Annotated in this window: 103 protein-coding genes, 3 tRNA genes, 1 other RNA gene and 2 pseudogenes; 63 read left to right on the forward strand and 46 right to left on the reverse strand. The window is 52.1% G+C overall.

Annotation, left to right across the window (positions count from 1 at the left end; genetic code table 11):
• The 8 genes from BL249_RS09680 to BL249_RS09715 form a co-directional block, all read left to right on the forward strand.
• On the forward strand, nt 1-164 hold a 164-nt coding region (locus BL249_RS09680), incomplete at its 5' end, for an IS1 family transposase (protein ID WP_241898819.1).
• A gap of 145 nt (nt 165-309) precedes the next feature.
• Nucleotides 310-1,038 carry a two-component system response regulator RstA gene (gene rstA / locus BL249_RS09685; RefSeq protein ID WP_099707538.1) on the forward strand — a complete coding sequence of 243 codons (729 nt, stop codon included), beginning with the start codon at nt 310-312 and terminating at the stop codon, nt 1,036-1,038.
• The gene (gene rstB / locus BL249_RS09690) at nt 1,035-2,330 is read left to right on the forward strand and encodes a two-component system sensor histidine kinase RstB (protein ID WP_099707537.1); all 1,296 of its coding nucleotides are present in this window, start codon (nt 1,035-1,037) and stop codon (nt 2,328-2,330) included. The genes rstA and rstB overlap by 4 nt, the downstream gene beginning before the upstream one ends.
• A 17-nt stretch (nt 2,331-2,347) precedes the next feature.
• Nucleotides 2,348-3,835 (forward strand): carboxypeptidase M32, encoded by a 1,488-nt coding sequence (locus BL249_RS09695; protein ID WP_099707536.1) that lies wholly within the window; start codon nt 2,348-2,350, stop codon nt 3,833-3,835.
• A 133-nt stretch (nt 3,836-3,968) separates the two neighbouring features.
• Nucleotides 3,969-5,024 carry an ABC transporter substrate-binding protein gene (locus BL249_RS09700; protein WP_099707535.1) on the forward strand — a complete coding sequence of 352 codons (1,056 nt, stop codon included), beginning with the start codon at nt 3,969-3,971 and terminating at the stop codon, nt 5,022-5,024.
• Entirely contained in the window at nt 5,021-5,731 is a 711-nt protein-coding gene (locus BL249_RS09705) for a substrate-binding domain-containing protein (RefSeq protein WP_099707534.1), read from the forward strand. The genes BL249_RS09700 and BL249_RS09705 overlap by 4 nt, the downstream gene beginning before the upstream one ends.
• Before the next feature lie 177 nt (nt 5,732-5,908).
• On the forward strand, nt 5,909-6,442 hold the full coding sequence (asr, locus tag BL249_RS09710; RefSeq protein ID WP_099716812.1) for an acid resistance repetitive basic protein Asr: 534 nt from the start codon (nt 5,909-5,911) through the stop codon (nt 6,440-6,442).
• A gap of 284 nt (nt 6,443-6,726) precedes the next feature.
• Entirely contained in the window at nt 6,727-7,539 is an 813-nt protein-coding gene (locus BL249_RS09715) for a trypsin-like serine peptidase (protein ID WP_099707532.1), read from the forward strand.
• 51 nt (nt 7,540-7,590) lie between these two features.
• Here BL249_RS09715 and BL249_RS18745 read toward each other — a convergent pair whose 3' ends face one another.
• Both BL249_RS18745 and hrpA read right to left on the reverse strand, forming a co-directional pair.
• Nucleotides 7,591-7,842 (reverse strand): hypothetical protein, encoded by a 252-nt coding sequence (locus BL249_RS18745; protein ID WP_143354882.1) that lies wholly within the window; start codon nt 7,840-7,842, stop codon nt 7,591-7,593.
• Nucleotides 7,843-7,873: 31 nt separating this feature from the next.
• Nucleotides 7,874-11,773, reverse strand: a complete 3,900-nt coding sequence (gene hrpA, locus BL249_RS09720; RefSeq protein ID WP_099707531.1) for an ATP-dependent RNA helicase HrpA — start codon at nt 11,771-11,773, stop codon at nt 7,874-7,876.
• Nucleotides 11,774-12,025: 252 nt separating this feature from the next.
• Here hrpA and BL249_RS09725 point away from each other — a divergent pair, with 252 nt between their 5' ends.
• The gene (locus BL249_RS09725) at nt 12,026-12,631 is read left to right on the forward strand and encodes an FMN-dependent NADH-azoreductase (protein WP_099707530.1); all 606 of its coding nucleotides are present in this window, start codon (nt 12,026-12,028) and stop codon (nt 12,629-12,631) included.
• Nucleotides 12,632-12,708: 77 nt separating this feature from the next.
• Here BL249_RS09725 and BL249_RS09730 read toward each other — a convergent pair whose 3' ends face one another.
• From BL249_RS09730 to BL249_RS09740, 3 genes are read right to left on the reverse strand one after another with little or no spacing between them, the layout of a single operon-like run.
• Complete coding sequence (locus BL249_RS09730; protein ID WP_099707529.1) at nt 12,709-13,017, reverse strand: YdbL family protein; 309 nt, start codon at nt 13,015-13,017, stop codon at nt 12,709-12,711.
• 13 nt (nt 13,018-13,030) lie between these two features.
• Nucleotides 13,031-13,222 carry a YnbE family lipoprotein gene (locus BL249_RS09735; RefSeq protein WP_099707528.1) on the reverse strand — a complete coding sequence of 64 codons (192 nt, stop codon included), beginning with the start codon at nt 13,220-13,222 and terminating at the stop codon, nt 13,031-13,033.
• Nucleotides 13,212-15,836 carry a YdbH family protein gene (locus BL249_RS09740; RefSeq protein ID WP_099707527.1) on the reverse strand — a complete coding sequence of 875 codons (2,625 nt, stop codon included), beginning with the start codon at nt 15,834-15,836 and terminating at the stop codon, nt 13,212-13,214. Before BL249_RS09740 ends, BL249_RS09735 begins: the two co-directional genes overlap by 11 nt.
• Before the next feature lie 99 nt (nt 15,837-15,935).
• On the opposite strand from BL249_RS09740, the gene BL249_RS09745 reads away from it, so the two are divergent.
• Nucleotides 15,936-16,937 carry a 2-hydroxyacid dehydrogenase gene (locus BL249_RS09745; protein WP_099707526.1) on the forward strand — a complete coding sequence of 334 codons (1,002 nt, stop codon included), beginning with the start codon at nt 15,936-15,938 and terminating at the stop codon, nt 16,935-16,937.
• 4 nt (nt 16,938-16,941) lie between these two features.
• Here BL249_RS09745 and BL249_RS09750 read toward each other — a convergent pair whose 3' ends face one another.
• Complete coding sequence (locus tag BL249_RS09750; RefSeq protein ID WP_099707525.1) at nt 16,942-17,214, reverse strand: putative hemolysin; 273 nt, start codon at nt 17,212-17,214, stop codon at nt 16,942-16,944.
• Between the two features lie 183 nt (nt 17,215-17,397).
• On the opposite strand from BL249_RS09750, the gene BL249_RS09755 reads away from it, so the two are divergent.
• The 7 genes from BL249_RS09755 (at nt 17,398) to ttcA (ending at nt 25,757) form a co-directional block, all read left to right on the forward strand.
• Nucleotides 17,398-18,054 carry an MgtC/SapB family protein gene (locus BL249_RS09755; RefSeq protein WP_099707524.1) on the forward strand — a complete coding sequence of 219 codons (657 nt, stop codon included), beginning with the start codon at nt 17,398-17,400 and terminating at the stop codon, nt 18,052-18,054.
• Nucleotides 18,055-18,168: 114 nt separating this feature from the next.
• A complete protein-coding gene (gene nifJ, locus BL249_RS09760; protein ID WP_099707523.1) occupies nt 18,169-21,690 on the forward strand; it encodes a pyruvate:ferredoxin (flavodoxin) oxidoreductase in 3,522 nt (1,173 codons plus the stop codon).
• A gap of 84 nt (nt 21,691-21,774) precedes the next feature.
• A complete protein-coding gene (locus BL249_RS09765) occupies nt 21,775-22,062 on the forward strand; it encodes a putative quinol monooxygenase (protein ID WP_099707522.1) in 288 nt (95 codons plus the stop codon).
• A gap of 382 nt (nt 22,063-22,444) precedes the next feature.
• A complete protein-coding gene (locus BL249_RS09770) occupies nt 22,445-23,269 on the forward strand; it encodes a glycosyltransferase family A protein (protein ID WP_099707521.1) in 825 nt (274 codons plus the stop codon).
• A 93-nt stretch (nt 23,270-23,362) separates the two neighbouring features.
• Nucleotides 23,363-23,512, forward strand: coding sequence for a hypothetical protein (locus BL249_RS18975; RefSeq protein ID WP_158233114.1), 150 nt, complete (start codon nt 23,363-23,365; stop codon nt 23,510-23,512).
• Between the two features lie 305 nt (nt 23,513-23,817).
• The gene (locus tag BL249_RS18980) at nt 23,818-24,378 is read left to right on the forward strand and encodes a hypothetical protein (RefSeq protein ID WP_158233080.1); all 561 of its coding nucleotides are present in this window, start codon (nt 23,818-23,820) and stop codon (nt 24,376-24,378) included.
• Between the two features lie 440 nt (nt 24,379-24,818).
• Entirely contained in the window at nt 24,819-25,757 is a 939-nt protein-coding gene (ttcA, locus tag BL249_RS09785) for a tRNA 2-thiocytidine(32) synthetase TtcA (protein ID WP_099704835.1), read from the forward strand.
• 80 nt (nt 25,758-25,837) lie between these two features.
• On the opposite strand, the gene BL249_RS09790 is transcribed toward ttcA, so the two are convergent.
• From BL249_RS09790 to BL249_RS09805, 3 genes are all read right to left on the reverse strand, one after another.
• Entirely contained in the window at nt 25,838-27,868 is a 2,031-nt protein-coding gene (locus tag BL249_RS09790; RefSeq protein ID WP_241898873.1) for a prolyl oligopeptidase family serine peptidase, read from the reverse strand.
• 457 nt (nt 27,869-28,325) lie between these two features.
• Nucleotides 28,326-29,309, reverse strand: coding sequence for a zinc transporter ZntB (gene zntB, locus BL249_RS09800; RefSeq protein WP_099704832.1), 984 nt, complete (start codon nt 29,307-29,309; stop codon nt 28,326-28,328).
• A 162-nt stretch (nt 29,310-29,471) separates the two neighbouring features.
• On the reverse strand, nt 29,472-31,091 hold the full coding sequence (locus BL249_RS09805; RefSeq protein ID WP_099704831.1) for a peptide ABC transporter substrate-binding protein: 1,620 nt from the start codon (nt 31,089-31,091) through the stop codon (nt 29,472-29,474).
• A 171-nt stretch (nt 31,092-31,262) separates the two neighbouring features.
• On the opposite strand from BL249_RS09805, the gene mpaA reads away from it, so the two are divergent.
• Complete coding sequence (gene mpaA, locus BL249_RS09810; RefSeq protein ID WP_099704830.1) at nt 31,263-31,973, forward strand: murein tripeptide amidase MpaA; 711 nt, start codon at nt 31,263-31,265, stop codon at nt 31,971-31,973.
• On the opposite strand, the gene ycjG is transcribed toward mpaA, so the two are convergent.
• Nucleotides 31,953-32,933, reverse strand: a complete 981-nt coding sequence (gene ycjG, locus BL249_RS09815; protein ID WP_099704829.1) for an L-Ala-D/L-Glu epimerase — start codon at nt 32,931-32,933, stop codon at nt 31,953-31,955. The two genes, mpaA and ycjG, sit on opposite strands and share 21 nt — an antisense overlap.
• Nucleotides 32,934-33,624: 691 nt before the next feature.
• Between ycjG and BL249_RS09820 the strand changes: the two genes are divergently transcribed.
• Entirely contained in the window at nt 33,625-34,506 is an 882-nt protein-coding gene (locus tag BL249_RS09820) for a hypothetical protein (RefSeq protein ID WP_099704828.1), read from the forward strand.
• A 456-nt stretch (nt 34,507-34,962) separates the two neighbouring features.
• Nucleotides 34,963-35,466 carry a thiol peroxidase gene (gene tpx / locus BL249_RS09825; protein ID WP_099704827.1) on the forward strand — a complete coding sequence of 168 codons (504 nt, stop codon included), beginning with the start codon at nt 34,963-34,965 and terminating at the stop codon, nt 35,464-35,466.
• 61 nt (nt 35,467-35,527) lie between these two features.
• On the opposite strand, the gene tyrR is transcribed toward tpx, so the two are convergent.
• The 7 genes from tyrR to pspA all read right to left on the reverse strand — a co-directional run bounded on the left by tyrR (nt 35,528) and on the right by pspA (nt 41,338).
• Entirely contained in the window at nt 35,528-37,111 is a 1,584-nt protein-coding gene (tyrR, locus tag BL249_RS09830) for a transcriptional regulator TyrR (RefSeq protein WP_099704826.1), read from the reverse strand.
• Nucleotides 37,112-37,312: 201 nt separating this feature from the next.
• Nucleotides 37,313-38,392 carry a TIGR01620 family protein gene (locus BL249_RS09835; RefSeq protein ID WP_099704825.1) on the reverse strand — a complete coding sequence of 360 codons (1,080 nt, stop codon included), beginning with the start codon at nt 38,390-38,392 and terminating at the stop codon, nt 37,313-37,315.
• Nucleotides 38,389-39,786 carry a YcjX family protein gene (locus BL249_RS09840; RefSeq protein ID WP_099704824.1) on the reverse strand — a complete coding sequence of 466 codons (1,398 nt, stop codon included), beginning with the start codon at nt 39,784-39,786 and terminating at the stop codon, nt 38,389-38,391. The genes BL249_RS09835 and BL249_RS09840 overlap by 4 nt, the downstream gene beginning before the upstream one ends.
• Entirely contained in the window at nt 39,749-40,018 is a 270-nt protein-coding gene (pspD, locus tag BL249_RS09845; RefSeq protein WP_099704823.1) for a phage shock protein PspD, read from the reverse strand. The genes BL249_RS09840 and pspD overlap by 38 nt, the downstream gene beginning before the upstream one ends.
• A 41-nt stretch (nt 40,019-40,059) precedes the next feature.
• Nucleotides 40,060-40,410, reverse strand: a complete 351-nt coding sequence (pspC, locus tag BL249_RS09850; RefSeq protein WP_099704822.1) for an envelope stress response membrane protein PspC — start codon at nt 40,408-40,410, stop codon at nt 40,060-40,062.
• Nucleotides 40,410-40,634, reverse strand: coding sequence for an envelope stress response membrane protein PspB (pspB, locus tag BL249_RS09855; RefSeq protein WP_099704821.1), 225 nt, complete (start codon nt 40,632-40,634; stop codon nt 40,410-40,412). Before pspB ends, pspC begins: the two co-directional genes overlap by 1 nt.
• 32 nt (nt 40,635-40,666) lie before the next feature.
• Entirely contained in the window at nt 40,667-41,338 is a 672-nt protein-coding gene (gene pspA / locus BL249_RS09860) for a phage shock protein PspA (RefSeq protein WP_099704820.1), read from the reverse strand.
• 156 nt (nt 41,339-41,494) lie between these two features.
• Here pspA and pspF point away from each other — a divergent pair, with 156 nt between their 5' ends.
• The 9 genes from pspF (at nt 41,495) to BL249_RS09905 (ending at nt 50,847) form a co-directional block, all read left to right on the forward strand.
• Nucleotides 41,495-42,502 carry a phage shock protein operon transcriptional activator gene (gene pspF / locus BL249_RS09865; RefSeq protein ID WP_099704819.1) on the forward strand — a complete coding sequence of 336 codons (1,008 nt, stop codon included), beginning with the start codon at nt 41,495-41,497 and terminating at the stop codon, nt 42,500-42,502.
• A 237-nt stretch (nt 42,503-42,739) separates the two neighbouring features.
• Nucleotides 42,740-42,985 carry a putative hemolysin gene (locus BL249_RS09870; RefSeq protein ID WP_099704818.1) on the forward strand — a complete coding sequence of 82 codons (246 nt, stop codon included), beginning with the start codon at nt 42,740-42,742 and terminating at the stop codon, nt 42,983-42,985.
• A gap of 348 nt (nt 42,986-43,333) precedes the next feature.
• Nucleotides 43,334-44,959, forward strand: a complete 1,626-nt coding sequence (gene sapA / locus BL249_RS09875; protein ID WP_099704817.1) for an ABC transporter substrate-binding protein SapA — start codon at nt 43,334-43,336, stop codon at nt 44,957-44,959.
• A complete protein-coding gene (sapB, locus tag BL249_RS09880) occupies nt 44,956-45,921 on the forward strand; it encodes a putrescine export ABC transporter permease SapB (RefSeq protein WP_099704816.1) in 966 nt (321 codons plus the stop codon). The genes sapA and sapB overlap by 4 nt, the downstream gene beginning before the upstream one ends.
• On the forward strand, nt 45,908-46,798 hold the full coding sequence (gene sapC / locus BL249_RS09885) for a putrescine export ABC transporter permease SapC (RefSeq protein ID WP_099704815.1): 891 nt from the start codon (nt 45,908-45,910) through the stop codon (nt 46,796-46,798). The genes sapB and sapC overlap by 14 nt, the downstream gene beginning before the upstream one ends.
• Nucleotides 46,799-47,791, forward strand: coding sequence for a putrescine export ABC transporter ATP-binding protein SapD (gene sapD, locus BL249_RS09890; protein WP_099704814.1), 993 nt, complete (start codon nt 46,799-46,801; stop codon nt 47,789-47,791).
• Entirely contained in the window at nt 47,792-48,598 is an 807-nt protein-coding gene (gene sapF, locus BL249_RS09895; protein ID WP_099704813.1) for a putrescine export ABC transporter ATP-binding protein SapF, read from the forward strand.
• Nucleotides 48,599-48,749: 151 nt separating this feature from the next.
• Entirely contained in the window at nt 48,750-49,538 is a 789-nt protein-coding gene (gene fabI, locus BL249_RS09900; protein ID WP_099704812.1) for an enoyl-ACP reductase FabI, read from the forward strand.
• A 175-nt stretch (nt 49,539-49,713) separates the two neighbouring features.
• Nucleotides 49,714-50,847 (forward strand): CMD domain-containing protein, encoded by a 1,134-nt coding sequence (locus tag BL249_RS09905; RefSeq protein WP_099704811.1) that lies wholly within the window; start codon nt 49,714-49,716, stop codon nt 50,845-50,847.
• Here the strand turns inward: BL249_RS09905 and BL249_RS09910 are convergent.
• On the reverse strand, nt 50,795-51,730 hold the full coding sequence (locus BL249_RS09910; protein ID WP_099704842.1) for a LysR family transcriptional regulator: 936 nt from the start codon (nt 51,728-51,730) through the stop codon (nt 50,795-50,797). The genes BL249_RS09905 and BL249_RS09910 overlap by 53 nt on opposite strands.
• 245 nt (nt 51,731-51,975) lie before the next feature.
• Here BL249_RS09910 and BL249_RS09915 point away from each other — a divergent pair, with 245 nt between their 5' ends.
• The 6 genes from BL249_RS09915 (at nt 51,976) to pdeR (ending at nt 61,682) form a co-directional block, all read left to right on the forward strand.
• A complete protein-coding gene (locus tag BL249_RS09915; protein WP_099704810.1) occupies nt 51,976-52,230 on the forward strand; it encodes a hypothetical protein in 255 nt (84 codons plus the stop codon).
• A gap of 275 nt (nt 52,231-52,505) precedes the next feature.
• Nucleotides 52,506-54,812, forward strand: a complete 2,307-nt coding sequence (locus BL249_RS09920; RefSeq protein ID WP_099704809.1) for an FdhF/YdeP family oxidoreductase — start codon at nt 52,506-52,508, stop codon at nt 54,810-54,812.
• A gap of 151 nt (nt 54,813-54,963) precedes the next feature.
• Entirely contained in the window at nt 54,964-56,898 is a 1,935-nt protein-coding gene (locus tag BL249_RS09925; protein ID WP_099704808.1) for an exoribonuclease II, read from the forward strand.
• A gap of 285 nt (nt 56,899-57,183) precedes the next feature.
• Nucleotides 57,184-59,250, forward strand: coding sequence for a carbon starvation CstA family protein (locus BL249_RS09930; protein ID WP_099704807.1), 2,067 nt, complete (start codon nt 57,184-57,186; stop codon nt 59,248-59,250).
• A complete protein-coding gene (locus BL249_RS09935; protein ID WP_158233079.1) occupies nt 59,243-59,536 on the forward strand; it encodes a YbdD/YjiX family protein in 294 nt (97 codons plus the stop codon). The genes BL249_RS09930 and BL249_RS09935 overlap by 8 nt, the downstream gene beginning before the upstream one ends.
• Nucleotides 59,537-59,699: 163 nt before the next feature.
• A complete protein-coding gene (gene pdeR / locus BL249_RS09940) occupies nt 59,700-61,682 on the forward strand; it encodes a cyclic di-GMP phosphodiesterase (RefSeq protein ID WP_099704805.1) in 1,983 nt (660 codons plus the stop codon).
• A 13-nt stretch (nt 61,683-61,695) separates the two neighbouring features.
• On the opposite strand, the gene BL249_RS09945 is transcribed toward pdeR, so the two are convergent.
• Nucleotides 61,696-62,565: a crotonase/enoyl-CoA hydratase family protein gene (locus BL249_RS09945; RefSeq protein WP_099704804.1), complete on the reverse strand. Its 870-nt coding sequence runs from the start codon at nt 62,563-62,565 to the stop codon at nt 61,696-61,698.
• A gap of 495 nt (nt 62,566-63,060) precedes the next feature.
• Here BL249_RS09945 and osmB point away from each other — a divergent pair, with 495 nt between their 5' ends.
• Nucleotides 63,061-63,279: an osmotically-inducible lipoprotein OsmB gene (gene osmB / locus BL249_RS09950; protein WP_099704803.1), complete on the forward strand. Its 219-nt coding sequence runs from the start codon at nt 63,061-63,063 to the stop codon at nt 63,277-63,279.
• A gap of 91 nt (nt 63,280-63,370) precedes the next feature.
• Here the strand turns inward: osmB and yciH are convergent, their stop codons facing one another.
• The 5 genes from yciH to pgpB form a co-directional block, all read right to left on the reverse strand.
• Entirely contained in the window at nt 63,371-63,697 is a 327-nt protein-coding gene (gene yciH / locus BL249_RS09955; RefSeq protein WP_099704802.1) for a stress response translation initiation inhibitor YciH, read from the reverse strand.
• Entirely contained in the window at nt 63,698-64,411 is a 714-nt protein-coding gene (gene pyrF / locus BL249_RS09960; protein ID WP_099704801.1) for an orotidine-5'-phosphate decarboxylase, read from the reverse strand.
• A gap of 225 nt (nt 64,412-64,636) precedes the next feature.
• Nucleotides 64,637-65,806: a lipopolysaccharide assembly protein LapB gene (gene lapB / locus BL249_RS09965; RefSeq protein WP_099704800.1), complete on the reverse strand. Its 1,170-nt coding sequence runs from the start codon at nt 65,804-65,806 to the stop codon at nt 64,637-64,639.
• Between the two features lie 6 nt (nt 65,807-65,812).
• Nucleotides 65,813-66,118, reverse strand: coding sequence for a LapA family protein (locus tag BL249_RS09970; protein ID WP_099704799.1), 306 nt, complete (start codon nt 66,116-66,118; stop codon nt 65,813-65,815).
• A 122-nt stretch (nt 66,119-66,240) separates the two neighbouring features.
• On the reverse strand, nt 66,241-67,005 hold the full coding sequence (gene pgpB / locus BL249_RS09975) for a phosphatidylglycerophosphatase B (RefSeq protein ID WP_099704798.1): 765 nt from the start codon (nt 67,003-67,005) through the stop codon (nt 66,241-66,243).
• 90 nt (nt 67,006-67,095) lie between these two features.
• Here pgpB and BL249_RS19385 point away from each other — a divergent pair, with 90 nt between their 5' ends.
• Nucleotides 67,096-67,218: a hypothetical protein gene (locus tag BL249_RS19385; protein WP_256385408.1), complete on the forward strand. Its 123-nt coding sequence runs from the start codon at nt 67,096-67,098 to the stop codon at nt 67,216-67,218.
• A gap of 22 nt (nt 67,219-67,240) precedes the next feature.
• On the forward strand, nt 67,241-67,828 hold the full coding sequence (ribA, locus tag BL249_RS09980) for a GTP cyclohydrolase II (protein WP_099704841.1): 588 nt from the start codon (nt 67,241-67,243) through the stop codon (nt 67,826-67,828).
• 53 nt (nt 67,829-67,881) lie between these two features.
• Here ribA and acnA read toward each other — a convergent pair whose 3' ends face one another.
• From acnA to topA, 5 genes are all read right to left on the reverse strand, one after another.
• Nucleotides 67,882-70,560: an aconitate hydratase AcnA gene (gene acnA, locus BL249_RS09985; protein ID WP_099704797.1), complete on the reverse strand. Its 2,679-nt coding sequence runs from the start codon at nt 70,558-70,560 to the stop codon at nt 67,882-67,884.
• A gap of 385 nt (nt 70,561-70,945) precedes the next feature.
• The gene (locus BL249_RS18985; protein ID WP_158233078.1) at nt 70,946-71,113 is read right to left on the reverse strand and encodes a hypothetical protein; all 168 of its coding nucleotides are present in this window, start codon (nt 71,111-71,113) and stop codon (nt 70,946-70,948) included.
• A 4-nt stretch (nt 71,114-71,117) separates the two neighbouring features.
• Nucleotides 71,118-71,276 carry a YmiA family putative membrane protein gene (locus BL249_RS09990; RefSeq protein WP_099704796.1) on the reverse strand — a complete coding sequence of 53 codons (159 nt, stop codon included), beginning with the start codon at nt 71,274-71,276 and terminating at the stop codon, nt 71,118-71,120.
• A gap of 504 nt (nt 71,277-71,780) precedes the next feature.
• Nucleotides 71,781-72,755 (reverse strand): HTH-type transcriptional regulator CysB, encoded by a 975-nt coding sequence (gene cysB / locus BL249_RS09995; protein ID WP_099704795.1) that lies wholly within the window; start codon nt 72,753-72,755, stop codon nt 71,781-71,783.
• Between the two features lie 175 nt (nt 72,756-72,930).
• Nucleotides 72,931-75,519: a type I DNA topoisomerase gene (gene topA / locus BL249_RS10000; RefSeq protein ID WP_099704794.1), complete on the reverse strand. Its 2,589-nt coding sequence runs from the start codon at nt 75,517-75,519 to the stop codon at nt 72,931-72,933.
• Between the two features lie 400 nt (nt 75,520-75,919).
• Here topA and BL249_RS10005 point away from each other — a divergent pair, with 400 nt between their 5' ends.
• Nucleotides 75,920-76,168 carry a DUF2498 family protein gene (locus BL249_RS10005; RefSeq protein ID WP_099704793.1) on the forward strand — a complete coding sequence of 83 codons (249 nt, stop codon included), beginning with the start codon at nt 75,920-75,922 and terminating at the stop codon, nt 76,166-76,168.
• A gap of 40 nt (nt 76,169-76,208) precedes the next feature.
• On the opposite strand, the gene sohB is transcribed toward BL249_RS10005, so the two are convergent.
• The gene (gene sohB / locus BL249_RS10010; protein ID WP_099704792.1) at nt 76,209-77,255 is read right to left on the reverse strand and encodes a protease SohB; all 1,047 of its coding nucleotides are present in this window, start codon (nt 77,253-77,255) and stop codon (nt 76,209-76,211) included.
• Between the two features lie 222 nt (nt 77,256-77,477).
• On the opposite strand from sohB, the gene BL249_RS10015 reads away from it, so the two are divergent.
• Complete coding sequence (locus tag BL249_RS10015) at nt 77,478-78,239, forward strand: YciK family oxidoreductase (protein WP_099704791.1); 762 nt, start codon at nt 77,478-77,480, stop codon at nt 78,237-78,239.
• A 45-nt stretch (nt 78,240-78,284) separates the two neighbouring features.
• On the opposite strand, the gene rluB is transcribed toward BL249_RS10015, so the two are convergent.
• From rluB to rnm, 3 genes are all read right to left on the reverse strand, one after another.
• Nucleotides 78,285-79,187, reverse strand: a complete 903-nt coding sequence (gene rluB, locus BL249_RS10020) for a 23S rRNA pseudouridine(2605) synthase RluB (RefSeq protein ID WP_099704790.1) — start codon at nt 79,185-79,187, stop codon at nt 78,285-78,287.
• 162 nt (nt 79,188-79,349) lie between these two features.
• Nucleotides 79,350-79,970: an L-threonylcarbamoyladenylate synthase gene (locus BL249_RS10025; RefSeq protein ID WP_099704789.1), complete on the reverse strand. Its 621-nt coding sequence runs from the start codon at nt 79,968-79,970 to the stop codon at nt 79,350-79,352.
• Complete coding sequence (rnm, locus tag BL249_RS10030) at nt 79,967-80,860, reverse strand: RNase RNM (RefSeq protein ID WP_099704840.1); 894 nt, start codon at nt 80,858-80,860, stop codon at nt 79,967-79,969. The genes BL249_RS10025 and rnm overlap by 4 nt, the downstream gene beginning before the upstream one ends.
• A gap of 280 nt (nt 80,861-81,140) precedes the next feature.
• Here rnm and BL249_RS10035 point away from each other — a divergent pair, with 280 nt between their 5' ends.
• From BL249_RS10035 to BL249_RS10065, 6 genes and pseudogenes are all read left to right on the forward strand, one after another.
• On the forward strand, nt 81,141-82,703 hold the full coding sequence (locus BL249_RS10035) for an anthranilate synthase component 1 (protein ID WP_099704788.1): 1,563 nt from the start codon (nt 81,141-81,143) through the stop codon (nt 82,701-82,703).
• Nucleotides 82,703-84,308: pseudogene (gene trpD / locus BL249_RS19245) on the forward strand (bifunctional anthranilate synthase glutamate amidotransferase component TrpG/anthranilate phosphoribosyltransferase TrpD). Before BL249_RS10035 ends, trpD begins: the two are co-directional and overlap by 1 nt.
• A 2-nt stretch (nt 84,309-84,310) precedes the next feature.
• Nucleotides 84,311-85,672: a bifunctional indole-3-glycerol-phosphate synthase TrpC/phosphoribosylanthranilate isomerase TrpF gene (gene trpCF, locus BL249_RS10050; protein ID WP_099704785.1), complete on the forward strand. Its 1,362-nt coding sequence runs from the start codon at nt 84,311-84,313 to the stop codon at nt 85,670-85,672.
• A 57-nt stretch (nt 85,673-85,729) separates the two neighbouring features.
• On the forward strand, nt 85,730-86,920 hold the full coding sequence (gene trpB, locus BL249_RS10055) for a tryptophan synthase subunit beta (protein WP_099704784.1): 1,191 nt from the start codon (nt 85,730-85,732) through the stop codon (nt 86,918-86,920).
• Nucleotides 86,920-87,723 carry a tryptophan synthase subunit alpha gene (trpA, locus tag BL249_RS10060; protein WP_099704783.1) on the forward strand — a complete coding sequence of 268 codons (804 nt, stop codon included), beginning with the start codon at nt 86,920-86,922 and terminating at the stop codon, nt 87,721-87,723. The genes trpB and trpA overlap by 1 nt, the downstream gene beginning before the upstream one ends.
• Nucleotides 87,724-87,853: 130 nt before the next feature.
• Nucleotides 87,854-88,171, forward strand: a complete 318-nt coding sequence (locus tag BL249_RS10065; protein ID WP_099704782.1) for a BON domain-containing protein — start codon at nt 87,854-87,856, stop codon at nt 88,169-88,171.
• 54 nt (nt 88,172-88,225) lie between these two features.
• Here BL249_RS10065 and ompW read toward each other — a convergent pair whose 3' ends face one another.
• Nucleotides 88,226-88,858 (reverse strand): outer membrane protein OmpW, encoded by a 633-nt coding sequence (gene ompW / locus BL249_RS10070; RefSeq protein WP_099704781.1) that lies wholly within the window; start codon nt 88,856-88,858, stop codon nt 88,226-88,228.
• Between the two features lie 269 nt (nt 88,859-89,127).
• Here ompW and BL249_RS10075 point away from each other — a divergent pair.
• From BL249_RS10075 to yciA, 4 genes and pseudogenes are all read left to right on the forward strand, one after another.
• Nucleotides 89,128-89,545: pseudogene (locus BL249_RS10075) on the forward strand (YkgJ family cysteine cluster protein).
• A 27-nt stretch (nt 89,546-89,572) separates the two neighbouring features.
• The gene (locus BL249_RS10080; protein ID WP_099704780.1) at nt 89,573-90,319 is read left to right on the forward strand and encodes a YciC family protein; all 747 of its coding nucleotides are present in this window, start codon (nt 89,573-89,575) and stop codon (nt 90,317-90,319) included.
• Between the two features lie 69 nt (nt 90,320-90,388).
• Entirely contained in the window at nt 90,389-90,922 is a 534-nt protein-coding gene (locus tag BL249_RS10085; RefSeq protein ID WP_099704779.1) for a septation protein A, read from the forward strand.
• A gap of 52 nt (nt 90,923-90,974) precedes the next feature.
• Nucleotides 90,975-91,406 carry an acyl-CoA thioester hydrolase YciA gene (gene yciA / locus BL249_RS10090; RefSeq protein WP_099704778.1) on the forward strand — a complete coding sequence of 144 codons (432 nt, stop codon included), beginning with the start codon at nt 90,975-90,977 and terminating at the stop codon, nt 91,404-91,406.
• A gap of 48 nt (nt 91,407-91,454) precedes the next feature.
• On the opposite strand, the gene BL249_RS10095 is transcribed toward yciA, so the two are convergent.
• A complete protein-coding gene (locus BL249_RS10095; RefSeq protein ID WP_099704777.1) occupies nt 91,455-92,186 on the reverse strand; it encodes an energy transducer TonB in 732 nt (243 codons plus the stop codon).
• Between the two features lie 189 nt (nt 92,187-92,375).
• Here BL249_RS10095 and BL249_RS10100 point away from each other — a divergent pair, with 189 nt between their 5' ends.
• Nucleotides 92,376-92,672 (forward strand): YciI family protein, encoded by a 297-nt coding sequence (locus BL249_RS10100; RefSeq protein ID WP_099704776.1) that lies wholly within the window; start codon nt 92,376-92,378, stop codon nt 92,670-92,672.
• A 100-nt stretch (nt 92,673-92,772) separates the two neighbouring features.
• On the opposite strand, the gene cydH is transcribed toward BL249_RS10100, so the two are convergent.
• Nucleotides 92,773-92,862, reverse strand: a complete 90-nt coding sequence (gene cydH, locus BL249_RS19490; protein ID WP_099704775.1) for a cytochrome bd-I oxidase subunit CydH — start codon at nt 92,860-92,862, stop codon at nt 92,773-92,775.
• 281 nt (nt 92,863-93,143) lie between these two features.
• Between cydH and purR the strand changes: the two genes are divergently transcribed.
• On the forward strand, nt 93,144-94,175 hold the full coding sequence (gene purR / locus BL249_RS10110) for an HTH-type transcriptional repressor PurR (protein WP_099704774.1): 1,032 nt from the start codon (nt 93,144-93,146) through the stop codon (nt 94,173-94,175).
• A gap of 7 nt (nt 94,176-94,182) precedes the next feature.
• Here purR and punR read toward each other — a convergent pair whose 3' ends face one another.
• A complete protein-coding gene (gene punR, locus BL249_RS10115) occupies nt 94,183-95,088 on the reverse strand; it encodes a DNA-binding transcriptional activator PunR (RefSeq protein ID WP_099704773.1) in 906 nt (301 codons plus the stop codon).
• A gap of 107 nt (nt 95,089-95,195) precedes the next feature.
• On the opposite strand from punR, the gene punC reads away from it, so the two are divergent.
• The gene (gene punC / locus BL249_RS10120) at nt 95,196-96,377 is read left to right on the forward strand and encodes a purine nucleoside transporter PunC (protein ID WP_099704772.1); all 1,182 of its coding nucleotides are present in this window, start codon (nt 95,196-95,198) and stop codon (nt 96,375-96,377) included.
• Nucleotides 96,378-96,666: 289 nt separating this feature from the next.
• Complete coding sequence (cfa, locus tag BL249_RS10125; protein ID WP_099704771.1) at nt 96,667-97,815, forward strand: cyclopropane fatty acyl phospholipid synthase; 1,149 nt, start codon at nt 96,667-96,669, stop codon at nt 97,813-97,815.
• Between the two features lie 61 nt (nt 97,816-97,876).
• Here cfa and BL249_RS10130 read toward each other — a convergent pair whose 3' ends face one another.
• On the reverse strand, nt 97,877-98,512 hold the full coding sequence (locus BL249_RS10130) for a riboflavin synthase subunit alpha (RefSeq protein WP_099704770.1): 636 nt from the start codon (nt 98,510-98,512) through the stop codon (nt 97,877-97,879).
• A 229-nt stretch (nt 98,513-98,741) separates the two neighbouring features.
• On the opposite strand from BL249_RS10130, the gene BL249_RS10135 reads away from it, so the two are divergent.
• The 6 genes from BL249_RS10135 (at nt 98,742) to BL249_RS10160 (ending at nt 102,878) form a co-directional block, all read left to right on the forward strand.
• On the forward strand, nt 98,742-100,115 hold the full coding sequence (locus tag BL249_RS10135; RefSeq protein WP_099704769.1) for an MATE family efflux transporter: 1,374 nt from the start codon (nt 98,742-98,744) through the stop codon (nt 100,113-100,115).
• 154 nt (nt 100,116-100,269) lie between these two features.
• Nucleotides 100,270-100,346, forward strand: a tRNA-Val gene (locus tag BL249_RS10140).
• A gap of 2 nt (nt 100,347-100,348) precedes the next feature.
• Nucleotides 100,349-100,425 (forward strand) — tRNA-Val (locus BL249_RS10145).
• Nucleotides 100,426-100,487: 62 nt separating this feature from the next.
• Nucleotides 100,488-100,564: transfer RNA gene (locus BL249_RS10150), tRNA-Val, on the forward strand.
• Between the two features lie 356 nt (nt 100,565-100,920).
• Nucleotides 100,921-102,333: a pyruvate kinase PykF gene (gene pykF / locus BL249_RS10155; protein ID WP_099704768.1), complete on the forward strand. Its 1,413-nt coding sequence runs from the start codon at nt 100,921-100,923 to the stop codon at nt 102,331-102,333.
• Nucleotides 102,334-102,641: 308 nt separating this feature from the next.
• Nucleotides 102,642-102,878, forward strand: coding sequence for a major outer membrane lipoprotein (locus BL249_RS10160; RefSeq protein WP_013201929.1), 237 nt, complete (start codon nt 102,642-102,644; stop codon nt 102,876-102,878).
• A gap of 92 nt (nt 102,879-102,970) precedes the next feature.
• On the opposite strand, the gene BL249_RS10170 is transcribed toward BL249_RS10160, so the two are convergent.
• From BL249_RS10170 to sufA, 7 genes are all read right to left on the reverse strand, one after another.
• The gene (locus BL249_RS10170) at nt 102,971-103,900 is read right to left on the reverse strand and encodes a L,D-transpeptidase family protein (protein WP_241898875.1); all 930 of its coding nucleotides are present in this window, start codon (nt 103,898-103,900) and stop codon (nt 102,971-102,973) included.
• Nucleotides 103,901-104,000: 100 nt separating this feature from the next.
• Nucleotides 104,001-104,417: a cysteine desulfuration protein SufE gene (gene sufE / locus BL249_RS10175; RefSeq protein ID WP_099704765.1), complete on the reverse strand. Its 417-nt coding sequence runs from the start codon at nt 104,415-104,417 to the stop codon at nt 104,001-104,003.
• A gap of 26 nt (nt 104,418-104,443) precedes the next feature.
• Nucleotides 104,444-105,664: a cysteine desulfurase SufS gene (gene sufS / locus BL249_RS10180; RefSeq protein WP_099704764.1), complete on the reverse strand. Its 1,221-nt coding sequence runs from the start codon at nt 105,662-105,664 to the stop codon at nt 104,444-104,446.
• The gene (gene sufD, locus BL249_RS10185) at nt 105,661-106,944 is read right to left on the reverse strand and encodes a Fe-S cluster assembly protein SufD (RefSeq protein WP_099704763.1); all 1,284 of its coding nucleotides are present in this window, start codon (nt 106,942-106,944) and stop codon (nt 105,661-105,663) included. The genes sufS and sufD overlap by 4 nt, the downstream gene beginning before the upstream one ends.
• A complete protein-coding gene (gene sufC / locus BL249_RS10190) occupies nt 106,919-107,665 on the reverse strand; it encodes a Fe-S cluster assembly ATPase SufC (protein ID WP_099704762.1) in 747 nt (248 codons plus the stop codon). Before sufC ends, sufD begins: the two co-directional genes overlap by 26 nt.
• A 50-nt stretch (nt 107,666-107,715) precedes the next feature.
• A complete protein-coding gene (gene sufB, locus BL249_RS10195; protein ID WP_099704761.1) occupies nt 107,716-109,218 on the reverse strand; it encodes a Fe-S cluster assembly protein SufB in 1,503 nt (500 codons plus the stop codon).
• 5 nt (nt 109,219-109,223) lie between these two features.
• The gene (sufA, locus tag BL249_RS10200; RefSeq protein WP_099704760.1) at nt 109,224-109,598 is read right to left on the reverse strand and encodes a Fe-S cluster assembly scaffold SufA; all 375 of its coding nucleotides are present in this window, start codon (nt 109,596-109,598) and stop codon (nt 109,224-109,226) included.
• Between the two features lie 389 nt (nt 109,599-109,987).
• On the opposite strand from sufA, the gene BL249_RS10205 reads away from it, so the two are divergent.
• A complete protein-coding gene (locus tag BL249_RS10205) occupies nt 109,988-110,383 on the forward strand; it encodes a hypothetical protein (RefSeq protein WP_099704759.1) in 396 nt (131 codons plus the stop codon).
• Nucleotides 110,384-110,394: 11 nt separating this feature from the next.
• Here the strand turns inward: BL249_RS10205 and ydiJ are convergent, their stop codons facing one another.
• Complete coding sequence (gene ydiJ / locus BL249_RS10210; RefSeq protein ID WP_099704758.1) at nt 110,395-113,490, reverse strand: D-2-hydroxyglutarate dehydrogenase YdiJ; 3,096 nt, start codon at nt 113,488-113,490, stop codon at nt 110,395-110,397.
• 242 nt (nt 113,491-113,732) lie between these two features.
• On the opposite strand from ydiJ, the gene ydiK reads away from it, so the two are divergent.
• Nucleotides 113,733-114,839 carry an AI-2E family transporter YdiK gene (ydiK, locus tag BL249_RS10215; protein ID WP_099704757.1) on the forward strand — a complete coding sequence of 369 codons (1,107 nt, stop codon included), beginning with the start codon at nt 113,733-113,735 and terminating at the stop codon, nt 114,837-114,839.
• 306 nt (nt 114,840-115,145) lie between these two features.
• Nucleotides 115,146-115,251: antisense sRNA RprA (rprA, locus tag BL249_RS10220), an RNA gene on the forward strand.
• Nucleotides 115,252-115,343 lie beyond the last annotated feature (92 nt).

The following is a 115,343-nucleotide window of genomic DNA, read 5'->3' on the forward strand; positions in this document are numbered from 1 at the left end:
AGCATCTGACGGGCAAAATTTTCACCCAACGCATTGAACGTAATAACCTGACGCTCCGCACCCGCATTAAACGGTTGGCTCGTAAAACAATCTGCTTTTCGCGCTCAGTTGAGATCCACGAAAAAGTCATTGGAGCGTTTATCGAGAAACACATGTTCTACTAATTGGAGGCATCACCATAATTCGCACTGATAGTGCGTTTTTTGCTGGCTGTTTTTTGCTCATACTCACGTCTTTTTTTGACGCTAAGATAGCCGCCGGCGCCCGAACCGGCTAAGCTGAGCTACTTGTTACGATTTACCCGATAATATGAATAAAATCGTCTTTGTTGAAGATGACCCGGATGTGGGTCAGTTAATTGCTGCTTACCTTGGCAAGCACGATATTGATGTTATTGTCGAAAGCCGCGGCGACCGTGCTGAAGAAACCATTGCCAGTACCGATCCGGACCTGGTGATGCTTGATATTATGCTGCCCGGTAAAGATGGCATGACGCTGTGTCGCGATTTACGTGCTTCGGCACGCTGGTCTGGACCGATTGTTCTGCTTACCTCGCTGGACAGTGATATGAATCATATTCTGTCACTGGAAATGGGGGCCAATGATTATATTCTGAAAACCACGCCACCGGCAGTTTTGCTGGCACGACTGCGGCTACATTTGCGCAATGCCAGTATGCTGCAGCAAGCAGATGATAGTGTGATATTGCCGGCAACGCAGAAAGCGTTGCGCTTTGGTAGCCTGTTTATCGATCCGATTAACCGTCAGGTTTCACTGAATAATGAAATTATTCAGCTGTCCACCGCCGATTTCGATCTGCTCTGGGAACTGGCTACCCATGCCGGCAGCATACTCAATCGCGATGCATTATTAAAAACCCTGCGCGGCGTTGAGTATGACGGTCTGGACCGCAGTATTGACGTGGCAATATCGCGCCTGCGCAAAAAACTACTGGATAACGCCACCGAACCCTATCGTATTAAGACCATCCGTAATAAAGGTTATTTATTTGCGCCTCATGCCTGGGATACGCCATGAGAAAGTTGTTTATTCAGTTCTATCTGCTGCTGTTTGTCTGCTTCCTGGTGATGACCATGCTGGTAGGACTGGTGTACAAATTTACCGCTGAACGCGCCGGGCGGGAATCGATGGACGACCTGATGAAAAGTTCGCTCTATCTGATGCGCAGCGAACTGCGCGAGATCCCACCACGTGACTGGAACAAGACCATTGAAAATCTTGATCTCAATTTGTCGTTCAAACTGCATATTGAACCCCTGAATAAGTATCAGCTGGACGCCGGAAGCCTCAGGCGGTTGCGTAATGGTGAAATTGTCGCGCTGGATGATGAATATACCTTTATACAGCGTATCCCGCGTAGCCATTATGTCCTGGCCGTTGGACCCATTCCCTACCTGTTTTATCTTCACGAGATGCGCATATTTGACATCTCACTGATGTTTTTTATTGGTATCTCACTGGCACTACCGGTATTTATCTGGATGCGACCGCACTGGAAAGATCTGCTGCGGCTGGAAAAAGCCGCACAACGCTTTGGCCACGGTCATCTTGACGAACGTATTCATTTTGAAGCCACTTCCAGCCTGGCCCGTCTTGGAGTGGCTTTTAACCAGATGGCCGATAACGTCAACACCTTGGTGAGCAGTAAAAAACAGCTGATTGACGGTATTGCTCATGAACTTCGCACGCCGCTGGTGCGCCTGCGCTACCGGCTGGAAATGAGCGATAATCTGAGCGAGGCCGAGCGCCAGGTACTTAACCGCGATATTGGTCAGCTTGAAGCGCTGATTGAAGAACTGCTGACCTACGCCAGACTCGATCGGCCACGCGTCGACCTTAATATTCAGCCGCTCGAGCTGGCCTGCTGGCTCAGCGAAAAGCTGGCAGATTTTCGCCTGATTAATCCCGACTATGACATCAGCCTGGTGACCACCCAGGGGCACACCACAGGCATGACAGATCCGCGCCTGATGGAACGGGTTCTGGATAATCTGGTGAATAACGCATTGCGTTATGCCCGCCATCAACTACGGGTAAGCCTGTGGTTTGACAATCATACGGCTTTTTTACAGGTAGAAGATGATGGCCCAGGTATCCCGCCGGAAGAGCGCCAGCGGGTATTTGAGCCATTTGTACGTCTCGATCCCAGTCGCGACCGGGCAACCGGAGGATGCGGACTCGGCCTGGCTATTGTGCATTCTATTGCCCAGGCATTTGGCGGTCAGGTAATGATTGACGGAAGTCCACTCGGCGGTGCCAGCGTCCGTTTTTGCTGGCCGGTTAATCTGCCCCCTTTACAGAAAAATTAATCAAACGGAGTCCGCTTATGTCCAGTGCCTATACCCGTCTGACCGACCGTTTTCAGCGACTGTCCCGTTTTAGTCACCTTTCAGCGATTGCCGGTTGGGACATGATGACCATGATGTCGCCGGCAGGTAGCCAGGCACGTGGAGAAGCCCTCGCTGAACTCGGTGTCCTGCAACACCAGATCCTGACCAGTCCAGCCACCGCTGATGATCTGGCACAGGCCAAACAGGAATCCTTGAACGAAATTGAACAGGCAAACCTGGCTGAAATGACGCGCGCCTGGCAACAGGCTGTTATTCTGCCGGCTGAACTGGTGCAAGCAAAATCCATTGCCGGCGCACGTTGTGAACATGCGTGGCGTAGCCAACGCCCGGCAAATGACTGGTCGGGTTTTGCTGAAAACCTGAAACAGGTTGTCAAACTCAGTCGTCAGGAAGCTGAACTTCGCGCACAGGACGGCGGCATCTCTCGCTATGATGCACTACTGGCGCTGTATGAACCCGGCATGACCAGCCAGCAGCTCGACACCATTTTTACCGATATTAAAAGCTGGCTGCCCGCCCTGCTCCAGCAGGTTATTGCCCGTCAGCGCCGGCAGACTTTGGTGCCACCGCAAGGGCCGTTTGCGGTTGATAAACAACGTCAGCTTGGGTTAAGTATCATGTCCATGCTGGGATTTGATTTTAACGCTGGCCGGCTGGATGTCAGCGCTCATCCGTTTTGTGGCGGCGTTCCCCAGGATGTTCGCATCACCACCCGTTATGATACCCACAATTTTTTGTCGGCCCTGATGGGGGTAATCCATGAAACCGGCCACGCTCGCTATGAACAAAATTTGCCAAAACAATGGCAGGGCCAACCGGTAGCACTCGCCAGATCGACCGCCATTCATGAGTCTCAGAGTTTATTTTTTGAAATGCAGATAGGCCGCAGTCCGGCATTTCTTACTCGCATCCTGCCGCAAATTATTCATCACCTGGGCTATCAGCAGGCTTTCAGCGCAGATAATCTTATCGCACTGGCACAACGTGTACAGCCGGGACTGATTCGGGTGGATGCCGATGAAGTCAGTTATCCGATTCATATCATCGTACGTTATGAAATCGAACGGGCATTAATTGAAGGCGAAATCGAAGTCGAAGATATCCCGGTATTGTGGCAGGAAAAAATGCAGCAGCTGGCCGGCATTGATACCACAGGCAACTATCGCGATGGATGTATGCAGGATATTCACTGGACCGACGGTGCCTTTGGTTATTTCCCAACCTATACCCTTGGCGCAATGTACGCAGCCCAACTTTTTCAGGCGCTCAGTACGGCGCAGCCTGCGCTACAACAGCAGATTGCCAGCGGCGAGATGCAGCAGGTTTTCAACTGGTTACAACACAACGTCTGGCAATATGGTAGCCGTCTCAGTAGTCGTGAACTGATTGTCCGGGCAAGCGGTGAAGATCTCAATCCCCACTGGTTTCGCCAGCATCTGACACAGCGTTATCTGCCCGACTGAACAGCGACGGTGAGTTGTAAGCTACGCACGCCTGGCTGTAACAGCAATTTAAACGGTTGCCTGCGCGTCTGAATCAATATTTAACGCCGTCTTTTCGTTATATAATCTTCGATATAACGAAAGGGAGAGGACGATGAACCAATTAACCACGCTGCTATTACTGGCCGCGTTTGTTTTGGGATTTAATGCCAGCGCAGAAGCATCAAGACAGATAACCGACCAGATCGGCCGTCAGGTCACTATTCCTGATAAGGTAGATCGGGTGGTTGTTTTGCAGCATCAGACGCTCAATTTGCTGGTACAGCTAAACGCAGCCAGCAAAATGGTCGGGGTGCTGGCCAACTGGAAACAGGAACTGGGTGATGACTATGCCCGGCTGGTTCCTGGGCTTAACCAGATTCCGCGGGTGGGCGATCTGACGCATGTTGATGCGGAAAAACTGGTCACGCTACGCCCGCAGGTAGTATTTGTCACTAACTATGCCCCGCGTGAAATGATTGACAGTATCAGTGCGCTGGGTATCCCGGTGGTGGCCATTTCGCTGCGTCATGATGCGCCGGGGGAGCGCAACAAATTCAATCCAACGCAAACTGATGAAGAACTCGCCTATGCCAGCGGCTTACGCGAAGGCATCAAATTGATTGCTGATATTGTCAATAAGCCGCAGGAAGGCGCGGCTCTGATTGCTGCAGCCACGGAAGGACATCAGTTAGTTAGCGCGCGTACCGGCAATCTGCCCGCGGCACAGCGGGTGCGTGCCTATATGGCAAACCCCGATCTCACTACCTACGGTTCAGGAAAATATACCGGCCTGATGATGAGCCATGCCGGGGCACTGAATGTCGCTGCCGCAACGGTTAAAGGCTATAAACAGGTCGCCATGGAGCAAGTGATTGCCTGGAATCCACAGGTTATTTTCGTCCAGAGTCGGTTTCCCCAGGTGGTGAAACAAATCGAAAACGATCCGCGCTGGCAGACAATAGACGCCGTACGCCAGCACCGGGTCTGGCTGATGCCAGAATATGCCAAAGCCTGGGGCTACCCGATGCCGGAAGCACTGGGGCTGGGGGAATTATGGATGGCCAAAAAATTGTATCCACAAAAATTTAGCGATATTGATATGCAACAACGGGTGAACCGCTGGTACCTGCGTTTTTACCGCCATCCCTATCAGGATAACCACGGATGAACGTTCTGGCGGCTGGCAGTCTGCAAGGGGTCTGGCCCTGTCTGATGGCGCACAGCCCCTGCACTGAAGCCATCAGTCAGACCCGTTTTGGTCCGGCAGGTTTACTGCTTGAATCTGTGCTGGCTGGCAGCCATTGTGATTTGTTCGCTTCAGCCAATCAGGCACATCCACAGTACCTGCTGACGGCGGGCATTGCGCAATATATTCGGCCCTTTGCAACAAACAGACTCTGTCTTACGGTTCGGTCGCAGGCCTGTCAGCATGACGATGACTGGCTGACACTGTTACGTCGCCGCGATCTGCGGCTGGCCACCTCGACAGCCGGTTGCGATCCCAGTGGTGATTACGCGCTGCAGTTGTTCGATCTTATTGCCCGTGACCATCCGGCTCTGGCACGTTCCCTCAGACAACGTGCTTTACCGCTGGTGGGCGGTCGTCATAGCCTGTCAGCGCCGCCGGGACAACTGGCCGCAAGCTGGCTGATTAACCAGGGGCATGCTGATATGTTTATTGGCTATGCCAGTTACCTGCCCCTGCTCCGTCAGGATCCGAGGCTACGGGTTTTTACTATTCCGACCCGTTATAACCCGCCGGCAATCTACACCCTGGCGGTCCTTCATCCAATCGCCGGAGAACTGGCAACTTATCTCACCTCTGCTGTCGCGGCCCGTGTGCTCAGCAACGCCGGCTTTAACCAGCAGCAATAAACCGCACATTAATTGCTGCCGGTTTGTTACCGGCGTTAATTTACCTCAGCGCACGTTTGTACAATCGGTTACATGCCGATACCAATGACTCACGGAAAGCGAGCAGTCGTTTGCCTATATTGACGCTACCGGCCCCGCAGTGGGCTGCTAAATGAAATAATACTTGAGGATTTTTTAATGAAAAAATTATTTGCTCTGGTTGTAGCCGCTGCCATGGGTCTGTCTTCAGTTGCTTTTGCTGCTGATACCACAGCTGCCCCGGCCACCTCATCGGCGCCTGCAACAGCGACCACTGCGGCACCTGCTAAAGTTGCTGCAAAAAAACATGTTAAGCATAAAAAAGTCGCTAAAAAAGCGGCTGACCAGAAAGCCCAGGCGGCTAAAAAGCACCACAAAAAAGTAGCCAAAAAAGCCGCTGACCAGAAAGCCCAGGCGGCTAAAAAACACCACAAAAAAGTCGCCAAAAAAGCCGCTGACCAGAAAGCTCAGGCGGCTAAAAAACACCACAAAAAAGTCGCCAAAAAAGCCGCTGACCAGAAAGCTCAGGCGGCTAAAAAACACCACAAAAAAGTCGCCAAAAAAGCCGCTGACCAGAAAGCCCAGGCGGCTAAAAAGCACCACAAAAAAGTCGCTAAAAAAGCCGCTGACCAGAAAGCCCAGGCGGCTAAAAAGCACCACAAAAAAGTCGCTAAAAAAGCCGCTGCTAAATAAGGTGCGCGGGAAGCCCTTCCCGAAGTAAACCAGTCAAACTCAACACCCGGATACGTCCGGGTGTTTCTTTAGTGGGGTCGCGGATGATGTTACGTCGCTACTTGTTTGAAATCATTCTCGGCACGATGATTCTCTGCGGTATTCTCGCCGCCAGTTTTTACTTCTGAGCAAATGACTGCGTTTATCCTGCAACCTGATCTCCCTTTTTTATTGCGGTAAGGCTATAGTAATAGCCGGATTTACAATAACAAATTACTCCTGTCTTTCTCCTGTCTGAGTGATGTATGCGCATACTGGCTGTCATTTTTGTAAGTTGCCTGAGCTTTTCGTACTCCTGTCTGGCGGATAACACTGCCCCCCAGGCAGACAATGAAAATAAGACGCTGTTTTTTGGCAAAGATGAGCGACTACCGGTCAGCGAGGTGACTCAATCCCCCTGGGATGCCATTGGTCAGCTGGAAACCGAGAGTGGCAACTTATGCACTGCAACCTTAATCTCAGCACATCTGGCCCTGACCGCAGGTCATTGTCTGGTTACCCCACCACACGGCAAAATCGACAAGGCCGTCGCACTACGCTTTGTCTCAGGAAGCAAAGGCTGGCGTTATGAAATCCACGATATTGAAACCCGGGTGGACCCGGCGTTAGGCAGAAAACTTAAAGCCGATGGTGATGGCTGGATCGTTCCTTCCGCTGCGGCACCCTTCGATTACGGGCTGGTCATTTTACGCAACCCCCCTTCCGGTATCACGCCGCTCCCCCTGTTTGACGGCACGCGCGCTGCATTATCCGATGCGCTTAAAGCCGCCGGTCGCAAGGTTACTCAGGCGGGTTATCCGGAAGATCATCTTGATACGCTTTTCGCCCATAGCGGTTGTCTGGTAACCGGCTGGGCACAAAAAAATGTATTATCCCACCGCTGTGATACTTTGCCAGGTGATAGCGGTTCACCGATGCTGATAAAAACAGGTGATAGCTGGCAGATTGTTGCAATTCAGAGTTCTGCGCCGGCCGCCGCCGATCGTTATCGCGCCGATAACCGGGCTATTGCCATCACCGCCTTTCGCGATAACCTGCAACAGCTTGCCGCACAATAAGCAAAAATGGGGCTGGTCTGGCCCCGCAGTGTTCAGTAGAGAAAACCCGCATTAAACAATAGATTGCTCCGGTGCATCATCCAGCGTCCGCGTTTCCCATGCAACGGTAACGCCATCCTTTTCTGCGCGGCGATTGCCTGTGGTAAAAAGCGAAGCCACACCGGCATGACCAACGAGCATTATCAGGCGCGCACCGGCAAAAGCAACATACTGACTCTTCGCGATGCACCAGCCGAAACAACGGAAATAAGGGTCAGCGAAATATTGCACGTTAAACGCTATTAGCGTGAGGTATCGTTCCACTTCACCCTCGCCCGAAACGAATTTCAACCGATCACAGGCGACTCAGCTGCTCCATCGCCTGTAACACCCGCTTGTCAGAAACCGGATAAGGCGTTCCCAGCTGCTGGGCAAAATAACTCACGCGCAGCTCTTCAATCATCCAGCGAATTTCTGCCACATCGGCAACGTCACGCTGCGCTGGCGGCATTTTATTCAGCCAGCTTTGCCAGGCCTGCTGAACCTGACTGACTTTAAGCATGCGCGCACGGTCACTGTGCGGATCAATCGCTAACTTCTCCAGCCGCCGCTCAATGGCGCTAAGATAGCGCAATACATCCGGCAGACGCCGCCAGCCAACAGCCGTGACAAAGCCACGAAATACCAGTCCGTTCATCTGAGCTTTGATATCAGCCAGCGCCAGTGCCAGCGTCATATCTACCTGCCCTTTTAACCGTTTATTAATGGCAAAGGTTTTGCTCAGAATTTGTTCCACCTCACCGGCAATGGCAACCACGTTATCATTAAGCTGTGCCCGCACGGTGTCGTGCAGCGCCCGGAATGCCGCTTCCTGCCAGACCGGTCCACCGGCACTGTCAATCAGTTTATCCACGCCGCAGGCGATACAGTCATCAATCACATCCAGCACTTTGCCATAAGGATTAAAATAAAGCCCCAGCTTGGCTTTGTTGGGCAATTTTTCATGTAAATATTTAACGGGTGACGGAATATTCAGTAACAGCAGCCGACGCAAACCCGCGCGCATCATGCGTTGCTGTTCATATTCTGAATCAAACAGCCTGATGGCCACACTCTGTTTCTCATCCACTAACGCCGGCCAGGCTTTCACACTGTAACCACCACGCTTCTGCTGGTAGTGACGCGGCAGATCGCCAAAACTCCACTGTTGCAAATTCTGCTGTTCCAGACCGGCATCTGCAACCTGTGACAGGGTTTGCTGTACCCTGGCTTTTAGCGCCAGTTTCAGTGCAGCCAAATCTTTACCTTCAGCTAAAGTACGCTGATTTTCATCCAGCACGCGAAAGGTCATTTTAAGATGGTCGGCAACCAGATCCCATTGCCAGCTATCACGCGCCACCGTGACGCCAGTCATACGGCGAAATTCACGTTCGAGCGCATCCAGAAGCGGCAATTCAAATGGCGTAACCCTGCTGAGAAAAGCCTGCGCATAATCAGGAGCTGGCACAAAATTGCGCCGGACTGTTTTTGGCAAGGACTTTATTAACGCGCTAACCAGTTGCTGGCGCAGGCCGGGGATTTGCCATTCAAAACCACGATCCGCAACCTGATTCAGTAATGTCAGGGGAATATGCAGAGTGACGCCATCAGCGCCATCACCCGGCGTAAACTGATAGCTCAGACGCAAGGTAAGATCGCCCTGCTGCCAGACATCCGGAAAATCGAGTTTGCTAACCTTGTCATTGCCACTGCGGACCAGCATTTCACGCGTAAAATGCAGTAACTGCGGCTGCTGACGTTCTGCTTGTTGCCACCAGCTATCAAAATGGCGGCTGGAGACAACCTCCTGACCCAGCCGCTGGTCATAAAAGGCAAATAAAGTTTCATCATCGACCAGAATGTCACGCCGACGAGTTTTATGTTCCAGCACCTCAAGATCACGTCGTAGCTTCTGATTGGCATGAAAAAAGGCATGCCGGCTCTGCCATTCGCCTTCAACCAGCGCATGGCGGATAAACAACTCTCTGGACAACACGGGATCGATCTGCCCGTAATTCACCTTGCGGGCGACCACCACTGCCAGCCCAAATAAGGTAACTTTTTCCGTCGCCATCACCGCACCCTGCTTTTTTTCCCAGTGTGGCTCGCTGTAACTCCGCTTGATCAGATGCTGTGCCAGAGGTTCAATCCACTCCGGTTCGATACGCGCCGCAATACGCCCCCACAAGCGGCTGGTTTCAACCAGCTCCGCCACCATCGTCCAGCGGGGTGGTTTCCTGAATAATCCGGAACCCGGAAAAATAGCAAAGTGACTATTACGGGCACCGGTAAACTCGGGTTTTTCAGCGTCTTTCTGTCCGATATGAGATAACAGGCCACTCAGTAAGGCTGTGTGTATCGCGCGGTAATCCGCCGCTTGCTGATTAATGGTCAGTCCAAGCTCTCGCACAACCTGGCGCAGCTGGGTATAAACATCCTGCCATTCACGTACCCGCAGATAATTAAGGTAATCGGTTTTACACTGTCGTCTGAACTGGGTTGATGACAGCGTTTTTTGCTGTTGTTGCAGATAGTCCCACAGCGTAACAAACGCCATAAAATCAGAGTCTTTATCGGCAAAACGCCGGTGCTTTTCATCCGCTGCCTGCTGACGATCCGCCGGGCGTTCACGCGGGTCCTGTATCGAAAGCGCCGCAACAATAATCATCACTTCGCGAAGTGCAGCCACTTTCGGCGCTTGCAGTACCATCCTGGCCAGCCGGGGATCCACCGGCAGCTGTGACAAAGCGCGCCCGGACTGAGTCAGCGTATAGCCCGCGTGATGTTGTCGGATAGCGCCCAGCTCTTCAAGCAGGCGGACACCATCCTGAATATGGCGTTTATCCGGTGCTTCAACAAACGGAAAGGCGCTAATATCACCCAGTCCCAACGCGGTCATCTGCAAAATAACCGAAGCCAGATTGGTGCGCAGAATTTCCGGATCGGTAAAGGCAGGCCGGCTGAGAAAATCATCTTCCGCATACAGCCTGATACAGATACCCGCAGATACCCTGCCGCAGCGCCCTTTTCGCTGATTGGCGGAGGCCTGAGAAATGGATTCAATAGGCAGACGCTGTACTTTGGTACGATAGCTATAACGGCTGATACGCGCCCGTCCGGGATCGATTACATATTTAATCCCGGGCACCGTCAGCGACGTTTCTGCCACGTTTGTTGCCAGCACAATACGGCGACCAGCATGAGAGTGAAACACTTTATTTTGTTCCGCATTCGATAGCCGTGCGTACAGCGGCAGAATCTCGGTATGCGGCAATTCACGCCGAACCAACGCATCGGCAGTATCACGAATTTCACGTTCACCGCTCATAAAGATCAGAATATCGCCCGGTCCTTCAGCGCAGAGTTCATCCACCGCGTCCAGAATAGCCTGCAACTGATCGCGCTCACTGTCATCCGCATCTTCAACCACCGGACGGTAACGCACTTCAACCGGATAAGTTCGCCCTGAAACCTCGATCACTGGCGCATTATTGAAATGACGAGAAAAACGCTGCGGGTCAATGGTGGCTGAGGTAATAATCACTTTCAAATCTGGCCGGCGCGGCAACAGTTCGTGCAAATATCCCAGTAAAAAATCGATATTCAGACTGCGTTCATGCGCCTCATCAATAATAAGGGTATCGTACTGTAACAGCAGCCGATCCTGCTGAATTTCTGCCAGCAGGATACCATCGGTCATCAGCTTAATCTGACTCAGCTCGCTGAGCTGATCATTAAAACGCACTTTGTAGCCAACGCAACCGCCCAGTGATGTCTCCAGCTCGGCGGCAATACGCTGAGCAACAGTACGTGCGGCCAGGCGTCGCGGCTGAGTATGTCCGATAACACCCAGTACGCCGCGACCTAAGGCCAGACATATTTTCGGCAGCTGCGTCGTTTTACCCGAGCCAGTTTCTCCGGCAACAATCACAACCTGATGGGCAGCAATGGCCTCGGCAATTTCCTGCTGTTTCTCGCTGACCGGCAGATTATCCGCCAGGGTTATCACTGGCGTGGCCGCGCGGCGCGCGGCAACAAGCTGCGTGGCGCGGGCAAACTCACCGGCAATTTCATCAGCCGCCTGCGCACGGCGGGCAGGGTTGTCTATTTTCTGGATGTGCTGTAAACGACGCTGTAAACGCTGGCGGTCGCGTAGCGTCAGACCCTCAAGCTGCGACCATAGCGTTTGCAAACAAATTGATGGTGTTTCTGACATGGTTACCCGGTTGTGAGACAACAATTGACCTGATTTAACTTCTGACCTGATTTAACTTTATATGCTGTGAACAGCGGTTTGCCGCGTCATCTTATCACAATCAGGGCCGGCGTGGCTGGCGTTGCGGCGCTTGTTCAATAAATTCGAATATACAACTCGAAATATTGCACTTTCTCTGCGGCGATTTTACTCATAGAGTGTAACCCATTGGGCGAAAAGCGTTCCTTATTAACCAAACAGGAAAAATTAATTATGAGCAAAGTACTTGTCCTGAAATCCAGCATCCTTGCAGGTTATTCAACTTCTGGTCAGCTGGCTGACCATCTGATTGCTGAGTGGAAAGTGGCTCATCCGGCAGATGAAATCACCGTACGTGATCTTGCAGCAAACCCGATCCCGGTTCTTGATGGCGAACTGGTCGGTGCCCTGCGTCCGTCAGATGCAACCCTGACACCGCGCCAGCAGGAAGCGCTCGATTTATCAGACGAACTGATTAGCGAGCTGAAAGCACACGATACGATTGTGATCACCGCGCCAATGTATAACTTTAATATTCCGACACAGCTGAAAAATTATTTCGATATGGTGGCGCGTGCGGGTGTCACTTTCCGTTACAGCGAAAATGGACCGGAAGGCCTGGTCAAAGGCAAAAAAGTGGTGGTGATTTCCAGCCGTGGTGGTATTCACAAAGATACCCCCAGCGACCTGCTAACACCCTACCTGAAACTGTTCCTGGGTTTCCTCGGCATGACGGAAGTGAACTTTGTATTTGCAGAAGGTACAGCCTATGGTCCGGACGTTGCTGGCAAAGCCGCTGCCGATGCGAAAGATGCACTGAAACAGATTATTGCTGCCTGATTCAGCCGGCGCTAATAGCAATATATAAAAGCGATCGCCGGATCGCTTTTTTATTGTTCGCTTTTTTGTAGCCACAGTCAGTTAATGCCGCGTACATACTCACCTGCCGCCGCCCGCTCTACCAGTTTTTTTCCGGCCAGGGAAGCCACCTCGTGGGTAGTCAGATTATTTTGTTGTGCCAGACGCTGATACTGCTGCTGGCGTCCCGCATTAACGCGCGCAACCAGTTGCTGGGTTTCCCTGTCATTCTGTCGTGCTGCCAGATATCCGCTCAGCGTTTCCCCCACGCGCCCACTGCTGCGCGCTTGATCCAGAGTCAGTGCCAGACTGACCGGTGCAATCAGCAATAGCGCCAGTAACCAGCCAGCGTAACGCTTGTTCTTCATGGTGTTATCCTTATCAGAACAGATCGCTATTATTTTTAAGTAATGCTTCCACGTCTTTATCTGCTTTAATATGAATTTCATGCTCAATCTTCACGTTCATATTGATGGTAATCGGTGCTTTGGGGGCCGCTACCTCAATACGTGGCACGCAGCCACAAAGCATCAATGCGCTGCCAAACAGCACAAAACCAAGACTATTTGTCATCCGACGTCCCCTTTTGCGATGGCAGGCTAATGTTGTCTTCCACCCAGGATTGCAAATTATCGCCAAAGCGCAGACTGCGCCAGAGCTGAAAAAGATTCTCACGATGGGTATAGTGCAAAGATACCCGCTGTTTACGATCGCTGAACTGGCTGGCCCCGTTCACCTGCGCCGTCATTTTCAGCCAGCCTAAGTTATTAAGATCAATCGTTGCCCACGAGCGTGAAATTTCCATATAACGCAGCCAGTCCATTGCCGCCCCTGCCGCCATATTATTGCTGGAAATGGCATCAGCCGTGTCTTTATCCAGCCGGAAGGTGAGCGGTCCTTCATTAGCAATCCAGCCTTTGTGGACCAGCCACTGCCGATCGTTCAGCCACAGTGGCAGCATGCCATTGACAAAACCCGACAAAGCAAACTGTTTTGGCTTCAGCGCGGTGATAAATTTGCTCAGGTTGATATGCCGCAGCCCGAGGTTTGCCGCCTCCTGTTGCGGCATCACCAGGCTGTCTAACGACAGCTGGCCATCCATCAGATCAATGTTAACATTACTCAGTCGCAGGGGTTGCTGGTCATTCCAGGGATACCAGCCCTGTAAATCCGCCCGGATATTGGTCAAATCAAACTGATTTTTAATCGCCGCGATGCGCAACGCCACCGGTCTCCTGGCACCAAAATACCATTGATGCTGTTTAAAACGAAAAGGCAGCGAGAAATCAACGCCCTGAAATTCGTTATCCGGCATACGGGCATAACCATCACCGACAACAAAATGGCCACCGGCCTGGAAACCTTCGCCACTGGCGGCAGAAAACGCCGCCTGGGCTCGCAGGGTACCACTCAGGATGCGCATTTTCAGATTCGGACTGAGTAACGGCTGAAACACCGGCAATGCCTGTGAAGGCCACCATGCCTGGCCGCGTAATCGCTGGCCATCCCAGCGCCCATGGAGCTGTACCGGCCCCATGTCACCAGCCTGAAGCTGGCCACGCCACAAGAACCAGGCCGGGTCGCGGCCATGCAGAGTTAATAGCAGATGACCATCCGGCAACTTGCCGCCATAACTGAACCGGGTCACGCTGGCATCCAGTTTCACGCTACCGCTGAAAGCGGGATGGCTGGGATCGCGCTGCCAGCGAATCGGCTCACCCAGCGTCAGACGCGGGGCATTCACCGTAACCGCAGCGTAACTTAGCTTATCAAATCCGGTAGAAAGACTATCCAGTTCAATTTTGCTGTAACGCCAGCTTCCCGTGCCGCGCAGATCCCAGTTGGCGCTAAATGGCGTCATATAACCCTTACCCCAGTAACGCCAGCGCCAGATCCCCTTATCCGGCCAGAACTGATGTGCCCCGCCATCAAGATGTAAGCGAAAATCGCCCATATTGGGATCATGGGCACTGAGAATAGCTTGTAAACGGCCGCTGATACCAGCAGCAGATAGCTGAACACCCGCCAGCGGCCAGCGTGCTTCATTCACTTCCAGCGTGGACAGTAATCGTCCACGCATGCGCATCAGTGCTCCCGGAGAAAAATGCAGTACCGGATCGAGCAGTGGTCCACGCAGCTCGCCGGGCAGGCTGGCATAAAACTGCAGGTGGGTAAGTTTACTGTCGCCGGTTATGCGTAAAGGCAGCTGGCTGTGTTGCCAGTCGGGTTTACCTGGACCAAAACTGACCACCACGTTGCCGCGGCCACCACGCCCGGCAGTCAGTACGTTGAGCCTTCCGCTGAGCTGCGCTGTGCCCACACCTTGTTGCCAGTCGTCTATCTGTAATGCGACGCCACCGGACACGGGCTGCCCGGCCCAGGGCCACTGCCACTGACCTTTACTGATTTGAATACGTTTGCTGTCTGCCTGCCAGGGCAGACGCAGTAACGGCTGCGCTTCGCCTTGTGCCGTTACCCTAAATTCACCTTGCTGTTGTTGCCAGACCAATCTGACATCAAGCGGAGCCGGCAGGTTAGCCACCTGCAGATTGCCACTTAATTCACCGCTTTCAGGCAGGCTATCAGGTCTCGCCGCCAGATTGAGGGTTCCGCGCAGGGTGAAAGGTTGCGGGCTGCCAGCCACAGGCAGCGTCAGATGCTCGATTGTCAGTCGCTTTACGTCCAACTGCGCCTGAGCACTGATGTTATGCCCGGTATAGATAAGCTGTTGTTGCCGGGAATTAACAGAGAGATGTAACCCACCTGACCAGGCCTGCCAGGGCGAAATAATGACGTTATCAATATCCAGACGTGCATCAGGAAGACGCTGCTGCCACTCATCCAGTGAACGCGCTGGCTGAGCACCACCACTGGCGGGCAGTTTACTCAGACACTGGCTGTCAAGCCGGGCAGTGACGGCCTGTAGCTGCCAGCGCTGATTTTTTCTTCCCAGCGCTGCCCCTTCCAGCTCAGCGAGCAGGCAGTCATCCTGCCAGTAGCGAATTAAGGGAAACCGCAGCTGATGGTGTTGCCAGCCAAACCGGCCGTTCATTTCCAGCCGGGCCTGTTCGGGTAGCCACAAGGCAATCACACGCGGCAACCAGAGTGAAGCACTGGTAAGCAGCAAGCCTGACAGTATAATAATAATCAGACAGATTATTCCAAGCGTTTTCAGACAGCGCCCCAAGGCGTTCCTCCCTATTCTCCCTGATTGCTCTGCTGGGATAATGGCATGAAGCGCCGACCGGGTGAAGTGTTATCGCGCCAGGCCGCCAGGAGTTAAATGATGAAGATAGCCGTGTACAGCACCAGACAATATGAACGTAAATATCTGGAGCAGGTAAACGAGAATTATGGCATGGAAGTCGAATTTTTCGATTTTCTGCTCACGGAACGTACGGCAAAGAACGCAATCAGCTGTGATGCCGTGTGTATTTTTGTTAATGACGATGGCAGCAGAGAAGTACTCCAGGAGCTGGCAGCGCTCGGAGTAAAATATATTGCGCTACGCTGTGCCGGATTCAACAATGTCGATCTTAAAGCTGCTGACGAATTTGGCCTGACGGTAGTACGCGTCCCGGCCTATTCCCCCGAAGCGGTTGCCGAACATGCCGTCGGCATGATGATGACGTTAAATCGCCATATTCATCGTGCCTGGTTACGCACCCGTGATGCTAACTTTTCACTGGAAGGTCTGACCGGATTTAATATGCATGGTCGCACCGCAGGCATTATCGGTACCGGAAAAATTGGCCTTGCCACCCTGCGTATTCTGAAAGGTTTTGGTATGCAGCTGCTGGCTTACGACCCCTGGCCAAATCCACTGGCGCTGGAGCTGGGCGCGGAATATGTTGATCTGGCAACATTATTTTCCCGTGCCGACGTGATCAGTCTGCACTGTCCGATGACGCCGCAAAACCAGCATTTGCTTAATGCCGGCGCTTTCGCACAGATGAAAGATGGCGTGATGATTATTAATACCAGTCGCGGCGGGCTAATTGATTCTCAGGCAGCCATTGACGCGTTAAAAATGCAAAAAATTGGCGCACTGGGGATGGATGTCTATGAAAATGAACGCGACCTGTTTTTTGAAGATAAATCAAATGATGTTATTCAGGATGATATTTTCCGCCGGTTATCTGCCTGCCATAACGTATTATTTACCGGCCATCAGGCATTTCTTACCTCAGATGCGTTGATCAGCATCGCTGAAGTCACGCTGGAGAACCTTGCCTGTCTGGCACGGGGGGAAATTTGCGCTAACCGGCTAACGGCCGGTCAGCAATAACAACTCACAAACAGCCGCCTGATGTCAGTGCGCTTTCGCTACAACGGCGGCCATTCGGTAACTGGCACATCCCGACGGCACTACCATCCAGCTGCCGGGAGAATGCCAGCGTTCCACCGGCGCCCCCGCAGGCATCGGCTGCAATAGAAGACATATGGGGTCTGGCCGCGACATGGGCACTGGTTGCCTGCTGTGGCGGTTCATCGTTATCCGGGGCACTGCTACAGGCAGCAAGGGCCATTACAGCAGCAGACAGGAATAAAGTCGCAGCTTTCATTGTTCGGACTCCGGGAAATGAACAGTTAAAACGTCAACAGAATAAGCAACGTTAACTAAAAGGTCGATACCTTTCATCTTTATTTTTACAAAACAAAAACGTCAAAATTGCAATGACAGGTTGTCTTATTTTTTTATTTTCGCAACGCTGACATCTCATCACCAAATAATCAGGAGGATACTAATGGTTGTTGATTTACTGGTTCGTGTTGCTCTGGCCGGCGCCCTGGGCGGGCTGATTGGTCTTGAGCGTCAGCTTCGTGCCAAAGAGGCGGGTTTGCGTACCCATATTCTGGTCGGTATCGGTAGTGCAATGTTTATGATTGTATCGAAATATGGTTTTGCCGATATGCTGCCGCTGGAACACGTTGCGCTTGACCCAAGCCGGATAGCGGCCCAGGTTGTCAGCGGGATGGGTTTCCTTGGGGCGGGAACTATCATGATTCAGCGCCAGGTCGTGCGGGGACTCACTACTGCAGCCGGTCTGTGGGTGACAGCCGCCATCGGTCTGGTGATTGGTAGCGGGCTGTATGAAATTGGTATTTATGGCACGCTGCTGGCTCTGGTGGTACTTGAACTGTTCAGTCGTCTTAGCCGTTATCTGATTGGCAAACATCACTCGTTATTGTTTCGCCTTAAGCCCAAAAGTGTGCCGATGGTGTTACTGACGTTACAAAAAGAGCGCATCCGCACCGGTCAGGTTTCGGTGGTTAATCGTGAAGAAGAAAGCGGACTGTGTGAGCTTTCACTTGACGTGACATTGTCACCAAGAGTCGATCAGTCACGCCTGTATGAAGCCCTGATGGAGATTAAAGGGGTGCATAGCCTGGAAATGCAGTAGAAAACGGCAATTTTGATCGTCAGTGCGCCGTAAACTTTGATTCCTTTATTTTTATAGGGATAAACGGCGTAGCTGTGCCAGACTCTGAAGCAGATTAACTTTAGAGGATGTCGTATGATCACTATCGACGGCAATGGTGCGGTGGCATCTGTCGCCTTTCGCACCAGCGAAGTGATAGCTATTTACCCGATCACCCCCAGTTCCACCATGGCCGAGCAGGCCAATGCCTGGTCTGAAGCCGGTCAGTCTAATATCTGGGGAGAGGTACCACGGGTTGTCGAAATGCAGTCAGAGGCCGGTGCCATTGCCACGGTACACGGGGCATTGCAAACCGGCTCGCTGGCCACCAGTTTTACCTCCTCGCAAGGCTTACTGCTGATGATCCCCACGCTTTATAAGCTTGCCGGTCAGCTAATGCCCTTTGTTCTGCACGTTGCCGCGCGCACGGTTGCTACCCATGCATTATCAATTTTTGGCGATCACTCTGATGTCATGGCGGTACGACAAACCGGTTGTGCTATGTTATGCGCCGACAGCGTCCAGCAGGCGCAGGATTTTGCGTTAATCGCGCAACTGGCCTCACTTAACAGCCGCCTGCCGTTTATTCATTTTTTTGACGGCTTTCGTACCTCACATGAAATCAATAAAATTACTCCCGTTAGCGATGACACCCTGCGTTGCCTGATGCCGCAGCAGGCAATCACTGCCCACCGTCAACGTGCTTTATCGCCGGAACATCCGGTGATTCGAGGCACTTCGGCGAATCCAGATAGCTATTTTCAGGCACGTGAAGCCACCAATCCCTGGTATAACGCCGCCGTACAGCATGTTATCAATGCCATGGATGATTTTGCCCGGGAAACCGGCCGCCATTATCAGCCAGTCAGATATGATGGCCATCCCCAGGCGGAACGCGTCATTGTTCTGATGGGGTCGGCAGCGGGCACCTGCCGCGAGGTGATTGACAGCGCGGCTATGCAGGGCGAGAGAATCGGTTTGATTAACCTGCATCTTTACCGACCTTTTCCGGCGGAACAGCTGCTGGCCGTGCTGCCTGCCACGGTCACGCGTATTGCGGTACTGGATCGTTGCAAAGAACCCGGCGCGCCGGCAGAGCCGCTGTTTCTGGATGTCATGTGCACCATGGCAGAGGCCGTCGCACAGGGTAAACGCGCCAGTATGCCGTTGATGAGCGGTGGACGCTATGGCTTATCCTCTAAAGAGTTCAACCCGCGCGCGGTTCTGGCCATCTTTCATGCGCTGACCCAGCCTTGTCCCCCCGCCCGCTTTACCGTCGGTATCTACGATGACGTCACCCGTCTGTCCCTGCCTCTGCCAGTGCAAAACGTGGATAATCACGCCCATCTGCAAGCACTTTTTTATGGTCTCGGCAGTGATGGCAGCGTTTCGGCAACCAAAAATACGATTAAAATTATTGGTGACCATACGCCGCTGCAGGTGCAAGGCTATTTTGTCTATGACTCTAAAAAAGCGGGCGGTCTCACCGTTTCACACCTGCGCGCCAGCGAGCGGCCAATTCAGTCAGCCTATCTGGTGGACGAAGCCGATTTCATTGGCTGCCACCAGTGGCAGTTTATTGACAAATACCCCTTGTGCCAGCGTCTGAAACCGGGCGGCCTGTTTTTACTCAATTCGCCCTGGTCCGCCAGTGAGGTCTGGCAGCGGTTGCCACAGGAAGTTCAGGCAACGCTGGTGCAAAAAAAAGCCCGCTTTTTCGTGATTAATGCCAGTCGCATTGCCCGCGAATGCCAGCTTGGCGGACGGATTAATACCGTAATGCAAATGGCTTTCTTTGCACTGAGCGGCATTATCCCTGCGGCGGATGCCCTCTCTCTGCTACAGACTGCGGCCACCCGCAGCTATGGCAATAAAGGTGATGACGTGGTTGCGCGTAACCATGCGGCACTACAGGCCGCCTGTGCCGGACTGGAAGCGGTGGCGTTACAACCGGTCAACCCGCAAAGCCATCTGATGCCGGCGGTGGTGAGTGACAGCGCCCCGGATTTCGTTAAAACGGTAACCGCCACCATGCTGGCGGGACTGGGTGACACTCTTCCCGTCTCAGCACTGCCGCCGGACGGCAGCTGGCCCACCGGCACCACCCGCTGGGAAAAACGCAATATCGCCGAAGCAATACCATTGTGGAACGCAACGCTGTGCACCCAGTGTAATCATTGTGTTGCTGCCTGTCCGCACGCGGCTATCCGGGCCAAAGTAGTGCCGCCTGAGGCGCTTGACGCTGCAGAAAGTGATTTACCTTCACTGGATGTCAAATCACGCGATATGCGCGGCCAGAAATATATTTTGCAGGTCGCACCTGAAGACTGCACTGGCTGTCAACTTTGTGTGGTGGTTTGCCCGGCGAAAGACCGCCAGAATCCTGCGATTAAAGCGTTAAATATGCAATCGCGACTGGCACATGTCAGCGAAGAAAAACAGCGTTATGCCGCCTTTCTTGCCCTACCAGAAATACAGCCGACCCAGCTGGAGCGTATTGATATCCGGACATCACAACTTATCACGCCGTTATTTGAATATTCTGGCGCCTGTTCTGGCTGTGGTGAAACCCCCTATATAAAATTGCTGACGCAACTTTATGGCGATCGCCTGTTAATTGCCAATGCCACCGGCTGCTCGTCAATTTATGGCGGTAATTTACCTTCAACCCCCTACACCACCAACCGGGAAGGCCGTGGGCCGGCATGGGCTAACTCGCTGTTTGAGGACAATGCTGAATTTGGACTCGGTTTTCGGCTCAGTGTCGATCTCCAGCGACAGCGCGTACAACGGCTGATTCATCAGTGCGCTTCGCGGCTACCCGCCGACCTGACAGCGGCCCTCCTGGGTGACAACGTCACAATTGAGCACCGTCGTGCGGCAATCGCTGAACTGCGTACCTTGCTGGCCGACGATAGCAGTCCGCACGGCCAGGCGCTCTGTCAGCAAGCCGATGGGCTCATTGATAAATCGGTGTGGGCAATTGGTGGTGATGGCTGGGCTTATGATATTGGTTTTGGCGGCCTCGATCATGTACTCAGCCTGAGTGAAAATATCAATATTCTGGTGCTGGATACCCAGTGTTATTCTAACACCGGTGGCCAGGCGTCCAAGGCAACCCCGCTCGGCGCCGTCACAGGGTTTGCAGAAAACGGTAAACGTAAAATGCGTAAAGATTTGGCCATCAGTATGATGATGTATGGCCATGTCTATGTTGCACAAATTTCACTGGGGGCGCAGCTGAATCAGACAGTAAAAGCGTTACAGGAGGCCGAAGCCTATCCCGGGCCATCACTGATTATTGCCTATAGTCCATGCGAAGAGCACGGCTATGATCTTGCCGACAGTCATGAACAGATGAAGCTGCTTACCGCCAGCGGATTCTGGCCCCTGTATCGTTTTGATCCGCAACGTCTAAGTGAAGGAAAGCCGGCGCTGTCGCTGGATTCACGACCGCCAACCGCCGATCCTGCTAGTGTACTGAACAACGAACAGCGCTTTCGCCGCCTGAATCAGCAGCAACCCGAAGTTGCCCGCCAGCTATGGACAGAAGCAGGTCAAGAGGCCCGGCGTAAGTATGCGCTGCTGGCGCTGCTGGCCGGAAAAGCGGAAGTATAATCAGAGGGAACGATGCAGGCAAAATGCCTTCAGGCTATATTGCCTGTTCAGGATAAACGGTATTGTTACCAACAGGAGTGTTTTATGTCAGATAAATCGCTGATGATCATCGCAAAGTTTATTGCCAGACCGGGTAAAGCCGACGAGCTGCAAACGGTGCTCAGCCGCTGTATTGAACCCAGTCGCGCTGAAGCTGGCTGTTTATACTACGATCTGTATCGCAGCCTGGATGACCAGAATACCTTTTTATTTCATGAGGGCTGGCACAGCCAGGCGGCGCTCGACCGTCATGGTGAACAGCCACATTTTACCAGGCTACTGGCGGATGCTGCCGACATGTTACAACAACTGCCTGAAATTATAGTAAAATAAATGGACGGGCGGCGGCTGCCGCCCTGCCATCCTCACCGGTTTGCCTCTCCTGCCCGACGGTGCTTATCATCCTATCAATATCATTACCCATCACATAATGATAACGCCAGTGTAATATTATGCATGCAATGGTTTACCTGCTGTTTAAATTAATGCCGGCATGATCAGAATCTATTAGACGTAAGGATGTTCCTGGCTTAGGATTGGCCACAAAACCGGCGTTTGAATGGACGCGATAATTTTTTCAGGATGTGTTATCCTCCGCCGGCATTACCTTAAATACAAAGTCAGCAGTACTTTGCTTATCATTTTCATACTGTAGCAACATGCTGGAATGTTCATTTCTGGTAAAACACAGACAGAAAACAAACAGAGACGCTAAATGAACGACTGGCAGCATATCCGACTCACTTACGTTACCCATTTCTATTGTAATCAGGGCAATATCGATTCCGTTCTGTCGCTGCTGCGTTCCTATGAGCACTATCCAAAAGACATTCTGGATAGTACGCATTTTGTTATCGTCGACGATTGCAGTAGCGTTGAGTATGAAGTGCCGGCATTGAACCTTAACCTCACCTGGTTGCGCATTGATGATGATATCCCCTGGAATCAGGGGGGCGCGAGAAATCTTGGCGTCACGTATGCCAAATCAGATAAGATTCTGATGACCGATCTGGATCATCAGCTGCCTGAAGATACATTCCGCTATCTTATCACTCACAAAAATCCTGGACGCAGCTTCTATAAAATTTATCGCAACGATCCGGCCACAGGTAAATTAATCAAAGGACATAGCAATCTATTTTTCATGTCCAGAGCCAGATTTTTCCGACATCATGGCTATGATGAAGAATTTTGCGGTCATTATGGTGCGGAAGATTACCGCTTCGTTAAATATCATAAATATCATGGTTCGGTGCAGCGCTATCTGCCGCGCCGTATCCGCTGTGATATACGAGAAATTGACCGCGAAAGTTCATACCATAGCCTCAATCGCGATCTGTCGTTTAATACCCCGGTTGACCTCAAAAAAGCCGAAGAAATAGCCACGTATGGTGCCGAGCATGGGCACAGTCGCAACTTTCTCAACTTCAGATGGCACATTGTGACAATCAGCAGCCGTACGCCGGACAAACCGCAGCCGCGCCGCTGGTGGAAACCGCTGTGGTGGTTCCGTTGTCTGATTGCACCGCTGGCCCGTTAGCCGATTGTCCGTCAACTCCAGAACTCAGGTTATTAAATTTCATCCTGCTGCAAGCCGGATAAAGTGGCTAATCAGGCCGTCGCGGCGGCCTGCATGACTGATACACACCACGCCTGCCGTTACCGGCAAGAAGTGTCCGCCATTATGGTAAATACGTCAGTCGTTACGCCACTTAAGCAGCAATCCCTTGTTGCCGGCACGCTTACGGCTATCGGCAGCATATTCGGATTGCCACTGCCCTGACGGTATAGCGCATAAATCCCATTTTCATGCATCCGGCTAGCAAAGTCTTTCTTTGATTTGTTCAACATAAGCCGCTGCCAGATGTATTACGATCTACTGGCATTAGCGGTTTAACAGTACTATTCCTTCTTAACCAAACAGCGTTATAGAGAAAAACAAATTGTAATAAAGGCATATTAAATTTCATTATAATAAAATTTAATTTATATTAAACAACAGAGATTTTAATTATTTTTATTACAATCCAGATTAATATTCATTACTCTGTTAATCTCATCTGGTTTGATTCATATAAGAAAGGGAAAATGAAAAAACTCTGCAGCGCAGGCACATTAACATTAATAATACTCATAACCCAGCAGGCAAAAGCTGAACATCCCGCTTTCACCGGGGAGACTAATGTCAAGCCGATTGATTACCACCTCAAAACGCTGGATATGGTTTCGTTACTGAAAGACTCATTTCAGCAGCACAATAATCACGTCATGTTAAAAATGGATAATCAGGACAATATTAAAGAAGCCAGTCATTTCAACCGCTCCGGGCCTTCCGGAGTCGATAACAGCGTCACGATAAGCACCACTAAAAATACGCCAGACTTTTCTGGGAACAATAGTTATTTTAATAACTATTATAATAATTACTACAATAACTTTTATAATAATCAATACAACAATAACTATAATAACAACTACAACAACCATTATAATAATGACTACAATAATTACCATAACAACAACAACAATAATAATAATGGTAATAACAATAATAATAACAACAATAACGATAACTACAACAAAAACTTCTCTGCTACCAGTGACAGCCATCCTGCTGGCAACACCCACGCAGCCAGTAAAAATCGCTAAATGATAATCAGGCGAATGCGTATGTTAACATATTTATTCTCTGCACTATTTCCTCCAGGATGCAGCCCTTCTGTCAGGATAAAAGTCATCGCGGACAGCCGCATAAATTGCACATTCAATTTTCTTTGTAAGGCGCCAAAATCACATCAGCACACGGCAGCTTTCGCTTTTGCGCAAACAACGGCCTAAAACACGCTGGCTTTCGTCGCCGGAATCAGTACCATACGCGGCATACTTTTGCCCAGTGGCCGACCCTGCCGGTACGAGCCGGTTGTTTTGTCCGTCGGCGGGGGCAGCAAAACGCACAATCGGGTGGTGCTGTTCAGCCCCCGCGATTAAAAAACTGAGCGTCAGTGCGTTATTTTTGCTAAACAACACATTGGCCTTTTAAAAAACTCCAGCCCATCAGCCGCCCCTGCTGATGTCAGAGATAAGAGATAATGCAAGAAAAACAAAGTGTTAACAAAAAGGAACACTATAACATTAACAAGCTGCAGAAGCGGCTACGCCGCAACGTCGGCGAGGCAATCGCCGATTTCAACATGATTGAAGACGGTGACAGGATCATGGTTTGTCTGTCAGGGGGAAAAGACAGTTATACCATGCTGGAAATTTTGCGTAATTTACAGCAAAGTGCGCCGGTAAATTTCAGCCTGATCGCAGTTAATCTTGATCAGAAGCAACCAGGCTTCCCGGAACATATTCTGCCGCAGTATCTCGACAGTATCGGCGTTGAATATAAGATTGTTCAGGAAGATACTTACCGGATTGTAAAAGACAAAATCCCGGAAGGTAAAACCACCTGCTCGCTTTGCTCCCGCCTGCGTCGCGGTATTCTGTATCGTACCGCCAGCGAACTGGGCGCGACCCGCATCGCCCTCGGTCACCATCGTGACGATATTTTGCAGACCCTGTTTTTGAATATGTTTTATGGCGGAAAAATCAAAGGAATGCCGCCAAAACTGATGAGTGATGACGGAAAACACATTGTCATTCGTCCGCTGGCCTATTGTCGGGAAAAAGATATTGAGCGTTTTGCTACCGCCCGCCAGTTTCCAATTATCCCCTGCAATTTATGTGGCTCGCAGCCCAATCTGCAGCGTCAGGTAATCGCCGACATGCTGCGCGACTGGGATCGAAAATATCCCGGCCGGATTGAAACCATGTTCACCGCCATGCAAAACGTTGTTCCTTCCCATCTGGCAGATAGCCGGTTGTTTGATTTTCGCGCGCTTCAGCGCGGTGATGCGGTAATTGACGGCGGTGACCTGGCATTTGACCGGGAGACGTTACCGTTAACCGCTGGCTGGCGCACTGCAGACAGCGATGATGACACCGGGCAGGATTATCCGCGTCTTGATATTCAGCAGATTATCTGAGCGTCGGCGTACAGAACCCCGTTCTGTGCCTGCCGGTTTTAGCGCCAGGCACAGACAAGGTACTCAGTGCGACGCTGTTTTCAGCCGGTCAGCATTTGCCAGAGAAACGCTTCCGTCAGCGCATAATCAAACGCTATCTGGCTGTTTTCTGTTGCGTTACTATGGCCGGCGCTGTGCTGTTCATACAACCAGACGTTGCGATGACCTAGCTGCTGCATACGGGCAACCATTTTTCGTGCATGCGCAGGACTGACCCGATCGTCCTGAGTGCCGGTAGTAAACAGCACCGGAGGATAACGCCGTTTGCCGGAAACGTTGTCGAACGGAGAATAGCGTTGCAACCATTGCCTTTCTTCAGCAATCTCCGGATCGCCATATTCCGCTATCCATGAGGCACCCGCCAGCCACAGGTGGTAGTGGGTCATATCAAGCAGCGGCACTTCACATAACAGCGCAGCAAATAACTCAGGATAGTCTGTCAGCATATTACCAATAAGCAGTCCGCCGTTGCTGCCGCCCTGTGCGGCCAGACGGGCTGCACAGGTTACCCTGCGCTGTACCAGGTCCGTGGCCACTGCCGCAAAATCTTCATAGGCCCGATGTCGGTGTTGCTTTACTGCCGCCAGGTGCCATGCCGGCCCGTACTCACCGCCGCCGCGAATATTGGCCACCACGTAAACCCCACCTCTTTGCAGCCAGGTACACCCTCGTGATCCCAGATAGTGAGGTGTTAACGACTCGCCAAAACCGCCGTAACCATACAGCAGTGTCGGATGGTCCCCGGTCAGTGCCAGCGCTTTACTGGCTATCTGAAAATATGGGATCTGCGTGCCATCACGCGAGCGGGCAAAATGCTGGCTGACGTCAAAATCCGCATTATCAAAATATGCCGGGTCCTGCCTGATCAGCGTTAGACTGTTGTTATCAAAATCCCCATAACTCAGGCTGCAGGGTTGCAGAAAACTGTAAGTCACCAGCTGATAACGGTTGCTCTCTGTATCAATCGCAGCGGCAAAAATGGACGTGAAGTCGGCTAATGCTCGCTTTTGCACGCAGCGCCAGCGACCGTTTTCCACTTTTAATATTTCAACCCTGCCAACGACATCCTGGGTCAGGTTGAGAATGAGATAATCCTGGGTCGCACTGTAATCCTGCAGCGTGGTGTGCATATCTGGCGTAAACAGCAGGCTGAAGTCACGCTGTCCCTGCTGAAAAGCGACAAAATCTGTCGCCAGCAACGCGCCGGCCGGATAGGTTTTATCCGCGATTTGCCAGTCCGTGGTTAAACTGATAAGCAGCCAGTTACGTACAAAGTCGCATGTGGCATCAGGCGGGATAGCTATCAACTCCAGCCGATCATCAGCGGTCAGCAGGTAAGCATTACTACGCTGAGAATCCAGGCTACAGTGGATCACGGTTTTTTCGAAGCCAGCAGTATGATCATGACAGGCGTCAACACATATATCTGAGGTTTTGCCACTATAAATCAGACGGGCTTCCTGTGGTGATTCACCACGCTGCCACCGTCTGACACAACGCGGGTAACCGGAAGTAGTGACGGTATCACCGCCGGCATCCAGCGCCAGCAAAAGCGTATTTTTATCAAGCCAGCTGACCGCACTTTTGCTTTCTGGCAGAAAAAAACCATCGCGGACAAAGGTCAGGCTAATCAGATCAAATTCACGAATCTGGCAGGCATCGCCCCCCGAGGATAAAAAAACCAGTGCCCGGCTGAAGTCAGGATAAAGCAACTCAGCACCGTGATAGCACCAGCTAGCAGATTCCTCGTCATTCAGACGATCAATATCCAGCACGGTTTCCCATTCTGGTTCTGCTGTCAGGTAGGACGTCAGCGTGGTACGTCGCCAGATACCACGGGGATGGCAGTCATCCTGCCAGAAGTTATACAGGGTATCGTGATAATGATCGCACCAGGGAATATTGTTTTGATCGTTTAAGGATTGCAGGATGCTGTGTTGCATTTGCTCAAAACGCTTGCCGCGGGCAAATCTTGCGACAGTATGACGATTTTGCTCCGCCACCCAGCGCAAGGCGTCCTCATCATGCGGCTTTTCAAGTGCGCTTAGTAAATCCTGAAAATTTTTTTGCACCAACGGGCTCTCCTTTGGGTGATGGTATGGCCAGGTTAGCACGTGGTCGGCGCTCTGCATCGGTCACCGGCGCAAAAACGCCAACCGGCGCCCATCTGCATAGATTAACCCTGGCAGGCTGTTGTTTAGCAGAATCAGTAAATAAGAAGTGTCAGATCACGCAGCATAGTACGTAAAGATGATTTACCAGCTTTTACGCCAGTAACGGCTGATCAGGCCGCGGATAATCCGGGGTAATAACAGAATAGCGCCAGACCAGGGGCAAAAAAAAGCCGGCATCGTGCCAGCGTATCGAATTAAATGTGCTATGCAACAATTCAAAGGAAGTAAGACAATATAGAGCGCAACGCCCATCGCTTGACGTTGCATTCACCTGCAACATCGAGTCTGCGCCCCAGCGCTTTATCACGCATTGATGTCGATCATAATTTCTGTGTGTTATGCCAGTGATTATCCGTTACAACCATTTGCGTTTCCTTAGCCACCACGCAACGGCTATTACCAGTAGCAGTAAGAGCAGACAGAAAAAAGGGAAACCGTAGCGCCAGCCGCCGCCAGGGATGCCACCAAGGTTGACGCCAAATAAACCGGTAAGAAAAGTGGTTGGCAGAAAAAGCATCGCCAGCAATGACATCGTATAGGTTCGACGATTCATGGCGTCCGCCAGCACGCTGCTAATTTCGTCTGCCAGTACCGCGGTTCGCGCCACGCAGGCATCGAGATCGTCAAGTCCGCGCCCCAGGCGATCGGCAATATCCTGCATTCGTCGCCGGTCGTCGTCACTCATCCATGGCAGCCTTTCACTGGCCAGCCGCGCATATACATCGCGCTGTGGAGCCATATAACGGCGCATAACTATCAGCTGTTTGCGGATTAATGCCAGTTCACCCCGTTGCGGGATCTGCTGATCCACCACCGCGTCTTCCAGTTCGATAATTTTATCATGTAACTGTTCAATGAACTCCCCGGTGTGGTCGGTCAACGCTTCGCACAGCTCCACCAGCCAGCTGCCGCCATCCACCGGGCCATTTCCATTCTGTAAGTCAGTGAGAATTTCATCAATGGCAAAGACTTTACGCCGCCGCGTCGACACAATCAGTTTGCCATTGACAAACACCCTTATCACCACCAGCTGATCGGGCCGCGATTCACTATTTAAATTGACGCTGCGCAGGGTGATCATCGTGCCATCACCTAAGCGGTTTACCCTGGGACGCAGCGAGTCTCCCCCCAGCGCATCACGCACGTTATCCGGAATAAGTGGCGTGGAGGAAAGCCATTCGGCGCTCTCCCGATGCGTATAATTCAGATGCAGCCAGCAAGGGCGGTCACAATGAATAACATCTTTATCATCAATCGGAATCAGGCCACCTTTGCCGTCAAGCTGACAGGAAATAATGGCATCCGAAACCTGTAATGCGCGCCCCTCAATGATCTCCACAATGACTCCATCAACGTATAATCAGCCGGATACAGTTTAGCGCAGCGCAGCAGCGTGACAAACGCGCTGTCGGTCTGCACAGGTGACCAGGCGGGCCAAAAATGAAACAATTTTTAACAAGCAACCGGTACCCGGCCACCTCTGGCAAAGTGGCCACAGAATTTAATGCCTGAGAATAAACAGCTGACGGCTATATGCCACGTCCCCGGCATTGCTGATAGGGTAACCTTTCACCCAGGGTTTAATGAGCCGGCCATTGGTATACTGATAGATTGGCGCAATAGGCGCTTCATCAGCAATTATCTGCTCAGCACGCTGATATTCAGCGTTGCGCTGCCTGGCATTCGTTGCGGCGGCAGCCCTTGCCAGTACCGCATCATACTGGCTATTGCTAAAGCGGGCAAAATTGCCGCTATGGTCACTGGTCAGTAACGAAAGAAAGGTCGAGGGCTCATTATAATCACCAACCCAGGAGGCTCTGATAACATCAAATTTACCGCTATTGCGACTGTCGAGATAGGTTTTCCATTCCTGATTTTGCAGCCTGACGTTAACCCCAAGCGTCTTTTTCCACATCGAAGCAACAGCAATAGCTATCTTCTGGTTATTCTCTGAAATGTTATACAGCAGGGTCAGATTCAGCGGTTTTTGTGGGCCGTAGCCGGCGGCGGCAAGCAAGGCTTTCGCCTGGGCATTCAGCTCAGCCTGCGGGTGTTGCTGGATAAAATCTGTTTTCGGTGTATAACCAGCGGTCACGTCCGGGGTAAAATGCCAGGCCGGTTTTTCCCCGGTGCCAAGTACCTTATGTGCAATAATTTTTCGGTCAATACTCCAGGAGAGCGCCCTGCGCACCCGCACATCGCTGGTGGGGCCTTGCCGGGTGTTAAACGCATAATAATAGGTCCCTAACTGATCCGGCGTATATACCTGACCAGGTAACGATTTTTTCAACAGCCCGTACATATTTTTGGGAAAAGATTCGGTGATATCAATGTCCCCTGCCCGGTAGCGTTTGGTGGCGCTGGCTTCATCATTAACCGGGACAAAGGTGACTTTTGTCAGTACCGATTTGGCGTCATCCCAGTAGCGATGATTCCGTTCCAGGACAATTTTTTCATTCACTATGCGCGCCTGCAGCTTATAGGCGCCGTTACCAACCAGCGTTCCCGGTCGGGTCCAGTTATTACCGCTCGCATCAATAACATGCCTGGGCACCGGATAAAGACTGAAATTAGCCACCATTGCCGGAAACCACGGTAGCGGACGGTTCAGCGTAACTTTAAGATGACGGTCATCCAGCGCGCTAACGCCGAGCTTATCCAGCGGCAGCTTATGTGCAGCAATGTCAGCCGCATTTTCAATACCGGCCAGCGCCGCAAATGAAGCAAACGGCGATGCCGTAGCCGGATCCACCAACCGACGCCAGCTGTAAACAAAATCATCCGCCGTCAACGGCGTACCATCCGACCAGCACAGATTTTCGCGCAGGGTAAATATCCAGATTTTGTTATCGCTTGTTTGCCAGCGTTCCGCCACCCCCGGGATAATTTTGCCGTTCGCATCTTCATTGGTCAGTCCTTCAAACAGGTCGCGAATCACCTGAATTTCCGGCAAACCAGCGGATTTCGCCGGGTCCAGTGATGCCGGTTCGTCTTTGATATGGCGTACAATTTCCTGACGATCGGCCAGTTGTGTCCCTGGCGGAACCTCAGCAGCCGATGCTGGCAGTAACCCCAGGGGGATGCATATTGTACTCAGCACCATCTGGCCCAATCTGCCCATGGTTTTTCTCCTTGGTAGTGATTGAAAATGCTGTCTGCACTGTAACGCAATCTGTCGATTGGTAAACAGCTGTATCTGACAAAAATAAAGCTATCTGGTAAAAAACCTGTAAGACCGCTATGTTAGAGCAATAACCATCGTCTTAATGGTCTTTTTCATGGAGTTGTCATCATGAGCCAGCTGCATCCCCGCGCCGCCAGAGGACCACTGACTGCCGAAGCACGTCTTTATGGTCACTCCGTTATGGGCGCGCCATTACTGTGGTTCCCGGCGCCGGCAGCGGATGAAAACAGCGGTCTGATTCTGGCCGGCACCCATGGCGATGAAGTAGCTGCCGTTGTTGCCCTGTCCTGCGCTATGCGAACCCTGCAACAATCCTCACGTCGTCATCACGTGGTGCTGGCGGTGAATCCTGATGGCTGCCAGCTGGGTCTGCGCGCCAACGCCCGCGGCGTTGATCTTAACCGCAACTTTCCAGCCGCTAACTGGCAAAGCGGTGAAACGGTATATCGCTGGAACAGTGATACTGAGGAACGTGATGTGGTCCTGTCGACCGGTGAACGTGCTGGATCGGAACCCGAAACTCAGGCGTTGTGCACGCTGATACATCAGCTTAAACCACGATGGATTGTCAGCTTTCATGAACCCCTGGCCTGCATTGACGATCCCCTGGCCAGCCCCGTTAGTCGCTGGCTGGCTGAAAAAATGTCGTTGCCACTGGTTGACGATGTCGGTTACGCCACGCCGGGTTCATTTGGTAGCTGGTGCGGCGATCTTGGCCTGAACTGCGTAACCGCAGAGTTACCGGCTATTTCTGCCGATGCGGCAATACAGCACTATCTGCCGGCACTGGTTGCGCTATTACACTGGCAGGCCGCTTAGATCGATTTGCCCGCAGGTATAGGCCAGGGCGCTTTCAACATCCTGCGCCAGCCATGTCGGTCCATCCAGGTCAACAAAGCGTGCCGCTGGCACCAGCGGCAAGGCTGCAGTAATCGCACGTGATGTACAAAGCATACAACCCAGCATGATATCAAACCCCTGCGCCTGCGCTGCCGCGGCCAGTGCCAGCGCCTCGGTCAGTCCGCCACTTTTATCAAGCTTGATATTGATCATATCGTAATGCCCCACCAGGCTGGCCAGGCTGTCACGGGTATGGCAACTTTCATCAGCACAAATCGGCAATGGATGAATAAAATGCGCCAGCGCCGCGTCTTTGCCTGCGGCCAGCGGTTGTTCGAGCATCGCAATCTGCAAATCAGCCAGCAGCTGACAGCGTGCGGCCAGCCCTTCTGCCTGCCAGGATTCATTCGCATCAACAATCAGTCTGATGCCAGGTACTGCCGCCCGGATGGCCATCAGGCGTTCAGTAATCAGATGATTATCCAGTTTGATTTTTAACAGCTGTGCCCCTTTTTCTGCCAGCACTGCCGCGTTGTGCGCCATCACCTCCGGGCTATCAATACTGACAGTTTGTGCCATTAAAACGCTATCCGGCCTGGTAATGGCGGTCTTCTGCCATACGCTTTGCTGTTGTTGCCGGCATTCAAGATCCCATAACGCACAGTCAATCGCATTGCGCGCCGCACCGGCTGCCAGCTGTTGCTGTAATCTCTCTCGTGATAATCCCTGCTCCAGCTGCGGGGTAATACGCTGAAGCTGTTCCAGTACCGACGCCACGCTTTCGCCATAACGTGGATAGGGTGTACATTCTCCCCAGCCTGTCACGCCATCCTGCTCAATCTCTACCACCACCACCACCGCTTCACTTCGGCTGCCTCGGGCAATAACAAAAGGCGCATTTAGCGGCCAGCTTTGAGGATAGATCCTGACCTGTCGCATAGTATAATCCTGTTTATTTTCTGCTGAGGGCTACGGCCCCATTTATCCCTTCGCTCTGCCCCCCGGCGGACGATGAGCACCGGTCGGCTGGTGAAATGCGGCCATGAATGGCGAAAAAACGCAGCGTTACTATCACTGCACAATGATAAAATTATGACACATTTTGCCGTTACCCGGCACAGAATAAAAAACGCGTCGCTGTTAATAAGCGCAGAAAACAATGTCAGCCTGACCGATGGTTAAATCATGGAAGGATTAAATAACGCGATCGAAAATATGGCACACATACCCATAGAAATAACATGGTCATTAAATCAATTAAGCACAATGCCACTTATGAATTGAGATAATATTTAACATTACCACCGAATTTAATTTTTTTAATTCTGCAGGCTTGTTTTAAATTCATTAAAATTAAATTGTTAAAATCCTCATTAGCGTACTACTTGCGTTGCTATCTGTACGCATCGCCACAGCTTTATGACAATATATGTTTATAAAACTGATGATTAGTCTCAGGAAAAATCCTGAATGTCGATCTCAACCCTGGGAGGTAACTCCAACTGAAAATACCTGAACAGCGGGAGATATCGAGGAAATCGCCGCTAACAGCATGATGGACACAAGGATGTATTATGCCATCTGCAGATTAAATCATTAAGTTATTGCATGTATTATCACGGAGTAAAGAATGGTGGATTTAATTCTGGCAAAAAAGAAGTTAATTGCGTATGCCGACAAAATGGTTAAAGATAAACACTTTTTAGAAAGGATGTTTAACTCAAAAAACAAATATGTCAGTGGCATAAGGCGCGGATATCAACAAGGCGATAGCACAGCCAGTAAAAGCCGTGGTATTGCCATGAAGCTGGCGCCGGATCTGGCCAGTAAAACCGTCAACGCCGCTGTAAGAAGAATACCCTTAATAGGTCAACTACCCGTTATCCCTGGGATTATCACCTCATTTTCCGACTCAATATTCACTGACGCAAAAATTCATTACAGAAGTAAGAGATTACAGCAGGCCTACGACAGTGAGAATGAAAATGAGATCAGCACCTTCAGAATGAAAACGTTCAGTTTTCCTGATATTGACTCCCACAGACAAAAACTGGACGTTGCCATAAAAAAATATAACGAAGTGGTCAACAGAGCTTCCAGTAGTTTTATACAGGAAGCAAATAATAGCAGCATTTGCAATTATCATGTTGAAATCTGTACAGCCGCCGCACAGCTTGAGCGGAGATTATTAAAAATGATTTATGCTTATAGCGCCATTGATTCAATCGCAATGGTTTTACAAAAGAGGATATTAGCCGCGCAGGATGAATTCATTGCAAGTGAAAGCAAGTACTGGTCTGAGTTTTCAGGTCAAATTGCGTTAGATAATGATGCTATGCATCGTAATTGCAGTAAATGCGTGCGAAAAGAAGGCGATTTTTCTGTACCATTAAGTTCAAAATTTGGCACCTATATCATGAGCAAGCACATTTTTTCTGCCGCCGTAAAAAATACTGTTGATGCTTCGATTAAAGAAGCAGAGTCAAGATATTGTAATGCAATTAGTAAATAGTCAAGAGAGAATGAAGCAGTAATAGTCTTTATTTACTGTAAGTTAATTAATTTTATTTAAGCCATATATCAATGCCACATACTGTCTGCCGGCTTGCAGGGTAAAATGTGCCGGCAGACAGCCCTTTCCCTAACGCCAGCAGAGGCTTTTCATTGTTCAGAAATTTCTGAAATGGTGACTACCTTCCAGCGGCCATCTGGCGGCGTAACTTTGCCGCTATGGCGCGGCAAACGAACCCGGGCAGCCGGTCGCTCCCCCCTCCTGACCTGTCATCCCTGCTGATGGGTCATTCCTTGTCTATATCACACAACAAGCCGCCTTTACCGTCATGCGGCGATGTGCTATCACTGAACGACAGCAAATCCGATTCCAGCGGGTTCATAGTACAAGTTCACTCATAATCCCATGCCGGATATTCCGCCGTGCCGGTATCAAATCCTTTATACAGGAACGCTTATGTCTCAGACCGTACTTTTTCAGGGTAACCCGATCACTGTTGCCGGCCAGATTCCGCGTCCAGGCGCACAGGCCAGCGCTTTTACGCTGGTGGCAAAAGATCTTAGCGATACCGCCTTAAGCCAGTTTGCCGGTAAGCGTAAAGTGCTGAATATTTTTCCCAGTATTGATACCGGGGTCTGTGCCACCTCAGTGCGTAAATTTAATCAGCTCGCCAGTGAAATGACCAATGCCGTAGTCTTGTGTATCTCTGCTGATCTGCCCTTTGCACAATCGCGGTTTTGCGGTTCAGATGGTTTATCTAACTTGGTGACGCTGTCGACGTTGCGTAGCGCAAATTTCAACCAGGATTATGGTGTCGGCATTACCAGCGGCCCGTTACAGGGCTTAATGGCACGTGCGGTGATTGTTCTGGATGAAAATGATCGGGTGCTGCACAGTCAGCTGGTTGAAGAAATCACCAGTGAGCCGGATTATGAAGCGGCGCTGGCGGCACTGAAGTAAAACCGTGCGCCGGGATAATTGTCATCCGGCGCACGCTATTATAAATGTGCGGCAATCGGCACTATTCACCAGGCGGGTTTTCCTTATCATCCTGGTCGCTGCGTCGCAGCCCCAGTCCGTATTCCCGCAATTTATTGGCGATCGCCGTATGTGATACCCCCAGCCGTCTGGCCAGTTTACGCGTGCTGGGATAGCTGATATAGAGACGGGTCAGAACCGAGCGTTCAAAGCGACGGGTTATCTCATCCAGGCTACCATCCAGATTCTCTTCACTGATCATTGCGTCCTGATCGCCGTTTTCAGGCAGCAGCGTGGCAATATGACTCACTTCCAGCAGACTCCCTTCCAGCTGCGTCATTGCCCGGTAGAGCGCATTACGCAACTGACGCACGTTACCCGGCCAGCTGTAACGGATCATAAACGCCGTCAGTGATGCGGAAATGCGTGGACAGACTATAGCCAGCTCATCGGCAAATTGTGCAACAAACATCTCGCTGAGTGGCAGGATATCCTGGGTACGTTCACGTAATGCGGGAAGCGTAAGAGTCAGTACATTAAGACGATAATAGAGGTCTTCGCGGAACTCACCGCGCCTGACCAGTTCCAGCAGATTTTTTTGTGTGGCACAAATGACCCGCACGTCAACATGTACTTCCTGCTCCTCACCTACCCGGCGGAATGTACCATCGTTAAGAAAGCGTAACAGCTTGGTTTGCATGCGCGGCGACATTTCACCAATTTCATCTAACAATACCGATCCACCGTTAGCCTGCTCAAAAAACCCTTTTTTACCCTCCAGTGCATTCGGATAAGCGCCGGCCGCATGACCAAACAGTTCACTTTCAGCAACATCATCCGGCAGGGAGGCGCAGTTAAGCGCCAGAAATGGTTTTTTGCCGCGCGCGCTACGCAGATGACAGGCTCTGGCCAGTAAGTCTTTACCGGTGCCGGTCTCACCAACCAACAACAGCGGAGCATCAAGCATTGCCAGTTTACGCGCCTGCTCCACCAGCTGGCGCATTCTGCTGCTAACCGCCACCACATGCTGGAATTCAGCATCGTCACTGACCGCGAGGTTTTGTAGTTGACGGCCCATGCGCGCCGTTGATTTCAGCATGACCACCGCCCCGCTGAGCAGCTGTACCGGCGTGTAGATAGGCGTAATTTCTAATAAAAAGTCGCGGCCCTGTAGTACCACGTGCTGGGCCTGAGGCTCGGGGTGACCGCACTCAAGCCAACGAGAGAAATTAAAGTCACTGATTAAATGTCCTGCCTGACAGCCGCGCAGTTTCTCCTCACTGAGGGCAAAAAGTTGTTGCGCCGCCGGGTTAGTCAGTTCAATTTTTGTTTTTAAATCAAGAGAAAAAACCGGGTCCGGCAGTGCTATCAGCAAAGCACTCAGCGCCCGGTGTTCCAGCTCAGAAGGCATCCAGCTGACGGTGCGCACATCCGTCACGCCAGGAATTCGCCGAATTTCACTCATTAAGGCACTGAAAATGGTGAAATCAATAGCAGTAAAATTAAGATAGATACGCCCGGTTGACGCAATTTCGATGCCGCGTAAATCAATATCACGCTCGACCAGTAGATCAAGTAATTCGCGCGTCAGACCAATACGGTCATGGCAGAAAACTTCCAAACGCATCGGTGTATCCTGATTAGAAAAATGTGCAGGAGCGAATAGTATGCTATCAGTTCGCCTTGCGGGAAAAAACTGTCAGACTTTGCTGACAGCGCGCCAGCATAACGCCGGCACCATCCCACGTTAATGGCAGAATGTAAACACAATTTACCGCCCAATGGCAGCAATATATTTCAAAAATTCGTGGTTAATTACCATAAAAAATTAATCTGAATCGTGTGAACCGACGGGGCGTCCGGCAGATTTTTGCAGTGACTCTTTGAGTTGGGTGACCAGTTCACGGCGAAAATCACTCAGCCTGGGTTTATCATCCGCCAGCCAGGGCAACGGGCGACAGAGTTCCATTGTTTTAATCCCCAGCCTCGCCGTCAGCAATCCGGCACCAATCCCTTGCGCGGCACGCGCCGAGAGCCTCGCAGCCAGATCCTGTGACATCCAGTCAAGCCCTACTTCGCGCACCAGCTCACTGGCGCCGGCAAAAGCAATATTCAGCAGAACCAGTCTGAACAACCAGACCCGGCTGAAATAGCCAAGATCGATGCCATACAAAACGGCAAGACGGTTCACCAGGCGAATATTACGCCAGGCAATAAAGGCCATATCAACCAGTGCCAGTGGACTTATCGCAATCATGATTGCCGATTCTGCTGCACAACGGCTGATTTCATGGCGCGCCTGACGATCAAGGACTGGCTGAACCAGTTGTGCATACAATGCCACAACTTCCCGATCATTATGGGTTTCATGTAAGGACGCGTGCCAGCGCTGAAGTGCTGGATGGCTGTCATTGATACCGGCCTGTTGCGCCAGTTTTTCACAAAATGCACGACCACGTCCCATACCATGACTGTGCAGTAATTCCCGGCCGGTATCGCGTTCCCCGGCGCGCAGACGCAGTTTGTACAGACGTCGCCATTCCAGAATCAGTGAACCGACGGCAGCAACAATAATCAGGCTGGTTGCCGCTGCCGCCGTCAGTTCAATCCAGTCGCCAGCCAGCCAGCAGGCCCGTAGCCAGCTGACGCTCTGCGCAACGGCACTGACGGTAAATAATGCCAGCGCGCACCTTATCAGCCGCCGCCACAGGCTGCGTCGGGGGCGTAACGCGGCTTCGACTGCGCGTTCACCGGCCTCTTCAGCCAGCAGGTTATCGTCGTTTTCCTGCGCGATAAATTCAGGTTGCGATTGTGAGTCAAAATGCTTTGCCGGTTTCAATTGATTGGCTTGTTCAGGGGGCAGGGATTGGCTAAAATCCCGGCGGCCTTTCAGGGGCTGATGATTCATCGCAGCTTATCTCCCAGTAAAAATTCCAGCGCGGCATCAATGCGAATATGCGGTAACGGTTTGTCAGCATCGAGCCGCTGTGGCCGGAATTGTTCAAACTGAAACCCCTGCTGCTGCCAGAATGCCTGCCCCGGCAGACGGGCAGGCACTTCGCCGGGATAAAAGGTCAGCGGCGCATCATCACTTAAACGGTGACCACGCAACGCCGGAATCTTTTCTCCCTGCTGTTCGACCAGCCCGCTTTGTGTCGCCTGCACCGCCGCCAGTCCCATACAGTCAACGCTGATACCTTCAAACGCCGCATTTTGCCAGGCATCCTGTACCAGCTGCTGCAGCAACGACACCAGATTGGCATGCTGATCGGCCGTCACATGATCGGCCTTGCTGGCGGCAAACAGCAGCTTATCTATCACCGGAGAGAACAGCCGACGAAACAGCGTACGCTGGCCATATGAAAAACTTTGCATCAGCTGAGTCAAGGCAAAACGCATGTCGTTAAAAGCCTGCGGGCCACTGTTTAGCGGTTGCAAACAGTCAACCAGTACAATTTGCCGGTCAAAACGCAGAAAATAGTGACGGTAAAAATCTTTAACCACATGCTGGCAATAATACTGATAACGCGCGCGCAGCATGCCGATATTGCTGCGGCTATCTGCCTGCATCAGACTCCCTTCTGCCACTTCTTCAGATTGAGGCCAGGGGAAAAATTGTAACGCCGGCGCCCCTTGCATATCACCCGGCAACACAAAGCGTCCTGGCTGGATAAAATGCATCCCTTGCTGTTTACACTGATGTAAATAAGCAGTCCATTCTGCGGCAATCGCCGCCAGACGGCTTTCGTCGGCGGGTGCCAGCGGGTCCAGTGTGGTACACATTTTTTGCCAGGCTGCCGCCAGATGCGCCCGATCGCCTTGCAGTAAACCCGTCATTTGGCGCGACCAGCTGAAATAGTCCTGTGCCAGCATAGGCAAATCCAACAACCACTCACCAGGGTAGTCAACAATCTCCAGATAGAGGGTTGAGGTATCGAGAAAGTGGCGTAGCAGTGATTCACGCGAACGAAAGCGCAACGCCAGCCGGATTTCGCTGACGCCACGGGTCGGCGTCGGCCAGGCCGGCGGTTCGCCGTACAGCTGAGCTAATCCCTGATCATACGTAAAACGTGGCATGCCGAGGTCGCGTTGCGGTACCCGTTTGACGCCGAGCAGACGCCCTTCGCGCGCGGCCGAAAACAGCGGCAGGCGGGCGCCGCTATGCAGGCTCAGCAGCTGATTAACTAAAGAAGTAATAAAGGCGGTTTTACCGCTGCGGCTCAGACCGGTTACCGCCAGTCTGAGATGGCGGTCGCCGCCCCGGTTAATCAGTGAAATCAGTTCGTCTTGCAGTCGTTTCATCTTTCTCCCTGATAAGCCGCTTGCTGACGCCGGAAAAAATCCTGCTCAGTAGCGGTTCCAGCGTCATCGCCAGCAGCAGGCGCAGCGGTCTACGGGAAACCGACCTGACAGCCCAGCCAGCAATGCCGCCAGGTGCGGCGGCAACCGCAGTAATTAGAATAAATTTCCCGGCGCGCTTTAATGTCGGTGACGAACGGTGCAGCGCCTGATTCAGTAAAGAACGCTTGTGCATAGTCTCCTCTCTCTGGCGCCGGTTTTAACAGCTGCCGCTAATTATAACTGGCGAAAACGACTTCGGGTGGAAAAGGTTTCAGAGGTTACGTAGCGTTCAACATCGCGCAAACGGTCTTCACCCTGGCGTAACAAGGCATCAGCCTCATCCAGCAGTTTGCGCCGGCTTGGTGGCATTGCCGTTGTGGCCTCCTGCGCATCAAGCGGGTCCAGCACAAAGCTGAGAATGATATACAGCACGGCGGTAAAGGCAAATAAGCCAAAAAACAGCGATAGCACGCTAATAACCCGTACCAGGGTCACCGGAATTTCCAGATAGCGTGCAATACCGGCACAAACGCCTTTAATTTTTCCTTCTTCCGGGATGCGATACAGCTTACGACCCTGAAACATTATGACTGCCTCCAGTTAGGATGTTCTGCATCCAGAATTTCCTCCAGCGCTAAAATACGATCGTTCATCCGCTGCGCCTGTTGAGTCAGCTGTTGCAAACGCTGCGCTTCAGAGACATTCGGTATCTCACTGCGCTGACGGTTGCTGTAGTGCAGCCAGAGCCATATTGGCGCGACAAACAGCACAAACAGGGTTAGCGGTATGGCTATAAATAATGCGCTCATTCACTCTCCTTGATCTGATAATCGTACACCTGTTACTCCGCATCACTTTTATTAATGCGCGCCTTCAGCGAAGCCAGCTGCTGGCTGATTTCATCATCAGCTTTGAGATCGACAAACTGCTGGTCAAGGGTGTTACTTTTACCAAAGCGATGGCTTTCCGCTTCAGCTTCCATATGATCAATACGGCGCTCAAATGATTCAAACCTGGCCATGGCATCATTCAGTTTATTGCTATCAAGCTGACGACGCACATCGCGTGAAGAAGACGCCGCCTGATGACGCAGGGTCAGAGCCTGCTGACGTGCGCGGGTCTCTGTCAGCTTGTTTTCCAGCTCAGCCACTTCTGTTTTCATTCGCGTCAGCGTCTCTTCAACCTGGCTAACTTCATCCCGTAAGGTTGCGCTGAGATCGGTCAGTTTTTGTTTTTCAATCAACGCCGCCCGCGCCAGATCTTCTTTATCTTTACGCAGTGCCAGCTCGGCTTTTTCCTGCCATTCTGTTATCTGCACTTCCGCCTGTTCTATGCGGCGCAGCAGCTGTTTTCTTTCCGCCAGCGCACGGGCAGAATGTGAACGGACCTCTACCAGGGTATCTTCCATTTCCTGAATCATCAGGCGCACCAGTTTTTGCGGGTCCTCTGCTTTGTCGAGCAGCGAGTTAATGTTGGCGTTGACGATATCGGCGAAGCGCGAAAAAATGCCCATGTGCTATTCCTCATAATAATGGTGTGTATCCGCCGGCATTAATACAAATTGCGTGCCAACTTTTATCTTACTGATAACCAATGCTTTTTATTATTTACATTATCAATAACGCGGTATAAAGTGGTGTAAATAACCACTTACCTGGTGAATTTCATCATGTCAGAGCAAAACGATAGCTTACTGGGTGAATCCAACCTGTTTCTTGAAGTCCTTGAGCAGGTATCAAAAATTGCCCGACTGAATAAACCTGTGCTGGTAACCGGCGAGCGCGGTACTGGCAAGGAGCTGATTGCCCGGCGTTTGCATTTTCTGTCTCCGCGCTGGCAGGGACCATTTATTTCGCTTAACTGTGCTGCCCTGAATGAAAATTTGCTGGATTCAGAATTATTCGGCCACGAAGCCGGGGCCTTCACCGGGGCGCAAAAACGCCACCAGGGGCGTTTTGAACGTGCCGATGGCGGTACGCTGTTTCTTGACGAACTGGCAACGGCCCCCATGCTGGTGCAGGAAAAACTGCTGCGGGTTATCGAATACGGTCAGCTGGAACGTGTCGGCGGCAGCCAGCCGCTGCAGGTCAGCGTGCGGCTGGTTTGCGCCACCAATGACGATCTGCCAGCGCTGGCGCAGCAGGGACGCTTCCGGGCCGATCTGCTCGATCGGCTGGCCTTTGATGTTGTGCAGTTGCCGCCGCTGCGTCAGCGCCTCAGTGACATTGCGCTGCTGGCGGAACATTTTGCCATTCAGATGTGCCGCGAACTGGGCTTACCGCTGTTTGCCGGTTTTACCCCCCAGGCCCGCCAGACGCTGCTTGATTACTCATGGCCCGGCAATATTCGTGAACTTAAAAATGTGGTTGAACGTTCGGTCTACCGCCATAACAGCAGCGAACAGCCTGTGCATGATATTATCATCAATCCCTTTGCCAGCGCCGGGCGGCGCGACGCGCCCCCCGCCAGCCTTTGTGCTAACCCCCTGCCAGGACTGCCACTTGACCTGCGCCGCTGGCAGCATGACAGTGAGGCGCAGTTATTAACCCGCGCGCTGGAAAACGCGCGTTATAATCAACGCATCACCGCTGAATTACTGGGACTGACTTATCACCAGCTGCGGGCAATGATGAAAAAACACGGTATTGAGGTTAAAAACCCTGGCAATAACGGTTAGCCGCTGTCCATCACGCCACGACAAGGTGAATAAACGGAAATTTTTCGAAAAATTTCTTATAATAACCCTATCCTTCCATTGTCAGAATAGGAACAGGTTTTACGGCGGGTCACCGGCGGCTAGCAAATCAAACCGCGGGTCAATTGTGATTAAATCACCGGTTTTGTTATGATCCCAGCCTCAGGCTATATGATCATGCACAGACCTGTTCGCTAACGTTGCCTATGTTGAGCTCTTATGAAAAAAACAATCTTATTATTATCCGTGCTAACGGTAACATCCTGTTCTGCTACGCAACAAAAACCTGAAAAACTGATTGGTATGCCGAATCCTGCTTCGGTTTATTGTCAGCAGGTTGGCGGCAAAAGCATTATGGTAGACACCGCGAAAGGGGTGGTTGGAAAATGTATCCTGCCATCTGGTGAAGAAGTTGATGAATGGGCGTTATACCGCCAGGCACATCAGCAGCATAAACCGCACTAATAATTTTCGCTGAAGCAAGGCCCCCAGCCAATCCGGCAAAAAAAAGCCCGCGTTAAGCGGGCTAAAAAATACTGGAAGCAATGTGAGCAATGTCGTGCTCTTCTTCGGTAGAGCCACCGTCGAAGCGCGGATGTAATAGTAATCACTCTCGTTATCACTTGTAAAGCATTTTGTTGAGAATCTTTCTCATTTCCACACCATTATTGCGCGTATTGCTAACGTGATGAAGGCTTTTTTGCTTATCATTGCTAAACGTTTGTAACTTTTTCACTTTCTTCCGCTGCAAATTTGGGGCCCGGCCACCGAGTGCGGTACACTGCATAAATTGCCTTATTTTACTGAAACTCTATGCGCACATTTGTTCTGACGCTTCTCTTTCTGCCGCTGCTGATTGCCAGCAAAGCCCATGCCACACAAGGCCAGGACATTCGCCAGACCGGCTTTGTTTATTGCGTAAATGGTGTGGTTAATACTTTTAACCCTCAGCTGGCCTCCGGTGGCGTGGTGGTTGATACTGTCGCCGCACAGATTTACGATCGGTTGCTCGGCGTTGATCCTTTCACCTACCGGCTGACGCCAGAACTGGCACAAAGCTGGGAAGTCAGTGATAACGGTGCCACCTATATTTTTCATTTACGCCGTGATGTTTCTTTCCAAAAAACCGCATGGTTTACCCCAGGCCGTCAAATGGATGCAGACGACGTGGTGTTCAGCTTCGATCGCATTTTTAACCGTAAGTCAGCGTGGCATAACGTTAATGGTGGCCGCTACCCCTATTTTGACAGTCTGAAATATGCCGATGCGGTCAAAAGCATCCGCAAACTTGACCGCTATACTGTCGAAATCCGTCTGGAAAAGCCGGATGCTTCCTTTCTCTGGCATATGGCCACCCATTACGCGCCGATTCTTTCCGCCGAATATGCGGCCAGGCTGGCCCACGCCGATCACCAGGAACAACTTGACCGTCAGTCAGTAGGGACTGGGCCGTTTCAGCTGGCACAATATCAGGCTGGCCAGTTCATCCGTCTGGCGCGTAATCCTGACTACTGGAAAGGAAAGCCCCTGATGTCACAGGTGGTTATCGATCTGGGTGCCGGCGGCACCGGCCGGTTATCTAAACTGCTCACCGGGGAGTGTGATGTACTGGCCTATCCTTCAGCCAGCCAGCTGTCAATTTTACGCGACGATCCCCGCCTGCGGCTGACGCTTCGCCCAGGCATGAATGTCGCCTATCTGGCTTTTAATACCAGCAAAGCCCCGCTCGATCGTGCCGGGGTTCGCCAGGCGCTGGCGCTGGCTATTAATAATCAGCGACTGATGGCATCTGTTTATTATGGTACCGCTGAAACTGCCGCCTCTATTCTGCCCCGGGCCTCCTGGGCCTTTGACAGCAGAGCACAGATTACGGCTTATAATCCGGAAAAAGCCAGGCAGATCTTAAACGCGCTTGGTATCAAAAATCTTCAGCTTTCACTTTGGGTCCCTACCGCGTCCCAGGCATGGAATCCAAGCCCACTAAAAACGGCCGAACTGATCCAGGCCGATCTGGCATTGATTGGTGTACAGGTCACCATTCATCCGCTGGAAGGACGCTTTCAGGAAGCCGGCCTGATGGATATGAGCCACGATCTGACGCTAAGCGGCTGGGCCACTGACAGTAATGACCCGGACAGCTTCTTCCGCCCGCTGCTCAGCTGCGGGGCTATCGGTTCACAGACTAATCTCGCCCACTGGTGTGATAGTCGTTTCGATACCCTGCTGCAAAAAGCCGTATTATCTCAACAGCTGGCGACGCGTATTGAGGCTTACGATCAGGCGCAGCAGATCCTTGCCAGTCAGCTGCCGGTATTGCCGCTGGCTTCTTCGCTTCGTTTGCAGGCCTACCGTTATGATATTCATGGGCTGGTATTGAGTCCTTTTGGTAATGCTTCCTTTGCCGGCGTGCATCGCGATTCAGCTAAGGATAAACCATGATTATTTTTACCCTGCGACGACTGTTGCTCTGGCTTATCACGCTGTTTCTTCTTTCACTGGTTGGTTTTAGCCTGAGTTATTTTACCCCTCATGCTCCATTACAAGGGGCGTCGCTGTTTGATGCCTGGCTTTTCTGGTTTGAAGGTATTTTGCGTTTTGATTTTGGCGTATCCAGTATTAACGGAATGCCCATTAATGTGCAGCTCCGTGCGGTATTTCCCGCCACGCTGGAGTTATGCATTCTGGCGTTTACACTGGCATTATTCACTGGCATTCCGCTGGGGATCTGCGCAGGTATGCTGCACCACAAATGGCAGGATAAACTGATTAACGTCCTGACGCTGCTGGGTTTCTCTTTGCCGGTATTCTGGCTGGCGCTGCTGTTAACGCTATTTTTCTCGCTGACACTGGGCTGGCTGCCGGTCTCCGGACGCTTTGATTTGCTCTATCCGGTGGAAAAAATCAGTGGTTTTGGCCTGGTTGATGCTTTCCTTAACCCGCCGCAGTGGCGCCATGAGCTGGTTATCAGCGCCCTGCGCCACCTGATTTTACCGGTGATTACCCTCGCGGTGGCACCCACTACCGAAGTTATACGTCTGATGCGTATTTCTACCCGTGAAGTGATGGAGCAGAACTACATTAAAGCCGCCGCCATACGGGGGCTGTCACGCCTTACCGTTATCCGGCGTCACGTGCTGCACAACGCCCTGCCACCGATTATTCCGCGCCTTGGCCTGCAGTTTTCAACGATGCTGACCCTGGCGATGATAACTGAAGTGGTTTTCAGCTGGCCCGGCATTGGCCGCTGGCTGATCGACGCGATTCGTCAGCAGGATTATGCCGTGATCTCAGCCGGCGTTATGATTGTCGGTGGTCTGGTAATTAGCGTCAACGTGCTGGCCGATATTATTGGTGCCATGATGAATCCGCTGAAGCATAAGGAGTGGTATGCTCTCCGATAATATATATGCAGAAAAACGGTTACCCAGTCCGCTGCGCCATACCTGGCGACTGTTCTACCGCGATACCAGCGCTATGATTGGTTTTTATGCCTTTATCGGCCTGCTGCTGTTATGCCTGACCGGCAGCCTGCTGGCGCCCTACAGTATCAATCAGCAATTTCTTGGTTATCAGCTGCTGCCCCCTTCGTGGTCACATTACGGTGACGTCTCTTTTTTTCTCGGTACTGACGATCTGGGGCGCGATTTACTCAGCCGGCTATTGAACGGTGCCGCACCAACCGTCGGCGCAGCAATTATTGTTACCCTGGTGGCGGCTGTATTTGCCACGCTGCTCGGCATTTTCGCCGGTATCAGCCATGGTTTGCGTTCAGCAGTGCTCAACCACGTGCTGGACACCTTTTTGTCAATACCCTCGCTTTTGCTGGCCATTATTGTTGTGGCCTTTGTCGGCCCGGGGCTTGGTCATGCCCTGCTGGCGGTCTTTCTGGCCGTTCTGCCTCGTCTGGTTCGGGAAATTTACAGTGCGGTTCACGACGAGATGGAAAAAGAGTACGTGGTGGCTTCGCGGCTGGATGGCGCGCGGAATCTGTTTCTTCTGCGTTATGCCATACTGCCTAATATCGCCCCGTTGCTGGTTTCCGAGTTTACCCGTGGCTTGTCAATGGCCATTCTGGATATTGCCGCACTGGGTTTTCTCGATCTCGGTGCGCAGCTTCCCTCCCCGGAATGGGGGGCGATGATGGGCGATTCGCTGGAACTGATCTACGTAGCGCCCTGGACCGTGATGCTGCCGGGCGCGGCAATTATGGTCAGTGTGCTTATCGTCAACCTTCTGGGTGAAGGCATCCGGCGGGCAATTATTGCAGGGGTAGCATAAATGCCATTACTGGATATACGTAACCTGACCATTGAGTTTATGACGGCTGATGGCCCGGTGAAAGCGGTCGACCGCGTCAGTTTCAGCCTTACTGAAGGTGAAATTCGCGGACTGGTCGGTGAGTCCGGCTCAGGTAAGAGCCTGATTGCAAAAGCCATTTGTGGTGTCACCCGGGAAAACTGGCGGGTAACCGCAGACCGCATGCGTTTTGATGATATCGATTTACTGCACCTGACGCCGCGCGAACGGCGCAAACTGGTTGGACAGAACGTATCGATGATTTTTCAGGAACCGCAATCCTGTCTTGATCCTTCGGCAAGCATCGGTCGTCAGCTGGTACAGGCCATTCCAGGTTCAACGTTTCGTGGCCGCCTGAGTGAACGCTTTCGCTGGCGCCATCGCCGCGCCATTGAACTGTTGCACCGTGTCGGCATTAAAGATCACAAAGACATTATGGGGAGCTTTCCCTATGAGCTGACCGAAGGTGAATGCCAGAAAGTAATGATTGCTATTGCACTGGCAAACCAGCCGCGCCTGTTGATTGCCGATGAGCCAACGAATGCCATGGAACCCACCACTCAGGCCCAGATCTTCCGCCTGCTTTCACGCTTAAATCAGAATAACAACACCACGATTTTGCTGATAAGTCATGATCTGCAAACCATGAGCCACTGGGCCGATCGGATTAACGTGATGTATTGCGGACAAACGGTGGAAACGGCAGCGAGTGAAGAATTAATTACCGCCCCACACCATCCTTATACCCAGGCATTGATCCGTGCGATGCCTGATTTTGGCCGATCTCTGCCCCATAAAAGCCGCCTGAATACGCTGCCGGGTGCAATACCGTCACTGGAAAGCCTGCCGATCGGTTGCCGGCTTGGTCCACGTTGTCCCTATGCTCAGAAAAAATGTATTGAAGCCCCACGGCTGACCGGCGCGAAAAATCATCTGTTTGCCTGCCACTTCCCGCTGAATATGGAGACGCCGTAAATGGTTGAAACCCTCCTGGAAGTCCGTAATCTGAGTAAAACCTACCGTTATCGGACCGGTCTGTTTCGCCGTCAGCACGTTGAAGCGGTTAAAAATGTCAGTTTTACCCTGCGCGAACGCCAGACGCTGGCGTTAATCGGCGAAAATGGTTCCGGTAAATCAACCCTGGCAAAGATGCTCAGCGGCATGATCGCCCCCAGTGAAGGTGACATTATCATTGATGACCATCCGCTGCATTTTGGTGATTATGGTTACCGTAGTCAGCGCATTCGCATGATTTTTCAGGATCCAAGCACCGCGCTCAATCCGCGCCAGCGCATCAGCCAGATTCTGGATTTTCCGCTACGACTTAATACGTCGTTACCCCCTGAAGAACGGCAAAAACGCATTATCGCCACCCTGCGCCAGGTGGGCTTACTGCGCGATCATGCCTCTTATTATCCCCATATGCTGGCGCCGGGCCAGAAGCAGCGTATTGGACTGGCGCGCGCCCTGATTCTGCAACCCAAAGTGATCATTGCCGATGAAGCCCTGGCATCGCTGGATATGTCAATGCGCTCTCAGCTAGTCAACCTGATGCTGGAGCTGCAGGAAAAACACGGTCTGGCTTACATTTATGTTACTCAGCACCTGGGAATGATGAAGCACATCAGCGATCAGGTTATTGTCATGCATCAGGGCGCCGTGGTCGAACGTGGCGGCACCGCAGATGTACTCTCTGCTCCGCTGCATGAACAAACCAAACGATTAATTACCAGCCATTTTGGTGAAGCGCTGACGGCAGAAGCCTGGCGCAAAGACCGTTAACGCTGCAGCAGTGACCATTTTTACCGCAGCCCGCCGGGCCAGATTAACGCCGTGAAACGAGTTGTGCTAGAATCGCCGGGTCGATTAACGCCGGCCGCGTATTTATTCTATCCTGCGGCCGCAACAACAATGACTTATAAGGACTACAGCTATGGGTTTTCTTTCCGGTAAACGCATTCTGATTACTGGCGTGGCCAGCAAACTTTCCATTGCTTATGGTATTGCTCAGGCAATGCATCAGCAAGGCGCTGAACTGGCTTTTACCTATCAGAACGACAAACTTAAGTCGCGCGTGGAAGAGTTTGCCAAAGACCTCGGTTCTGACATCATCCTGCCCTGTGATGTCGCAGAAGATGAAAGCATCCATTCATTGTTTACTGAACTGGCAAAAACCTGGCCAAAATTTGACGGATTTGTCCACTCTATCGGTTTTGCCCCTGGCGATCAGCTGGACGGGGATTACGTCAATGCGGTGACCCGTGAAGGCTTCAAAATTGCACACGATATCAGTGCATACAGCTTTGTTGCGATGGCCAAAGCCTGTCGCCAGATGCTGAACCCGCATTCAGCCTTACTGACGCTGAGTTATCTCGGCGCAGAACGCGCCATTCCGAACTATAACGTAATGGGCCTGGCGAAAGCCTCACTGGAGGCAAACGTACGTTATATGGCAAACGCCATGGGGCCTGAAGGCGTGCGGGTAAACGCCGTTTCTGCCGGACCGATCCGCACGCTGGCGGCATCCGGTATTAAAGATTTCCGCAAGATGCTGGCACATTGTGAAGCGGTTACGCCTATCCGCCGCACCGTCACCATCGAAGACGTCGGCAACTCCGCTGCTTTCCTGTGTTCCGATCTGGCCGGTGGTATTACGGGTGAAGTGGTGCACGTTGATGGCGGTTTCAGCATTGCTGCCATGAATGAACTGGAACTAAAATAAGCTTTTCGGGTGAGGTTTACCTCACCCTCCTCCTGCGCGGTTATAGCCCGTCGTTATTAATTAGTGCTGAAGATTATTTTATCTACCCGGCCGACCAGGCGAGGATAGTCCTGAAATTGCCTTCTGCCGCTGCTATTTGATTGTTCAGGCAGCGCTGATAACAAGGACACTTGCCATGCCATCGCGCCGCTTTTCCGGCAATAATCACTGGTATCATGAAACGCTCAGCACCGGTAACCACCCTGCGCCACCTTTCGCCACCGAAGCCGCAAAGAGTACCGATCCTTTTTTGCTGGGTGCCGACGCCAACGCCGACCGCCCGCTGCAACAGGTAATTCGTTACCGTTCTGCCGTGCAGCAAATCAACATCGCACTCTACCAGCGGCTTTTTCCCGCGACGGTAATAACCAGTAACCTGCATACGCTGACGCTTTATGACCGGCTAAGCAGCGCACTGACGGTGGCGCAGGTGACCGGTATTCAGCGCCTGTGCAATCATTATGCTGCCAGACTGAATCCCTTACCTGGACCCGATTCATCGCGGGAGAGTAATCAGAGGCTGACGCAGATCACCGAATATGCCCGACTGATGGCCGGTCAGCCTGCGCGACTCAATGCCGCCGCATTACAGCGACTCGATGAGGTTGGCCTGACCCTGCCTGACATTATCAGTTTTCATCAGCTGATTGGTTTTGTCTGCTATCAGGCGCGTATTGTTGCCGGCATACAGGCGCTTACCGGACAAGCGCTGCGCTGGCTGCCCGGCCAGTCAGTCAATCCGGATGCGCCATTTATGGCGCTTGATGCGCAGGCAAGCTGGCAAGCACATCTGGATTATCCCCAGACCCGCTATCTTTCTGACCGTCAACGTGACATTGTCACTAAATGCAAGCCGTCAGATTTTCCCGCCGGTATTCTCTGCCTGCTGGTACAGGATGAACAGCTGTTATCCGCGATAGCACAGTTACACAGCGAAACCGGCAGTATCAACCCGCTGGTACAGGCGGTCTGCGCCTGCATCAACGGCAGCGCCTGGTGCCTGCAGCAGTATGCTGACAGCCAGCGACGCAGTCTGCTACAAGCCGGCGTTGATACCCTGCCTGCCGGCAGTTTTACGCCAGCAGAGCAAGCCATCATCCACGCGGCAGTCTGGCTGACCCGGGCACCTGATCGCTTCAGCGCCGGGCATCTGCACGCACTACGTCAGCAGATGACAACCGCGCAAATCTGGTTACTGATTGAACAGATCGCTTTCACTAACTGGAAAAATCGCCTGTTTCAGACCCTGGGTTCGCTGTCGCCGCAATAATCGTGCTACGCGCGGCGTCAAAAAAGCGTTGCGCCAGCGGCGTAGCGCGCCCGGGCGCGGCAATCGCTAGCGCGCCGTAGCGCGCCATCGGGGTAATCTCCAGCGGTAGGGTTTGTAACGCCGGCATCATCCCGGGTAACAGGTGTCCCACCGGTGAAAGCGCACAGCCGAGTCCGCAATACACCGCCTGCATAAGCTGAAATATGGAGCTACTTTCCATTACAATGCGCGCTGTCACACCGGCTTCACGAAACTGACTATCAAGGTAGCGACGAAAATAGCGTGTAGGTTCTGCAAGACATAACGGCAACGCCGCCAGATCGCTGAGCGTCAGACGTGCAGCCACCGGTGGGGAAAAAAATGCCGGGTTGAACACCAGTTCAACACCGCGATCAATCAGTGGCTGAGCCTGAAACTGCAGACCGCTTAGCGTTGCCAGCTCAAAAAAACCAATGCCGGCATCGATGGTATGACTGACAAGTGCGTCAAGCAGCTGGTCGGCACTCAACACCGCCACCCGGTAATCAAGCTGTCTGAACTGCTGACTGATCCCGGTCAGTAACGCCGCCAGCGCCAGGCTACACTGCGGCACCACACCGATACGTAAGGTTCCGTTAACACCATACTTAAGTGATTCCACTTCCAGCTTCAGTCCCTGATACACCGAAACAATTTCACGCGCCCAGTCCAGCACCCGCTCTCCTTCGGCGGTGAACCCGGCAAAATTATTACTGCGATTAATCAGTGACACGCCCAGCTCACGTTCAAGATTTTTTAGCCGCATTGACAGCGTTGGCTGACTGACAAAACTGGCTTCTGCGGCCCGGCCAAAGTGACGCTCACGCTCAAGGTTACACAGGTATATTAATTGTTTGATGTCGATTTTCTGTCTCCCTTCCATCCCCGGCCATAGCCTGAACTATACCAGAGCAAGCCCGTGCAAGCAGTGTCACTGAATGTTTGCCTTCTGTTGTGCTGAACCCGCACCGGGATTTTACCGGCTAAAGCCAGGAATAATCTGAAGACGTTAGCCGGCTATCGATTTTACATCATGGATTGTGTCACATTGCAGCAGACTGACAACAGCGGGTGCTGTCAGTCTGTCACCGCTTTTTGCCAGGAGGTTTCATGTCTGACGTATCACGTATTGCGCAACTGGAACAGCGCGTTCACCAGTTAACCATTGAAATAAAAATATTGCGTGAATTGATGCAGCAGCAGGTTGCCCTGAATAACATCAGTTTTAAAGGCAAGTTTGACGATGTAATAATCCATCTGGCGCAGGAATATGAGGCCGCAGGTCTGGAGAACGATGATAACCAGGCCCTTCGCGATACGCTCAGAAGTTACCTTAAAGAAAAAAAACCGGATGATGCAGATTAAACCAGACTCTTGTCGCTATGGCCGGCGGCAGAATGTTAATTCAGGCGTAGAAATTACCCTGCAACAGGCCACCGATATTATTTTTTCAGCCGCGCTGAATTTAACCATATAACGCTATATACGTGCGTCAGATCACAAAAAATAGCCGGTCACGATAAAGGCGGTTTATCGCTTGATTCTGGTAATCAATTAGACATTTTATTCACCAGCAATCACACTTCTAATACTGGAAAGTCGTATATCATTAACACACCAATAACAAATCACCTGCTCCTATGAAATTTAAATCGCAGATTAAACCGTATCAGGCCGCCGCCGGTGGCTGGGGTTCACTGGAAGCCACCACGCGTTTTGTATTTGACAGCAAACAGGTAATTAAAAACCTGCGTAACCTGATGCGCGTCAATAAAGCAAAAGGTTTCGACTGTCCCGGCTGCGCCTGGGGTGATGACAATAAAAGCACCTTCAGCTTCTGTGAAAACGGCGCCAAGGCCGTGACCAGGGAAGCCACCCGTCGCTATATCGACGCCGGATTCTTTAAACGTTACAGCGTCAGCCAGCTGTATCAGCAAAGTGACTATTTTCTGGAATACCAGGGACGGCTTACCGAACCGCTGCGCTATAATCGGGCAACCGATCATTACGAAGCCATCAGCTGGGATGAGGCTTTTGCCCTGATTGCCCGCCATATTCAGGCGATGGATAATCCCGATCAGATGGAGCTTTATACCTCAGGACGCGCCAGTAACGAAGCCTCCTGGCTTTATCAGCTGTTTGGTCGCATGGCGGGCAGCAATAACTTTCCTGATTGTTCCAATATGTGCCATGAAGCCAGCGGTACCGGCCTGAAACGCAGTATAGGCGTCGGTAAAGGCACCATTCTGCTGCACGATTTTGAACAGGCTGACGCGATCTTTGTTTTCGGTCAGAATCCGGGGACCAATCATCCGCGTATGCTGCATAGCCTGCGTCACGCGGCGGATCGGGGCGCACGTATCGTAACCTTTAATACCTTGCGTGAACGCGGTCTGGAACGCTTTGCCGACCCACAAAACCCGGTAGAACTTCTCACACCAAAATCAGGCACCATCAGTTCAACCTATTATCAGCCCAATCTCGGCGGTGATATGGCCGCAGTGCGTGGCATGGTCAAAGCGTTACTGGAAACTCATCGTCAGCGTATTGAAGCCGGTGAGTCGGGTATCTTCGACGCGGAATTTATCGCCGAACATACCGACGGACTGGCGGACTACCTGGCCGCGGTGGATGCCACCGACTGGTCCACTATTATCCACCAGTCAGGACTCAGCGAACAACAGTTGCGCCAGGCTGCCGCTATTTATCAGCAGGCAAAACGCGTGATCTGTACCTGGGCAATGGGTATCACACAACATAAACATTCGGTGGATACCGTACGGGAAATTGTTAACCTTCAGCTGCTGTTTGGTCAGCTGGGCAAACCGGGGGCCGGCCTCTGCCCGGTTCGCGGACACAGCAATGTGCAGGGCAACCGGACGATGGGCATTGATGAGAAACCCAGCCCGGCGTTTCTTGACCGGCTGGCTGCCCATTTTGATTTCACACCGCCGCGTGCAGCAGGACATAATACCGTTCAGGCCCTGCAGGCAATGCTTCGTGGTGAAATTAAAGTATTGATCGCCCTTGGCGGCAATCTGGCCGCCGCCGCCCCTGACAGTCCGCGCACCGAAATGGCGCTGCAACGTTGCGGGCTGACGGTGCAAATCAGTACTAAGCTTAACCGGACTCATCTGGTGCCTGGCCACGAAGCATTAATTCTGCCTACGCTTGGCCGCACTGAAGAAGATATTCAGGCCAGTGGTCCGCAGTTTGTCACCGTTGAGGACTCTTTCAGCATGGTGCATGCTTCCCAGGGCGTGGGTAAACCGCTGGCCAGTACGCAGCGTTCTGAAACCGCTATTGTCGCCGGCATCGCACAGGCAACCCTCGGCAAGCAAAAAGTTGACTGGCTGGCATTAGCCGCCGATTACAATCTGATTCGTGATCATATTGCTGCAACCATTCCCGGCTTTGAAGACTTCAATAATCAGTGTGAAAAGCCTAGTGGTTTCTGGCTGGGTAATGCCGCCGCGCAATATCGGTTCAATACCCACAATGGCAAAGCCAATTTTAATGCCTCCGCCCTGCCGGTTTCACTTTTTCCGGCAGTCGATAACCTGACGGTTCCTTTTACCCTGCAAACCCTGCGTTCGCACGATCAGTACAACACCACGATTTACGGTCTCGATGACCGCTATCGCGGCGTTTATGGTCAGCGTGAAGTGCTGTTTATCCACCCTGATGATATGGCTGAACTGGGGCTGGCAGCCGGCGAAAACGTCGATATTGAAACGGTATGGAACGACGGAATTACCCGCCGGGTGGAAGGATTCAAGCTGGTACCCTACGCCATTCCCCGTGGCAATCTGGCCGCCTATTATCCGGAAACTAACCCGCTGGTTCCTCTCAGCAGCTATGGTGATGACAGCGGTACCCCGACTTCCAAATCGGTGCCGGTTAAAATCAGCCGCTCCCAGCATCATGACCAGCAGCGTGTTGCCTGAGGGTTATCTGCCCGTACCGTTAATGGCGCGGGCAGCGCGCCAGCTGTTTTAGCGTATCAGCCAGCGACGGTCAGGAATATTAACCTTGCTGCCCGGGCGCGATTCGCGTAAAACTGTCACCCGCTTCCCGATCACTTAAACTGTTTAAATTATGCTCCAGGATAATCCGCTGCTTGCGCAGCTTAAAGAAAAACTTCACGCCCAGACGCCCCGGGTGGAAGGTTTAGTAAAAGGCACGGAAAAAGGCTTTGGTTTTCTTGAAGTAGACGCGCAAAAAAGCTACTTCATTCCGCCCCCCTTTATGAAAAAAGTAATGCATGGCGATCGCGTGGTGGCCATTATCCAGACCGATAAAGATCGTGAAATTGCCGATCCTGAAACTCTGGTAGAACCCTTTCTGACCCGGTTTGTTGGCCGGGTACAGAAAAAAGACGATCGTCTGTCCATCGTGCCGGATCATCCGCTGCTTAAAGAGGCCATTTCCTGTCGTCCGGCACGTAACCTGACTCATGAATTTAACGCCGGTGACTGGGCCGTTGCTGAAATGCGTCGTCATCCGCTCAAGGGCGACCGCGGCTTTTATGCTGAACTCAGTGAATACATTACCTTTGCTGACGATCATCTGGCACCCTGGTGGGTGACGTTGTCACGTCATAATCTTGAGCGCGAGGCCCCGGACGTGGCAACGCCGGAAATGCTGGATGAGCAGCTGCCGCGCGAAGATTTAACGGCACTGACATTCATTACGATCGACAGTGCCAGTACCGTAGATATGGATGACGCGCTGTTTGTCAGCGAGACCCCCGCTGGCGAGCTGCAGCTGACCGTCGCCATCGCCGATCCAACCGCCTGGGTTGCCGCTGACAGCCCGTTGGATCGCATTGCGGCAGAACGGGCTTTCACTAACTACCTGCCGGGTTTTAATATCCCGATGCTGCCACGTCAGCTGTCTGACGATCTCTGCTCACTTCGTCCTGATGAACGGCGTCCGGCACTGGTTTGCCGCGTTACCGTAGCAGCAGACGGTAGTTTGCATGATGATGTGGTTTTTTTCACTGCCTGGATTGAATCTAAAGCCCGGCTGGCCTATGACGATGTTTCCGACTGGCTGGAAAATACCGGCAGCTGGCAACCGCAGAATGATGCGGTTGCACAACAGCTTCGGCTGTTGCATCGCCTCAGCCTCGCGCGCACTGAATGGCGTCAGACGCATGCGCTGGTGTTCAAAGATCGGCCGGACTACCGCTTTCTGTTGGGTGAAAAAGGGGAAGTGCTGGATATCGTCACGGAACCACGCCGCACGGCCAATCGCATCGTGGAAGAAGCGATGATTGCGGCAAACATCTGCGCCGCCAGGGTACTGCGTGATAAACTCGGTTTTGGCGTGTATAACGTTCATCCTGGTTTTGACAGCAGCAATGCGGCACAAGCCAGCGCAGTACTGGCAAATCACGGTGTGCAAACCGATCCTCAGGCACTCACCACCCTGCAGGGTTTTTGTCAGCTACGCAGAGCGCTCGACAATCAACCGACACAATTTCTCGACAGCCGTATCCGGCGCTTTCAGTCCTTCGCTGAAATCAGCAGCGAACCCGGACCACATTTCGGACTGGGTCTCGACGCCTATGCCACCTGGACTTCACCCATCCGTAAATATGGCGATATGATTAACCATCGTCTGTTAAAAGCCATTATCCGCGGTGAACAGGCGCAACGCCCTGCCGACGAGATTACGCAAAAGATGAGCGAACGCCGGCGTCTTAATCGTATGGCTGAACGGGATGTGGGTGACTGGTTATATGCCCGCTTTCTGCAAAAAGCTGCCGCGACCGACCAGCGTTTCAGCGCTGAAATTATTGATATTTCACGCGGCGGCATGCGCGTCCGACTGCTGGATAACGGCGCCGTCGCCTTTATTCCTGCTCCCTTTCTGCATGCAGTTCGTGACGAACTGGTTTGCAGCCAGGAAAACGGCACGGTGGAAATTAAAGGCCAGGTTGTCTGGCGCGTCTCTGACCTCATTGAGGTTACTATTGCCGAAGTGCGCATGGAAACCCGCAGTATCGTCGCTCGCCCGGCTTCATAGCCAAAGCGGTGAGGCCGGAAACGGCCTCACCAAAAATTTTCAGCCTCTCCTGACCCGCGCATTAAGACTTCTTACCTATCTGCCACTGCCCTGCTCAATGGCCGTTAAACTGGCTGTTCATTTATTGGATTTAACTGGCTAAAAATGCCTGTTAAATCACAATTTTACCAATAACCCCCCCCCCCCTGCCGCCGCCATTTAATTTACTTTTAACCTTCCTTAACTTTCCTTAACCTTCCTTAACCTTTCTGATACGTCATCAGCAAAATGACAAGGAGAGAAGTAATGAAAAATATCAGGTCGATGTTAATCTGGCTGGTAGTGGCGCTGACCGGCGCCGGCGCCTTTTCCGTACTGGCACTCAAGCGGGGTGAGCAGGTCAATGCGCTGTGGCTGGTTGTAACGGCGATTGCCTGTTATTGCATTGCTTATCGTTTCTATAGCTTGTTTATTTCACGCAAAATTTTTCAGCTCAATGATAACCGGCTGACCCCGGCCGAACGGTATAACGACGGCCTGGATTACGTACCAACCAATAAATGGGTATTATTCGGCCATCACTTTGCCGCCATTGCCGGTGCTGGCCCGCTGGTGGGTCCGGTACTGGCGGCGCAAATGGGATTTTTACCCGGCACCCTGTGGATTCTGGTGGGCGTGGTGTTTGCCGGTGCCGTTCAGGACTTTCTGGTATTGTTTATCTCCACCCGGCGTGATGGACGTTCCCTTGGCGAAATGGCCCGACAGGAACTGGGGCCATTCGCCGGCGTAGTCACCATGCTCGGCGCCTTTGGCGTCATGATAATCATCCTCTCCGCGCTGGCACTGGTGGTAGTAAAAGCCCTTGCTAACAGCCCATGGGGACTATTTACTATTGCCGCTACCTTGCCAATTGCGCTGCTGATGGGCATCTACATGCGTTATCTCCGGCCTGGCCGCGTGCTTGAAGTCTCGTTACTCGGCTTTGTGCTGATGATGGCCGCCATCGTTTATGGCGGTAGCGTGGCACAGCATCCTTTCTGGGGACCTTTTTTTACTCTACCTGGCACCACCCTGACATGGGTACTGGTTATTTACGGTTTTATCGCTTCCGTGCTACCGGTATGGTTACTGCTGGCACCACGAGATTATTTGTCCACCTTTCTCAAAATTGGCGTTATTCTGGGCCTCGCTGTCGGCATCGTCTTTGCGATGCCTGAATTAAAAATGCCGGCTGTCACCCGTTTTATTGATGGCAGCGGACCGGTTTTTTCCGGCCACTTATTTCCGTTTTTGTTTATTACTATCGCCTGTGGATCGATTTCTGGTTTTCATGCGCTGGTTTCCAGCGGCACCACGCCAAAACTCATAGAGCGCGAAAGCCATATCCGCTTTATTGGCTATGGGGCAATGCTGATGGAATCCTTCGTCGCCATCATGGCGCTGATTTGCGCCTCGGTTATCGATCCCGGGGTGTATTTTGCTCTGAATGCCCCGGCCTCAGTAATTGGCACTACGGTTGACAATGCAGCACAGGTGATTAATGGCTGGGGCTTTGTACTGACACCAGACACCCTGTCGCGAATTGCTCAGGATGTTGGTGAAACCTCTATTCTTTCACGAGCCGGCGGCGCGCCAACTTTCGCCATTGGCATGGCGCATATTATTACTGAGGTCATAAACAGCCGGGCGATGATGGCATTCTGGTATCACTTTGCCATCCTGTTTGAAGCATTGTTTATCCTGACTGCCGTTGATGCCGGCACCCGTGCCTGCCGTTTTATGGTCCAGGATTTAGTCGGGGTTATTGTTCCTTCACTGGCCAATACCCGTTCCTGGGCGGGGAATATCGCCGGCACTGCCGTGGCGGTAGCCGGCTGGGGATTCTTTGTTTATCAGGGCGTCATCGATCCACTCGGGGGCATTAATACCTTATGGCCACTGTTTGGCATTGGTAACCAGATGCTGGCATCAATGGCGCTGATCCTCGGCAGCGTGGTGCTGTTTAAAATGAAAAAACAGCGCTATGCATGGGTCACCATCGTCCCCACCCTGTGGTTATTTATTACCTCAATGACCGCCGGCTGGCAGAAAATATTCGATAACACGCCGGCAATCGGCTTCCTCGCTCAGGCAAAGCGATTTACACAAGGAATCGATAATGGCGTGATCATTGCGCCAGCCAAAACCGTGACAGATATGCACACGATTGTCTTAAGTAATCAGATCAATGCCGCATTATGTGGTTTCTTTATGCTGGTAGCCGTGACAATGCTGATCGCCGGATTACTGGTCATTCGCCGGGCATTAGCCAGCGACCAGATCACCGCTCATGAAGCCACGCCACTATTACGTGATGAGGTCAACCATGTTTAGCGCAGTTAAAGTATGGCGACGCCCTGTTGCGCCTGTCCGGGCAAAAAAATTCATTCCGCTTAATCTATCTCCCGCCACAGCCGGTGGCGGCTGGCGCCTGTTTTTAACCCGGCTGGCGCAAAGTTTTCGCCTGATGGTTGTGGTGGGCGATTATCAGGCTTATCGGCGTCATCTGCAGCGTAACCATCCGGAAAAAATGCCGATGACCCCTCGCCAGTTTCATCGTTACTGCCTTGAAAAACGCTATCCAGGCAAGGCTGGCGCGGCGGGACGATGCCCCTGCTGAACAGATTAGCCCCGGTGGATAACCGGGGTGTTTTGCATCCACTACGCCGATCTGATAATAAAAAATTTCTTCATTATCCAGCCTGTAACGATACAGCTCTCTGAATAGTATTGCTAAAATAGAGAAATATGCCTGCACTGTTACTATCGCTGAGGAATTAAACATGACCGATGAGTTGGGGCAAACGTTGCTATACACCTGTTTCGGTACCACCAGCCCCCATTGGCGTCTGACTTCTGATAGCGATGCACTCTGTTTTGCTCTGGACGAGAAATCGCCTGTTCGTCTGGCGGTCCCCTTAACTGCGCCCCAGGCCAGCCTGATTCGCTCCATGACCGGAATTACTGCCAGCGTGAATTTAACCCTCAATGTGCAGGGAGAAACATTATCCCTGCACCTGGTGGGACGTAAAATTAATCAGCATCAGTGGAAAGGCACCGCCTCGGCATGGGGTGACAGTAGCGGCGTGGCACGTGATTTACAGCATGGCCTGTCATTTGCCGAACAGGTGGTTTCAGAAGCCAATTCGGTGATTGTGATTGTCGATCGTCGTGGCAACATTCAGCGTTTTAACCGCCTTAGTGAGGAATATACCGGCCTGAAGGAACAGGAAGTCATTGGCAGAAACGTGTTTCAGCTGTTTATGACAAAACAGGAAGCAGCGGCATCACGGCGTAATATCACCGGTTTTTTTCGCAATGGTCAGTCTTATGAAGTTGAACGCTGGGTCAAGACCAAACGCGGGCAGCGCTTATTCCTGTTTCGTAATAAATTTGTTCATAGCGGCAGCGGGCGTAATGAAGTTTTTCTGATCTGTTCCGGGATCGACATTACCGAAGAGCGCCGTGCACAGGAGCGGCTTCGCGTGCTGGCAAATACCGATAACATTACCGGATTGCCAAATCGTAATGCCATTACCCAGGAAATATGCGAAGCCCTGGAACAGCGAGGCGACAGTGAGGTAGGCCTGGTCTATCTTGACCTCGATAATTTTAAAAAGGTCAATGATGCCTATGGCCACATGTTTGGTGACCAGCTGCTTCAGGCGGTTTCACAGGCCATTCTCGGCTGTCTGGAAAAAGAACAAGCACTGGCACGCCTCGGGGGCGATGAATTTTTAATACTGGCCGAAAATACCAGTAAAGCAGCGCTGGTTGACCTGGCAGAACGCATCCTCGAACGGCTCAAGCAACCGTTTCGTATTGGTCTTATAGAAGTTTATTCCGGCTGTTCAGTGGGTATTGCTATCAGCCCGCAACATGGTGAAGACAGAGAAAGTCTGATTCGCAATGCGGACACCGCAATGTATTACGCCAAGGAAAATGGCCGGGGAAAACAATGCGTGTTCAGTATTGAAATGAATCAGCGCGCGTTTGAATACATCTGGCTTGATACCAATCTTCGTAAAGCGCTGGAGCAGCAGCAACTGGTGATTCACTATCAGCCTAAAGTCGATACTGATGGCCGGGTAACCAGTGCCGAGGCCTTGGTACGCTGGCACTCGCCTGAGCGTGGTCTGGTGGCACCTGCCGACTTTATTCCCTATGCAGAAGAGTCAGGATTGATTGTTCCCCTTGGTCGCTGGGTACTGCTGAGCGTTATTACACAGCTTGCTGAATGGCGGCGTAAAGGTATTCCTCTGAGAATTGCCGTTAATGTTTCACCGCGCCAGCTCATGGATCACAGTTTATATAACGATTTAAAGCAGGCGCTGGATACCGCCGGGTTGCAGGATTGTCCGCTGGATATTGAACTAACCGAAAGTTGCCTGATTGAAAATGAAGATCAGGTGCTGGCGCTGATGCAGCTGTTTCGCCAGCTCGGTGCACAAATTCACCTTGATGATTTTGGTACTGGCTACTCTTCGCTGTCACAGCTTACCCGTTTTCCCATCAATGCTATCAAACTTGATCAAAGCTTTATCCGCGGAGTTAATCTCCAGCCGGTTTCACAGTCGCTGGTGCGGGCCATCGTTGCCGTCGCAAGAGCGCTGGATTTGTGCGTTATTGCTGAAGGTATTGAAACCGTTGAAGAGGATAAATTTGTTATTGCCAACGGCGTGAATGCCCGGCAAGGGTTTTTACATGCAAAGCCAATGCCCGCAGAGGCCCTCGAGCACTGGCTTAAGCATCATAGCAAACCTTAGCGAAACCGCCGGATTAACCGGCTTTACGCAATATTTGCGCACTATGCCGGTTTTGCAACAACACCAGACGCTCCATATAAGCCAGATCGCCGGCGCCAATCGTAAAAGCAGAATCAACCCAGTCTTCTGTAATATCCATCAGTTCTGAACGATCAAGTTGCAGCACGCGCTGACGCGCGCGCAACATAGCTTTTACGCCATTTAGCTTGGGAGCCAGGGTATCAATAAGCGTTCGGGTAGCGCGGTAACCATCGCCAGGCTGGAACAATTTATCCACCAGGCCGCGGGTTTCGAACCATTCTGCCGTATGTGCTTCACCTTCACAGATCAACTCCTCCGCCAGCTTCATCCCGGCACGGCGGGCAACCAGCGAATACCCCCCCATACCGGGAAACAAATTAAAAGCGATTTCCGGAAACCCCATGCGTGCATTGGTTTGCGCCAGAATAAAGTGATGTGCCAGCGCGGCTTCAAACCCGCCCCCTAGCGCACTGCCTTCAATCATCGCCAGCGTGACCGCACCGGTATCAAAGCCCCTTGCCGCCGCGTGTACGCAATCAACACAGGCGCGGGCATACGCGCGCAGCGCTTCACGCTGGCCGGATTTAATCGTTTCAACAAAAAAGCGTAAATCTCCCCCGACATTGAACATTGATGGTACCAGCGAACCGGTTACCCAGAAATCAATCTTCAATCCGGAGCGCCGGGCGGCATAACTCAGGTTCATGATTTCCTCAATCAGCAGATGATTGAAGCTTGGTCTGGGCTGCGAACGTAGCAGCATCCACATGGTGCGACGTTCTTCTTCATAGTAAGCAGAAAGTTGGGTGGTTTTACCTGCTTCGCTGAATAACCGGCAGGTAGTCTGATTAATTACTGTCATAGTCATATCCTCAATGATTAATGCGTCTATCGCATCGTCAGACTAATCCAGACCGACGTTTCACTGAATGGATGGTTGATTTTCAATGTAAAAATAAACCTTATCCCCTTCATATCACTGAATAAAAATATTAGCGTTGTTAAAAATAATCGCCTGATATTGCCTTGATATAGCAGTGAATTCGCCTGAAATGATTACCAACAGTAAACAATGTTAATGTGCATCAGCTTGTTACGATTTCAGAATTTTTACCTGTAAATGTAACCAGCAATAGTTACAATTTAACTGGATAAAAACCACCGGTGTCAGTGTTAACCAGGTTGCGTTCTACTCCTCTGGCGCTGCGCATCCATATGCAATGACAGCTGCGTGACAAACGCGCAACGGCAAATGCCAGACAGGGAATTCTCCGTGTTAAACGGTAAACCACGACATGATGCAGCTGGCTGAAAAGTCTCAATCAACAGCGCTGCAGGTTTTCAAAGGAGAAGTATTATGAATACAAGCAGTAAGCGTATTTTTGCGGTGATGCTGGCTGGCGTGCTGGCGGTTTCTCTGACGGCTTGCTCACTCTGGTCCAAACGCGACCGTAATACCGCGATTGGTGCCGGTGTCGGCGCGGTAGGGGGAAATATTCTGACCGGTGGTAGCGGTCTTGGCACCCTGGGCGGTGCGGCAGTAGGGGGTATTATCGGTCATCAGGTCAGTAAATAATTTTTATTCAATACACTCCCGCGTTGAACAGCGAGGCCGCAGCGTTAAACAGGCTGATATTATTTTAAACCTGCGGCCTTAATAAAACGCTTCAGCCGCCAGCCAGTTTCACTTTCATGCCCTTTTCTTCCAGCAACGTTTTCAGTAATTCGCGTTTGTCCCCCTGAATTTCAATGATGCCGTCTTTAACCGCACCACCGCAGCCGCATTTTTTCTTCAGAGCGGCAGCCAGCTGTTGCAGCGCATCATCATCGAGGTCAATACCGGAAATCAGGCAGACGCCTTTACCTTTACGCCCGCTGGTCTGGCGCTGAATGCGCACAATACCATCCCCCCTGGGACGTGCCGGTTTGTCTTCCTCCGGGTTAATACGTCCAATGCCGGTCGAGTAAACCAGACGGCTATTATTAGCACCCATTTATGCTTCCTCCAGCGAGGCCAGAATTTGTTGCAATGCGCTGGCCGGATCCTCGGCCTGAGTCACAGGACGCCCAATAACCATATAATCAACGCCCGCAACCTTAGCCTGCTGCGGCGTCATGATGCGTCGCTGGTCATCACTGGCACTGCCCGCCGGGCGGATACCTGGCGTTACCAGTTTAAAATCAGCAGAAAACTGTTGTCTGAACCTCACCGCTTCCCAGGCGGAACAGACAACACCATCCAGGCCACTCTGCTGCGTCAGGCTGGCCAGATGCAGGGCATATTCTGCCGGTGACTGGTGAATACCGAGCGCGGCTAAATCGCCACCATCCATACTGGTGAGCACGGTTACCGCAATCAACAATGGCGCGGACTCCCCGAATGGGCGTAAGGCATCGCGCGCCGCCTGCATCATACGCAGCCCCCCGCTGGCATGTACATTAACCATCCAGACGCCAAGCTCTGCCGCTGCAGCAACTGCGCGTGCAACGGTGTTAGGAATATCATGGAATTTAAGGTCTAAAAAAACCGCAAAACCACGTTGTTGCAGCTGCCTGACAAACTGCGGTCCGAACAGCGTAAACATCTCTTTGCCCACTTTCAGCCGGCAGCTCCGCGGGTCGATTTGATCTACAAACGCCAGCGCACGATGACAATCAGCATAATCTAGCGCGACCACTACCGGGGACTGGACAACGGGTGTTGGCATGTTCTGGCCTCATTTGTGAGCATACGAAATCGCAAGCATTCTACCGGGATGGCGAAAAAAATCACCCTTTGTGACGGTAATGACTTAGCGGGCCTCGCAGACTATCGCCTGAGGTTGCCGCTGCCGGACTCAGGTAATAACCGACTAGTATGTTGTAACTAAACTCATCCCTGATAAGTATGTTGTCACTAATAATCGCTGGCAACCGACCAGCGTGTTTCCGGTTTACTGTCCGTCGAGCCCGCGAATTGGCTTTACTGAAGACCAGGCTCGACAGGATGGGCAATGCCAGTACAAGGCGTGGGCGGTAAAACCGCATTTATCACAACGATAGCGCGGCTTAGTCCGGATCTGTTCACCAACCATCCCTTGCAATACCTGCAGACTTTCTTTGGCCCGGCCGTCTTCAGCTTCCTGCAGATGAAAATCCATTAAACGATAAAAGCCGCGCATTGTCGGATGACGCTGCATTTGTGTGTTGATATACAACTGTGCCGCTTCTGTACCCTGTTGGTGTTCAATAATATCCGCCAGATAGAGTTCCGCCGCAGCGCCGGTATTTTCTTCAACACAGCGGCGTAAATAATCAACCCATGCGGCCGGCTGATTAAGCTGCTTGTAACAATTTTCCAGCATCTCAAGCGTTTCGCTAACCAGCTCTTTGTCCTGTTCCAGCACGCGCTGTAAACGCTCTACCGCACGGCTGTAATCACCTTTGGCAATGTGAATACGTCCCATCATAATCGAGACCCGGGCGCTGTCACGATCGGCAGCTTCGCCTTTTTTCAGCAGACTGATTGCCCGATCAAGATCATCGCTGCCTAATGCCTGCAGCGCCAGTTCACAGTAAAAATGGGCTATTTCCAGACGCTGAGTGTCTTTGCCCTGACGCACCAGTTTTTCAGCCACGTCAATCGCTTTCGGCCAGTCACTGACGGCCTGATGAATAATCAGCAGCTGCTGCAGGGCGCTGACGCGAAAATCGGTTTCATCAGTCAGCTGGCTGAACATCTCTTCGGCCCGATCATAAAAACCGGCGGCCATATAGTCCCGTCCCAGCTGCTGGATAGCCAGCAGCCGCTGTTCATAAGAGAGTGATGCGCTTTCCATCAGCGCCTGGTGAATGCGTATTGCCCGATCGACTTCGCCACGGGAACGGAACAGATTACCAAGGGTAAGATGTGCTTCTACGGTGCCGCTGTCCTCTTTCAGCATATCCAGAAACAGATCGACTGCTTTATCCTGCTGATTGGACAGCAGAAAGTTTACCCCTGCGACATAGTCGCGTGACAGGCGATTCGCTTCCTGCTGCTTATGCTGCTGCGCACTCCTGCGCCCCATATACCAGCCATAAGCGGCGGCGACGGGCAGTAACAGAAACAGCAGCTCATACATAGAACGTTATTCCTTCGCCTGCGGTGTTTGTGTCACTGCCAGCGCCTGGTCATTCTGGATTTGTTGCTGAATACGCTTCAGTTTACGCTGACTGTGAGCCAGCTGCACGCGCAGCCGCAGCCAGAACAGACCGCAGAGGGTCCAGCCGAGCAAAAAGCCCGCGCCAAACAGGCATACCAGCAACGTCGAGATACGAAACTCGCCTTGTGCCAGCAAAAAGTTAAAGGTGACCTGCTGATCGTTATGGGCTCCCAGGGTGATTGAAATAATGAAAATCACCAAAACCAGTAAAAAGAGCAGTAAATATTTCACGGTTGGTCCTGTTGCCGAGATTAAGCAGATGAATTATGCCAAAAAAAACGCCGTATTGCTTGTAATCCTGCGTCTTCACTGACCATCTGCAAGTTATGGGGACGGAATCAGTAAAAACAATGCTAATGGGGATTCTGCCGGCGGGTAATTTCCCGCTGCTCCTGTGCTGGCGGCGACAATGAACCGCTCCAGCGCAGGGCACACCAGCTTGCCAGCATGACCAGTAGCCAGCTAACCAGTACCGCCGCCGCCAGATCGCGCGGCCAGTGCATGCCTAATACCAACCGACTGCACATCACCCCGCTGGCCCACAGCATCATTACCACAATCGTTTTATAGTGACGCCGCGGCCACAGCAGCCCGACGCTCAATAATGCCCAGCTAACGGCAAACACGCTGTGGCCCGACGGAAACGCATAGCCGGTTTCAAATGCCCAGTGAGGTTTCAGCCAGTGAGGAATCCGATTATCCTGCGCAATCAGGCGCGTCACCTGCTGACTACGCGCTTGCCGGCTCTGGCCATAAAAATCGCTATTGTTTACCTGATAAACCTGCTCCAGCCACAGGACATAAGGCCGGGGCTCTTTCACCAGTGCTTTAATCGCATGGTTACTGTATTGCCCGCAGGTGATTGCCGCTAGCATAATGAGCAGCAATACCAGCGCCGGCCGGAGACGAAAGCGCAGACACCAGAGAAACCAGCCGCTTAACACAGCGCTGGTGAGTATGCCCCAGGGACGGGTGACACTTTCGGTTAGCCCATACAACGCATACAGCCATGCGCTGTTGCCACCCGGCGTCCACTGCCAGCCAGATAACCAGACCAGCAATGGCATCATAATCAGTATCAGCGCGCCGAAACCGGTACGCTTGACAATCTCAGCCATTCTGTTTTCCCGTGACAATCGCTTATTAATCGATTACTTCAATAAAATAGTAGAAAAAATAATAACCTATAAATGGGAAAAGTGGTATCAATGACGAAAAGCATTAAACGCTCTTTGCGTTACCCCTCCCCGGCCAGGATGTGGCAAAATAGCCGCCGGACAAACGATGGTTGCGTTGCCCGCTCAGCACAGGCTGACAATGCCATTGAATGATCATGCGTTTCTGGAGAAAAAAATGCAGCTTAAACGGGTGGCGGAAGCCAAACTGCCCACCCCCTGGGGTGATTTCCTCATGGTGGGTTTTGAAGAACTGGCAACGGGCCACGATCATGTGGCATTAGTTTACGGCGATGTCAGTGATAATCATCCGGTGCTGGCGCGTGTTCATTCTGAATGCCTGACCGGTGATGCCTTGTTCAGCTTACGCTGTGACTGCGGCTTTCAGCTGGAAGCCGCTCTGGCGCAAATTGCCAAAACAGGTCGCGGCGTACTGCTTTATCACCGTCAGGAAGGTCGTAATATTGGTCTGCTGAACAAAATTCGCGCTTATGCCCTGCAGGACCAGGGCTTTGATACCGTAGAAGCCAATCACCAGCTGGGATTTGCCGCTGATGAACGCGATTTTACCCTCTGTGCCGATATGTTTAAGCTGCTGGGTATTCATGAAGTCCGGTTACTGACAAATAATCCGCGTAAAGTGGAAATTCTCAGTGAAGCTGGCATTAATATTGTGGAACGCGTGCCGCTTATCGTTGGTCGTAATCCGAAAAATGCCCACTATCTTGATACCAAAGCCGATAAAATGGGACATTTGTTGAAATAAGTCCGCCGTTCTGGTAACCAAGCCTGGCCTGAGGCCAGGCTTTTTTGCTGATGTCAGTTCAGCATATTGCGAATGACATAATGCAGTATGCCATCGTTCTGATAATAAGTGAGCTCGTTACCGGTATCGATTCGACAACGGGTATCCAGCGTCAGCTTACTGCCATCGGGGCGCGTCAGCACCACTTTGACGCTACAGCCTGGGCTAAGATGGGCAAGGCCGTCAATATCAATCACCTCCTCGCCACTCAGTTTCAGCGTCTTGCGGCTCTCACCCGCCGGAAACTCAAGCGGCAAAATACCCATGCCAATCAGATTTGAGCGATGTATCCGCTCAAAAGATTCGGCAATCACCACCCTGACACCCTGTAAGCGCGGCCCTTTAGCTGCCCAGTCACGGCTCGAGCCGGAACCGTATTCTTTGCCGGCAATAATCGCCAGCGGCGTTGCGGTTTCTTTATAACGCATCGCTGCGTCATAAATTGCCAGCTGCTCGCCGGAAGGAAGATGGCGCGTCATGCCACCTTCAACACCCGGCACCATTTCATTACGAATGCGGATATTAGCGAAAGTACCACGCATCATCACCTCATGGTTACCACGCCGGGAACCGTAGGAATTAAAGTCCTGAGGTTCAACGCCATGAGCCAGCAAGTAGCGCCCGGCTGGACTGTCCGTTTTAATACTACCGGCCGGTGAAATATGGTCGGTGGTCACTGAATCCCCCAGCATTGCCAGCACGCGAGCCCCGTGAATATCCTCGACTGGTTTCGGTGTTTTTTCCATATCATCAAAAAACGGCGACAGCCGGATGTAGGTAGACCCCTTGTCCCAGTCGTAGGTTGCCGCTTCGCTGACGCGGATTTTCTGCCATTCCGGCGTTCCCTCAAACACTTCCGCGTATTCTTTATTAAACATGGCGGTTGAAACCTGCTCAACTGCAGCCGCAATTTCTGCTGGTGACGGCCAGATATCTTTAAGGTAAACCGGCTTACCGCTGTTATCATCACCAATAGGATCGCTGTGCAGATTAATTTTCATGCTTCCAGCCAGCGCATAAGCCACCACCAGCGGTGGTGACGCCAGCCAGTTGGTTTTTACCAGCGGATGAATACGCCCTTCAAAGTTTCGGTTTCCGGAAAGCACTGCGCCGACGGTCAGATCGCCGGCTTTAATGGCCGCCTCGATGGCATCCGGCAGCGGACCAGAATTACCAATACAGGTGGTACAACCGTAACCTACCAGGTTAAAACCCAGTTTATCAAGATAGGGCGTCAAGCCAGCCTGCGCCAGATAATCCGACACCACTTTTGAACCGGGTGCCAGCGACGCTTTTACCCATGGCTTGCGGTTAAGTCCCCGCTCAATCGCTTTTTTCGCCAGCAGCCCGGCCGCCATAAGCACGCTGGGATTAGAGGTGTTGGTACAGGAGGTGATGGCAGCAATCACCACGGCACCGTCGTTGAGCTGCATCTGCTGACCGCTGGCAACATCGAGATAATTTACCGCGTTGTGTTGCTTCGCTGGCTGATTCACTTCCAGTTCATGGCTGGCGCTGAACGCGGCCGGCACCTGGCGGAGTGATACCCGATCCTGGGGGCGTTTTGGACCGGCCAGGCTGGCTTCCACCTCATTCATATCCAGTGATAAGGTACTGGTAAACACCGGTGCATCACCGGGGTTACGCCATAACCCCTGGTGTTTTGCGTAGGCGGCCACCAGCGCAACCTGCTGTTCACTGCGGCCAGTCAGGCGCATATAATCCAGGGTGACCTGATCCAGCGGGAAAAAACCGCAGGTGGCGCCATATTCTGGCGCCATATTGGCAATCGTTGCCCGGTCCGCCAGCGGTAAATCGTCCAGACCATCGCCATAGAATTCAACGAATTTACCCACCACCCCGTGTTTACGCAGCATCTGCGTGACGGTTAATACCAGATCGGTGGCGGTGATACCGGGACGTAACTTACCACTCAGCTTAAATCCGACCACATCAGGGATCAGCATTGAAACCGGTTGGCCCAGCATCGCGGCTTCCGCTTCAATTCCGCCAACGCCCCATCCCAGTACGCCTAATGCGTTAATCATAGTGGTATGCGAGTCAGTGCCAACCAGGGTGTCCGGATAGGCTAGCTCCTCGCCATTTAACTTTTCATGCCAGACTGACTGGCCCAGATACTCAAGGTTAACCTGATGACAGATACCGGTACCCGGCGGCACGACCCGAAAGCGATTAAAGGCTTTCTGCCCCCAACGCAGGAAAACATAACGTTCATGGTTGCGCGCCATTTCCAGCCGCACGTTTTCTTCAAAGGCATTATCATGACCAAACGCATCAACGGTAACTGAATGGTCAATGACCAGATCCACCGGTGACAATGGATTCACTTTTGCCACATCACCGCCAAGCCGTTTAACCGCTTCGCGCATCGCTGCTAAATCCACCACTGCCGGCACACCGGTGAAATCCTGCATTAATACCCGCGCCGGGCGGTATGCAATCTCCCGCTCGGCATGTGCCGTTTTTTGCCACGCTGCCAGCGCCATAATATCGTCTTCAGTGACCGAATCGCCGTCCTGCCAGCGCAGCAGGTTTTCCAGCAATACTTTTAACGATTTTGGTAATTTGCTGACATCGCCCAGTGTTTGCTGTGCGCGAGGAAGGCTGTAAAAACGGTATCGCTGGCCGGCAACTTCCAGCGTGTCCTGACTCAAATCCCCTGCTGACGACATTGCTCCTCCTTATAATTCTGACATCATCTGGTATAACCCGATTAAATGAAGGGTTAGCTTTAAAGATAGTACATCAGGCCGCTAACGTCCTGATAACGACACTATTTGACAAGTGGGGATTTAATAAATGCAAAACGCCCCGCAGTCACTGCCTGCAGGGCGTTTTAACTTAATCAGTGGGTTGGAACAGCGTCAGCGTATCATCATGCCAGTCCAGTACAGGGCGGCCCATACCAGCGCGGAAAACATCCAGGCACCTGACCAAATCACTAAGGTTTTATTCATACATCACCTCATTTCTTAATCAGAGTTCCTTTCTGTTAACCAGGAAATCAGCGCAATCTCAGCCTGATTTTTCTTCTTTCCTGCCAGTTTGCCGGCCAGGTTAACGACGCAGTTTTTTATCAATCATGGTGTCGATAAAACTGCGCTGTAACTCGTTTAGCCCCCAGGATTCAGGAATGGTGACCAGTTCCTGGGTTTTTGCCTTGCAGGTTTTTTCACTCAGTTTGCCTGGGGCCGGTACGAGGTTATGGCGACGCTGAGGATACATGTCGTTAACTCCAGATCTGCCAGACCAGCAGCGCCACAAAACCCCAGAAAAGTGCGCAACCCGCAAAAATAGCCAGCCAGGCTTTGCGTTTCACGTCGCTGTTACGCGCAACTTTAATGGTTTTGTGCCCGAAGTCAGGTTGTACTGATAATCTTGTAGCCATAGCTTTTGATAATCACTCTTAGTTAAACGATTGTCTTAACCAATCAAAAATTGGGATGAATCCTAATCAGTTGCTGCCTGAAAATCCAGCTATTTTTCTCCAGCAGCACAATTCGTCATGTTGAACATTCGCGTAACAAATAACTGTTTAACACCCTGGAATCCGCTAGCTGTCTGCAGTTTCTGTGCCATTACCTTGTCAATTACGGTCTGGCAACCTCAGTGAATCACAGCAAAATTAAACCAGACTTAAGCAATCCGTCTGTCATCTGCTTTTAATCAAAGTATGAGAATATTCCTAGCTAACTGCAAAGCGCTAACGGTGAAATTGTGCATTGAATCGCATTTAGAAAATGACAATCGTAAAAGCTGTGATGTCGTTGTCATTTATGGAAAATAAATGACAACGGTAAAAAAAATCATTGCAAAACGGCGTGGCGTTTTTCTGGCAGGGGTATAATTCAGGCGGCATCGATCGGGCGGCATTAATCTCCTGTAAACTTCGCTATTTCACCGGCAGCTTAATATCCTTGAACATCGCTTCAATCTCTTCATTACTGCGTAATCCCACTGCAGTGTCCACCACATCGCGGGTCAGGTGGGGTGCAAAGCGTTGTATAAAGTCGTACATATAGCTGCGCAAAAAAGTACTGCGCCGGAAGCCTATTTTAGTTGAGCTGTAGCTAAAAAGATCGGTTGCCTCAATGCGCACCAAATCGGCGTCCGTCACAGCATCCACCGCCATACTGGCAATCACCCCAACCCCGAGTCCCAGACGAACGTAGGTTTTTATTACGTCGGCATCGGTGGCAGTAAAAACAATGTGCGGGGTTAAGCCGGCGCGATTAAATGCCGTATCCAGCTCGGAACGACCGGTAAAACCGAAGGTATAGGTGACTAATGGATACTCTGCCAGCTCTTCAATGCTTATCTGCTTTTTGTCAGCCAGCGGATGGTCAGCGGTAACCACAACCGACCGGTTCCAGTGATAGCACGGTAACATAATCAGGTCGTCATAGAGATGTAACGCTTCGGTGGCAATCGCAAAGTCAGCATTCCCTTTGGAAACCGCCTCGGCAATTTGTGTGGGCGACCCCTGATGCATATGTAGCGACACCCGTGGATAACGTTCAATAAAACCTTTAATGACATTCGGTAACGCGTAACGGGCCTGGGTGTGGGTGGTTGCCACAAACAGTGAACCTTTATCAGGCCAGGTATGCTCCCCTGCTACCGATTTAATCGCGTCAACTTTTGACAGGACTTCACGCGCAATACGAATAATCTCTTCACCGGCAGGCGTCACCTGAGTCAGATGCTTACCGCTGCGGGAAAAAATCTGAATACCCAGTTCATCTTCCAGCATGCGTACCTGCTTACTGATACCGGGTTGCGAGGTATAAAGTCCTTCGGCGGTGGAGGAAACATTAAGGTTATGATTGACAACTTCCACGATATAACGCAACTGCTGCAGTTTCATTGTTCATTATCCCAATCGCGTGTCACCGTTACGTCAGAACCTGCTGGCTTTGCGGGTTTTAATAAAAAAATATAATAAGAAACACCTTTTCTATAACCACTATAACATTGTTGTCACAGATGTATAGTGCTCACAGACAAAAGTACAGGGCCAGCAGGAAGCTGGCCCGGGAGGATTATTTGTGACTGACCTGCCACTTGCCATCAATGTAGAAAGCAGACCAGCCGGTGGCTTTGCCCTCTTTCTCACTGCTGACATACTGTTGTTTAGTCTTCCGACTAAAGCGCACCAGCGTTTTATTACCTTCATCATCGACAGCAGGCGCTTGCGCAAGGTAACGCAGTTTTTCCGGCAGTCTGTCGCGGAAACGTTGTAACTCTTCAACCAATGGTGCCCGGGTTTCACGGGATCTGGGGAAGGTATTAGCGGCCAGAAATACCCCGGCAGCGCCGTCACGCAGCACGAACCATGCATCGGATTTTTCGCACGGCAGTTCCGGCAACGGCACCGGATCTTCTTTAGGCGGTGCCACTTCACCATTGCGTAAAATCTTACGGGTGTTTTTACACTCGTCATTGGTACAGGCCATGTACTTGCCGAAACGCCCCATCCTGAGATGCATTTCTGAACCACATTTTTCGCACTCAACCACCGGACCATCATAGCCCTTGATGCGAAATTCACCCTGCTCAATTTCATAACCATCACAGGCCGGGTTGTTACCACAGACGTGCAGCTTACGCTGGTTATCAATCAGATAACTGTCCATGGCCGTACCGCATTTCTGGCAACGACGGCGCGCGCGCAGGGCATTGGTTTCGGCATCATCACCTTCCAGAACGTTAAGCACTTCATTTTCCGGAATCAGATTGATCGTCTGTTTACAGCGCTCTTTTGGCGTCAGGGCATAGCCGGAACAACCAAGGAATACCCCGGTGGTAGCAGTACGGATACCCATTTTCCGGCCGCAGGTCGGGCAGTCAATCGAAGTCAGGATCATCTGATTAGGCTGCATCCCGCCCTCATCAGCTTCTCTACCAGCCTGATCGAGCTGCTGACTAAAATCAGCGAAAAATTTATCCAGTACCGCTTTCCACTGCGCCTGATTATTGGCTACCTGATCAAGGCTGTTTTCCATATGGGCGGTGAAATCGTAATTCATCAGGTCGCGAAAATTTTCTTCCAGACGGTCAGTTACAATCTCGCCCATTTTTTCGGCATAGAAGCGACGGTTTTCCGTCCGCACATAGCCCCGGTCCTGAATCGTCGAAATAATTGATGCATAGGTTGATGGCCGGCCTATTCCGCGCTTTTCCAGTTCACGAACCAGCGAAGCTTCGCTGAAACGTGCCGGCGGTTTAGTAAAATGCTGCGCAGGCATCAGTTGCTGCAAGGTAAGTTCATCACCAATACTGACTGCCGGTAAGGTCCGATCTTCATCACCTTTGCGCAGAGCAGGCATGACTTTTGTCCAGCCGTCAAAACGCAGCGTACGCCCTTTAGCCCGCAGTCTGAAACCGGCGGCTTCAACGGTCAGCGTGGTGGAGTCATACTGCGCCGGCGTCATCTGACAGGCCACAAACTGACGCCAGATCAGCTGATAAAGTTTCTGAGCATCGGCTTCCATATCCTTGAGGCTATCGCCAGTGACGCTGACATCAGACGGACGGATTGCTTCATGCGCTTCCTGGGAATTCTCTTTACTGGCGTACTGATTCGCCGACGCCGGCAGATAGTTATCGCCAAAATTTTTTGTAATGTAATCGCGCACCATGCTCAGTGCGTCCTGACTAAGATTGGTTGAGTCAGTACGCATGTAGGTGATATGGCCCGCTTCGTACAACCGTTGCGCCATCATCATGGTTTTCTTAACACCAAAACCCAGCCGGGTGCTGGCGGCCTGCTGTAGCGTTGAAGTAATAAACGGTGCAGACGGCTTGCTGCTGGTCGGCTTGTCTTCACGATCCTGGAGGACATAACGCGCCTTTTCCAGCAGGCTGATAGCGGCTTCTGTTTGTGCCCGGTTAACCGGACGAAATGCTTTATCACCCTGATGGGTTACCTGCATCGGTAAATCGCTGCCCGCCGGCGTCGACAGATTGGCCGCCAGTTCCCAGTATTCTTCCGGAACAAAGGCTTTAATTTCACGTTCGCGCTCAACAACCAGCCGCACCGCTACCGACTGAACCCGCCCGGCAGAAAGACCACGGGCTATCTTTTTCCACAACAGCGGTGACACCATGTAACCGACAACACGGTCCATGAAACGACGGGCTTGCTGGGCATTGACCCGGTCGATATTCAGTCCGGCAGGTTTTTCAAATGCCTGGCGGATAGCATTCTTAGTGATTTCGTTAAACACCACCCGGCTGTAGCGGGTATCATCCCCGCCAATAACCTCGCGCAGATGCCAGGCAATGGCCTCCCCTTCGCGATCAAGGTCGGTTGCCAGATAAATGTGGTCTGCGTTCTGTGCCAGGCTCTTCAGCTCAGACACCACTTTCTCTTTGCCGGGCAGAATCTGATAGTCGGCTTTCCAGTCATGCCAGGGATCCACGCCCATTCGCTTGACCAGCGCGCTCTTTTCATCTTTCTTGCCGGTTTTACTGGTTTTAGCGTCAGTGCTCTTTTTAACGGTTGAGCCACTGGTCGGCAAATCCCGGATATGACCGACGCTGGATTTCACCACATAGTCTTTTCCAAGATATTTATTGATTGTTTTGGCCTTTGCCGGGGACTCAACAATTACCAGCGCTTTACCCATATTTACCTTTACCTGATGATAACTTCCGAGTTTAAGAAAAGACGTAAGCTGAAACAGTCAACAGCGCGCGGCTTAATCGTGCGGTGGTTGCTCAATTTTAACCCTCGCTGATCTCAGTCAGAAGGCTGATAACACAGACTTCAACCGACTGATTGACTACGTCTTTTTCTGGCTAACTTCCTGCATGCTACGCCCGCATGCCAGCGAATTTACGCCGGAATTCTGAAACGCCCACACTCTACCTGATAAAATCAGTTACGCAACTTAATTAGCATCCGCCGGCAATTTACGCCAGAAACAAGATGATAATCAGCGTAAAAGGGTTAAACACGGTTAGCATTCAGTTTACATAACGCAGGTTACTGTTTAGCGTTGTTCTGTTTTTTATGCCGGAGGTTTTATGACGCAATCACAACAGACGATCAGCGCCGCTGAACTGCTCATTATCGCTAATGGGTTACTGCAGGCCCATGCGGATTATTTAGCCGGGGTGCAGGTATCTTCGGTAAAACAACAAGGCGATCTGCTGATATTTAGCGGTGATTTTTATCCCGATAACCAGGGGTTGCCGACAGCAAAATCCACGGTAGTATTTAATTTATTTAAATACCTTACCACTACCCTGTCAGCGCAATACCGGTTGAGGTAAACCCGTTGTATCGCGGGCCGGCAACACGGCCCGATGAGGATCAGTTCAGCGGCCGGTTACCCCGTTGCCACAACCGTAGCAGCAGTTGTTCCATGCTTTTACTGACGCTGTGCGTAAAACGATCCATCATTTTTTTCTTGCGCAGATAGCGCACCGCAATCACCTCAAAATGCTCAAGCTGACGCAGGATAACATCGTCGCTGGTATTGATTTCATCAACCAGCCCTTTTTCTCTGGCCTGACTGCCGTACCAGTGTTCGCCGGTTGCCACCTGGTCAATATCCAGCGTCGGACGCATTTGCTGGACAAACTGTTTGAACAAAAGATGGGTTTCATTGAGATCCTCGCGAAACTTCTCGCGTCCCTCTTCGGTATTTTCACCCAGCAGCGTCAGCGTGCGCTTATACTGACCGGCGGTATGCAGTTCAATATCTATATCGTTACGTTTTAGTAGCCGGTTAAAGTTGGGTATCTGCGCCACCACGCCAATTGAGCCAATCACGGAGAAAGGGGCCGCCACGATATTATCCGCCACACAGGCCATCATATAACCGCCGCTGGCAGCCACTTTATCAACCGCTACCGTCAGCCTGATTCCTTTCTGGCGCAGGCGCTGAAGCTGCGACGCCGCCAGACCGTATCCATGCACAACGCCGCCAGGACTTTCCAGCCTCAGCAGCACCTCATCCTGTTCACCGGCCACCGCCAGCACTGCCGATACTTCTTCACGTAATGAAGCAACTTCACCGGCATCCATGCTGCCTTTGAAGTCAATGATGTAAAGCACTGGTTTGCCAGCGTTATCCCCCTCAAGTCTGGCGCGTTTTTTTTCCGCTTTTTCCTGCTGTTTTTCTTTTTTCTTCTGCGCTTTGTGCCACAGTTTTTGCTGGTGATGTTTCATCCGTCCCAGCTGCATATCCTCTTTCATATGACGATAGCGCTCACCAAGGTCGGTCAGTCTCAGCTGACCAGCTTCATGACGCTTTCTCAGCGCAACATGGCTAATCATCACAATCAGTGCGGCAATCGCAACGACAATCGTCACGGTTTTAGCCAGAAAAAGAGCATAATAAGAGAGTAACTCCACGGATTCCGCCTTACAAAATCTAACATTCCATACAAGAAGCTGTCAGTGTAACCGGGTTAGTCTGTTACGTCGCCTGTTTAACCAGCACGCCAGACAAATTTCGCTTATGTCTCATTGAAGCAACTGACTTTTTCAGGCATAAAGCTGATTATTTTATCAGGTTAATATCAGGAAAGGGTTCGCCCGGACGAGCGTGCCACAATAGCCGCGAGGAGGAGTAACGTGCATTATCAACCTAAGCAGGACCTTCTGCAAAATCGCATTATTCTGGTCACCGGCGCCAGCGACGGGATCGGGGCCGAGGCGGCGATCACTTATGCCCGCTACGGCGCGGAACTGGTGCTGCTTGGCCGTAATGATAAAAAACTGCGCAATGTGGCCGACCGGATAACTCAGGCCGGTTCAGGACCAGTGCATTACCGCCTGCTGGATTTAGATACCGCAACCCCTGAGCAGTGCCACATGCTGGCACATGAAATCGCCCAGCTGGTGCCCCGCCTCGATGGGGTGTTACATAATGCCGGGGTGCTCGGTGAAATCGCACCGATGATGACGCTGGCACCGGAAATCTGGCAACAGGTGATGCGCATCAACGTTGACAGCACCTTTTTTCTTACCCAGGCACTGCTGCCACTGTTACTGAAATCAGATGCCGGTTCACTGGTCTTTACCAGCTCCAGCGTCGGCCGCCAGGGGCGCGCCGGCTGGGGCGCTTACGCGGTGTCTAAATTTGCCACTGAGGGCATGATGCAGGTGCTGGCAGAAGAGTATCGCAGCCAGAATTTACGGGTAAACTGTATTAATCCTGGGGGCACCCGGACCCAAATGCGTGCCAGTGCCTTTCCCGAAGAAGATGCAACCAGGCTGAAAACCCCGGCTGACATTATGCCCCTCTACCTCTATCTGATGGGGGATGACAGCCGGCGTAAAACCGGTATCAGCTTCGACGCCCAGCCCGGACGCAAGCCAGGGGCAGCAGAATAACAACCAGAATAAGCCAGCGGCCGGCTGTCCATATCAGGAAATGAACTAGCGGCCCTGATCGCTGCGACGCGTGGCGCTACGCCGGCCTGGTGCAGTTCGAGCGCCCGCTGCGCTTTTGCTGGTATGACGCTTAACCGCCCGGCGAATCTGATTGGCTTTGGTGCGACGACGATCTTTTTCTACCGGGACGCGGCTTGCCGTTTCGGCAGGCAAACCGACCATTTCACGCAGATAGTTCACTGGCTGTAAATCGAGCTCGGTCCAGCCACCGCGCGGCAGTCCCTTCGGTAACAGAATGTCACCGTAACGAACACGCAGCAGGCGACTTACCTGTACCCCCACCGCTTCCCACAGCCGGCGGACTTCACGGTTACGGCCTTCCGTCAGCGTGACGTTATACCACTGGTTGATGCCTTCACCGCCGCTGTATTTCAGCGTTTTAAATGCTGCCGGGCCATCTTCCAGCTGGACACCCCGGCTGAGCTGACGGATTTTTTCATCATCAATCTGGCCGAATACCCGCACGGCATACTCGCGTTCCACTTCACGACCCGGATGCATCAGGCGATTGGCCAGTTCACCGTCGGTGGTGAAAAGCAGTAAACCGCAGGTATTCACATCAAGCCGGCCAACGGCTATCCAGCGTGCGCCGCGCAGGCGCGGCAGGCGGTCAAACACCGTCGGTCTGCCGTCAGGATCGCGGCGGGTACAGAGTTCACCTTCCGGTTTGTAATAGGCCAGCACCCGGCAGATTTCGCTGGCACTCTCGCCGAGGTTAACCAGATGGCCATCAATACGAATTTTGAGATTTTTGCTGGCTTCAACGCGATCGCCAAGGGTCGCCAGCTTGCCATCAATACTGACGCGTCCAGCGGCGATCATCGCTTCAATTTCACGGCGTGATCCTTGTCCGGCACGGGCTAATACTTTTTGTAACTTTTCGCTCATTTTGCGACCTCGCTGTTGCCTTCACAGGCATCAGTATCATGATATAAAAGGTCGTGCCCACCAACGGCAGGCACTGACAGGAACCAACGGCCGGGCATTCTACCCGAACTTAACGCCGAATGATAATAAATAGCGTGACCGGCCGTTCCTCTGCACAGGCCATCAGAGAAAAGGTTTAATACTGCCGGCACCTTCCCGTACCACCTGCGGCGAATCGCTGGTTAAATCGACCACCGTTGTTGGCTGCTGGCCCAGCGAACCGCCATCAATAACCAGATCCACCTGAGTACCCAGTTTATCGAAAATTTCTTCCGGATCAGATTCAGTGAAATCATTGCCAGGCAGAATCAGTGAAGTGGACATAATCGGCTCATTGACCTGTTCAAGTAATGCCAGCGCAATAGGATTAGAAGGCACGCGCAGACCAATGGTTTTGCGCTTGTCGTTCATCAGACGCCGCGGCACTTCTTTGGTCGCTTTCAATATAAAAGTATAGTTGCCAGGGGTGTTATTTTTAATCAGGCGAAAAGCACTGTTATCCACCTGGGCATAGCTGGAAAGCTCGGACAAATCACGACAGATCAGCGTGAAATTATGATCATCAGCAAACTGACGGATGCGGCAAATCCGCTCCATGGCATTTTTCTCTTCCAGCCGGCAGCCCAGCGCATAGCCGGAATCCGTGGGATAAACTATCACGCCCCCTTTATTAACAATTTCCACCGCCTGCTTGATCAGTCGGGGCTGGGGGTTCTCCGGGTGTATCTGAAAAAACTGACTCATTGATCCTCCAAAATCGCGGTTCCGGGCTGAGGTTGTAATTCGGGATATCTTGTCCAGACGGCATCAACACCGGCGGGCAGCCAAAGTTTTCTGCCCAGCTCAATCCAGGCACAGGGTTGATGAAAATCGGAGCCCTGGGACGCGGCCAAATCGTAATCACGGGCATACTGTGCCAGTTGGCTACGTTCTGCGGGTGCCTGCTGGCACTGGGCAACTTCGATGGCTTCTCCGCCCTGTTCCCTGAAATGCAGTACCAGCCGCTTTAACCATTTTGCCGAAAGATGATAACGCCCCGGATGGGCCAGCACCGCCCTGCCAGCAGAATGATGAATGGCCTCAATCGCTTGTTTAATAGTACACCACTGCGCGGGGACATAGCCGGTTTTGCCGCGCGCCAGATAATTTTTAAACACCTGGCTGATGTTGCTCGCTTTACCTTGCGCTACCAGAAAGCGGGCAAAATGGCCGCGGGTAATTGCGCCGCCGGCTGCCAGCGCCATCACACCTTCAAGCGCGCCGGGTATCTGCGCTTTTTCCAGCCGGCTGGCGATCAATTCAGCCCGGTATTGTCTGCACATAGACTGATTCAGTAACAGCTGTTTCATTGCCGGCGCCTGCGGATCAATCCCCAGCCCGACAATATGAATTTCATGATTTTCCCACAGGGTTGATATCTCCACGCCAGGCAGCAAATACAGTGGCAGCTGCTGTTGCGCAATGGCCTGCTGCGCCGGCGCGATGCCTGCAACGGTGTCATGATCGGTCAACGCCAGCACACTTACCCGCATTTGCACTGCTCTGGCAACCAGTCCGGCAGGCGTCAGCAAGCCGTCAGAAGCCTGAGAATGGCTATGTAAATCATAGAGCGGATAATCCGTAAGCTGATTCATCGCGTTACTTTGTTGCCCCATAACAGAAATCAGCGCGCATCATACGCTGTTTCCTGACAGATGGAAAAAGCTGCTTGACATTAGCACCTCGAACTAGTTTACTAGTACGCAAGTTCAGATAGAAGGTTCTGCATCATGGCGAAATTAACGTGTGTATTAATCGGTTGGTGGCGCAACACGCCTGTATGGGCAAGGTTGCCGTGCACCCGTTAACCGGAGATTGCAGCTACCTGAGCCCGCTTAAGCGGGTTTTTTTTTACCTGATTGTTGGGAATATTTTATGCCGACTGTAAAACCTGCGCTCAAACTGATTAGCAGTGACGCCCCTTATCGCGAAGACGCGACCAGCGTCTTTAATCAGCTTTGTGGTGCACGCCCGGCCTCACTGCTGCTGGAATCTGCCGATATCGACAGCAAACATAATCTCAAAAGCCTACTGATTATTGACAGCGCCCTGCGTATCACCGCACTGGGCCAGCAGGTGACAATTAAAGCCCTGTCACTCAACGGCAGTGCTCTGTTGCCGTTACTGGATGCCGCACTGCCTGATCAGATTGATAATTGTCAGCATCCTGATGGCCGCACGCTAACCTTCCCCACGGTTGACGATCAGCTTGATGAAGATTCGCGCCTGAAATCCGTGTCAGTATTTGACGCGCTGCGTCTGATAACCACGCTGGTCAGCGCGGCCGATAATGAACGTGAAGCTATGTTTCTCGGTGGCTTATTTGCCTATGATCTGGTGGCTGGTTTTGAAGATCTTCCGCAGCTGGAAAGCGATCAACGCTGCCCTGATTACTGCTTTTATCTGGCAGAAACATTACTGATTATCGATCATCAGACCCAACAGTCCCGCCTGCAGGCAAGCGTGTTCGGTCAGGCACCCGCCGAATTTGTTCGTCTGCAAAGTCGTCTCGAACAGCTACGCAGTCAGATGATGCAACCGGCAGCGGCGCTTACCACCAGCGCGCTTGAAAACATGACGCTGAGCTGTAACCTGAGTGATGAAACCTTTTGTCAGGTTGTTCGCGATATGCAACAGGCCATTCGCGTCGGAGAAATTTTCCAGGTTGTGCCTTCGCGCCGTTTTTCACTGCCCTGCCCGTCACCGCTGGCCGCTTACTCGGTACTGAAAAAGAGTAATCCCAGTCCCTATATGTTTTTTATGCAGGACGATGACTTTACGCTGTTCGGTGCATCACCAGAGAGTTCGCTGAAATACGATGCCAGCAGTCACAAAATTGAAATCTATCCGATTGCCGGCTCCCGGCCGCGGGGTCGCCTGGCAGACGGCACCCTCGACCGCGACCTTGACAGTCGTATCGAACTGGAAATGCGAACCGATCATAAAGAGCTGGCGGAACACCTGATGCTGGTTGACCTGGCGCGTAACGATTTAGCGCGCATTTGTGTTGCCGGCAGCCGTTATGTTGCCGATCTGACCAAAGTGGATCGCTACTCTTTCATTATGCACCTGGTCTCCCGCGTAGTGGGCGAGCTACGCCCGGAGCTCGACGTGCTGCATGCTTACCGGGCCTGCATGAATATGGGTACCCTGAGCGGAGCACCCAAAGTGCGGGCCATGCAGCTTATCGCCGGCGCGGAACAATCACGCCGGGGCGCCTATGGCGGCGCGGTTGGCTATTTTACCGCACATGGCGATCTCGATACCTGTATTGTTATTCGCTCAGCCTATGTTGAAGAGGGTGTGGCTTATGTGCAGGCCGGTGCCGGTGTGGTACTCGACTCCGATCCGCAGGCTGAAGCCGACGAGTCGAGGAATAAGGCTCGTGCGGTACTGCGCGCCATTGCCAGCGCACATCATTGCAAGGAGATGTTCTGATGGCACAGATTCTGCTGCTTGATAATGTTGATTCTTTTACCTATAACCTGGTCGATCAGCTGCGTGCAGCCGGACATCAGGTGGTGGTCTATCGTAACAGTGTTCCCGTCACTACCCTGACCGAACGCCTGAAAACCATGGAACAACCGGTACTGATGCTGTCACCAGGACCTGGCTCGCCTTCTCAGGCTGGCTGTATGCCCGAATTATTACGGCAGCAACGCGGTCGTCTGCCCATCATCGGTATCTGTCTTGGCCATCAGGCTATCATTGAAGCCTACGGTGGTCATGTCGGCCAGGCCGGCGAGATCCTGCATGGTAAAGCCTCGGCAATCAGTCATGATGGCGAGGCGATGTTTGCCGGCCTGAGCAATCCTCTGCCGGTCGCCCGTTACCATTCACTGGTTGGCAGCAATACCCCGACAGAGCTGATTGTTAACGCAACCTTTAACGGCATGGTGATGGCCGTGCGCCATCAACACGATCGCATCTGTGGTTTTCAGTTTCACCCTGAGTCCATCCTGACCACACAAGGCGCCCGTTTACTTGAACAAACCCTGGCATGGGCACTGGCCTGAAGCCACCTCCGGAAGAAGGAGTTAGTCAATGAATAGCATTCTGGAAAAAGTTTATCAGGGTCAGTTCCTGAGCCAGGCGGAAAGCCACCAGCTGTTTTCGTCTATTATTACCGGACAGCTTGAACCCACGCAGCTGGCGGCCGTCTTAATCGCCATGAAAGTCCGTGGCGAGCAGCCGCAAGAGATCGCCGGAGCGGCCACTGCACTGCTGGCTGATGCGCTGGCGTTTCCCCGCCCGTCTTATGCCTTTGCTGATATTGTCGGCACCGGGGGTGACGGCAGCAACAGCATTAATATTTCTACCGCCAGTGCTTTTGTCGCTGCCAGCTGTGGTCTTAAAGTGGCAAAACATGGTAACCGCAGCGTATCGAGTAAATCCGGATCTTCCGACCTGCTGGCCGCCTTTGGTCTTCGCCTTGACCTGTCCCCTGAACAGGCTCGCCGGGCGCTGGATGAACTCAACGTCTGTTTTCTGTTTGCCCCGCAGTATCACAGCGGCTTTCGCCATGCCATGCCGGTACGCCAGCAGCTAAAAACCCGCACGCTGTTTAATGTACTGGGTCCACTGATTAATCCGGCCCGGCCGCCTCTGGCCGTGATTGGCGTATACCGTCCTGAACTGGTGCAGCCAATCGCTGAAACCCTTAAAATGCTGGGGTATCAGCGGGCGGCAGTGGTGCACGGCGGCGGCATGGATGAAGTCGCGCTGCACAGTGAAACCCACATTGCCGAACTGCGTGATGGCGAAATTACCCGCTATCAGCTGACGCCCGGGGATTTTGGCTTTAGTTACTCGCCTAAAGAGGCCCTGGCGGGCGGAACGCCACAAGAAAACCGTGACATTCTTAGTCGTTTACTTCAGGGTAAAGGCGAGCGCGCCCATGAAGAAGCCGTTGCCGCAAACGTCGCACTGTTACTCAAAATATTTGGCCACGAAGATTTACGCTCAAATGCTCAGCAGGCGCTGGAGACTATCCGCAGCGGACAGCCCTACCAGCGCGTTGTCGCCCTGGCAGCCAGAGGATAATCATGCAGGAAACGGTACTCAATCAAATTGTTCGCGATAAAGCTGTCTGGATTGAAGCGCGAAAAAAACATCAGCCCCTGGCCAGCTTTCAGCATCAGGTCACCCCGGCCAGTCGTAGTTTTTACCACGCACTGAGCGGTAATCGCACGGCATTCATTCTGGAATGTAAAAAAGCCTCGCCGTCAAAAGGGTTGATTCGCGATGATTTTGATCCAGCGAAAATCGCCAGTATTTACCGGCCGCACGCTGCGGTAATTTCAGTGCTGACCGATGAAAAATATTTTCAGGGCAGCTTTGACTTTTTGCCACAGGTGAGCCTGGCGGCCCATCAGCCGGTCCTGTGCAAAGACTTCATTATCGACCCTTATCAAATCTATCTGGCGCGCCACTACCAGGCCGATGCGATTTTACTGATGCTTTCGGTGCTGGACGATGAGCAATATCGCCAGCTGGCTGACGTTGCTCACCGCCTGAAAATGGGGGTACTGACGGAAGTCAGTAACGAACAGGAACTGGCGCGGGCGATTACCCTTGAAGCCAGGGTGGTAGGCATTAATAACCGCGATCTGCGCGATCTCTCTATCGATCTTAACCGTACCCGCACGCTGGCACCCCGTCTGGGCGCTAACGTCACGGTTATCAGCGAATCCGGCATCAGCCATTACAGCCAAATCCGTGAACTCAGCCGCTATGCCAACGGTTTTCTGATTGGTTCGGCATTAATGGCAGAAGCCGATCTGGCCGCTGCGGTTAACCGTGTTTTGCTGGGTGATAACAAAGTTTGTGGCCTCACCCGGCCGCAGGATGCAGCGGCAGCCAGCCAGGCGGGCGCGATTTATGGCGGCTTAATTTTTGTGCCCGGATCACCAAGACAGATAGACGAAAATCAGGCCAGATTGATTATTGCCGCGGCGCCGCTGCAATATGTTGGCGTGTTCCGCGATGCCAGCATAAGTGACATTGTCACTACTACCCGTCATCTGAACCTGCACGCTGTTCAGCTACATGGTACGGAAAATCAGATATTTATCGATCAGCTGCGCCTGGCGTTACCCACCACCACCCGCATCTGGAAAGCACTCAGCGTCAGCGACAGCATACCGGCTCTGGACTGGCAGCAGGTTGATCGCTATCTGCTGGATAATGGTCAGGGCGGCAGCGGACACCCCTTCGACTGGTCTCTTCTGGCAGGTCAGCCGCTGTCCAACGTCATGCTGGCCGGCGGTCTATCTGCCGCTAACTGCGTTCAGGCAGCCCAGTCCGGCTGCGCCGGACTCGATTTCAATAGCGGTGTGGAAAGCGCACCAGGCGAGAAAGACGCCGCGAAAATCGCCGCGGTTTTTCAGACATTGCGCGCCTATTAACCGGGCGGGGCGCTTTCATTGCCACTGCCCCATCGGTTTTACAGAGGAAAACATTGCATGACATTACTTAATCCTTATTTCGGTGAGTTTGGCGGTATGTTTGTGCCACAAATTCTGATGCCGGCCTTGCTGGAACTGGAACAGGCCTTTGTCAGCGCCCGCCAGGATCCTGAATTTCAGGCGCAGTTTGCCGGCCTGCTTAAAAATTATGCCGGCCGGCCTACCGCGTTAACCCGCTGTGATAATCTCACCCGAGGTAGCGCAACCCGTCTTTATCTCAAGCGTGAAGATCTGCTACACGGCGGAGCCCATAAAACCAATCAGGTACTTGGCCAGGCACTGCTGGCTAAACGCATGGGGAAAAGTGAAATTATTGCTGAAACTGGCGCCGGCCAGCACGGCGTCGCCTCAGCACTGGCCAGCGCACTGTTAGGGTTGAAATGCCGGATTTATATGGGCGCAAAAGACATTGAACGTCAGTCACCTAACGTATTCCGCATGCGTCTGATGGGGGCTGAAGTGATCCCGGTCCATAGCGGTTCTTCCACCTTAAAAGATGCCTGTAACGAAGCGTTACGCGACTGGTCCGGCAGTTATGAAACCGCCCATTATATGCTGGGCACGGCAGCCGGCCCGCATCCATATCCCACTATCGTGCGTGAATTTCAGCGTATGATTGGCGAAGAAACCAAAGCACAAATTTTAGCCAGCGAGGGGCGTCTGCCAGATGCGTTACTGGCCTGCGTCGGTGGCGGTTCAAATGCCATCGGCATGTTTGCCGATTTCATCGATGACGCTGAGGTGGCATTAATTGGCGTCGAACCCGCCGGCCATGGTATTGAAACCGGCGAACATGGCGCGCCGTTAAAACACGGTCGCGTTGGGATTTATTTCGGTATGAAAGCGCCGATGATGCAAACCGAAGAGGGTCAGATTGAGGAGTCCTACTCCATTTCAGCCGGACTGGATTTTCCCTCTGCCGGCCCGCAGCATGCCTTTCTGAACAGCACCGGACGCGCTGAATACGTTTCCATCACTGATGATGAAGCCCTTGAGGCGTTTAAAACCCTGTGCCGGAGTGAAGGGATTATTCCGGCGCTGGAATCTTCCCATGCGCTGGCCTACGCGTTGAAAATGATGCGAGAGGCACCACAAAAAGAACAACTGCTGGTGGTCAACCTTTCCGGGCGCGGCGACAAAGATATTTTTACCGTTCACGATATTCTTAAAGCCAGGGGAGAAATCTGATGACGCGTTATCAGCAACTTTTTACACGGCTGGCCGAAAAAAAAGAAGGTGCTTTCGTCCCCTTCGTCTCTCTTGGTGACCCAAGCCCCACGCTCTCTTTACAGATTATCGATGCCCTGGTTGCAGGGGGCGCTGATGCCCTCGAATTAGGCATTCCGTTTTCCGATCCGCTGGCCGACGGCCCGACGATTCAGGGAGGCAATCTGCGTGCCTTTGCTGCCGGCACGACCCCGCAACTCTGCTTTGAACTGCTTGCCGGGATCCGTAAAAAATATCCGGAAATACCTATCGGATTGTTAATGTATGCAAACCTGGTATTTCACAACGGCATAGATAACTTTTATCGCCGTTGTCAGCAGGTCGACGTCGATTCGGTACTGATAGGCGATGTTCCTTTTGAAGAATCTGCCGCCTTCCGCCAGTCTGCTATGCAGCACAACATTGCACCTATTTTTATGTGCCCGCCTAATGCCAGCGACGATCTGTTGCGCCAACTGGCGTCACACGGCCGCGGCTATATCTATCTGCAATCACGCGCCGGGGTAACCGGAACCGAAAACCGGGCAGATAAATCGCTCAGTGTGCTGGTCAACCGGCTGCGTGAATATCATGCCGCCCCCGCTATTCAGGGGTTTGGTATTTCAGAACCTGCCCAGGTGCGTAATGTCATTGCTTCCGGTGCTGCCGGTGCCATTGCCGGTTCGGCCACGGTGAAACTGATTGAATCGCACCACCGCCAGCCGGCAGAGATGCTGACCGCCCTTCGTGACTTCACCCGCGCGATGAAAGCTGCCACACGCTGATCGCTGCTGCGCCTTAGTGCTAAGGCGCAGCCCGCTGTTTCTTCATCATGACAGCGCTTTTTTCTGTCGCTACACTGATGACACAGCATTGCTGCTGTTAACGCTATGATTCACAGGGAGAGCATAATAAATGAACAGGTTTAAATGGATCGCCGGTCTGGTTGCTGCCAGTGTGTTAACAATAATGATCAGCGCCTGTGCGCCTACGGCACATCAGGAAGGAACCGGGGGCTACATTGACGACACCGTCATTACCACCAAAGTAAAAAGCGAACTGCTGGCTGATGAACAGCTAAAACATTCTGATCAAATTAGCGTTGAAACCTTCAAAGGACGGGTACAGCTAAGCGGCTTTATTTCGTCACCCAAAATGGCAAGCCGTGCCGTTGCCATTACCCGTAGCGTGGCGGGGGTGACATCGGTAATCAATAATCTGCACGTTCGCTGATAACGTACAGGCCAGCGCAGAAAGCTGTTTTGCGCTGGCCGCTTTTTACTGCTGTCAGAACTTATAACCCGCGCCGAAGAAGAACACTACCGGGTTAATATCGGTATGAATCTTGTCTTGTTTCACGCCGCCTGCACGAAAGCTGACGTCAGTATCAATATTCATGTACCAGACGGAGGCGTTAAGCATCCAGTTGTCGGTTAACTGATAATCCAGCCCGGCCACCCCGGCAAAACCCCAGGAGTCCTTGGCGTGCAGATCGCTCAGTCCCAGATTGCGTCCGGTATCATTAAAACGCTCCTGAAAGAAGCGGGTGTAGTTCACACCTGCGCCGATATAAGGATTAAATTTGCCCAGCCCGCTAAAATACCACTGCACCACCAGTGACGGTGGCAACTGTTTTAAATTTGCGATATTGCCGGTGCCCGGCGTGCCGACATGATGACTGAATGGCGTGGCACCCAGCAGCTCAACACCAATGTTATCCGTCGCCATGTAAGTAAAAGTTAATCCAAGCTGCGTGTTATTACTGACGTTAAACTCTCCCAGCCCGAGTACGTCGTCAGAGCCGCCGGTCGGCCGTACTGTTGCTGTGCCAGCACGGATAAAGAAATCCCCCGCCTGATGTGCTGAAGCGACAGCCGGAAGTAACATTACGATTGCCAGTGCTGCTGCTTTTAATTTCATTTGCCACTCCTTTATTAATATTTGCTACATCAATGTCATTTTTGGTCAGTGCATTAGTCCCTGTCTGTCGGCTAATTTCATTGACGCAGCGCAACCAATAAGTTGGATCAATTCTTTCGCCACATGAAATAAATTGCAGTTTGACTGAAATCAATTTTTTCGTTTTCGGCGAACGAAAAATTTGGTTGGCAACAGGCCTCGACAACACTTTATTTTCAATTATTCATCAACAATATATAAGCGTTGTTGCCCGGAGGGCCGGTAATCAGATGAGCAACGGTGATAACCCTTGTGTTTCCTGTGGTGCCTGTTGTGCCTGTTTTCGCGTCTCTTTTTACTGGCGTGAGGCTGATGACGGGGGGGGGAGATGTCCCGGTTGCCCTGACTGAACCGCTGAGTCTGCATATGCGTAACATGACAGGAACCAATGACCGCTCTCCGCGCTGCGTGGCGTTACAGGGTGAAGTCGGCCAGTGCGTGTCATGTTCCATTTATGCACAACGCCCTTCTCCCTGCCGCGAATTTGCCATGTCCGGTGACAACGGTCAGGTTAATGATGCCTGTGATCGCGCCCGGCAAAAATATGGTCTGCCACCGCTTTTTAGCCCGCACCAGCCTGTGCAAAGTGAAAGTTATGTAATACAGGGTGCCAGTCCTTTATCAGACCATGTACAATCTGCGGATTAACAGAATGGGTTTTTTTAAGGAGTGTACATGTCAATCACGGCAGGTTCGTTATACCGTGAGGCGGGGAATTTTTTTCGCCACCAGCTGATAACCATTTTACTGATGGCGCTGCTCACCGCTTTTATCAGCGTGATGATTAGCCAGGCAATGACCCCCGGTGACGATCAGCTGTCACAGTTACCCCAGCAAGGTTTCCCGGGGGGGAATCTGATGGAGATGGTGCGTAATCTCACTCCTGAACAACAGCATATTCTGCTGCGCGCCTCGCTGGCGGGCACCCTGGCGTCACTGATTGGCAATACCCTGCTCACTGGCGGAATGCTGATGCTGATTCCGCTGGTTTCTGCCGGTGAACGCACCAGCGCCCTGCGAGCTATCGGGCTGTCAGCACCTCTGCTGCCCAGACTGCTGGTGCTGACTTTTCTCATGACGCTGGTGATACAGCTCGGCTTTCTTTTTGTGGTGATTCCCGGCATTATTCTTGCCATTTTGCTGGCGCTGGCACCGGTTATTCTGGCCGCCGGCCAGCAGGGTATTTTTGCCGCCATACGCCAGAGCGTTTCTCTGGTATGGCATAATATGCGGCTGGTCACCCCGGCGGTGTTGTTCTGGCTGCTGGCCAAAATGGTACTGCTGGTTGTCATTACCCGGGTTCTTGCCCGGATGCCGGACAGTTATTACACCCTGCTTAGCGTGCTTGCCAGCGGTATCAGTAATCTGATTTCAGCACTGCTGATCATTTATCTGTGCCGGCTGTATATGTTATTACGTTAATTATCCAGGTGGCGCCAGTGGCGCCACCCTGATTCACCAATCTATCCTGTTCCGGTATCTGAAAAGCCTATGAAGCAGTTACTTGATTTTCTCCCCCTGGTGGTCTTTTTTGTTTTTTACAAGCTGTACGATATTTTTGTCGCCACCGGTGCCCTGGTTATCGCCACCGCCGTTGCGCTGGTCGCGGGCTGGTTGTTGTACCGTAAAATTGAAAAAATGACGCTGGTGACCTTCGCGATAGTGGTGGTATTCGGCCTGCTGACTATCATCTTCCATAATGATGAGTTTCTTAAATGGAAAGTCACCATTATCTATACCCTGTTTAGCGTCGCTCTGCTGGTAAGTCAGTTTGTAATGAACAAACCGCTGATTGAAACCATGCTGGGTAAAGAATTAAAACTCCCGCAGCAGGCATGGCGCCGGCTGAATGTGGCCTGGGCATTGTTTTTCTTTTGCTGTGGTCTGCTTAATATTTATGTTGCTTTCTGGCTACCGCAGGCCATCTGGGTTGATTTCAAAGTCTTTGGCCTGACCGGTCTGACGCTGCTGTTTACCCTGGTAAGCGGGGTGTATATTTACCGGTTAATGCCGCAGCAACAATAATATGATTCTCCGGTCGCCTCGTGCGATACATTTGATAGCGGAAGCCTTGTAAATGAGTGATGAAAGAAAGTTGCCGCAGGGCGAGGTGGTGCTGCGCACACTGGCAATGCCGGCCGACACTAATGCCAACGGCGATATTTTTGGCGGCTGGTTGATGTCGCAAATGGATATGGGCGGCGCCATCCTGGCGAAAGAAATTGCCGGTGGACGCGTTGTCACCGTTCGGGTTGACGGTATGACCTTTCTCAAACCGGTAGCGGTAGGCGATGTGGTGTGCTGCCACGCCCGCTGCATCCGTACCGGCACCAGCTCCATGACGATCAGCGTCGAAGTCTGGATTAAAAAGGTCTCATCAGAACCGATCGGCCAGCGTTATTGCACAACCGAAGCGGTTTTTATCTACGTCGCAGTCGACAACGAAGGCAAGCCGCGCGCACTGCCGGAAGGCCGTAGTCACTTCTCACTGGATGAGAGCACCGGCTAGCCCTCCTCTGCAGCAGTTTTCGCTGTTGCAGAGGCGCTGTTTTTCCTGTCAGTTCAGATTAATACCACCTTCAAAGCGAAACTGAATATTCATGGTGATGTTTTGTCCCGGCCTGCCGGGCTGATAGCGCCATGACCGCATCGCCTGTTTTACTTCTCTTTCAAACATATTTTGCGGCCGGGCATCAAGAATACGGATATTCTCTACCCGTCCTTCATTGTTGACATCAAAAGCAATCCGCACATGGCCTTCAATACGTAACGCATACGCCCGCGCTGGATAGACGGGCTTACCCGTACTGATCGCCTGCGGACCGCTCTCGACCGACTTCACCGGCGAGGGATTAACTTTTGGCGCGGTGGCTGGCTTGACTGCTTTGCTGGTCTGATTTTCCGCAAAGGGATCCGCCAGCGGTTTCTGTGCCGGTTTTGGCTTAACCTCTTTCGGCTTCACAACGGTTTTTTTAACCGGTTTCGGTTTCGGCTTTGGTTCGGGCTGGGGTTTTGGTACGGGTACGGGTTCAGGTTTCGGCGGCTCGACAACCGGTTCAGGCGGTTCGGGCTCAGGTTCCGGCTGCGATATCGCCACAGGTTGCGGCTGTGGCTGCACTTCTGGCGCCACCAGCGTCACGCTGATAGGCTGGGACGCGTCCGGCTTCTGCCGTTGGTGATGGTATGAAGCGTACAACAACGCAGCCACAAGCGCGCCGTGCATCATGACAGAAACCAGCATAGCAAGCGGTGAACGGCGGGGAAATTCGCAAGAGGTCAAGGTTGTCATAACTCATACTGTGGTTTAAGCAAAGCGTAATTTTAAATGCAAATAGCAATCAGTTTCAATAACAACCCTTCATTGTTCCACTTTTTGTGCGTTTAGCTGAGGTTAATGTTTTCTTGCCCGACAAATTGCACTACCTTTAGCAAAATGTTTTCCGCTGCCAGAGCGATTTATTCGTCAGGAGTCCCGCCTGTGCTGTATGTCATTTTTGCTGAAGATAACAGTGATTCACTGGAAAAACGTAGCGCTGTGCGACCAGCCCACCTTGCCCGTTTGCAGCTATTGCAGGATGAAGGTCGCCTGATTGTAGCCGGCCCGATGCCGGCGGTAGACAGCAATGAACCGGGCGTTGCCGGCTTCAGTGGCTCAGTGATTATCGCTGAATTTCAGTCGCTTGAGCAGGCAAAAGCCTGGGCTGACGCTGACCCGTATATCGCAGCGGGCGTCTACCAGCAGGTGACCGTGCGACCGTTTAAGCGCGTCTTCTGATAGCGTAAGCAACCGTACAGGGTAAGCACAGCGGTTTTGCTTACCTGCAGCACAACAAAAAAAGGGGCCTGCCGGCCCCCTTTCTGTGGCATGACAAGAATTAATGCATTGCAGCAGTAAGGCCGTAAATTACGATGACTGCCAGTGCACAAACTGTAGTGAGCAAGGCCATTTTCAGATCGGTCGTCATTTTATTCTCCTTGTTAAGCGCTTATAAACGCCAGCAGCGCTGATTCTGGCACATTTACAGGTAAAAATCTCGTGTTCTGTCCGCAGCCTTGTTAAAATCCGTTGCCTCGTTGCGCAACGGCGAGATAGCCGTATCAAATCTGAAGTCAATGCGTCCAGCCGTTTCTGGCAGCAACATATTAAAGAAAAGTTGTTATTCTGGAGCGTCAATAGCGGCGTATTCCAGGCAAACGATTAACATAAGACTTATTCTTGCGGAATAACGTCAGGAGTCACCGGTTCATGGCAACAATTAAAGATGTGGCAAAACAAGCCGGAGTGTCGACCACTACGGTTTCCCACGTCATCAATAAAACGCGCTTTGTGGCGGAAGAGACCCGCGAAGCGGTGTGGCAGGCAATTAAAGCGTTACATTATTCGCCAAGCGCTGTCGCCCGCAGTCTGAAAGTTAACCATACCAAAACAATCGGTTTACTTGCCACTGCGACCGAAGCCCCTTATTTTGCCGAAATTATCCAGGCGGTGGAAAATCGCTGTTTCACCCGTGGCTATACCCTGATACTGGGCAATACCCATAATGATTTACAAAAACAGCAGGCCTATCTGGCTATGATGGCGCAAAAGCGCGTCGACGGCCTGCTGGTTATGTGCTCTGAATATCCTGATAGTCTGATCACCATGCTGGAAGACTATCGTTCGATCCCGATGGTGGTAATGGACTGGGGCGAATCGCGCGGCGATTTTACCGATACCGTGCTGGATAATGCGTTCAGCGGCGGTTACATGGCCGGACGCTATCTGATTGAGCGTGGCCATCGCGATATTGGTGCCATTCCCGGCCAGATGGAGCGTAATACCGGCGGCGGTCGCTTTGCCGGCTTTCTGAAAGCATTGCATGAATCCGGTATCAGCCTGCGCGATGAGTGGGTTGTTCAGGGCGATTTCGAACCGGAATCGGGTTATCGCGCCATGCAGCAAATTTTGTCATGCAAGCAACGACCTGGCGCGGTGTTCTGCGGGGGCGATATCATGGCAATGGGTGCTATCTGTGCCGCTGACGAAGCCGGCCTGCGGGTTCCTCAGGATATTTCGGTGATCGGTTATGATAATGTGCGCAACGCGCGCTATTTCACGCCGGCACTGACTACCATCCATCAGCCAAAAGAGCGGCTGGGAGAAACGGCGCTGGAAATGCTGCTCGATCGTATCCTTAACAAACGGGTTCAGCCTCAAACCATTGAAGTCCATCCGCACCTGATTGAACGCCGTTCAGTGGCCGATGGTCCGTTTCGTGATTACCGGCGTCAGCAGTAGCGGCGCCCTATTCCTGCAACCATTCACTGTTGAGCGTGTCCGCATCCCCCAGATAACTCAACAGCCAGGATAACGCCGGTGAGACATTGTTCTGCCGCCAGCTCAGACAGCAAGGGCTGGGCGGAAACGGCGTTTCCAGTCGCAATTCTACCAGCGCACCGCGCACCTGCCAGGCACGTGCAAGGTGACCGGGTACCATTCCGACCCCCAGACCGGCCTCAAGGCAGTCAAACGCCGTTTCCCAGTCAGGGACCACGCGCCTTTGCTGATTATCCAGCGTCCAGGTTGTCCGACGCGGTAAGGTCCGGGCAGTATCTTCCATTACCAGTGATGGCCAGGCGCGGATTGTCTCTTCATTCAGCGGTTGATCAAAGGCCGCCAGCGGATGGCTGGCACTGACCAGGCAACGCCAGTGAGCGTAGCCCATATCGCGAAAAGCAAACTGGCCACCTACCGGTACCGCCTGGGTGGCGCCAATTGCCACCTCAACCCGGCCATCCGCCAGCGCGTCCCATACACCGTTAAAAACTTCATGGCTTATATGCAGCTCCATTTCGGGAAAGTGGCGATAAAAATCGCATACCAGCTGCCGGGTACGTGCTGGTTTGACAATACGATCGATGGCAATGGTCAGCTCACCCTGCCAGCCTTTTACCAGCTGCTGACAACGCCGGCGTGTGTCGTGCATTATTTTGATAACAGCACGCCCTTCTTCAAGGAATATCTTCCCGGCGGGCGTCAATACCACATCACGATGCCGGCGTTCAAACAACGCCACACCGAGCCAGTTTTCCAGCTGGCGCACGGTATAACTCACCGCAGATGGCACGCGATTCAACGCCTGGGCAGCAGCGCTAAAACTTCCGCTGCGCGCCACGGCATCAACCACTTCAAGAACATGCTCTGACCACATATTTTACCTGCAAAATTTTTGATAGCACTGCGCAAATTATAGCGTTTTACAACCTTCAGTTCAGCTCAGTAAACTGCCAACCCTATAAAAAAGGAGTTTTTTCCGCTATGCAAAATCTGGGTTTTCTCATTTATCTCGCGCTATTAAGCATGCTGGGTTTCCTGGCCACCGATATGTATCTGCCTGCATTTGGCGCTATCGCGCACGGACTGCAAACATCTGCCGGGGCCGTCAGTGCTTCATTAACCGTATTTCTCATCGGCTTTGCGCTGGCTCAGGGCATCTGGGGTTCGCTTTCTGACCGTCTGGGCCGTCGTCCGGTTCTGATTTGCGGCCTGTCAGTTTTCGCCCTTTCCTGTCTGGCTATCATCTGGGTGGATCAGGCCTGGCAACTGCTGCTATTACGATTTTTACAGGCATTCGGCGTCTGCGCTGCAACCGTCAGCTGGCAGGCGTTGGTGGTCGATCGGTATAAGGGACAACAGGCAAAACGCATTTTCGCCACGATTATGCCGCTGGTGGCACTTTCTCCGGCGCTTGCCCCTCTGATAGGGGCATGGTTACTGAACAACCTTGCATGGCAGGCCATATTTATTGTTTTGATGCTGATCGCAACCGGCCTGCTGCTGTTTACCCTGAAACTGCGTGCCCCACGGCCAAAAAGCAAAAAAGAGCAACCGGTAAGCTACTGGCAGCTACTTAGCTCCCCGGTCTACAGCGGAAACGTGCTGATTTACGCAGCCTGTTCAGCCAGTTTCTTTGCCTGGCTAACCGGCTCTCCATCAATGCTGGCCGGCCTCGGTCTGAAACCGGTTGATATTGGCCTGAGCTATTTTCCACAGACCATTGCCTTTCTGGCCGGTGGATTCGGCGCCCGCGCTCTGCTTAATCATCTGCCGGCAAGCAGACTTTTACCCTGGCTTTTGGCATTTTATGCGCTCAGCGTGATTGTGCTGTTTATCTGCGGACTGCAAGCCAGGCCAACGCTTTTTTCATTACTGACGCCGTTTTGTGGCATGGCACTGGCTAATGGCGCCATTTATCCAATCGCAGTTTCCGGCGCTCTGCTCCCCTGGCCACAGGCCACCGGTAAAGCGGCTGCGCTGCAAAATATGCTGCAGCTCGGTTTATGCTCGCTTGCCAGTCTGATCGTATCGTCATTTATCGCCGCCGTTACCCTGACGACAACTATTGTCATGCTAATGACAATTTTATTGTCTATTATTGGATTTGTGCTTCAGCGCACAGGCAGGGAACAGATGAGCGACCGGCTATCTCTGAAAAACTAACCGGGTGCGCCCGGTTAAATTAATTAGCTTGCTAATGGTAATCCATTGAATATTGCCTGCCGTAAGCATATACTCGAAACCAGTTATAAAAATAACCAGATAAGACTTTTACTGACAGGGCTGTCGTGAAAATTACTAAAACGTAACGTCAGTTTACGTACCCTGCCGCAATTTAAGGTTCAATCCTCTGTTTACGTCAGATTTCAGGCGCACGGATTCCCGTGATTATTCTTAAATTAATCTGGAAATAACCCTATTTCCAGGCCGTCCACAGGGTGATGGAGAGGTTATGAGTTCATCGTGCATAGAAGAAACGCGCTTACAGGACAATCACTGGTACAGAATCGTTCAGGAGATGCTGGAGAAAGCGAACATTGCAATTAACGGCTCTCATCCCTGGGATATTCAGGTTAATAATCCCGAACTGTTTAAGCGCGTTATTCAGGAAGGATCGCTCGGCTTAGGGGAAGCCTACATGGATGGCTGGTGGGACTGTGAACGCCCCGATATTTTTTTTCATCGCGTGCTTAACGTACATTTAGATCAGCAACTTCCCCATCACTTTCGTGACACGCTGCGCGTTGCCGGTACCCGGCTGTTCAATTTGCAGTCCCGGCGCCGGGCATGGATTGTCGGTAAAGAGCATTACGATTTAGGCAATGACCTGTTCACTCTGATGCTCGATCCCCATATGCAATACTCCTGCGGCTACTGGAAAGAAGCAAAAACCCTTGAACAAGCCCAGGACAATAAGCTCAATATGATTTGTGAAAAGCTGCAATTACAGCCAGGCATGACGCTGCTGGATATTGGTTGTGGCTGGGGCGGACTGGCAGAGTTTGCGGCCCGCCGCTTCGGGGCTAAGGTAACCGGCGTAACCATTTCTGCCGAGCAGCAAAAACTGGCCCAGCAGCGCTGTCAGGGTCTGGATGTGACAATTTTACTGCAGGATTACCGCGACCTTAACCAGCAGTTTGATCGGATTGTTTCCGTCGGTATGTTTGAGCATGTCGGGCCAAAAAATTATGCAACCTACTTTAACGTTGTTGACCGTAACCTGAAACCCGACGGCCTGTTTCTGCTGCACACCATTGGCGCAAATAAAACCAACGATAACGTCGATCCCTGGATTAATAAGTATATCTTTCCAAATGGCTGTCTGCCTTCGGTACGGCATATTGCTAATGCTGCCGAATCACATTTTGTCATGGAAGACTGGCACAATTTCGGTGCCGATTATGACCGGACATTAATGGCCTGGTATCAGCGCTTTCTGCAGGCATGGCCCCAGCTGGAGGATAAGTATGGCGCGCGCTTTAAGCGCATGTTTACGTACTATCTTAACTGCTGCGCCGGGGCGTTTCGGGCACGGGACATACAGCTGTGGCAGGTGGTGTTCAGTCGTGGCGTGGAGGGCGGACTGCGCGTCCCTCACTAACCTGGCCGTTGCGCGAAAAAAAGCGGGAGTCCCCCGCTTTTTTTTCATCTGAAGATCAGCGTTAGCTGCCCTGCGGCTGCTCAGCCACTGTTCGCTGCGCCATCACGCGTTCAACGGTATCGACAATTGCCTGCGTATGCGGATCGATTTCAATATTGACAAACTGCCCCAGTCGCTTAGTCCCCAGCGTGGTGCGCTCAAGGGTCTCGGGAATCAGATGAACGCAAAATTTGCTTGCTGTGACGTCACCCACCGTCAGACTGATGCCATCAATACCGATAAACCCTTTATGTAAAATATATTTCATCAGCTCCGCCGACTGCGGTCTGAACCAGACTTCACGATTGTGCTCCGACTGAACAATCCGGCTAATTTCAGCCTGGGTCATAATATGGCCGGACATTAAATGGCCACCAATTTCATCACTAAACCTGGCCGCGCGTTCAACATTGACTTTATCGCCAACGACGAGTTCACCAAGATTAGTAATGCGCAGGGTTTCCTTAATAAGGTCAAAGCTGACGTTATCACCGGCAATTTGCGTCACCGTCAGGCAGCAGCCATTGTGGGCAACTGAAGCACCCATTTCCAGCCCCGGCAGCAGGGCCTGCGGCATTCTGACGATATGGGTACGAAAATTCGGTTTTTCTTCAATCGCCAGCACCTCGGCGATGCCCTGCACAATCCCGGTAAACATACTCAACCGCCTCTTTGTAAAATCATTGACTGCGCGTAGTGTGCCATTCAGGCCGCCAGCCGGCAAATATCAGGGCATAAATCGTCGCAGCGCATTTTATTTCTCTCCTGCCCGGTTGGCGAAAGCCCTCGCGCCATCTACACTATCCGCGCGGTGCTGCGCTTTTTTGCCTGTGTACTGATAGCGAGCGCCTCCTTATCAAGGATATAAAACGTATAAAGGTGTATGCGTGCAGAAGTATTTTATTGAGGCGCGTCAGTTACTCGCTCTGGCTATCCCCGTCATCTTCGCCCAGGTGGCACAAACCGCGATGGGCTTTGTCGACACCATCATGGCCGGTGGCGTCAGTGCGACCGATATGGCTGCGGTCGCCGTCGGCACATCCATCTGGTTACCATCAATTCTGTTTGGTCACGGACTGATACTGGCATTAACGCCGGTGGTTGCCCAGCTAAACGGCTCCGGAAGACGTCACCTGATTGCTCATCAGGTCCGTCAGGCATACTGGCTGGCCGGTATGGTGTCTGTGGGGGTCATGGTGGTGTTGTTCAATGCTGGCTTTGTTATCTACGCAATGCACAACATTGATGCCCAGCTCGCCGATAAGGCGGTGCGCTATCTGCGTGCGCTGTTGTGGGGCGCGCCAGGCTATCTGTTTTTTCAGGTCGCGCGCAATCAGTGCGAAGGCTTGTCAAAAACTAAGCCGGGGATGGTACTCGGCTTCCTCGGCTTACTGGTGAATATTCCGGTTAACTACATCTTTATCTATGGTCATTTTGGCATGCCGGCGATGGGCGGGGTCGGTTGCGGTGTGGCCACCGCTTCAGTTTACTGGGTCATGTTTATTACCATGAAAGCATGGTGCCGGCGCGCCGCGTTTCTGCGGGATATTCACCAGACCCCGTCGCTACCCGGACCAGACTGGCAGGTGCTGCGCCGTCTGTTCTCTCTTGGTCTGCCGGTTGCGCTGGCGCTGTTTTTTGAAGTGACGCTGTTTGCCGTGGTGGCGCTACTGGTATCGCCAATGGGTATTGTCGACGTCGCTGGTCACCAGATCGCCCTGAACTTCAGTTCACTGATGTTTGTTATCCCGCTGTCACTGGGCGTGGCGGCGACCATTCGCGTCGGTTATCGTCTTGGCCAGGGCTCAACCGAGGATGCCCATACTTCGGCCTGGGCGGCGCAGATGGTGGGGGTTTTAATGGCTTGCTGTACCGCGCTGTTTACCGTGACATTCCGTAAGCACATTGCGCTGCTATATAACGATAATCCGGCGGTGGTGGCGCTGGCGGCACAGTTAATGTTTCTGGCGGCTATCTATCAGATTTCCGACTCAATTCAGGTTATTGGTAGCGGCGTACTGCGCGGCTATAAAGACACCCGCGCGATATTCTTTATCACCCTGATCGCTTACTGGTGTCTGGGATTACCCAGTGGTTGCATACTGGCCCTGACTGACTGGCTGGTTCCGCCAATGGGACCGGCAGGCTTCTGGTGCGGATTTATTATTGGGCTTAGCTCCTCTGCGGTACTGATGCTATGGCGAATCCGCCGTCTTCAGCGTCAGCCCGCCGAGCGCATTCTTGGTCGGGCCGCACACTGATGACATAACGCGCAAAATTGCTGCGTTCTGCACAGATGCGCAGCAGTTACGCAGAAATTTATCGCTTTCCCCTTGCCAGTCGTCAAGCCTGCCGCTAATATTCGTCCCCGCTGACAGCAGGCTGTTTTTAAAATGATTGCGACTGTCACAGCCCGCGTTCTTAGCTCAGTTGGTTAGAGCACCACCTTGACATGGTGGGGGTCGGAGGTTCGAGTCCTCTAGAACGCACCAGTGCGTCCGTAGCTCAGTTGGTTAGAGCACCACCTTGACATGGTGGGGGTCGGTGGTTCGAGTCCACTCGGACGCACCAATTGCAAAATCAAATGCACACCGCACCGTGGTCGGCGCACAGGAAACACACCGTCTTTATTGGCGTTCTTAGCTCAGTTGGTTAGAGCACCACCTTGACATGGTGGGGGTCGGAGGTTCGAGTCCTCTAGAACGCACCAGCGCTTTCTTGTCTTTTCGCTGATTTCACACACAACAAAAATGCAGGTTATCTGCACAATACTGCGGCTGCTTTTAATTGGTTTTCCGCTATTTTCGTGACTATAATAGCCTCCTTTGAGTGATTTGAATGGTTTCAGCCTATGGAAGAGCCTGATTTACTGCCTTTCTCTATTTGTTGCGCACTTGCGCGCTGGCCTTCTGCAAACCCTTGTTATCACTTCCACAGCATATTTTATCGCAATCTCCTATTCTTAACGTTGTATCGTTGCCTGTTACCACGCACCCAATTCCTCTTTCAGCCTGAGGCTGGAAGAAAAATACTCATCATTTATCTCAACTTACAGAAAACATTGTCATGAAAAAGACCAAAATTGTTTGTACTATCGGCCCGAAAACCGAATCTGAACAGATGCTGACTGACCTGCTGGATGCCGGCATGAACGTCATGCGACTTAACTTCTCTCATGGCGATTATGAAGAGCATGGTCGTCGTATCGCTAACCTGCGCAACGTGGTGAATAAAACTGGCCGCCAGGCGGCAATTTTACTGGATACCAAAGGGCCGGAAATCCGCACCATGAAGCTGGAAGGCGGTAAAGACGTGACGCTGCAAGCCGGCCAGACCTTCACTTTCACCACCGATCAGAGCGTGATCGGTAACAGCGAACGCGTAGCCGTCACCTACCCGGGTTTTACCAGTGATTTAAAAACCGGTAATACCGTGCTGGTTGATGACGGCCTGATCGGGATGGAAGTGACCTCGGTTAGCGGCAACAACGTAGTCTGTCGCGTACTTAACGGAGGCGACCTTGGGGAAAATAAAGGCGTTAACCTGCCGGGCGTTTCCATTCAGCTGCCGGCACTGGCAGAAAAAGACAAGCGCGACCTGATCTTTGGCTGCGAACAGGGCGTCGACTTTGTTGCGGCGTCTTTTATTCGCAAACGTTCTGACGTAGTGGAAATTCGTGAACATCTTAAAGCCCACGGCGGCGCTCATATTCAGATTATTTCCAAAATCGAAAACCAGGAAGGTCTCAATAATTTTGATGAAATTCTTGAAGCCTCAGATGGCATCATGGTTGCCCGTGGCGATCTCGGCGTTGAGATCCCGGTTGAAGAAGTGATTTTTGCGCAGAAAATGATGATCAAGAAGTGTAATAAAGCCCGCAAAGTAGTCATTACGGCAACCCAGATGCTGGATTCAATGATTAAAAACCCGCGCCCGACCCGGGCCGAAGCCGGTGATGTCGCCAACGCTATCCTCGACGGCACGGATGCAGTAATGCTGTCCGGCGAAAGCGCCAAAGGCAAGTATCCGCTGGAAGCCGTGCGTATCATGGCGACCATCTGTGAACGTACCGACCCGGTGATGAAAAGCCGCATAGAGATTAAAGATCCACAACACAGAATGCGCATCACTGAAGCAGTTTGTCGTGGTGCGGTTGAAACCGCCGAAAATCTTGAAGCCCCGCTGATCGTGGTGGCAACGGAAGGCGGTAAATCGGCTAAATCTGTGCGTAAATACTTCCCGCACGCCACCATTCTGGCGCTGACCACCAATGAAATCACTGCCCGTCAGCTGCTCCTGACCAAAGGCGTGCAAACCTCACTGGTGAATAAAATCGCCTCTACGGATGATTTCTACCGTCTCGGTAAAGAGGCCGCGCTGGCCAGCGGCTATGCGCGTGAAGGTGACGTCGTGGTGATGGTTTCCGGTGCACTGGTACCGAGTGGAACCACCAATACCGCATCGGTACATGCCCTTTAGTAAAGCGCCGGTTTTAAATATGTAACAGCGCCGGTCACGGCGCTTTTTTTTTGACAATAACCCCTGCTTTTCTTTTCTGAAAATAACCGGTGAATTTAACCTGACAATCACACTGTTTGTTAAGATTGCTCCGATTCAAGCTGTCTGTTTTCTCTGTTTTTTTATTTCTGTGCGATTAACAGCCGTTTCTTTGAGCGAACGATCAAATTTAAGCGTGTTATCAGCAAAAATTTATTCTCATCGCAAAAAAGTTTGTGTAATACTTGTAACGCTACATGGAGATTAACTCAATCTAGAGGGTATAAATAATGAATCGTACTAAACTGGTACTGGGCGCGGTAATCCTGGGTTCAACTCTGCTGGCTGGTTGCTCAAGCAACGCTAAAATCGACCAGCTGTCTACTGACGTTCAGACTCTGAACGCCAAAGTTGACCAGCTGAGCAACGACGTGAACGCTATGCGTTCTGACGTTCAGGCTGCTAAAGATGACGCCGCTCGCGCTAACCAGCGTCTGGACAACCAGGCTCACTCTTACCGTAAGTAAGAGTTCCTGTAAGAAAAATGGCGCACACTGTGCGCCATTTTTTTTGTCTCTGGCTGGCCGGAATCTGCGCCGCCTGCTGTCGCTGCTTGTTGTCACCTTGTTATGGCCTCTGCTCTTAGCGCAACGTCCCCTGCATTCACCAGCACCGGCATCCCTGAACGCCGGCTAAGGGCCTCGCTGATGACCTGCCCGTCGCTTTGTTTGCTGTGAATAAAGCGTTTCAACGCAGGGCTGATGGGAATCACCTTCGTCTGGGGATCATCCTGTTCAGAACGCGACAGCGGCTGATGTACCTCAATATAACGTTTGCCATCGGGTTCTATGGCGTATTTTACCGGCTGATTGATCACCTGAACCCGGGTACCTTGCGGCACGTTACTGAACAGGGTGGCTATATCATCCGGACGCAACCGGATACACCCGGAACTGACACGCATCCCGATGCCAAAATCCGCATTGGTACCATGAATCAAATAATGTCCTTTGCCATATGCCAGGCGCATGGCATAAAGCCCCGTCGGATTATCCGGACCTGCCGGAATAACCCCAGGCAGTCGGACGCCTTTTTCCGCGTAGCGTTTACGGATATTTGGCGTTGGTGTCCAGGTCGGATTGGGAATTTTCTGGCTAATAGTCGTAACCATACTGGGAGTAATCGCTCCCTGCTGACCAATGCCAATAGGATAAACGATGACTTTATTTTCGCCCGGCGGATAATAATACAGGCGAAGTTCAGCAAGATTGACCACAATGCCTTCGCGCCGGGTATCAGGCAGTAGCATTTGTTGTGGAATGATGAGCTCGCTGCCGGCCTCTGGCAGCCAGGGGTCGGTGCCGGGATTGGCCTCAAGTATCCCCAGCAAACCAACCTTATAGCGCGCGGCGATATCTTCAAGCGGACGTTTATTATCCGCCACCACCGTCGTCACATTCTCGCCAATCAGGCGACTGTCAGCCGGGGGTAAGGGATATTCAGTGGCAGTTGCCTGCTGCAGCCAGCCAGCAGCAGCAAAAGCAACCATCACCAGCAAACGACGGCGGGTAGTCATACAGCTCTCCCTGTAATTAGCATAAATGACAGCTGACTGGCAGCACGTTGCCGTCAGTCAGCGCCAGTCTGACTCAGGAAAGGCTTTCTGCCCGTTGGCGAATGGTGCGAATCATCGCTTCAAGGCCCTGGGTACGTGACGGCGTCAGGTGCTGAGTCAGCGCCAGATGTTCAAACCACGGTCGTACATCAAAGGCGACGATTTCAGCGGCGGTCATCTGTTGATACAGGATAAAAACAACGGCAATCAGCCCCTTCACAATCGCTGCATCACTGTCACCCTGCAGGCTGACTTTACCATCGCTGTCCTGATCAAGCAGAACCCAGACCTGGCTCTGGCAGCCGGATACTGCGTTTTCTGGCTGGTGCAAGGAATCAGATGATTCTGGTAATGCAGCACCCAACTCAATAATATACAGATATTTCTCTTCCCAGTTGGCGCAGCGATTAAAATTGCGCACCAGCTTCTCTTTATCTGGCAACGTTGCCATTTACTCCTCCTGCCCGCCCGGCATACTTAGCCAAGCAGACGGTGTATGCGTATCAGACCTTCCGCCAGCCGGTCTGCCTCTTCTTCAGTATTGTACATCGCAAAACTTGCCCGACACATGGCCGCAACGTTAAAGCGACTCATCAGCGGCATAGCACAATGATGCCCGGTGCGGATAGCAATGCCATACTGGTCGAGGAAACTACCGACATCATAGGCGTGGTGTTGCGCCAGATTAAATGAAATCACGCCCACGCCGTCGGCAGGACCGTAGGTGACTAGCCCAGGAACTGCCGCCAGCTTATTACGCGCATAATGCATTAGCTGATGTTCATAGGCGCTGATATTTTCCAGTCCCAGCTCACTGACGTAGCTCAGCGCCGCGCCCAGCCCCAGTATGCCGGCGGTATGGGGCGAGCCGGCTTCAAAACGCCAGGGGGCAGCATTCCAGCTGGTACCCTGTGTCAGGCTGACACTTTTAATCATTGACCCGCCTCCTTCCCACGGCGGCATCTCGTCAAGCAGTGCTTTGCGTCCATACAGCACGCCAATACCGGTCGGGCCATATATCTTATGGCCTGAAAAGACATAGAAGTCGCATCCCAGCGCCTGTACATCCACCGGTTGATGCATCACCGCTTGCGCGCCATCAATCAGGGTAGTGACGCCGGCAGCCCGCGCTTTCGCCACCATCTCCTTAAGCGGGTTAACCGTACCCAGTACGTTTGACACCTGGGTGATAGCCAGCAGCCGGGTGCGCTTATCCATCAGCGCATCAAGGCGACTGACATCCAGCCGGCCATCATCCGTCACCGGCAGGTAGCGCAATTCAGCGCCGGTGCGCGCTGCCAGCAGCTGCCAGGGCACGATATTAGCGTGATGCTCCATTTCGCTAATAATCAGGTTATCACCGGCTTTAATCTGCGTCTGGCCCCAGCTGTTCGCCACCAGATTAATGCCTTCCGTGGTACCACGTACGAAAATAATTTCTTCTGCCGAGGCCGCATGAATAAAGCGGGCAACCTGCTGACGGACATCCTCCATCTGGCCGGTGGCTTCAGCACTCAGGGTATGAATACCACGATGTACCGCCGCGTAACCATGCTGATAAAAATGACTTTCCGCGCTAATAACAGACTGCGGTTTTTGCGCACTGGCCGCACTGTCCAGATAGGCCAGCGGACGCCCGTTAACTTCACGCGTCAGAACGGGAAAATCCGCCCTGACGCGGCGGATATCAAAACTCATTCCAGGCCTCCCGGGAAGCGCAATGCGATACGGTCTAAAACCGCCGCTTTCAGCATGCTGTCGCTGATAGCTTCCGTCAGTTCAGCAGCAAAAGCATAGATAATCATGCGCTGCGCCGCCTGCTCATCAATACCGCGCGTACGCAGATAAAACATCTGTTCGTCATCAATGCGGCCGATGGTCGCCCCGTGACTGCATTTCACATCATCGGCATAGATTTCGAGCTGAGGTTTGGTATCCACTTCAGCCAGTCGCCCGAGCAACAGATTGTTGTTGGTCATCTGACCATCCGTTTTTAGCGCATGACGGGCAACGGTGATTTTGCCGTTGAATACCGCTTTAGCACGGTCGCGCACGATAGTTTTATGCAGCTGACGGCTGAGGCAGTAGCCTTTATTGTGTTCCAGATAACTTCGGGTATCACACACTTCTTTTTCCACCGGCAACACCAGGCTGTTTAACCGCAGTTCGCTGTTTTCGCCGTTGAGCTGCACGCTGGTGTGATGGCGTGTCAGGCCCGCGCCAAGTAAAAAGCTATGGCTTTCCACCCATGCATCGCGACCAACACGCATATCATTATGGGAAAAGTGGTAGCTGGCCGCACTCTCAAAACCGAGTTTATAGTGGCTGAGCCGGGCGTTGTCAGCAATATGGAAAGTCGTGCGGGCGCCGCTGAAATGGCCACAGTGGTCGAGACTGACATAGTGTTCAATCAGCGTCGCTTCTGCCCCCTCTTCCAGCTCCAGATGGTGACGGTAATGCAGCGTATTCATCGCATCGCTTCGCCCGCTGCTGATATGCAACAGATAGAGCGGACGTACTGCGCTTTTCCCCCGCGCCAGCCGCAGGCTGGTAACCTCTTCCGCCAGACTTTCTGTCAGATGTAAAAACACTTCCGGTTGGATCGGTGCATCAAGCTCATGACGTCGGGCCGACTGCTGAACGTCAACCTGGAACAGGTCGTAATTTTTGTCACTTAGGCTGGCATCAAAACGCCCGTCAATAAACACCAGCCTCACGGCGTCAATATCCAGCGCCAGTCCCGCCAGATCGGCGGCACTCAAAGGCGGTGAGCTTTCCGCGAGAGTAAAACGCTGAGCCAGCAGGCTATCAAGCGGCGTATAGCGCCAGTTCTCGTGTTTACGCGTAGGCAGACCCAGTCGCAGCACCTGCTGCCAGTGTTGCTGAGCCTGCATAGAGCGTTTATCACCACGGCTTTCAAATAAATGATGCCACTGCTGCAATGCGTTATCGTTACTCCTGGTCGGTAAGCCAGCCATAGCCCTGCTCCTCCAGCTGTTTCACCAGAGTAAAATCGCCTGATTTGACAATTTTTCCCTGATAAAGCACATGCACAAAATCCGGCTTAATGTAGTCGAGGATGCGCTGATAATGCGTGACAATAATAAACGCACGTTTGCCGTCACGCAGAGAGTTGACGCCGTTTGCGACAATTTTTAATGCGTCGATATCCAGACCGGAATCGGTTTCATCAAGGATACAGAGATCGGGCTCCAGCGCAGCCATTTGCAGAATATCGTTACGTTTCTTCTCACCACCAGAAAAACCCACATTGACTGAGCGGGTCAACAGATCTTCCGGCATTTTCAGCAGATGAATTTTATCTTCAATAAAGTCCTGAAAATCGAAGCGATCGAGTACCGGCTGTTCACGGTATTTTCTCACGGCATTGACCGCGGTTTGCAAAAAAAACTGATTACTGACGCCAGGAATTTCTACCGGATACTGAAAAGCCATAAAAATGCCTTCACCGGCGCGATCTTCCGGATCCAGTTCCAGCAAGTCTTTGCCCTTAAAGCTGACGCTTCCGCCACTTACCTGATACTCTTCCCGCCCGGCGAGGGTCGCTGACAGGGTACTTTTACCGGAACCATTGGGTCCCATAATGGCATGCACTTCGCCGGCTTTCACCTCGAGATTTAACCCGCGCAGAATGGCTTTTTCTTCAATATTTACCTGTAAATCTTTAATACTTAGCATGTTTTTTCCTTGGCGACACCACCGGGTGTCGGTGAAAAATCGCAGGCGTTTTAACCAACACTGTGTTCCAGACTGATAGCCAGTAGTTTTTGCGCTTCAACGGCAAATTCCAGCGGCAGTTCTGAAAATACATCTTTACAAAATCCATTAACAATCATCGAGATAGCATCATCTTCACTGATGCTACGCTGCAAACAATAAAACAGCTGATCCTCACCAATACGCGACGTGGTCGCTTCATGTTCCAGCTGGGCACTGTTATTGCGGGTTTCAACGTAAGGGAAAGTGTGGGCACCACAATCCGGACCGATCAGCATTGAATCGCACTGGGTGAAATTTCGCGCGTTGGTTGCCGTCGGCATAATTTTTACCAGACCACGATAAGTATTCTGGCTTTTACCGGCCGAAATTCCCTTAGATATAATGGTTGAGCGGGTATTTTTACCAATATGAATCATCTTGGTGCCAGTATCCGCCTGCTGACGGCCGCTGGTCAGCGCCACCGAAAAGAATTCACCCACCGAGTTATCACCACGCAAAATACAGCTAGGGTATTTCCAGGTAATCGCTGAACCCGTCTCAGACTGAGTCCAAGACATTTTACTGTTTTCACCTTCGCACAGCGCCCGTTTAGTGACGAAGTTCAGGATCCCCCCCTCACCTTCACCACCGGGAAACCAGTTTTGTACTGTGGAGTATTTCACTTCAGCATTTTTGTGGATGATCACTTCCACCACCGCCGCATGCAGTTGATAACTGTCACGCACCGGTGCTGAACAGCCTTCGATATAGCTGACATAGCTATCTTCATCGGCAATCAGGATAGTGCGTTCAAACTGCCCGGTTTTCGCCGCATTAATACGAAAATAGGTGGAAAGCTCCATCGGACAACGCACCCCTTTCGGGATATAAACGAAGGTGCCGTCGGAGGCGACCGCGGAATTCAGCGCGGCAAAGAAATTATCGTTATGGGGCACCACTGTGCCAAGGTATTGTTTTACCAGCTCAGGATGTTCCTGAATCGCCTCACCAAAGGAACAAAAGATAATGCCCTGTTCCGCCAGCTTATGGCGATAGGTAGTCGCCACCGAAACGGAATCAAAAATGGCGTCAACAGCCACTTCTTTACCTTCACGCACCGGCACACCCAGCTGGTCAAAGGCATTTTCCACTTCCTGAGTCAGGTAGTTGCTGGCTGGCTGCGCGCCGGATGTCTGTGTGGCACCTGGCTCCGAGGCACAGCTGTCATTACACACCCCGCATGAAGGTGCAGAATAGTAACTGTAATCCTGATAGTTTAATGCATCATAATGCGCTTTCAGCCAGTGCGGCTCTTCCATCTGTAGCCAGGCGTTATAAGCTTTAAGGCGAAATTCCAGCATCCATTCTGGCTCGTTGCGCTTAGCGGAAATCGCGCGCACCACGTCTTCACTGATGCCATGTTCCAGCTCATCAGTTTGCAGCTGAGTAAAGAAGCCCTCTTTGTACTTTTGCGGGCCACCTTCCCAGATATGTACCTCTTCAGATGCAGAGGCATCACCGTTACGAGACATAAGGATCACTCAATGCCAAAGCTTTCACCACACCCACAGGCGTGCTGCGCTTTAGGATTATTAAATTTAAATACCTGATTCAACCCTTCGCGGACATAATCCACTTGTGTACCATCAATAAAAGGCATTGCCTGCAGCGGCACATACAAATGTGCTCCCTGGTGGCTAAAGACCAAGTCATCGCTGGCGGGCTCTTTCACCAGATCCATGGTATAGCCAAAGCCGGCGCAACCCGACGGTTTAACCCCCAATCGTAGCCCTTTAACTTGCGGGTCACTGGCCACCAGCGTCAGGATTTGCCGGGCAGCGCCATCGGTCAGCGTCAGCCCCTTCCAGACAAAATCTTGCGGTGAAAATGATGCGGGATTTACAGATTGCATAAATTACCTCACTATGCGTTAGCCCTGCGGCTTTCCCTCTATGGTAGTTATAACAATACGTACTTCAACCTCTTGTTTTGCAGGGATAATATGAAATCGCTGTTTTTGCCTGATTATTCACTAAGTTTAGCCCCTTTCTGCTACCCTGCGCCGGGCTGAGGTTTTGATAATTGTTATTTTTATCCATTTGTTTTTAAAAAATTATTTCCTAATCGTTTCACATCGCACCGGACCAGCAAGCACATTAACTTCTTTTTTCACTGGAAAGATTGGTTTTACCGATTTCTGTAACAGAAAGCATATTCGGTTAAATGCGACAAGCGTATTGCTAATTTATCCGGGCGATATATGATAATAATTATCATTACCATAGAGGGTCGCTGTTACCGATGTCGCAATCTATTAATGCCTGGCTTCAGCAGCATATTGATGAATACAAATTCCGTCTCCGCGATCTGACCGTCGATTTTTATATGGCGCAGGCCAGACTCAATCGCCCCGAATGTCAGCTTGATCAGCTGCGCGGCTTTAATGACGCCTGCATGAATATGGCCGAACTCTGTCAGATGAACGGCGACGATGACAGCTATCTTCATGCCCTTGGTCGGCTGCATCAGCGCCTGCTGACCGAAGTCAGAAATACCCAGCGCGACAAACTGTTTCGCGCCCAGGCATGGCAACTGGCGCGGCATTCCCTGACGCGCTTGTGTCATCAGTTTGCGGTTAACGGCGAGTGGCAAAAAGCCAGCGCGTTGCAAACCGAATTTGTTAAATATGTCTGGTAATACCCCAGGCGTTATATTTCCAGCGAGGTTTGCGCCGGCATAACAGCCGGGTCGGGTATAAGCTCCAGTAACGCCTGCAAAGGATGGCGTACACCGCTGCCTTCAAAGCGCTTCACCTGACTGCGACAGGAATAACCGGTTGCCAGGCAACGCTGCCGCGGCAGTTTTTCCAGCGCCGGATGCCACGACTGCTGAAAAATTGCCAGCGAGTTTTCATGGTTGACCACTTCATGACCATAAGTCCCCGCCATACCACAGCAGCCGGTGCTGATACTTTTCAGCGTGGCGCCAAAACGGGCAAAAATGCCTTGCCATTGCTGCGGCGCCGTTGGCAGCGCCGTCACTTCGGTACAGTGGCCAAACAGATACCAGGCTTCACCACGGGCTGGGGCTTCTGGCTGGCTGGCTAATACCTGATGGAGCCATTCATGTACCAGCAGGACATGAAAATCACCGCGTTTATCCCCCAGTGACTGACGGTACTCATCGCGATAGCATAATACCAGCGCAGCATCGACCCCTACCATTGGCATACCCAGCCGGGCGACACGATTAAGCCACTCAGCGGTCTTTGCCGCGGTACGGGCAAAACGCTGAAGAAACCCTTTCACCTGCTGAGCCTTACCGTTCGGTGAAAATGGCAGCACCACTGGCTGAAATCCGAGTCGGGTAATTAAACGGACGAAATCAGCAACGAGCTGCGCTTCATAATAACTGGTAAAGGGATCCTGAACCACCAGCACCGTTTTGGCACGCTGTGCTGTGGTCAGTGCCTCCAGCTGCGCCAGGGTCATTGAAACCCCGGTATAGCCCGCCAGCTGCTGTTTCAGGGTGGGGGAAGAGAGCAGCGGTAGATCCACCATGCCAATATGCTGACGACTCAACTCGCGCAACCAGGGCTGGCGCAGAAAAAAATTGAAGGTTTTTGGCGCTTTGGCCATTAACGGAGCATAACTTTCCACGCTGGCAACCAGATAATCACTGGCCGGACGCAGGTAACGCGTGTGATAAAGCTGTAAAAAGCGCGCGCGAAAATCAGGCACATCTATCTTAATCGGGCATTGTGTTGAACAGGCTTTACAGGCGAGGCAGCCAGACATCGCCTCTTTCACTTCGTGCGAAAAATCATATTCACCGCGCCGGGCATGCCAGCTGTTACGCGTGCGCTGAATTAAACCGCGCAGGCTGATACGCTTCTCTGCCAGCTGTCTTTCCAGTTGCTGTGGATCAACACCCTGCTCTGCCAGTAGCCGCAGCCACTCACGCGTCAGCGTCGCCCGCCCTTTGGGCGAATGAATACGGTTAGCGGTCACTTTCATTGACGGACACATCGGGCTGTTGACATCAAAATTAAAGCACAACCCGTTGCCATTACATTCCAGAGCGCCACGAAACGCCTGACGTACCGTCACCGGGATCTGGCGGTCAAAACTGCCGCGTGTGGCAGAATCAACGCTTTTCATTTGCGCATCAACACCATATGGCGGACAGATTTTTCCCGGATTTAGCCGGTTTTTCGGATCGAACGCCGCTTTGATGCGCCGTAATTCGTCATACAGTTCAGCACCAAAAAACGCCGGGCTGTAACCCGCGCGAAAACCTTTACCGTGTTCCCCCCATAACAGCCCACCGTAACGCGCGGTCAGCGCCACAACTTCGTCGGACAGCGTTTTCATCAGTTTTTCCTGCTGAGGATCGCACATGTCGAGCGCCGGACGAACATGCAGCACCCCGGCATCCACATGCCCAAACATGCCATAACTGAGGTCATGGCTGTCGAGCAGCGCGCGGAATTCCGTAATATAATCAGCCAGATGTTCCGGTGGCACACAGGTATCTTCAACAAAAGGAATTGGTTTCGCACGCCCTTTGGCGTTGCCCAGTAAACCCACTGCTTTTTTTCGCATGGCATAAATACGTTCAATACCCTGCAAATCGCCACAGATTTGATAACCAATTACCCCGCTTTGCTGCGTGGAAATCAGCGTATCCAGTTTCTGGCAAAGGGCACTGAGTTGCGCCTCAATCAGCGCACTGTCATTACCGGCAAATTCGACGATATTCAATCCCTGCATGGTTTTGTCCGGGACATCGCTGATTAGCGCCTTGACCGAATGCCAGACAATGTCTTCCCGCGCCAGATTAAGCACTTTGGAATCAATGGTTTCTACCGACAGCGCATTGGCTTCCAGCATCAGCGGCGCATTGCGCAGCGCCGAATCAAAAGAATCATATTTAATATTAACCAGCCGGCGTACTTTGGGTAACGGCGTGATATCCAGCCTTGCTTCGGTAACCAGCGCCAGGGTTCCTTCCGCACCACACAGAATTCGCGTCAGATCAACCTGTTGCAGATCGTCGCTCAGCACGTGCCGCAAATCATAACCGGTAAGAAAACGATTCAAACGGGGAAATTTCTGCAAAATAAGCGCTCGCTGCTGGCGGCAACGCTCCAGTACCACGCGATAGATTTGCCCTTCCGCCGTATTTTCGCCGGCGAGCGTTTCTGCCAGCGCTACGGGTATTGCCCGGGTGTCAATAATATCCCCGCCGAGTAATACCGCACGCAAGCCAAGCACGTGATCAGAGGTTTTCCCATACACCAGCGATCCCTGTCCGGAGGCATCTGTGTTAATCATCCCCCCCAGCGTGGCGCGGTTGCTGGTAGACAGCTCAGGTGAAAAAAAGTAGCCATAAGGTTTAAGCCAGGCATTGAGCTGATCTTTTACCACCCCGGCTTCTACTTTGACCCAGCCTTCCTGCGGGTTTATCTCCAGAATACGGTTCATATAACGCGACATATCAACCACAATGCCCTGATTAAGCGCCTGGCCGTTTGTGCCGGTTCCGCCTCCTCGCGGGGTAAACACCAGCGATTCAAAGCGGGGATCGCCCGCCACGCGGGCAATCAAAGCCACATCGGCGGTGGAGCGGGGAAAAAGTACCGCATCGGGTAACAACTGATAAATGCTGTTATCCGTTGACATCGCCAGCCGATCGGCATAACTGGTAGCACTGTCGCCGGTAAAACCTTGCTGATTGAGGGTATCTAAAAACGTTAGCACCAGCTGTATCAGTCCTGGCGCCTGGGAAATCTGTGGGATCATTATCAGGTGACCAACTCGGTTAAATGAATGCTGGGATTAATCCCGGTTCCTGGAGTACCGCAGTGATGTTTTTATCATATTTTTCTACTGACTGCCTCTACTCTGCCACTTATCATGATGCAGCCGCTTTAGGCCTGTAAAAAACTGCAGATATATATCATGCTTACTATGTTGTCCGCCGCCTCCCGATTCCGGCAAGCGGTCTGTCTCTCTTATCCAATAATTAAAGGAAGTGCCGCTGCATGAATCTGTCGCAAAAGGAGTGGGATTTAACACAAATCGTCTTCCTGTTGATGTTCATTACGCTTTTAATCCTGGCCTGCTTCTGGGTGGTCCAGCCCTTTATCCTGGGTTTTGCATGGGCAAGCATGGTTGTCATCGCGACCTGGCCACTGATGTTACGTATTCAGCACTGGCTTTGGGGACGGCGCAGCCTGGCGGTGGTGGTCATGACGCTGCTGCTGTTGCTGCTGTTTATCCTTCCGGTTGCCTTGCTGGTCAGCGGCCTGATTGATAACAGCGCGCCAGTGGTTGCCTGGGTGACCTCCGGCCACCTGCAGCTACCGGAACTGGCCTGGCTGAAAAGTATTCCGCTGGCAGGTGATAAGCTCTATGCCGGCTATCACAGCCTGGTGGCCGGCGGTGGCGATGCGCTGATGGCGAAATTACAGCCCTACATCGGCCGTACTACCGGATTTTTTATGGCGCAGGCCGGCCATTTTGGCCTGCTGATGATGCATCTTGGCCTGATGTTGTTATTCAGTATTCTGCTTTACTGGCGCGGTGAACAGGCCGGCAACGGTATTCGCCATTTTGCTTTTCGCCTCGCCGCCCGTCGCGGTGATGCCGCAGTCTTACTGGCCGCTCAGGCAATACGTGCCGTGGCGCTTGGGGTGGTGGTAACCGCGCTGGTGCAGGCTATCCTCGGTGGTCTCGGTCTGGCTATCTCAGGCATTCCCTATGCCACGCTGTTAACGGTTTTGATGTTTTTATGTTGTCTGGTTCAGCTCGGCCCGCTGGTGATCCTGATCCCCGCGATTATCTGGCTCTACTGGAGCGGCGACACAACCTGGGGCACCGTCCTGCTGGTCTGGAGCTGCGTGGTGGGTACGCTTGATAACGTGTTGCGGCCGATGCTGATTCGCATGGGCGCCGACCTGCCGATGATTTTGATTCTGTCCGGGGTTATCGGCGGCCTGATCGCGTTTGGCATGATCGGCCTGTTTATCGGCCCGGTAGTCCTGGCCGTATCCTACCGACTATTGTCGGTTTGGATGCATGAGTCTCCGGCGCCTCAGGACGCGCCTGAAGAAGTTGTTGAAGCACTTAGCGAAGAAACAGAAGTATAAACTGGCGGGCGGCTCGGGTGACTAATGCTGCCCCACCAATGTCTTCACCGCCCGCAATTCATAGTGGTGAATTGCGGTTTCACCACGGTGCAACGCACGCAGTGAGGCAGTAATAAATAGTTCAGATAATCTGTATAAATAGCTAACTAACTAAATAGTTGCCGGGCGTAAACCCTCTTGTTCACTGATGATTTTTAACCATCAATGCCATGAAATCGCCTTATCCAGACCAGTAATGGTTAACCGGCTTTAAACTATTAAGATGATTCTTAGAGACGCCTTTAACCACACTGAATAGTATGATGACTATGTTGAAATCAACTCTCTGATTTTTCAACGACCTTTCCCTGAGTAAAGTGAAGAATTGCTGTGTGTAGTCTTTGCCCATCCTATGAGATGGGCTTTTTTTTAACGCGCTTGATTACCTGCCGGGTTCATCCTGCAACAGGGTTGATAAAATTTTTCCAGCGCAACAACTCAGCGCACAATAGTCATCGGTACGGT

The sequence above is a fragment of the Erwinia sp. OLFS4 genome (assembly GCF_002752165.1).
Taxonomy (GTDB): domain Bacteria; phylum Pseudomonadota; class Gammaproteobacteria; order Enterobacterales; family Enterobacteriaceae; genus Izhakiella.

Excerpts from the sequence above, each read along its gene's own strand:
- hrpA (WP_099707531.1), bottom strand. The coding sequence starts at position 11,773 with ATGTCAGAAACACCATCAATTTGTTTGCAAACGCTATGGTCGCAGCTT.
- sufB (WP_099704761.1), bottom strand. The coding sequence starts at position 109,218 with ATGTCTCGTAACGGTGATGCCTCTGCATCTGAAGAGGTACATATCTGG.
- sapC (WP_099704815.1), top strand. The coding sequence starts at position 45,908 with ATGCTCTCCGATAATATATATGCAGAAAAACGGTTACCCAGTCCGCTG.
- BL249_RS10065 (WP_099704782.1), top strand. The coding sequence starts at position 87,854 with ATGAACAGGTTTAAATGGATCGCCGGTCTGGTTGCTGCCAGTGTGTTA.
- BL249_RS09920 (WP_099704809.1), top strand. The coding sequence starts at position 52,506 with ATGAAATTTAAATCGCAGATTAAACCGTATCAGGCCGCCGCCGGTGGC.
- BL249_RS09870 (WP_099704818.1), top strand. The coding sequence starts at position 42,740 with ATGAAAAAAACAATCTTATTATTATCCGTGCTAACGGTAACATCCTGT.
- sufC (WP_099704762.1), bottom strand. The coding sequence starts at position 107,665 with ATGCTAAGTATTAAAGATTTACAGGTAAATATTGAAGAAAAAGCCATT.
- BL249_RS10205 (WP_099704759.1), top strand. The coding sequence starts at position 109,988 with ATGTCGCAATCTATTAATGCCTGGCTTCAGCAGCATATTGATGAATAC.
- BL249_RS09745 (WP_099707526.1), top strand. The coding sequence starts at position 15,936 with ATGAAGATAGCCGTGTACAGCACCAGACAATATGAACGTAAATATCTG.
- sufS (WP_099704764.1), bottom strand. The coding sequence starts at position 105,664 with ATGAGTTTTGATATCCGCCGCGTCAGGGCGGATTTTCCCGTTCTGACG.
- ribA (WP_099704841.1), top strand. The coding sequence starts at position 67,241 with ATGCAGCTTAAACGGGTGGCGGAAGCCAAACTGCCCACCCCCTGGGGT.
- lapB (WP_099704800.1), bottom strand. The coding sequence starts at position 65,806 with ATGTATGAGCTGCTGTTTCTGTTACTGCCCGTCGCCGCCGCTTATGGC.
- rluB (WP_099704790.1), bottom strand. The coding sequence starts at position 79,187 with ATGAGCGAAAAGTTACAAAAAGTATTAGCCCGTGCCGGACAAGGATCA.
- trpA (WP_099704783.1), top strand. The coding sequence starts at position 86,920 with ATGACGCGTTATCAGCAACTTTTTACACGGCTGGCCGAAAAAAAAGAA.
- pgpB (WP_099704798.1), bottom strand. The coding sequence starts at position 67,005 with ATGGCTGAGATTGTCAAGCGTACCGGTTTCGGCGCGCTGATACTGATT.
- BL249_RS10085 (WP_099704779.1), top strand. The coding sequence starts at position 90,389 with ATGAAGCAGTTACTTGATTTTCTCCCCCTGGTGGTCTTTTTTGTTTTT.
- pyrF (WP_099704801.1), bottom strand. The coding sequence starts at position 64,411 with ATGCCAACACCCGTTGTCCAGTCCCCGGTAGTGGTCGCGCTAGATTAT.
- nifJ (WP_099707523.1), top strand. The coding sequence starts at position 18,169 with ATGATCACTATCGACGGCAATGGTGCGGTGGCATCTGTCGCCTTTCGC.
- ydiJ (WP_099704758.1), bottom strand. The coding sequence starts at position 113,490 with ATGATCCCACAGATTTCCCAGGCGCCAGGACTGATACAGCTGGTGCTA.
- BL249_RS19385 (WP_256385408.1), top strand. The coding sequence starts at position 67,096 with ATGACGAAAAGCATTAAACGCTCTTTGCGTTACCCCTCCCCGGCCAGG.
- BL249_RS09695 (WP_099707536.1), top strand. The coding sequence starts at position 2,348 with ATGTCCAGTGCCTATACCCGTCTGACCGACCGTTTTCAGCGACTGTCC.
- pdeR (WP_099704805.1), top strand. The coding sequence starts at position 59,700 with ATGACCGATGAGTTGGGGCAAACGTTGCTATACACCTGTTTCGGTACC.
- cydH (WP_099704775.1), bottom strand. The coding sequence starts at position 92,862 with ATGACGACCGATCTGAAAATGGCCTTGCTCACTACAGTTTGTGCACTG.
- BL249_RS09930 (WP_099704807.1), top strand. The coding sequence starts at position 57,184 with ATGAAAAATATCAGGTCGATGTTAATCTGGCTGGTAGTGGCGCTGACC.
- BL249_RS09835 (WP_099704825.1), bottom strand. The coding sequence starts at position 38,392 with ATGAATCATCAGCCCCTGAAAGGCCGCCGGGATTTTAGCCAATCCCTG.
- yciH (WP_099704802.1), bottom strand. The coding sequence starts at position 63,697 with ATGGGTGCTAATAATAGCCGTCTGGTTTACTCGACCGGCATTGGACGT.
- ycjG (WP_099704829.1), bottom strand. The coding sequence starts at position 32,933 with ATGCGACAGGTCAGGATCTATCCTCAAAGCTGGCCGCTAAATGCGCCT.
- yciA (WP_099704778.1), top strand. The coding sequence starts at position 90,975 with ATGAGTGATGAAAGAAAGTTGCCGCAGGGCGAGGTGGTGCTGCGCACA.
- sapB (WP_099704816.1), top strand. The coding sequence starts at position 44,956 with ATGATTATTTTTACCCTGCGACGACTGTTGCTCTGGCTTATCACGCTG.
- BL249_RS10160 (WP_013201929.1), top strand. The coding sequence starts at position 102,642 with ATGAATCGTACTAAACTGGTACTGGGCGCGGTAATCCTGGGTTCAACT.
- sapF (WP_099704813.1), top strand. The coding sequence starts at position 47,792 with ATGGTTGAAACCCTCCTGGAAGTCCGTAATCTGAGTAAAACCTACCGT.
- BL249_RS09755 (WP_099707524.1), top strand. The coding sequence starts at position 17,398 with ATGGTTGTTGATTTACTGGTTCGTGTTGCTCTGGCCGGCGCCCTGGGC.
- ydiK (WP_099704757.1), top strand. The coding sequence starts at position 113,733 with ATGAATCTGTCGCAAAAGGAGTGGGATTTAACACAAATCGTCTTCCTG.
- purR (WP_099704774.1), top strand. The coding sequence starts at position 93,144 with ATGGCAACAATTAAAGATGTGGCAAAACAAGCCGGAGTGTCGACCACT.
- BL249_RS09915 (WP_099704810.1), top strand. The coding sequence starts at position 51,976 with ATGTCTGACGTATCACGTATTGCGCAACTGGAACAGCGCGTTCACCAG.
- sapD (WP_099704814.1), top strand. The coding sequence starts at position 46,799 with ATGCCATTACTGGATATACGTAACCTGACCATTGAGTTTATGACGGCT.
- pspD (WP_099704823.1), bottom strand. The coding sequence starts at position 40,018 with ATGCACAAGCGTTCTTTACTGAATCAGGCGCTGCACCGTTCGTCACCG.
- BL249_RS10005 (WP_099704793.1), top strand. The coding sequence starts at position 75,920 with ATGACGCAATCACAACAGACGATCAGCGCCGCTGAACTGCTCATTATC.
- cysB (WP_099704795.1), bottom strand. The coding sequence starts at position 72,755 with ATGAAACTGCAGCAGTTGCGTTATATCGTGGAAGTTGTCAATCATAAC.
- BL249_RS09805 (WP_099704831.1), bottom strand. The coding sequence starts at position 31,091 with ATGGGCAGATTGGGCCAGATGGTGCTGAGTACAATATGCATCCCCCTG.
- BL249_RS09840 (WP_099704824.1), bottom strand. The coding sequence starts at position 39,786 with ATGAAACGACTGCAAGACGAACTGATTTCACTGATTAACCGGGGCGGC.
- punC (WP_099704772.1), top strand. The coding sequence starts at position 95,196 with ATGCAAAATCTGGGTTTTCTCATTTATCTCGCGCTATTAAGCATGCTG.
- BL249_RS09945 (WP_099704804.1), bottom strand. The coding sequence starts at position 62,565 with ATGACAGTAATTAATCAGACTACCTGCCGGTTATTCAGCGAAGCAGGT.
- BL249_RS10095 (WP_099704777.1), bottom strand. The coding sequence starts at position 92,186 with ATGACAACCTTGACCTCTTGCGAATTTCCCCGCCGTTCACCGCTTGCT.
- BL249_RS10170 (WP_241898875.1), bottom strand. The coding sequence starts at position 103,900 with ATGGTTGCTTTTGCTGCTGCTGGCTGGCTGCAGCAGGCAACTGCCACT.
- BL249_RS10080 (WP_099704780.1), top strand. The coding sequence starts at position 89,573 with ATGTCAATCACGGCAGGTTCGTTATACCGTGAGGCGGGGAATTTTTTT.
- sufA (WP_099704760.1), bottom strand. The coding sequence starts at position 109,598 with ATGCAATCTGTAAATCCCGCATCATTTTCACCGCAAGATTTTGTCTGG.
- sapA (WP_099704817.1), top strand. The coding sequence starts at position 43,334 with ATGCGCACATTTGTTCTGACGCTTCTCTTTCTGCCGCTGCTGATTGCC.
- trpB (WP_099704784.1), top strand. The coding sequence starts at position 85,730 with ATGACATTACTTAATCCTTATTTCGGTGAGTTTGGCGGTATGTTTGTG.
- BL249_RS09750 (WP_099707525.1), bottom strand. The coding sequence starts at position 17,214 with ATGAAAGCTGCGACTTTATTCCTGTCTGCTGCTGTAATGGCCCTTGCT.
- BL249_RS09935 (WP_158233079.1), top strand. The coding sequence starts at position 59,243 with ATGTTTAGCGCAGTTAAAGTATGGCGACGCCCTGTTGCGCCTGTCCGG.
- pspA (WP_099704820.1), bottom strand. The coding sequence starts at position 41,338 with ATGGGCATTTTTTCGCGCTTCGCCGATATCGTCAACGCCAACATTAAC.
- osmB (WP_099704803.1), top strand. The coding sequence starts at position 63,061 with ATGAATACAAGCAGTAAGCGTATTTTTGCGGTGATGCTGGCTGGCGTG.
- BL249_RS09820 (WP_099704828.1), top strand. The coding sequence starts at position 33,625 with ATGGTGGATTTAATTCTGGCAAAAAAGAAGTTAATTGCGTATGCCGAC.
- BL249_RS10130 (WP_099704770.1), bottom strand. The coding sequence starts at position 98,512 with ATGTTTACCGGGATTGTGCAGGGCATCGCCGAGGTGCTGGCGATTGAA.
- asr (WP_099716812.1), top strand. The coding sequence starts at position 5,909 with ATGAAAAAATTATTTGCTCTGGTTGTAGCCGCTGCCATGGGTCTGTCT.
- rnm (WP_099704840.1), bottom strand. The coding sequence starts at position 80,860 with ATGAATCAGCTTACGGATTATCCGCTCTATGATTTACATAGCCATTCT.
- BL249_RS10025 (WP_099704789.1), bottom strand. The coding sequence starts at position 79,970 with ATGAGTCAGTTTTTTCAGATACACCCGGAGAACCCCCAGCCCCGACTG.
- tpx (WP_099704827.1), top strand. The coding sequence starts at position 34,963 with ATGTCTCAGACCGTACTTTTTCAGGGTAACCCGATCACTGTTGCCGGC.
- BL249_RS10035 (WP_099704788.1), top strand. The coding sequence starts at position 81,141 with ATGCCGACTGTAAAACCTGCGCTCAAACTGATTAGCAGTGACGCCCCT.
- rstB (WP_099707537.1), top strand. The coding sequence starts at position 1,035 with ATGAGAAAGTTGTTTATTCAGTTCTATCTGCTGCTGTTTGTCTGCTTC.
- BL249_RS09765 (WP_099707522.1), top strand. The coding sequence starts at position 21,775 with ATGTCAGATAAATCGCTGATGATCATCGCAAAGTTTATTGCCAGACCG.
- tyrR (WP_099704826.1), bottom strand. The coding sequence starts at position 37,111 with ATGCGTTTGGAAGTTTTCTGCCATGACCGTATTGGTCTGACGCGCGAA.
- pykF (WP_099704768.1), top strand. The coding sequence starts at position 100,921 with ATGAAAAAGACCAAAATTGTTTGTACTATCGGCCCGAAAACCGAATCT.
- fabI (WP_099704812.1), top strand. The coding sequence starts at position 48,750 with ATGGGTTTTCTTTCCGGTAAACGCATTCTGATTACTGGCGTGGCCAGC.
- BL249_RS09730 (WP_099707529.1), bottom strand. The coding sequence starts at position 13,017 with ATGAAGAACAAGCGTTACGCTGGCTGGTTACTGGCGCTATTGCTGATT.
- sufE (WP_099704765.1), bottom strand. The coding sequence starts at position 104,417 with ATGGCAACGTTGCCAGATAAAGAGAAGCTGGTGCGCAATTTTAATCGC.
- acnA (WP_099704797.1), bottom strand. The coding sequence starts at position 70,560 with ATGTCGTCAGCAGGGGATTTGAGTCAGGACACGCTGGAAGTTGCCGGC.
- sufD (WP_099704763.1), bottom strand. The coding sequence starts at position 106,944 with ATGGCTGGCTTACCGACCAGGAGTAACGATAACGCATTGCAGCAGTGG.
- mpaA (WP_099704830.1), top strand. The coding sequence starts at position 31,263 with ATGAGCCAGCTGCATCCCCGCGCCGCCAGAGGACCACTGACTGCCGAA.
- BL249_RS09925 (WP_099704808.1), top strand. The coding sequence starts at position 54,964 with ATGCTCCAGGATAATCCGCTGCTTGCGCAGCTTAAAGAAAAACTTCAC.
- BL249_RS09705 (WP_099707534.1), top strand. The coding sequence starts at position 5,021 with ATGAACGTTCTGGCGGCTGGCAGTCTGCAAGGGGTCTGGCCCTGTCTG.
- BL249_RS09725 (WP_099707530.1), top strand. The coding sequence starts at position 12,026 with ATGAGCAAAGTACTTGTCCTGAAATCCAGCATCCTTGCAGGTTATTCA.
- BL249_RS09905 (WP_099704811.1), top strand. The coding sequence starts at position 49,714 with ATGCCATCGCGCCGCTTTTCCGGCAATAATCACTGGTATCATGAAACG.
- BL249_RS18980 (WP_158233080.1), top strand. The coding sequence starts at position 23,818 with ATGAAAAAACTCTGCAGCGCAGGCACATTAACATTAATAATACTCATA.
- pspC (WP_099704822.1), bottom strand. The coding sequence starts at position 40,410 with ATGTTTCAGGGTCGTAAGCTGTATCGCATCCCGGAAGAAGGAAAAATT.
- BL249_RS09990 (WP_099704796.1), bottom strand. The coding sequence starts at position 71,276 with ATGGCTACAAGATTATCAGTACAACCTGACTTCGGGCACAAAACCATT.
- BL249_RS09735 (WP_099707528.1), bottom strand. The coding sequence starts at position 13,222 with ATGACAAATAGTCTTGGTTTTGTGCTGTTTGGCAGCGCATTGATGCTT.
- ompW (WP_099704781.1), bottom strand. The coding sequence starts at position 88,858 with ATGAAATTAAAAGCAGCAGCACTGGCAATCGTAATGTTACTTCCGGCT.
- pspB (WP_099704821.1), bottom strand. The coding sequence starts at position 40,634 with ATGAGCGCATTATTTATAGCCATACCGCTAACCCTGTTTGTGCTGTTT.
- BL249_RS18975 (WP_158233114.1), top strand. The coding sequence starts at position 23,363 with ATGACTGATACACACCACGCCTGCCGTTACCGGCAAGAAGTGTCCGCC.
- cfa (WP_099704771.1), top strand. The coding sequence starts at position 96,667 with ATGAGTTCATCGTGCATAGAAGAAACGCGCTTACAGGACAATCACTGG.
- BL249_RS09715 (WP_099707532.1), top strand. The coding sequence starts at position 6,727 with ATGCGCATACTGGCTGTCATTTTTGTAAGTTGCCTGAGCTTTTCGTAC.
- BL249_RS09770 (WP_099707521.1), top strand. The coding sequence starts at position 22,445 with ATGAACGACTGGCAGCATATCCGACTCACTTACGTTACCCATTTCTAT.
- BL249_RS09700 (WP_099707535.1), top strand. The coding sequence starts at position 3,969 with ATGAACCAATTAACCACGCTGCTATTACTGGCCGCGTTTGTTTTGGGA.
- rstA (WP_099707538.1), top strand. The coding sequence starts at position 310 with ATGAATAAAATCGTCTTTGTTGAAGATGACCCGGATGTGGGTCAGTTA.
- pspF (WP_099704819.1), top strand. The coding sequence starts at position 41,495 with ATGTCAGAGCAAAACGATAGCTTACTGGGTGAATCCAACCTGTTTCTT.
- punR (WP_099704773.1), bottom strand. The coding sequence starts at position 95,088 with ATGTGGTCAGAGCATGTTCTTGAAGTGGTTGATGCCGTGGCGCGCAGC.
- ttcA (WP_099704835.1), top strand. The coding sequence starts at position 24,819 with ATGCAAGAAAAACAAAGTGTTAACAAAAAGGAACACTATAACATTAAC.
- trpCF (WP_099704785.1), top strand. The coding sequence starts at position 84,311 with ATGCAGGAAACGGTACTCAATCAAATTGTTCGCGATAAAGCTGTCTGG.
- BL249_RS18985 (WP_158233078.1), bottom strand. The coding sequence starts at position 71,113 with ATGTATCCTCAGCGTCGCCATAACCTCGTACCGGCCCCAGGCAAACTG.
- topA (WP_099704794.1), bottom strand. The coding sequence starts at position 75,519 with ATGGGTAAAGCGCTGGTAATTGTTGAGTCCCCGGCAAAGGCCAAAACA.